A 114,993-nucleotide genomic window follows, 5' to 3' on the forward strand; every position below is an offset into this window, starting at 1 on the left:
GAGAGAAAGCCCGCAATCCCGACGGCATGGCTGTGGCGCTTCGAGGCGCTGCGCAGCATATCGTAGCCGTCGCGCCTCACGTCCGCAATGCACTCCTCGATCACGTCCTGTGGGATCAGGAAACGCTTGAGTACGCGTGACAGGATCTCCACCGAGGTCTCGAACTCCTCCGGAATCACTTCGTTCGCCCCCAGTTTGAAGAGCGGCTCCATCTCGAGGAGATAGCGCGTGCGCACGATGACGTGAATGGAAGGGTTCATCTGGCGGACGAGGGCAGCGATGCGCCGACTGGCGGCGGCGTCCGAGATGGCGATGACGACGATGCGGGCGTCCCCTATCGCGGCGTGCTCGAGGATCTCCGGCTTGGAGGCGTCGCCGAAGATGATCGATTCCCCCTGGTTGCGCAGGCTGCGCACCGTGAAGGGGTTTGTCTCGATGATGACGCGGGGTATCTCGAGGTTCTTCAGCACGCCCGCCAGGTTCTTCCCGTTCACGCCATAGCCTACGACGATGACGTGGTCCCGCAAGGCGACCTTGTCGCCGTTTTGCGCCAGGCTACTACGGCCGCGGGTCCAGTGGTGCGGCAATACCCCGATGAGAAAGTCCGCTACCGGCCCGGAGATTTTCAGGCAGAGCGGAGTCAAGGCCATGGTGGCGATCGACGCGCCCAGAAAGAGCTGGTAAGTCTCACGGGTAAGCAGTCCGTAGGAGAGCCCACTTCTGGAAAGAACGAAGGAGAATTCACCGATCTGGGCGAGGGAAAGCCCGGCGATCACCGCGATGCGCATGGGAAGCCCGAGGGCGAAACCGACCGCCGTCGTGAGCACGGCTTTTATGAGGATGATCGAGACGACGAGGCCGATCAGGAGGAGCGGGAACTTCAACAGGATGACCGGCTTCAAGAGCATCCCCACCGAGATGAAAAAGAGGCTCATGAAGGCTTCGCGGAAGGGCATGATGTCGCTCAGCGCCTGGTGGCTGTACTCAGATTCGGAGATGGCCAGACCGGCGATGAAGGCACCCAGGGCGAGTGAGAGCCCGACCTGGGCGGTGAGCCAGGCAGTCCCCATGCCGATGAAGATGATGGAGAGAACGAAGAGCTCGCGGCTTCTCGTCTTCACCACCTGTTCGAAGAGCCACGGCACCACGAAGCGGGAGCCGTAGTGGGCGCCAAGGACGACGGCGCCTGCCTTGGCCGAAACGACGGCTATGTCGGCAAGCCCCTCCCCCCCTCCGGCCAGAAACGGGGTGAAGAGCATGAGCGGGACGATGCAGAGGTCCTGGAAGATGAGGATGCCAAGCGCCGCCTTACCCTGCGGGGTGTCCATCTCACCGGCGTCCATCATCAGTTTCATGACGATGGCGGTGGAGGAGAGCGCGACCAGAAAGCCGAAGAAGATGGCCTGCGACAGGGGGAAATGGTCCAAAGACCCGATGACGGCGACCGCTACGATGGTGAGAACGAGCTGCAGTCCGCCGCCGATCAGCACCATGTGACGGATCCGCATGAGCTCCTTCAGCGAGAACTCCATGCCGATGGTGAAAAGAAGGAGCACCACGCCGTACTCCGCCATCTGTTCAACCTGGTGCGTGTTCCTGATGAAGCCAAGGGCGTAGGGACCGGCGAGGAAGCCGGTGATCAAAAAGCCGATGATGGAGGGAAGCCTGAGCTTGCGCAGCACGACCACGGTAAAGAGGGCAAGTCCGAAGAGGACGACGATATCACGTAAAGCATGAAAATCCATGAAACCTCGCTGTTTTAAAAAGCAACCACTTGCCTATTGGGTTCCCCCCTTTGCGAAGGGGGGATTTTTGTTATCGGCTGGTTCAGAGCGGCCGGTGTCCCGGCGCCTCAGGAACCACTTCGCCAGCTCGAGCACGGGGAAGATCGAGCCCGAGGCAAGAATAATGACGCCCCAGTCGCCTCGGGTCAAGGAGAAGGTGCCGAAGGGGCGGTGCAAAAACGGCAGATACACCACCAGGAGCAGTAGCGCGAACTCCCAGATGATCGCCCCGTTCAGCCACCGGTTGGCGAAGGGACGACGGAAAACCGAGTGACGGTCCGAGCGGAAGTTGTAGGCCTTGAAAAACTGGATCAGCACCAGTGAGACGAAGGCCATGGTCATCGCCTCGCGGTCGGAGCACCCGGAGGCGCGCGCCCAGGCGAAAAGGAGCAGGTTGACGAGCGCCGACCAGATCCCGCCGACGAGGATCAGCGCCACCACCCCCCTCGTGAAGATGCCGCCGGAGGCGCGGCGCGGGGGGCGGCGCATGATGTCCGCCTCGGCCGGGTCGACGGCGAGCGCCAGTGCAGGGAGGCCGTCGGTGGCGAGATTGACGTAAAGGATCTGCACCGCGCTTAGGGGAAGTGGCAAGCCCGCTAGCATCGCACCGGCCATAAGGCCTATCTCCCCTATGTTCGAGGAGAGGAGGTACATAAGGTACTTCCTGATGTTGTCGAAGATGCCGCGCCCTTCCTCCACGGCGGCCACGATGGAGGCGAAGTTGTCGTCGGTAAGCGTCATGGCCGCGGCCTCCTTGCTCACCTCGGTCCCGGTGATCCCCATGGCGATGCCGATATCCGCCTTCTTGAGCGCAGGTGCGTCGTTCACCCCGTCGCCGGTCATGGCGACCACGTGTCCCCGCTTTTGCAGCGCGCTCACCACGCGGAGCTTGTGCTCCGGAGAGACCCGCGCGTAGACCCGGATCTCCTGCGCCTCGCGCTCGAGGAGGTCGTCGTCCATTGCGGACAGCTCAGCGCCGGTGACCACGCGGCCGTCCGCGATGAGACCCAGTTCCCGCGCCACCGCTGCCGCGGTGACCGGGTGATCGCCGGTGATCATGACCGGGATGATGCCCGCCTCCCTGCAGGTGGCGATCGCTTCGCGCGCCTCGCTGCGCGGCGGGTCGATCATGCCGACAAGCCCCAAAAAGGTGAGGCCTTTTTCCGCGTCGCTTCGTCCCGTCACTTCCTTGCGCGCGACCGCCAGCACGCGGAGCGCACCTTCGGCCATGATGCGTGCCGCTTCCAGGTGCCGCTGGCGCGCCCCTTCATCTAGCGGTCGTACACCGTCCTCGGCAAGCTCGGAGTCGCAGGCGGTGAGGACCACTTCCGGGGCGCCTTTCACGCAGGCGATGAGTGCGGCTCCGTCCCGGTTCAGGGTGGTCATGCACTTTCGCTCGGAGGTGAAGGGAATCTCGTCGACGCGCGGATAACGCGCGTTGAGCGCGTCCCTCTCCAGGCCCGCCTTGGAGGCCGCCACCACCAGGGCGCCCTCGGTTGGGTCTCCCTGCACGCGGTAACGCCCGGTCTCCTCGTCCCTGGCAAGGCGCGCGTCGCAGGCAAGGACCCCGACCCTCAATAGCTCGGCAAGTTCAGCCGAAGGGGGCACCACCCTCCCCTCGCGCAGGAACTCCCCCTCGGGAGCGTACCCGGAGCCGGTAAGATCGTACCAGGTACCGGCGGCGTAGCAGTTGCGCACCGTCATCTCGTCGCGGGTGAGCGTACCGGTCTTGTCGGAACAGATCACCGTGGTGCTTCCGAGCGTTTCCACGGCGGCAAGGCGGCGCATGAGCGCATGACGCCGCACCATGCGCTGTACGCCCAGGGCAAGCGAGATGGTGACCACAGCTGGAAGCGCCTCGGGGACGGCGGCGACGCCTAGCGCCACGCCGAAGAGAAGCATCGCAACGAGCGGCTCGCCGCGCCACAACCCGAGGACAACGATGGCCGCCACCACGGCAAGAGCGGCGCGCGCAAGCAGGTTCCCCACCCGGTCGAGGTTCTCCTGCAGCGGCGTCCTGCCGGTCTCGATGCCGGTGAGCATCCGGGCGATGGAGCCGAACTCGGTCCCCATGGCGGTGGCGACAACGACGCCGCGTCCGCGCCCGTTGCTCACCACGGTCCCGGCGTAGGCCATGCACTTACGCTCGGCCAGCGCGGCGTCCGGGTCGACAAGTGGCGCGGCATCCTTCTCCACCGGCACCGATTCGCCGGTCAGCGCCGCCTCGTCGAGTTGGAGGTTCACCGCCTCGACAAGGCGCACGTCGGCGGCGACCCGGTCGCCGGGGCGGAGCATGAGCAGGTCGCCCGGCACAAGTTCGCGGGCAGGGGCGTTCACCAGCTTCCCTTCCCTGATGAGCACGGCATCGGGGGCCGCCATGAGTCGCAGCGCCTCCAGAGCACGCTCGGCGCGGTACTCCTGGATGAAACCGAGAAGGACGGCGAAGAGCACGATCACGGCGATCGCCGCGGCCTCCATGGCGTGGCCGAGGAAAGCGGACAACAGGGTGGAAACCAGCAGGATTAAGATGAGGACATTCTTGAACTGCCGGATAAGGACGGACCACGGCGAGACCGAGCGGGGCGGCTCCAACTCGTTGGGGCCATAACGGACCAGGCGATGTGCAGCCTCGGCGGCAGCGAGCCCCTCGGGAGAGCTCTCGAGCAGAGATAGCACCTCCCCCGTTTTAAGGGTATGCCAGGAGGGATGTTGCGTGTCCCTTGCGGTTTCGCCCACAGCAACTCCTAGGTACGCCGTCTGACGGCGCTTAGTCATCCCGGCAGCGCCGGATCATCTCACCTCGCGTATCGCCTGCCCCGGACTCACAAAGGAGATACCCTGCCCGGAAGTGGCACCGATCATGACGCATTCCACGATGGGGGCGTTGACGGCGCGGTCGGCCTGCCACCTGACGATGAAGTTAGCCCCGAAGCCGCCCGCGGTGTCCTTCTCCTCGATATGAACGTAGGTGGTGGCAAGCGGGGCGAGCGAGAGCGGTTTGTCCTTGTCCTGGTAGCGCCGGATCAGCTTCCCGCTCGTGTCGTAATATTCGATCGAGGTGATGCGGATCCAGGAGTTGGGATCGGTGTTCCTGACGCCAAGGGTTGCAGCCAACTGGAACGGCAGGCTGCGCGGGCCGGTGAAGACGTTGGAGTAAACCGGGACGTACACCGTCTGACCCTTTGAGAGGCGGATCTCCTGGGTGGCGGAGTAACCGTGCCTTGGGAGTGCAAGAAGTGCAAACAGCAGTGCGGTGGCGATGAGACGCATGGGGACCCTCCGTTTAATAGCAGGTGGCATGGCCACAACAGACTTTAAGAGCTGCGTTGCGACAACACTCAATCAATAGGATAGCAAAAAAATAGCACAGCCGCTGCCGCGACAGGATATTTTGCTGCACCGGTTACTAAAAACATCATCAGGGACAGGATATGACACCCGCGTGATCTGGTTATACGGGCCAATACGTGGTATGATCCTGCGCTCAAACAGTAGGGCAACCAACCACATCAGGCGAATGCCATCGTGTGAAGCGGCAACCGGGATAAAATAGCGGACAAGCCCCGGTTCCATCGTGAGCCGCGGTTACATGCACAGGGGCACTGCGTGAAGGCAAACAGGGATTTTCCCTTGACAAAGCCGCCTTCGGCGAAAGATAGTGGTCGAATGTTTACAGGACCCTGCTCCCGTCTCTTACGCGAGGGCGCGACGGGAAGGAATCAGGCAGAAAGGCGCGGCAACAGGTGAAAAACATGTATAACGGCAAGGTGATCATTTGTGACGACGAGGTCGAGATCCTCAGGTATCTAAGCAAGATACTTTCGGCCAAGGGGCTTGAGCTGGAGGTGTTCAGTTCCGGCACTTCCCTGATGAGCGTCATGGAAAACCGCGGCATGGACGATGTCGACCTGATGCTCCTCGACGTGAAGATGCCGGACGTTGACGGTCTGGAGATCCTGCAGCGCGTGAAGAGGATGAAGCTCGAGGTGCCGGTCGTTATGATGACCGCCTACGCCTCGATCAACTCGGCCATCGAGGCCATGAAACTCGGCGCCTACGACTATGTGACCAAGCCCTTCCCCAAGGAGAAGATCTTCGGCATCCTGGAAAAGGTGTTGGAGCGCAGGGAGCTTCTCAAGGAGAACTCGGCGCTCAAGGACGAGCTCGGCATACCGTCGGGCGCCACCCCGCTCATCTTCGCCTCGGAGACCTTCCGCCGCGTGCACGACATGGCGATGCTCGTGGCGCAGAGCGAGTCGAACGTGGTGATCCTGGGGGAATCCGGCACCGGCAAGGAACTCATCGCGAGCCTCATCCACAACAACAGCCCGCGCGCCAAGGAGCGCTTCCTCACCATAAACTGCGCGGCCCTTTCCGATACCCTGCTCGAGAGCCAGCTCTTCGGGCACGTGAAGGGTGCCTTCACCGGCGCCATCAACGCCCAGAAAGGCCTGCTCGAAGCCGCCAACCACGGCACCCTCTTCCTCGACGAGGTAGGCGACATGAGCCCGGCCATCCAGGCGAAACTTCTGCGCGTGCTTCAGGAAGGTGACTTCATACCGGTTGGGGACACCAAGGCGAGGAGCGTGGACATAAGGTTCGTCGCCGCGACGAACAAGGACCTCGAAGAGGAGGTGCGTGAAAAGCGCTTCCGCGAGGATCTCTTCTTCCGCTTGAACGTCATCTCGCTCCACCTCCCCCCGCTGCGTGACCGGGGCGAGGACATCGAGCTTCTCGCGCGGCACTTCCTCACCAAGTACGCGGCGCGTATGAAGCGTGAGATCACCGACTTCACGCGCGAGGCGATGCAGCTGCTCAAGTCGTACAACTGGCCGGGCAATATCCGCGAGCTGGAAAACGCCATCGAGCGCGCCGCCATCCTCACCCGCGGCAACACCATCACCGCCGAGACCCTGCCGGTCTGGCGCACGGCACAGGTGCCCGAACCGAAGCAAAACGGCGGCAAGAGGCTCGTTTCACTGGAAACCATCGAGCGCGAGCACATCCTGCACGTGCTGAAGGCCTCCGGCAATAACAAAAGCCGCGCCGCGAAGATCCTCGAGATCGCCAGGCGTACCCTGGACCGCAAGATAGAAGAATACGGCCTTGAGGACGAGGGGATCCGCTGATGCTGGGACGCTTCCCGATCCGGGCGAAGCTCACCGTAGGCTCCGTCGCCCCGCTCTTCGTCGCCTTTTTCATCTGCTCCCTGGCCGGACTCTACATAATCAACGACAAGATCGCAAGCCAGGCCCAGGAGAAGGTCCGGACCGACCTGAACTCCGCCCGCGAGATCTACCGCAACGAACTGGAGCGGATCCGCGAGCTCATGGATCTGACCGCCACCAACCCCTACAACTCATCCTCCATCGTCGCAGGCGAAGAGAGCATCCGGCAGTTGTTACGCAGCCGCCTGCAGAACAAGCACCTGGACATCCTGACCGCGGTGGACGCAACCGGCAAGGTACTCTACCGCGCCCATTCTCCGCAACTGCGCGGCGACCGGCAGTCCACCTACTTCGTGGAGCAGGCGCTCAAAGGGGTCGCCGTCACGGGCACCTCGGTGCTCACCCCGGAACAGCTCTCCCAGGAGGGTATCACCCTCGTAAACCGCGCCACCATCCCACTCATCAGCACGCCGCACGCACGCCCGCGCGCCGACAAAAGCGAGCGCTCCGGGATGGTCATGGTCTCCGCCTTTCCCCTTAAAAACCGCGACGGGAAGGTGATCGGGGCGCTTTACGGCGGCATCCTTTTGAACAACAACAACGCCCTCGTCGACAAGATCAAGGATATCGTCTACGAGGGGGTCAAGTTCCGGGGCACCGACGTCGGGAGCGCCACCATCTTCCTGGGCGACGCCCGCATCGCCACCAACGTGCGCACCACCGACGGAGCCCGGGCCATCGGCACGCGGGTGTCGCAGGAGGTGTACCAGCGCGTCATCGTCGAGAAGAAGAAGTGGATCCGGCGCGCCTTCGTCGTTAACGACTGGTACTTCACCGCCTACGAGCCGATCCTCGACCTGCAGGGGAAGGCGGTCGGCTCGCTCTACGTGGGTATGCTAGAAAAGCCGTACACCCACATGCAAAAGAGCGTGAACTCGATCCTCTACCTGGTGCTCTTCCTCACCTCGCTGATCGGCATCGCGGTATCGGGCTTCATCGGCACCCTGCTCGCCCGCCCCATTAAGGAGCTGGAAAAACTCGCGCATCGGGTCGCCCGGGGGGAGCGCAACCTGCAGATCGAGGTGCACTCAACCGACGAGGTCGGCGACCTCGCCGAGGCCTTCAACCTGATGACCCGAGCCCTCGGGCGCCAGGAGGCGGAGATCGGGCTCCTGCACCGCGCCCTCGAGCTCAAGATTGAGGAGCGTACCGCGCAGTTGTCGGACAAGACGCGGCTTCTCGCCCAGACGCAGGCCGACCTCGCCCGCGCCGAGAAACTAGCCGACCTCGGCATCGTCGCCGCCGGCGTCGCCCATGAGATCAACACGCCGCTTGCCATCATCCGGGGGAACACCGAGGTCCTCGAGATGTGCCTCCCAGCCGAGCACCCGAACCACGAAGAGGTCGAGATCATCAGCCAGCAGACCGAGCGGATGGCGAAGATCGTCGGGAACCTGCTCACCTTTGCGCGCCAAAAATCGCTCAACCAGCGCCAGTTCATGGTGCACGAGGTGCTGGACGACATCGTTGCCCAGATCAGGCACCAGGTCCCGATGGACGCTATCTCGGTCAAGTGGGAGTACGATCTGAACCTGGGTCCGGTGACGGGCGACACGGACCAGTTGCGCCAGGTCTTCAGCAACATCATACTGAACGCGGTGCAGGCGATGCTCCCGGCCGGCGGCACGTTGAGGCTCACCACCCGCCCTCACGGTCCCGGCAACGGCTGCATCATCCAGATATGCGACACCGGCAAGGGGATCGACGCAGAGCACCTGGAAAAGATCTTCACCCCCTTCTTCACCACCAAGGACAGCGGTACCGGGCTCGGTCTCTCGGTCTCCTACGGCATCGTCAAGGACCACGGCGGCGACATCAGGGTCTCGAGTACGCCCGGCATGGGGACCTGTTTCGAGATCGAGCTCCCCGGGGTGGACCCGATGGAACAGCACGAATGATAGCGACGACCACCTCGGCGGCATGAGGGCAGGCTGCGAACTACCACGAAAAGGAGCAATCAGATGCACATCGAATGGACCAGCGACCTCGCCATCGGCGTGGACGAAATCGACAACCAGCACAAGGAGATCTTCAGAAGGTTCGACAGCCTTTTCGCCGCCTGTGGTGAGGGGAGGGGCAAGGAGGAAGTGCTCAAACTGCTGCTTTTTCTCGACGATTACGTGAAGGAGCATTTCTCCGCCGAGGAGCGCCTGCAGATGCGCAGCGGCTACCCGGATTACCCCGCGCACAAGGCGGCGCACCATCAGTTCGTGGCTGACGTGGAGAAGCTGACCAGGGAGTTCCGCGACGAGGGGGCGACACTGCCGCTCGTGATCCAGACCAACAAGACCCTCTCCTCCTGGCTCATCCAGCACATAAAGAGGGTCGACACCGCCTTCGCGGGTTACCTGCGCGAGCAGAAAAAGATATAAGTGCCGGTGGCAGCACCGCTCGTTCGAAGCGAGCCGGCGTCACGACACCCTTCCGCCCCATCTGGAAAAAAAAAGGTCCTCCCTTTATCAAGGGGGGACCTTTTTTCGTCGTTGCCTTCGCAGGGAAAGCAGCCTGGCTGTGAAACGGTCAGGGGGCCTGCGGCTTTCTCGCTTCGGAGGGCTGACCTTCCTTGCGCGCGCCGTCCTTGCCCTGGCGGAAGGACTTCCGGTGCCGGGAACGGCGGCTCCGCTCACCGGCAGGCTTCGCCTGCTGGGGCTGCTGCGCTCCGCCCTTCTCCTTCTCCCTTTCCTTGTCCTTCTGGGGTTGCCCCTTTGGCTGCTGCTCCTTCTGCTGCTCGGGGCGGTTCGGTGATTTAAGCCGCGCGATCAGGTCACGGGCCCAGTCGACGTCGCCGTCGCAGCATTCCTTGGCGACATACTGCACGTCGTCGGGTGTGGCCTTCATGGTCTTGATTTTAAAGAGCCGCTCGATCAGGTCGCGAGACCAGTAGTACTCCCTGATGTATTTCTTGCCGTCGATTTCGTCGTAGCTGTACTCGGTGCAGGGAATAACGCTCTTCAGCCACTGCGGCGTCACCTTGAGACGGGCCGCGGCGGCCTCCTTCTCGTGGTGGTCGTGCTCGACCTTCTTGCGGACGATGACGCCACCTTCCGCATTCTCCTCGACCACGGGCGTTTCCTGGGCCAGATGCGCAAGGTAACGGGTGAGGTCCTCCAGCGCGGCTTCGGAAAGACTGGAGACCTGGGTGTCGGCGCGGTAAATGACGCCCGGACGGTCCACCCTGAAATCCACGGTAGCCTCGTTGTCCCCCTCCTGTACGCCTATGCTCACCTCGAGATCGAACCTGCCGTCGGAAAGCTGTTCGGCAAGGTCCCCCTCTGCGGCATCGAGGATGATACCGGTCAGGCACTCCTTGAGAGGACCATCGGTGGCCCGGAAATAGGCGTGGCCGTGCAGGTTGTTGAGCTGGTTCGTTACGCTTTGCAGATACTGTGATGTCATGGTGAAATTCCGTCCTGCCGTCCTTGTATTTCGTATCGGCCCGGGCTTTGGGCGCCCTGCCGCGTGCAGCGTCTCTACCCTAACATAAGCCGGCGCATCTCGCAAAAAAAATGGGAGCCGGAGGCTCCCATACACGATGAAAAAACAAAAATTAACCAGTCAGTACACGCGGCCACACACAGCCGCTACATTGAAACTCCTGCGATCTCCATTCAAATAATAGCATCAAAAACATTGCATTTAAAAGAACATTACATACAACACATCACATCATAACATCGCAACACATAACACAACAATCATCAGCACAAGATACAAAGCATTGCATTACAGGTCATCAAATTACAGGACATAACATTAAATCGCATCTACAGACATAACAGAACAAAACATTCATAGCAGAACACTAAAAGCATTACATCAGAACACTAAAAGCATTACATCAGTACATTAGGCGGCCAGAGCCTGGAACAGTTGCGCGGGGAGGAAGGGTTTACGCAGCAGCATGTTCCCTTCGGTGCGAAGCTCCTGCGGCGGCGTCTCGTACTTGGAATAACCGCCGGTGCAGAAAACGATCCTTGAGCTTCCCCCCATCGCGCGAATGACTCGGGCCGCTTCGACGCCGGTCATCACCGGCATATCGATGTCCATGATGGTGATGTCGGGGCTGTGCTGGCGGTACTTTTCCACCGCCTCCACGCCGTTGGCGGCCTCAGCCACCACGTCGTACCCCTCTCGCTCCATCATGAAACGCAGCATCAGCCTGATGTCTTCGACATCATCAACTATCAGGACCCTTCTTTTCATTTCACCCCTCATAACAACTGCATAAAACGAAAACCCTGACCGATGCACGGCATTTGACAAAGTTATTTGCCGAAAACGTGCCCAAATTGTGCAACATTCGAACATTCTGCGACTGGGGCGCCATCTTCGAGGGGGCGTACGCGAGACCGCGTATACCAAATATCGGGAATCCTTAGGAGATTCGTGATATGGAGACCTGGCTATGATTCTCTTCACACATGATGACGCGTTAAAAATACCGTTTCAGGACGCGTTTCCACCCAAAGCGCACTGCGTCTTTTCACGGTGAAATCACCAAGGCTGTGTGAAATGACGTATAGCAGTGGCAAATGGCGCGGCAAAGGAAGTGTGGGTATATGACGTAAGCGGTGAGCGCCGGCAAGCTGTTTTTCTACGCGGCGTAAATCTGCTACGATGGTCTTGGAGGTATCGCACCGCATAAGAAGGAGGAAAAAACGATGGTGAAATTCTACGATGCCAAAACAGAAGCGGACCTCTCGCGGGTCGAGACGGTACTGAAACAGGCGGGGATCGAGTATAGCGTAAGCAGCCTGTCCGAGCCTGCCGTATCCGGAGAGATCGAGGTTGCGGAGGAGGACCTTCCCAAAGCGGAAGAGCTCCTCCTCAAGAACAGGTAATACGGAACGGAATGATCACCCAAGCGGCCGATCGGAGTGGGCATCGGCGCTGAATGCCATGACCTTCTCCACCCTGATCTCCAGCCTCCATTGCACCTGCGGCAAGCCGGGAGGCTCGAGATCGGGGATGTAGCCGTCCAAGACGGCGGTATCCGCACTCCTCTCCACCACCCCCACGAACTGGAAGCCGTTCCCCGTGTCGGGATCAGCCACCACCACCGCGACGTGCCGGTTGTCCTGCAGGTTGCGCATCGTGGTGGGGCAAAACCAGGCCTCGAACACCAGCCGGTTCGGCTCGAAAAGCGCCACTCCCCTCCCCGCCGCAAGGTGCGGGTTGCCTCCCGCATCGGAAGTCGCAACGAAAGCATGCCCTACCCTCTCGGCCAAGTCCTTAACCGCCTGAGTGATCATGTTGACATACCTCCTCTTGCCGATGCGGATCAGCCGTCTATGCCAGCGCAGGCGTATCGGCCACCTGCGCGAGGGGTGGTGATGCCGTCCCCCCTGGTTCTCAGTCCCCGCGTGCATCATCATGGGTTTCGATCGCATCGTGGATGCCCCCTTCCGGAACAATCCTTTGCCGCCCCCTTGATTTAACCGCGCGTCAGCGTTACGTTCTTGTAGCACCGGGTGATAAATAGTCAAGTTTGGGGGCGCCTTAGTGGATGACGGGATGCAGCGGGATCATGAAGAGGGGGGCGGCGAGCCCTCCCCTTTGGAGATGACGGCGCAAGAAGGATCTGCCATACTGTCCAGCATGATTGGGGACGGGGATCAGGACAAGGAGCTTGGCGACGGCTGGCGCATCGTGCCGGTGTGGCGGGTGGAGGAAAGGGGAAGGAGGCTCACCCTGCGCCAGGCGCGGCTGTGGGCGCTCGTTTTGGAGTCACGCTTCATCGAGTGCCGCGTGGAGCCCGGCCAGAAGGGATGGCAGGTCTGGGTGCCGCCTGAGAGCTACGACACGGCGTGCCGCGAACTGAACCTCTACGCGCAGGAGAACCGCAACTGGCCCCCCTTCATGCCGCCGGTCCACCCGACGAAGGAGAACACCCTCCCCACCCTATCGGTGCTGATCCTCCTGGCCACCTTCCACAACCTGACCAACCTGGACCTGAAGGTCATGGGGCACTACCCGGTGGACTGGCTCGAGATCGGCAACGCCCATGCCGGACTTATCCTGCATGGTGAGTGGTGGCGCCTCGTCACGGCCCTCACCCTGCACGCCGATGCGCTGCATCTCATCAGCAACCTCGCCATCGGCGGCGTTTTCATCCTCTATCTCTGCCGCGACTTGGGCTCGGGCCTTGCCTGGACCCTCATCCTAGCCTCGGGTATCTGCGGCAATCTCGCCAACGCCTGGTTCCAACTGCCAAGCCACACATCGGTCGGCGCCTCGACGGCGGTCTTCGGGGCCGTCGGCATCCTCGGCGCCATCAGCATGGTGCGTTACCGGCACCACCTGCGCAGGCGCTGGCCGCTTCCCATCGCCGCCGCGCTCTCGCTCCTGGTGCTTCTGGGCACGGAGGGGGAGCGAACCGACCTCGGGGCGCACCTCTTCGGATTCGCGTTCGGAACGCTCGCCGGGCTCCTTGCGGAAATGCTCGTGGGATGGCTCGGCAGGCCGAAACGGCTGGTCAACGCGCTCCTTGCGCTCTCCAGCGCCTCGGTGGTCGTCTGGGCGTGGCGGCTGGCCATCCTGCACTCAGGGCAATGATGCCTCAGTCACCCCGGCCATGCCCTCGTCCATGCCCCCTACCCGCCCCATGCCCCTTGCCGCGCCCGTGCTCCTGCTTCCACTGCCCGTAGGGGATGTGGTGCTCTCTTGCGTAAGCCTGCCGGTAGTCCCCGGGAACGCGGTACACGGCGCGCGGTACGGCAGCGCGACGCACCACGTGCCACGGTCCGCCGTAATCGCTCGAGCGATACCACCTCTCGCCTCGCGGCGACCACCAGTACCCTCCATAGAAGAAGATGTCGACATCGAAGCCGGGGGCGAAGTAGACGCCGGTTCCCGGGACCATAACCATGGCGGAGGGAGGCCCCACTATTACCGGCGGACCTATGTTAATGCTCAGGCTTACCTCGGCTGCGGCGTTACCGACAATCATCCCGAAAAGCAGTACGGCAGAGAGAAGACTATTTACAAAGGTTCTCTTCATAACTCCTCCTCAACAGGCTCGGCTTATTCCGTTTCCTCGCGTTAGGACCTCACCTTCCCCACACGACGGGGCGACATCCGCCCGCTTACCGCAGGAGGAGAACTAGTCGCGCTGACTACAGACCGCGAAGCAAGTCATACAAGGCGCCGGGTCTGGATGCCGAGACTGCACCCATTATATCTCCGCGACATATTACTGTCAGTAGTTACGACATCACTCACATAAAGGGATCGGCTTCGAAAACGGCAAGAACCTGGCACCGCAAAATGTCACGCTGCAAAGACAGATGTGAGAATCAGTGAGGACGGTAGGCCCGGATGCCACGCATTTAAGCGGTCGGGCGCAAGGTCAGGGCGGAGGGGGGATAACGGGTGGAACGGTACGCGGTAGGAGAGGCACGAAACGCGCCAGGTGCGAAGAGCCGACGACGGGGAGCGACAGCACCGGACGCACCGGTACTGCCGCTCCACAAGGTTGCGACATCTAACGTTTCATCAGTCCGAGCTTGGAGAGGACGTTGAAGAGCCCTTCCTTGGAGACCGGCTTGACCAGGTAGGCGGCCGATTGCGCGTTGCAGAATGACTCCATGGCGTCGTTGGAGGAGTTGAGAGCGGTGAGCATAACGATGTTCACCCTTTTGGCCGGCTTTTGCTCCTTCTCGATGTGCCTGATAGCCTTTGCGGCGTCATGGCCGCTCATGCCGGGCATCATGATGTCCATGATCACCAGGTCGAATGGTTCGCCGGAGGCAAGGGCGGCTTTGTACTTCTCGAGCGCCTCCTGGCCGCTGCTCGCCTGATGGCAATCCGCGGTCGCACTGAGTAAGGTGGCGACAAAGTCACGGCAAAAAGACTCGTCATCTACTATCAAGCACTTCATAGCTTCCCCCAGGTGTCTGTTGTGATGTTCGATGACGCAGGGGGAGCCCGCAGCCGATAGCCGCGCCCCTGCGCTTTTAACCGTATCGGTTCATTGGAATGAGACTTTAGCGGCTTTATGAAGCCGTGAGACTATTGGATCGCGGGAAGGGAAGTGCTGTGGGATGGGGGTGCCGCACGGGGCACCATGGTGAGGTATGAGGCGGGGGCAGGCGCAAGGCCCGCCCCCGCAGCGGTCTCAGATCAAGAGGCGTACCGGGTTCTCCAGCACCTCCTTCAGGGCCTTCAGAAACTCCGCGGCATATGCGCCGTCCGCAACGCGATGGTCGGCAGAGAGGGTCACCTTCATCACCTTGGCGCTCGTCAGCACCCCGGAGCGCACCACGGGGGCGTCGAGCACCGCGCCGACGGCGAGTACGCCCGCCTGGGCGGGATGGATGATGGCGCTGAAACAGTCCACGCCGAACATGCCGAGGTTGGATACGGAGAAGGTACCGCCGTTCATCTCCTGTTCGGTCAGGGCGCCCGAGCGGGCACGTTTCACCAGGCGCTCCGACTCCTGGGCGATCTCCAGCAGGGTTAATGCATGGCACCGGTGCACCACGGGCATGAGCACCCCCTCCGGCACACCTACCGCTACGCTCACGCTGACCTCGCCATGATACGAGATGCCGTCCGGCGTGTAACGCGCGTTCAACTGCGGGTATTGCACCAGGGCGAGGGCCACCCCCTTTACGATGACGTCGTTCACCGTGACGCGCATCCCGCCCTGTTTCAACTGGCGCCGTATCGCCTCCGCTTCGTCCATGAGGATATCCATGGTGACGCTGAAGTGCGGGATGTGCTCCCACGAATCGGCGACCGTCTTCGCCACGGCGGCACGCAGCCGGGACATGGTCCGCACCTCCTCGACGAGACGCGGCCCGGCGGCCGGCGCCGGTTCCTTGCGCGGCTGCGCTGGAGCCGCAGCACCTTCGGCCCCGGCGGTCCCCTCTAGGTCCTGCAGCAGGATGCGCCCGTCGGGTCCGCTGCCGCGCACCTGGGCGAGATCCATCCCAAGCTCGCGGGCACGCCTGCGCACCACGGGAGCCGCGCGTTCACGCCCTGCCGCCGATGGGGTGAACTCGGGGGCCTCTTTGCCGGGGGCAGGAGCCCTCGTGTGGATGTATTCCGTCGCCCCCGCAGCTGCTTTTTCCGGCTGTTCCTGATCGGTACCAGGGACAGGGGGCGCGGCCGGAGCCTGCTTCTCCCCTTCCATGGGGAAGATGTCAGCCTCTTTTGCTTCCTTTGCCCCGGCGGGGGGAGGCGCGGCCTGGGACGACTCGTCTCCTTTCTCCTGCGCCACTCGTTCCTTCTCCGGTTTCGGCTCAGGTACCTGTTCCGGCTCGGTCACCGGCTCCGGCTCGGGCGCCTGCCCGGCGCCCTGCGTCTCTTTTCCAGGTGCCTGGACCTGCGGTGCGGGAGCCCCCTTCTCCTCGGGCTTGCCTACGACGGCGATCACTGTCCCCACCTGGACCAGGTCCCCCGGCTGCGCCTTTAGCTCCAGGATCACCCCCGACGCGTACGCCTCGAGCTCCATGTTCGCCTTGTCGGTTTCAACCTCCGCGATCACCTCGCCGCGGCGCACCTCATCCCCTACCCGCTTTTTCCAGGAGACGAGCCTCCCTTCGGTCATGGTATCGGAGAGCTTCGGCATCACGATATCGTTCATGGCGGCACCTCAGTACGGTTCGTTCATAAGATCACGTACGCCCTGCACGATCCCGTCGAGCTGCGGGATGCACAGCTTCTCGATCTTGCGTGAGTACGGCATGGGGACGTCAAGCCCGGAGATGCGGCGCACCGGGGCGAGCAGCGTATCGAAGCACCCCTCGTAGATGCGCGAGGCGATATCCCCGCCAAGCCCCGCGCTTTTCCAGCATTCCTCGATCACAACGGCGCGGCCGGTCTTCGTCACCGACGCGAGGATGGTCTCCATGTCGAGCGGCACCAGGGCACGCAGGTCGATCACCTCGCAGGACACCCCTTCCTTTTCGAGCGCAAGCGAGGCCTGCAGCGCCAGTATCGCCATGCGGCCGTAGCCGACGATGGTGACCTGCTCGCCGCTTTTGAGGACGTTCGCCTTCCCGAAGGGGACCAGGAACTCGGGGTCCTCCGGGACTTCGCCTTTGCTGTTGTAGAGGAGTTCGTGCTCGAGGAAGATGACCGGGTTGTCGTCCCTGATCGAGCTCTTCAAGAGCCCCTTCGCGTCGGCAGGTGTCGCCGGGTAGGCGACCAGCATGCCGGGGCAGTGCATGAAGTAGCTCTCGAGACTCTGCGAGTGCTGTGCGCCGAGTTGGCTCCCGCCGCCCCCCGGCATGCGCACCACCATGGGGACACTCGTCTGTCCGCCGAACATGTAGCGCACCTTAGCCATGTGGTTCACGATCTGATCCATGGCGAGCAGGGCGAAGTTGACCGTCATCAGTTCGGCCACCGGTCGAATCCCCCCCATGGCCGCCCCGACGGCGACGCCTACGATGGTGTTCTCGGAGATCGGGCAGTCGCGCACGCGCAGTTCGCCGAACTCGGCCAACAGTCCGCGGGTCACCTTGAAGGCCCCCTCGTACTGTGCCACGTCCTCGCCGTAAACCACGACGTTCTTGTCACGCCGCATCTCCTCTTTAAGCGCCAGGTTGATGGCGTCACGGTAGGTCATCTCAGCCATACACCCTCTCCATTGATGCAGTTGTTGGTCTTTCGAGTACACACAAGGTTCCAATCTTAGCAAAGGAGCCTTGGAAAACAACGTGACAGCGACATTAAAGAAATAATGCCGCCGCCATGAAGGGCACAGAGCAAATACCTTGCAACGATTCGCTATTTACGGTACGGTCACAAGCCATGAAGCCCGCCGCGACACTGTCATCGATATCCAGAACAGCCCTCCTGACATTGGTCGCTGTCTTCACCGTCGTCTTCCTCACTCAGGGAGCGGCGGTACCTGATCCCTGCCGCCTCCACACCCCGCTGCTCAGTGCAAAGCATGTAACCCGCGACACCCAGGACGCCTTCCTGAAAAACGCCGGCAAGGGTGCGCAGGTAAAGGCGGCCAAGACTTCAGCCGCCCCCGCCCTCGCCCCGACACCACCGGCGATCAGGCTTCTTTCGTCCATTCCCGCCCACTTAACGCCCGTACGGAACCTCTTTTCTCCGGCGGACACCTCTGCCGTTTCGGCCAGAGCACCTCCAGCCTAGCCTCCAGCGTCACAGCTCCACATAGTCCGCCCGTACCAGGCACGGCATGCACATCCGCCGCGACCTGCACCCTCGCCTTTTCAGGTCCTCCGGGAAAACCACCGGCAACCTTCGTTTGAAGCCGGCGGCTGCGCTGTCGTGTACCCACAGCACCGGAGACACCCGAAAGAGCGTCCTCCCCTTCTGGATCTGAAAGAAGGTCTTGCGAGATTCGTGCAACCTCGCCTGCACCACGGGTCGGACCATTCATCCACCAAAAGACGGGGCCGGTATGCAACCGGCTCAAGGAGCGCATATGGAACTGATCAAAAACACCAGCATAGACTTCATCGGAAAACGCAAAATAAGTTTCGCCATATCGTCGTTAATCGCCATCATCGGTCTTATCGGCTCGCTGCAGATCGCTAGGAACAAGGCAAACATGGGGATCGACTTCTCCGGTGGGACGTCGGTGCAGGTGAGTTTTGCACGGCCGGTCCCCCTCGAGCGGGTGCAGCACATCCTCTCGGAGAAGCTCAACAAGGAAGTGCACTTGCAGGAGATAACCGGTGCGAACCAACTGTTGATCAAGGTCGGCAGGTCGGCAACCGCCTCGCTGAACGTGGCCGACACGGTTACCGCACGACTGCAGCAGGAATTTCCCGACAACGCTCTGACTGTGGAAAGCTCCAACGAGGTGGGACCGTCCATCGGCGACAAGCTCAAAAAGGATACCCTGAAGGCAGTAGCGTTCTCCATGGTCGGCATAGTGCTCTACATAGCGTGGCGCTTCGATTTCAATTTCGGCATAGGTGCCATTGCTGCCACCTTGCACGACGTCCTCTTCATGATCGCCCTCTTCTACCTGCTCGGCAAAGAGATAAACCTGCTATTCGTTACTGCCGTTTTGACCATTGCAGGTTATTCTTTGACCGATACGGTGGTCATCTTCGACCGGATCAGGGAGAGCCTCGGCAAGTTCGTACCCGAAGAGAAGGATGTCCTCTTCAACAGAAGCATCAACGAGGTACTGCCAAGGACGGTGATCACCTCACTCACGACGTTTCTGGCCGCCGTCTCGCTCTACATCTTCGGCGGCGCCGCAATAAACGACTTCGCGCTCGCCCTGGTATCGGGGGTGGTCGTGGCGACCTATTCCTCCATCTTCATCGCGAGCCCCATCGTGCTGGAACTGGAGAAAAGGCAGGACGCAAGACGCTTAAAGCGGGACCTGGCAGCACCAAGGTACGAGCCGTAACGGGAGGAGATTTATGCACGAGTTTAACCTGATCACGACGGTCACCGGCGGCTTTCTAGCCGCCCTCGTTTTCGGCTACCTGGCGCACCGCATCGGCCTTTCCTCGATCGTCGGCTTCCTCCTGGCCGGCATCGCGGTAGGCCCGCGCACCCCCGGCTTCGTGGCAGACCGGCACATGGCAGAGCAGTTCGCCGAGATCGGCGTCATCCTGCTGATGTTCGGCGTCGGGCTGCAGTTCCACTTCAAGGAACTGCTCGAGGTGCGGCGCGCCGCCATACCGGGGGCTCTGGGGCAGAGTGCGGTGGCCACCATGCTGAGCGCCCTGGTGGCGCTCGGGCTTGGCTGGAGCTGGCCTGCGGCGATCATCTTCGGCTTCGCGGTCTCCGTCGCGAGTACCGTGGTCCTTCTGCGCGTGCTGGTGGACAACAACGAGCTGCACACCCAGGCCGGCCACATCGCGGTCGGCTGGCTCGTGGTGGAGGACATCCTGACCGTGTTCCTGCTGGTCATCCTCCCGGTGCTGTTCGGCTCGCAAGGAACCGCCGAGACGGGCCTCGCCACGGCGGTCGCCTTCGCCCTTTTGAAGATCGCGCTGCTGGTCGCGGTCACCTTCCTGGTGGGGGGGAAACTCATCCCGCGCATCCTGGAGCACGTGGCCGCGACGCATTCACGGGAGCTCTTCACCCTTGCCGTCCTGGTGCTGGCCCTCGGTATCGCCGTCGCCTCCGCCAGCTTCTTCGGGGTGTCCATGGCGCTCGGCGCCTTTTTGGCAGGGATGGTGGTGAAGCAGTCGGATTTCAGCTTCCGGGCGGCCTCCGAGGCGCTCCCGATGAGGGACGCCTTCGCGGTGCTCTTCTTCGTCTCAGTCGGGATGCTCTTCGACCCCTCCCATCTGGTGCAGCACCCGGGCCTCGTCCTCGCTACGCTCGGCATCATCATGCTCGGCAAGCCGCTTGCCGCCCTGGTGATCGTGCTCGCCCTGCGCTACCCGCCGCGGGTCGCCCTGGCCGTCGCAGTGGCGCTCGCGCAGATCGGGGAGTTCTCCTTCATCCTCGCATCGGTGGGAAGGGATCTGAAGGTGCTCGGGGAGAGTGGCGCCAACACCATAGTGGCCGCCGCGATCATATCGATCAGCCTGAACCCGCTTTTGTACCGCATGATCCCCGGGTTCGAGCGGCGGGCGAAGACGACCCGGTTTTGGCGTTATCTCGAGGAGCGCGCGCGACCCGGGCGGGACGGTGTCGAGACGGCCGACGAGGTGCACGGCGCCGATCGGGCCGTCGTCGTGGGCTACGGCCCGACGGGCAAGACCCTCGCCCGCCTTCTCGCGGAAAACGGCATCGAGCCCTTCGTGGTGGAGATGAACCTGCAGACCGTTCGCCAGCTGCAAAAGGAGGGAACCGCCGCCCTGTACGGAGACGTGACGCTAAGGGACACCCTAAAGACCGCCGGGGTGGCCTCCGCCGTGGCGCTCGTTTTGACTTCGGCCGGGATGCAGGGGGAAGAGGACGTGATAAAGCTGGCAAGGGAGCTGAACCCGGAGGTGCGCATCCTCGCGCGCGCCACCTACTTGCGGGATGTCCCGGGACTCTACCGCGCCGGGGCCGACGCGGTGTTCTCGGGCGAAGGAGAGGTCGCGCTCAACATGACCGAGCACATGATGCGTGCCCTCGGTGCAACGGACGAACAGATCGAACGGGAGCGGGACCGGGTCAGGGGCGAGCTGGCCGTAGCCGGCCGCCCCATCGGTCCTGTGCTCACTCACACGTAGATATCCTCCCAGACCTCGGCGTCCTCGGGCCAGGGCGACTCCTCGGCGAAACGCACGCTCTCCTCGACCAGGGCGAGGCAGCGCCTGTCGATCTCCTCGAGCTGTTCCCGAGTCGCCAGTCCTTCTTCCAAAAGCCGGCGCGACAGGTTCGGGATCGGGTCGCGGCTCTTCCATACGTCGGTCTCCTGGACGCTGCGGTACTTCGCCGGGTCGGACATGGAGTGGCCGCGGAAGCGGTAGGTGACCGCCTCGATGAAGTAGGGGCGCTGCCGCTCGCGGACCCATTCGGCCGCCCTTTTCGTCGCCTGGTACATGGCGATCACGTCCATGCCGTCCACCTTCTCGCTCGGGATGTCGTAACCGCAGGTGCGCCGGTGCAGCGCCGCCTGGGCCGAGGCGCGATGCACCTCGGTGCCGATGCCGTAGAAGTTGTTCTCGCAGATGAAGAGGACGGGGAGGTCCCAAAGGCGCGACCAGTTGAGCGACTCGTGGAAGGTCCCCTGGTTCATCGAGCCGTCACCGAAGAAGCAGGCGGTGACGCGGTCCTCGTCGAGGAGTTGGCTTGCCCAGGCGAGACCGGTGGCGATGGGGAACTGGCCGCCGACGATGGCGTACCCCCCCATGAAGTTGATGTCGGGTTGGAAAAGGTGCATGGATCCCCCCTTCCCACGGCAAAGTCCGGTCGCCTTGCCGAAGAGTTCCGCCATCACCTTTTTGGGATCGGCGCCGCGCACGATGGCCTGGGCGTGGTCGCGGTACGCGGAGAGCATGTAGTCCGTCTTCTTGAGCCCCGCCGTGCACCCAACGGCGACCGCCTCCTGCCCGGTGTAGAGATGCAGGAAGCCGGTGATGTGCCCCTTGGAGTACTGCTCGGCGCAACTCTCCTCGAACTCGCGGCAGAGCACCATCTGCTCGTAAAATCCAACTAGCTCCTCAACCGGGAGCAGATCGCTAAGCTTTTCCGCCATGACTCTCCTCCTTCACCGCGTTCAAGAGGCCCCCGGCCAGCAGTTCGCGGCGCTCGCGCTCCGAGGCCTGCAGCAGGGTCGCCACTTCTTGCCCGTTCACGAAGACCGGGATCTCGCTAGCCCCGCCTTGCACCAGTTCCCGCACCTTGGGAATGGAGATGCGGTCACCCTGGCCGATCCGGTCGTAGTCCGCCGGGTCACGGAAGACGAGGGGGAGGATGCCGAAGTTGATCAGGTTGGAGCGGTGTATCCTTGCGAAGCTCTTTGCCAGTTTCACCCGGATGCCGAGGTAGCGCGGGGCGAGTGCCGCGTGCTCGCGCGACGAACCCTGTCCGTAGTTCTCCCCGCCGACCACGGCACCGTCCCCTTTTTCCGTCGCCCGCAGGGAGAATTCGGGGTCGGCCTGCTCGAAGACGAACTTGCTTATCGCCGGGATGTTGCTTCTAAACGGGAGCACCTTGTTTCCCGCCGGCATGATGGTGTCGGTGGAGATGTTGTCGCCCACCTTGATGATCACCTCGACCTCGAGGCTGTCCGGCAGCGCCTCGAATTCGGGGAACGGGACGATGTTGGGGCCGGTCACGATCTCGACGCCGCTGCCGTCTTCGGGCGGGGTCTCGATGCCGGAATCGTCGACCAGGTAGCGCTCCGGGTTCTTCACGTCGGGCCAGGGGAGGAGCTCTTCGAGCTTGCGCGGGTCGGTGACCACGCCGAAAACGCCGGCGGCTGCTGCCGTCTCCGGCGAGCAGAGGTAGACGCGGTCCTCCTTGGTGCCGCTTCGCCCGGGGAAGTTGCGCGGGAAGGTCCTGAGCGACACCTGGTTCGTCCCCGGCGCCTGCCCCATGCCGATGCAGCCTAGGCAGCCTGGCTGGTGCACCTGTCCTCCGGCCAGAAGGAGCATCATGAAGCCCCCCTGGGCGACCACGTTCTCAAGCACCTGGCGGCTTCCAGGGTTGATGTGGAAGGAGAGCCCCTGGGCTATCCTGCGCCCATCGAGGATGCGGCAGACCGTCATGAGGTCGCGGAAAGAGGAGTTGACCGAGCTCCCGACGATGACCTGGTCCACCTTGAGCCCCTCGATCTCGGAGACCGGGACGACGTTGTCGGGCGACGAGGGGCAGGCGATCAGCGGGACCACCAGGGCGAGGTCGATCTCGTCGGTCTCGTCGTAGGTCGCGTCCGGGTCGGGCATAAGCTCGCGCCAGAGCTCGCCGCGCCCCTGCGCCTCCAGAAACAGACGGGTGTTCTCGTCGCTTTGGAAGACGGTGCTGGTGGCGCCGAGCTCCGCCCCCATGTTCCCGATGGTCGCCCGGTCGGTAGCCGAAAGGGTCGCCACACCCGGACCGTAGTACTCGATGATCTTCCCCACCCCCCCCTTCACGCTGTGGCGCCTGAGCATCTCGAGGATGACGTCCTTACCAGAAACCCACGGCTGCAGGCGGTTGGTGAGCTTCACCCCGAAGATCTTCGGGCAGGTGAGATGGAACGGGTACCCTGCCATGGCGAGGGCCACGTCAAGCCCTCCCGCGCCGATGGCGAGCTGTCCCATGCCTGCCGCGGTCGGCGTGTGGGAGTCGGCGCCGAGAAGCGTGGTTCCTGGAACCCCGAACCGCTCAAGGTGCACCTGGTGCGAAACGCCGTTGCCCGGCTTCGAGAGGTGGACGCCGAACCTTGCCGCGACGCTGGCCAGAAAGGCGTGGTCGTCGGCGTTCTTGTTGTCGGTCTGCAGCAGGTTGTGATCGACGTACTGCGCGGCGAGCCCCACCTTCACCCGGGGGATCCCGGTGGCCAGGAACTCGAGCATCGCCATGGTGCCGGTGGCGTCCTGCAAAAGGGTCTGGTCGATCCTGATCGCGATCTCCTTCCCCGGCACCAGTTCACCTTCCACGAGGTGTTCCTTCAGTATCTTTATGGACAGACTGTCGCCCATGTCAGACCTCCTTCGCGCGACCGCAGCCGCGCCCTACCTGCCGTGCCCCTGTTCCTCCAAAAGCTCCTTCAGCACCACGGCGTTGTTGTGCTCCTCGTCCTTCGCGGCGTAGAGCAGGGTCACCCTCCCCTTGCCGGCCTGCCGGGCGAGCTCGTGCAGCAGGGTCCCCTTGTCGGCGAGCTCCTCTCTGAAGCGGCGCCTGAATTCTGGCCATTTCTCCGGGTCGTGGGCGAACCAGCGCCTCAAGTCGTCGCTTGGGGCGAGGTCCTTTTCCCAGCTGTCCAGGTGAGCCGCTTCCTTTTTGATCCCGCGCGGCCAGAGCCGGTCCACCAGGATGCGCAGGCCGTCACCCGGGTCAGGTTCTTCGTACACCCTTTTCAGCGCGATCATGGCTTATACCTGCTGCAGGGCGGAGAGCACCCGCTTCAGGCTGTCCTGCACCGTGTGCGAGAGCTCGGTCAGCTGGGGATTGCCGACCAGAGCGAGCCCCGCCACCGGGTCCATCATCATCACGACGGTGCGGGTTTCACTTGCCGAGTAGACCGCGACGTTGCAGGGAAGCAGGGTGCCGATGTCGAGCTCCACCCCGAAGGCCTGGTAGGCGAGGCCCGGGTTGCAGGCGCCGAGGATGTGGTAGTTGCGGAACTCCTTGTCCAGCTTCTCCTTGAATTTTTGCCTCACGTCGATCTCGAAGAGCACCCCGAAGCCCTCCTTCTGCAGCTCCTGGTGCACCCTTGGCAGCGCTTCAGCGAAGGGTAGCGTGACGGTGGCCCCGAAGGCGTACGGGGTGGCAAGTGGCATCGCTTCCTGCTTTTCCAGTGTTTCGGCTCTCTCTTTCAAGCTCATCACCTCTCTTTGTATCTGTTCCGGGAGATCCCTGCGGATCATCCGCTCCGACTCGTCGTCCTTCGGGACCCAGTCCACCTCGATGGTCAGGACCAGGGGGGCCACCGGGCTTTGCACCGATGACGGAACGACCCGGTTGATGACGCGGCCGCTGAAAAGGGGGTGATCGATGAGGAAGTACTGCACCTCGCCGTGCGGCTTGTCGAGCACCACCTTTTCCTTGATCACCACCCCTTCCGTCTTGATCTCGCGTAAAAGCCCGTTGCCGTAATGCTGCAGGACGCGCGCATGGGTCACCCCCGGCAGGTAGGAGTGCGGCTGTTCCACCTTGTCGACGAGTAGCGTCCATACCGTGTCCAGCGCAGCGTGAACCTCGCAGCTAAAAGATATCTTGCGCATGGCGTGCACCTCCGCTCGTTTGCCCAACGGTTCATTAGATAAATGCCCCGTTCCGAAGACACAACTCGACAACTTTACCCGATTGTGGAAACCGGGCAATGGTCTCCCAGGCTTTTTCATGGGAAAATGCGTAGCGGGGGTGGTAAGCCTTCCCGATGCCCGAAGCATGGAGAAAGCCCAGGTAGCGCTTGTCTTGGCAGGCGTTGTGGACTAAAATGGCCGCCTTGGCAGGCGAATCTGGATCGGGAGGATTTTCAGCATGAAGAAGACCGCACTGATAACCGGGGCATCCTCGGGCTTTGGCGCCGCCTGCGCGCGCACGCTGGCGGAAAAGGGATGGCAACTGGTGCTGACGGCCCGCAGGGCCGAAAGGCTCGCCGCGCTGCAGCGGGAGCTCTCGGCGCAGACGCCCGTGCACACGCTGGCCCTGGACGTAAGGGACGCCGAGGCGGTGGCCGCTTCCTTCGCTTCGCTCCCCCCTGAGTTCGCCGAGGTGGACCTCCTGGTGAACAACGCGGGTCTCGCCCTCGGCCTCGAGCCCGCCCACGAGGCATCGCTGGAGGACTGGGACACCATGGTGGACACCAACGTGAAGGGGGTGATGTACTGCACCCGCGCCATCCTCCCTGGGATGGTGGCGAGAAACCGCGGGCACGTCGTCAACATAGGTTCGGTCGCCGGCAGTTGGCCCTACCCCGGCGGCAACGTGTACGGCGCGACCAAGGCGTTCGTGCAGCAGTTCTCCCGCAACCTGCGCGCGGACCTCCTAGGCACCGCGGTTCGGGTGACCAACATCGAGCCCGGCATGGCGGAGACCGAGTTTTCGAAGGTGCGCTTCAAGGGGGATGACGAGAAGGCGGGACGCGTCTACACCGGCACCGAGGCGCTGCAGCCTGCGGACATCGCGGACATCGTCGCCTGGGTCGCCTTGGTCCCGGCACGGGTCAACGTAAACAGCGTCGAGGTGATGTCGGTGCACCAGGCCTGGGGGCCACTGGCGGTGGACCGCTCCTGAGGCGGAGAAAGAAGGGATGGTCAATAAAAAAGGGGAGCCCCGTTAAACCGGAAGCTCCCCTTTAGCTTTTCTCGTGGGCGCCCTGCCCCGCTCAGTGCAGTTCACCGTTACCGTTGTCGTTGCCGTGCCCATCACTCCCGCCGCTACGCTGGTCCTGGCCGGTCGCCTTCAGGTAGTCGATGAACTCCTTGTCCAGCTTGTTGAAGTGCGAACGGAGCCACTCGCACATGGCGGTGATCACCGCCACGATCATGAGGGTGTTGTCCCCCTGCTCGGTATGCAGGCTCTCAAGGCGGAGCACCTCCCGGAAGAAGATCTCGTGCTGGTGCTTGTGTGCCTGGTACCCGGGAAAGCCGGATTCGAGCTGCAGCTTCTCTTCGTCGCGAAAATGCCACCTTACGTATTTCTTCAGGAACCACATGAGCCTGCCGATCTCCTCAGCCCCCCTCCTGCTCTTGGCCCCCTTCAGCAGATCATCGACACGGCGCAGCAGCTCCTGATGCTGCCTGTCTATCGCCTCGCTCCCCGTTGCCATGTCGTCACGCCACTGCGTCAACATCAAGTACTCTCCTTTAACTGCCGGGCCGCTGCTGTCGGCCTTCCCCGGTTTTTTGCCGGTTATCGTATCCATCGGCACCGCCCCCCGACTGCTTGAGAACTTTCGTTAAAAAAAAACGCCCCGGGCTGGATCCCGGGGCGCTGCAGGGGCACGATGACATTGCAGGCTTTTAAGCCTTCTTCTCCTCGTTCAGCTGTACCACGTCTTCGCCGGCCGAAGCCTTCTTGAAGTTCTTGATGCTGCTCCCGAGGGCCTGCCCAAGCTGCGGAAGCTTGGCGGGGCCGACTACCACGAGTGCTATGACGAGTACGATGATCATTTCCGGCATACCGAATCCAAACATTTACCTTCTCCTTTGAACGCCTCTTTTAGGGCGGCCCGGCTTAAGCCTGGGCTTTCTGAGCTGTTTCGTTGGCGGCCGGGATCGCAACTTCGCTCCGGGCCTTGTCGTTGTTTCTGAGTTCGTAGTACTCCTGAGGCGTGTTGATGTTGCTGAAGGAGTCAAAGCGTGGGTCGAAGTGCGCCACCTCGCCTGCCGGGACCTCGTTCACCTTGAGTTGCGGCAGTATCGATACGATGCGCCGCTTCCCCTCTTCCAGGCAGGACTCCATGGCCGGCAGGGCGCTCTTGTTGTAGAGCGCGTGCAGCGGTTCGAAGCCGTGCTCGCTCATGGGGAGGACCAGGTCACAGTCGCCCCGGCGGCTCACGATGTGCCTGATCAGGGCAGGATCGAGGTGCGGCATGTCGCAGGCTACGGTGAAGACGCTGGGGTTACTCGCCTGGGCGAGCCCGGCGTGGATCCCGGCCAGCGCTCCCATCCCGACGTAGAGGTCAGGCACCTTGCGGCACGGGAGGAATTGGTACTGCTCCGGGGTGTTGGTCACGAGGATCACCTCGGTGAAGAGCTCGGAAAGCTCGCGGTAGATGCTCTCGATGAAGCGTCCCCCCTTGTGCGGCAGGAGCGCCTTGTTGCTCCCCATGCGGCTCGAGGCGCCGCCGGCTAAGATCACGCCGGTCACCCCGGCGATTCTATCGTCCCCCATGCTGAGCGCTTCCGGATGGGTGTAGACCTTGAAGCTGTCGGCGCGGACGTAACCGACCAGGGTGATGCCCGCGTCTTCGGCCATCTTCACCGCCATGTCGGTGGGCGAGGTGCGCGAGGCGATCACGTCGATGCCTAAAAGGGATGCCTTGGCGACCAGTTCGGTGGAAACGCGTCCCGAGGTCACCAGTATGGTTCCAGCCAGGGAGATACCCTTCAGGAGGGCCTCCCCGGCGATTCTGTCGATGGTATTGTGGCGGCCGATGTCTTCTGCGTGCAAAAGGAGCGTCTCGCTCCCGACGCCTGCGGAGTGCATCCCGCCGTGGTTCTTGTAACCTTCGCTCTTCACTGCCAGTTGCTGCATCAGGGCGAAGATGGTCTCGGGCGCATGCACCTGGGACGGCCCGACTTTTTTCTCGGGCTTGGGCATGTTGAAGGTGATGCCGGTGCCGCAGCCGGAGGTGAGTACCGGTTTCAGGCGCTCGGGGAGCTCGCCGCGGATGGTGACGCTTGCGGCGCCGAAGTCCTGGCAGATGGCGAGGGCGAGAAAGTCGTCCACGCTGGAGACGAAGCCCTGCAGGCGCAAAAAGCCCGCGACCAGGAAGCGCAGGTCGTGCGGTGAAGCGATCAAGGTCGCCATCTCGCGCCCGTTCACCACCAGCTGCAGGGGGTATTCGTTCACCACCCCGCCATCCACCTGCTCCACTACGCCCTTCTTGAAACTGTAAATGGTTGCCACCTGCGGACTCCTTGAAAGCTTGCGTTTTACCTAGCCCTGCCCCACCCGTCCCTCCCCCGCTCGCGCGGGAGAGGGAGCTTGGAGGGTTTCCTCGTACTTCTGTATTACCCGGCCTCAAGGGCCGGTACTTCCTTCACGCTTAGGCCTTGGCGGCGCCGTGTGCGTTGCCTTGCTCGTTTTTGCGGAAGTGGTCCGGGATGGAATAATCCACGGTTTCCGGGTGGTGCTCGAAGATCGGGAAGTACTTCGCGATCAGCACGAAGAACAGGATGTGCGCCGCGATGATGCCGATGGTCACCACGGACTCCAGGAGGGAGGGGTAGTAGAAGGTTCCCGGGGCCTCCATGCCGAACATGGAGACGTTGAAACGGTTCAGGATGACGCCCGCGATGACGAGCCAGGCGGCGGTGGCGCGCAGGCGGTTGTTCTCACGCACGTTGCCGTTCATCAGCATGACCAGCGGGAGGAGGACGCCGCATACGACCTCGACGGCGAAGAGCACCAGCAGGCCAGGACGGTTGAAGAGCGGCCCCTCGGTGAGTGCCACCAGGGAGAACACCTTCACGGTCAGGTACACGGTGATGACCCAGGGGAGGATCTTGGCCAGGGTCTCGAGCAGTTCGCTCTCGTCCGGCTGCCCCATGTACTTGTGGCTCATGGTGGCCTCCACGATGATGATGGAGATACCGGCGCACATGGCGGAGAGCCAGAAGAGAAGCGGCAGGAGCGGGTTGTACCAGAGGCTGTGCAGCTTATCGACCGCGATCAGGAAGAAGGTGCCGAGCGACGACTGGTGCAGCGTCGAGATGGAAGCCGCCGCGACGACGAGCGGCATCTCGATGGTGCGCAGCAGGCGCAGCGGCACGTGGTAGCCGAACTTCTCGCACACCGGCGACAGGAACTCGAGGAAGAGCACCGTCGTGTAGGCGGCGATGCACATGGAAACCTCGAACATCGGGGAGTGGGGGTTCCAGTACACCATGGTGTGCCAGCAGCGCTGCGGCTGACCGAGGTCGAGCAGAAGCCCGACGCAGACCAGGGAGTAGCCGAGGAAGCCGGTCACGATGGCCGGGCGCACCAGCGGCTCGAGCTTCTTGATGTGGAAGCAGTGCACGATGGCCCCGAGGGTGAAGGCGCCGGCCGCCAGAGGAACGGCGGTGACGACGTCGAAGGAGATCCAGAGACCCCAGGGGAAGGTGTCGTTCAGGTTGGTGGTGACGCCCAGGCCGAAGACGAAACGGGCCAGGGAGGCGAGCGCGCCGAGGGACACCAGGACGATCAGGAACTTAACGAAGCGGTGGTATCCCTTGATCTCGTTAACGATTATCTTTGCAGCGGTCATCTAGCTCTCCTCCTTCGGCGTGGCGCCGGATTTTCTCTGTTCCTCTTCCTTGGCGATCCTCTCCTTCCGGTGGTTGAACCAGGAAAGCAGCGACAGCGAGGAGCCGACGGTGAGGAAGATCCCCGGCACGAGGCGCAGCGCCTGCCAGGTGTAGGACGGGAGCGGGCGCTTGGTGACCGGTTTGAAACCGAGCTCGTCGAAGGGGAGCGCGGTCAGGTAGATGACGGAGGTGCCGCCGGCCTCTTCGGAGCCGTAGAGCTTCTTCAGGTACTTCTCCGGACGGGCCGAGATCCTCTTGTTGGCTTCCTTGATCATATCCTCGCGGTTGCCGTAGGTGATGGCGGAGACGCAGGTGGTGGCGCAGGCCGGCTTCAGCCCTTCCTTCACCCTGGAGTAGCAGCCGGTGCACTTTCTCACCAGCGGCAGCGCCTTGCTCCACTCGTACTTGGGCACCCCGAACGGGCAGGCGACCATGCAGAAGCGGCAGCCGATGCAGCGGTCCGCGTCGTAGGTGACCGGGCCTTCCTTGGTCTTCTTGAAGGCGCCTACCGGGCAGACCGATGCGCAGGCCGGCTCGTTGCAGTGCATGCACATCTCTTTGTAGAAGGCGAACTCGTTCTGCCCGTTCTTCTCGTAGTCGCGGAACTTGATGCGGGTGAAGGTGTATTCCGACATGAGCGGCGGGTTCTGGTAACCCTCGCCGGTGAAGAACTCCGTCTTCTCTGCGCCCAACTGGTTCCACTGCTTGCAGGCGACCTGGCAGCCGCGGCAGCCGGTGCACTTGGTCATGTCGATCAAAAATGCCTTGTTCTTGCCGAAATCTTTGTTTTCGCTGCTCATGCGCGCTTACCCCCTTTCTCGATGTTGCAGAGGAATGCCTTGAATTCGGGGATGCTCGTGTTCGCGCAACCGACCGACGGCGTGAGGACGTTGCCCGAGTCGCCGGTAGCCATGCCTGCATAACCGAAGTGCCAGGGGAGACCCACCTGCTCTATCTCTTTTCCCTGCACGTTGAACGGCTTCAGCCTGGAGGTGACCAGGGCCTTCGCCTCGATGGAACCGCGCTCGGTGGTTACCTTGACCATGTCGCCGTTGCCGATGCCTTTGGCACGTGCGAGCGTCTGGGAGATCTCCACGAACATGGTCGGGACCAGTTCGACGAGCCAAGGAAGCGAACGGGTCATGGCGCCTGCCTGCCAGTGCTCGGTCATCCTGTAGGTGGTGCCGACGAACGGGAACTTGGCGGTGTCGCTCGACATGTTGGCCGGGATCTTGACCGCCGGGTTGGTCTGGGTCTTCGACATGAGGTTCTTGGCCGGGCTCTCCACCGGTTCGTAGTGCTCGGGGAACGGACCGTCCTTCATGTCCAGGGCGTAAAGGCGACCGTGGCCTTCAGGCAGCATGATGAAGGGGTATTTCCCTTCCTTGGCGTCGTTCATCGGCGGCCAGGGACCGTCGGGCACGTCGCCCTTCCATTTCTTCTCAAGGGCGTCCCAGGCGATGACGGCGCGCTTGGGGTTGAACGGCGCGCCGTCCGGGTTGACCGAACCGCGGTTGTAGATGATGCGGCGGTTGACCGGCCAAGCCCAGGACCACTTCGGGTACATGCCCAGGCCGGTCGGGTCGGTCAGGTCGCGACGCGCCATCTGGTTCCCTTCCTTGGTGTAGGAGCCGCAGTAAATCCAGCAGCCGGAAACGGTGGAACCGTCGTCCTGCAGGTACTTGAACATCGGGACCTGGTCGCCTGCCTTGAACTCCAGGGTCTTGTCCTTGTCGACGATGGTCATGTCCTTGGTGAAGTAGCCGTTGATCTCCTTGGCCACCATGTGCACTTCCGGCTCCTCGCCCTTGCCGTAGTTCCAGGAGAGCTTGGTGATCGGCTCGGGGAAGGCGCCGCCTTTCTCGTATGCCTTCTTCACGCGCGTGGCGAACTGGTTGATGATCCAGAGGTCGCTCTTCGCGTCACCGACCGGCTCGGCGGCCTTATAGCGCCACTGGGCCCAGCGGCCGGAGTTGGAGATGGAGCCTTCCTTCTCGACGGAAGAGGCTGCCGGCAGCATGAAGACCTCGGTCTTGATGTCCTTCGGGTTGACGCCGGGGCGCTTCCAGAAGATGGAGGTCTCGGTCTCCCAGAGGTCGACGGTGACGAGCCAGTCGAGTTTCCCGAGCGCCTCGCGGGTTTTCAGCGAATCCGGGCCGCCCACGGCCGGGTTCTGGCCCATGCAGACAAGACCATGCAGCTCGCCCTTGCCCATCTTCTCCATCAGCTTCATGAAGGAGTAGTTGCCGCTTCTCTTCGGGAGGTAGTCGTAGCAGAAGCCGTTTTCCTTGGTGGCGTTGTCACCATACCAGGCTTTCAGGAGGCTCACGGTGTACTTCGGGGTGTTGCCCCACCAGTTGGCGCTCTTCGGATCCTTGGTCTTCGGGGTCCACTTCTCGAGGTACGCCTTCAGGTCGACGTTGTCGAACTCGGGCGACTTCAGGTAACCCGGCAGCAGGTGGAACAGCAGGCCGTAATCGGAGGAACCCTGGACGTTGGACTCGCCGCGCAGCGCGTTGACGCCGCCGCCTGCGATGCCGATGTTACCGAGCAGCATCTGCAGCATGGCGGTAGCACGGACGTTCTGGGTGCCGTGGGTGGACTGGGTGATACCCATCGCGTAAAGGATGGTACCCGCCTTGTCGGCGCGGCCGGTGGAGCAGAAGGCCTTGGCAACTGCGATGTAGTCTTCCTTCTTGGTGCCGGTGATGGAGCAGACCATGTCCACGGTGTAGCGGGAGTAGTGCTTTTTCAGGAGCTGGAACACGCAGCGCGGGTCCTTGAGGCTGTGGTCGCGCTTGGGGTTGCCGGCGCCGTCGACCGCGTAGGCCCAGGCCTTCGGATCGTAGGTCTTCTCCTGGTCGTCGAAGGAGCAGAAGATCCCCTCGTTGAAGTCGTACTTCTCGTTCACGATGAAGGCCGCGTTGGTGTACTCGCGCACGTACTCCTCGTGAATCATGTTGTTCTGGAGGGCGTAGTTGATCATGCCGCCCAGGAAGGCGATGTCGGTGCCCGGACGGATCTGAGCGTAGTGGTCCGCCTTGGAGGCGGTCCTTGTGAAGCGCGGATCGACGGCAATCAGTTTGCCGCCCTGATCCATGGCTGCCTCGATCCATTTCATGGAAATCGGGTGATTCTCGGCCGGGTTGCAGCCGATTGCAAGGATAGCGTCAGCGTTCCTCAGGTCGATCCAGTGGTTGGTCATTGCCCCACGTCCAAACGAAGCCGCCAGACCGGCGACTGTAGCGGAGTGTCATATTCGGGCTTGGTGTTCGAGATTTGCGACCCCCATGGAGCGGGCGAACTTGCTCCAGAGGTAGCACTCCTCGTTGTCGAGACCTGCGCCGCCGAGGAATGCCATCCCTTCGGTGCGGTTGACCACGTATTCCTTGTTGTCCTTCTTGTTGATCTCTTTTGCCTTGAAGGTCTTGTCGCGCGCGTCCTTCATCTTCTGCGCGATGCGCTCCAGGGCCCAGTCCCACGACTTTTCTTCGAACTTGTCGCTGCCGGGTGCGCGGTACATCACCTTTTGTAGGCGACGCTCGTTGTTGGCCACCTGGAAGAGCGCGCTACCCTTCGAGCAGAGGGCACCCTGGTTGATCGGGTGCTGGGTGTCCCCCTCGATGTTCACGATCTTGCCGTTCTTGGTATGCACCACAAGCCCGCAACCTACCGCGCAGAAAGGACAGATGGTGGTCGAGCTTTTCAGCCCCTTGGTGCGCAGCTGCGTGCCGTCTGCGCCGCCCGCTTCTGCTTTTTTGCCGGAGAGGATCAGCGCTGCCGCGGCCGCCCCCCCCTGCAGAAACTCCCGTCGTGAAACTGCCATGTTGAATCTCTCCTTTTTCCATGATAAACGTCGTGCCACCGTTTTATAACTCCGCGTATACGGCAATTGCCATGCCAGCGTGTTTACGTTCACCAGAAAAATAGTTGTGTACCGTAAACCTCCGAAATGATAATGTTGTCCGCGCCGCTCGGGAATCTCCAACAGGTTAACTTTAATTAACAATTGCGTCGTTTTGTCAAAATGTGTGACATTTTGTCCAAGGCAAGAGTCGAGCAACGGCGCGGAAAAGATCGAGGCACGCCCCAAAATGACACAGGAAAGAATTCTCATCTGCGACGACGAGGAAGGTATCCTCATCTACCTGAAGAAACTATTGCAGACCCAGGGGTACCTCGTGGAGACCTTTGGTGGTGGTGCGCAGCTCCTGCGCCGGCTGCGCGAGGGGGACCCAACCGACGCCGACCTCATCCTGCAGGACGTGAGGATGCCCGACATGGACGGCATCACCGTGCTGCAGGAGGTGAAGAAACTGAGGGCGTCGCTGCCGGTCATCATCATGACCGCCTTCGGCACCATCGACGCCGCGGTCGAGGCGATCAAGCTCGGTGCCTATGACTACGTCACCAAGCCCTTCCCGAAGGAAAAGATCCTGAGCGTTTTGAAAAACGCCCTCGAGAAAGAGCAGCTGCTGCAGGAAAACCGGGCCCTCAAGTCCGAGCTCGGCAAGCCGATCCTGCAGGACGCGATCATCTTCAGAAGCGCCGTGTTCCAGGAGACCTACGACCTCACCCTCCAGGTGGCCGCAAGCGAGGCGAACATCCTCGTGCTTGGCGAGTCCGGGACCGGCAAGGAGCTGATCGCCGGGGCCATCCACTACAACAGCACCCGGCGCGAGCGCCGCTTCCTGTCCATCAACTGCGCGGCGCTTACCGAGACCCTCTTGGAAAGCCAGCTCTTCGGTCACGTGCGCGGCGCCTTCACCGGTGCCATCACGCACCAGAAGGGGCTTTTGGAGGAGGCCGACGGGGGGACGCTCTTCATGGACGAGATCGGCGACATGAGCCTCCCGATCCAGGCGAAGCTTTTGCGCGTGATCCAGGAGCGCGACTTCATCCCGGTGGGGGCGACGCGGGCGAAAAGCGCCGACATCCGGTTCGTGGCCGCGACCAACAAGGACCTCGAGGAGGAGGTGCGCGCGGGCCGCTTCCGTGAGGACCTTTACTACCGCCTGAACGTGATCAACATCCCCCTACCACCGCTTCGCGAGAGAAAGGACGACATCGAACCGCTCGCCGAGCACTTCTTGAAGAAGTACAGCGTTAAGATGAAGAAAGAGGTCACCGGTGTCACCCCCGAGGCGCTCATGCTGCTATGCGGCTACAACTGGCCCGGGAACATCCGCGAGCTCGAGAATGTCATGGAGCGCGCCGTGATCCTCGCGAGAACACCGCTTGTGACCCCGAAGGAGCTTCCCATCTGGCGCAAGACCCCGCAAAAGGCGGAGGCGCAGGTCCAGCCGCAGCTCGTCTCCCTTGAGAACATGGAGAAAGCGCACATCGAGCGGACCCTACTTGGCACCGGCTACCACAAGAGCAGATCGGCAGAGATCCTCGGCATTTCCAGAAAAACCCTGGACCGCAAGATAGCGGAATACGGCATCGCCATCCCCTCATGAACTTCCCAAGGCTCCGCTTTCCCATCAAGACAAAGCTCACCGTCGCCACGCTGATCCCGCTGGCGATCGCCATCCTCATCTGCTGGATGGCAGGCGTCTTCATCCTGAGCGCCAAGGTGGCAGCCCAGGCGCAGGAGAAGGTCCGCTACGACCTCTCCGTCGCGCGCGAGGCGTACCTGAACGAGTTGACACGCCTCTACGACGCGGTGAAGCTCTCCGCCTCCTTCGGCCGCACAGGTGAAACGGTGGCCGCGGGCGACCTGCGCGCCCTCGAGGCGACCCTGGCGCCGGTACGAAAAAGCGAGCACTTAGACATCCTTGCCGCGGTCGACGCCTCGGGCAAGGTGATCTTCCGCGCCAACAACACGCGCCAGTTCGGCGACGACAAGCTGCGCAACCAGTTCGTGGCGCGCGCCCTCAAGGGTGAGCTCGTCAGCGGCACCACCATCATACCGACCTCCGAGCTCATGCTCGAGGGGGAGGCGCTGGTGCGGCAGGCGCACGTCCAGGTGGCCGGGACCAAGGCGGACCCATCCCCCCCGGCACCCTTAAACGGCGCCATGTTCCTCTTCACCGCCGCCCCGGTGCGGGACCAGGCCGGCAACGTGCTCGGCGCGCTTTACGGCGGCGTGATGCTGAACAACAACCGAAAGCTTGTAGACAAGATCAAGGCGGTGGTCTACGAAGGGGCGAAATCAAACGGCAGGGACGTGGGGAACGCCACCATCTTCCAGGGTGGGGTGAGGATCGCCACCAACGTCCCCAATTCGGACGGCCGCCGCGCCACCGGGACCAAGCTCTCCGCCCCGGTTTACGAGCGAGTCCTTTTGAAAGGGGCCAAATGGGTGGGGAGGGCGTTCGTCGTCAACGACTGGTACCTGACCGCCTACGAGCCGATCCTGTCGCTGCAGGGGGTCCCGATCGGCGCCCTCTACGTCGGCATGCTCGAGAGCCACTATTCCGCGGTGAAGACCGACATGGCGGTGCTCTTGAGCTTCGTCCTCCTGCTGAGCGGTCTGACCGGCGTCTCCATGTCGGCTTTTCTCGGCAAGAAGCTCGCCCAGCCGATCAAGGAGCTCGAGCTGCTCACCCGGCGCGTGGCCGCAGGTGAGCGGGACGTGAAGAGCAGCATCGACTCCCGTGATGAGATCGGCGACCTGGCCGAACGCTTCAACGACATGAGCCGCTCCCTTGGCGAGCGCGAGAACAGCATCATCGAGTTGAACCGCAACCTCGAGGAAAAGGTGCAGCAAAGGACCGCTGAACTGGAGGATAAGAACCGGTTACTCGTGCAGACGCGTGAGGAGCTTCTGCGCGTCGAGAAGCTCGCCGCGATCGGCGAGTTGGCAGCCGGCGTCGCCCACGAGATCAACAACCCGATGGCGATCATCCGTGGCAACACGGAACTTTTGCAGCTCACCATCGACGAGGGAGCCCCGAACCGCGAGGAGGTGGACACCATCTTCCAGCAGGTGAAGAGAGTCGAGCGCATCGTTTCGAACCTGTTGAAGTTCGCGAGGCGCGAACAGATGGAGCACGGCAGCGTACGGTTGAACGAGCTTCTGCACGAGATCGTGGGGCAGATCGGGCACCAGGTTTCCCTTGAGAAGATAGAGGTGATCGAGCTTTACGCGGAGGATATGGCCGTCGTGGAAGGCGATGGCGACCAGTTGCGGCAGGTCTTCACCAACCTGATTCTGAACGCAGTCCAGGCGATGCCGCAGGGGGGAGTGCTCGGCATCAGGAGCGCGCCGGTTGGGAGTGGGGATCACTACGAGGTGAAGATATCCGATACCGGAGTCGGCATCGCACTGGAGAATCTGAGGCAGGTATTCAACCCCTTTTACACCACCAAGTCGAACGGGACCGGGCTGGGGCTGTCGGTGAGTTACGGCATCATCAGGGAGCATGGCGGCTGCATCGACGTGGAGAGCATCCCCGGTCAGGGGAGCAGTTTCACCGTGCTGCTCCCCTGCGAACGCTAACCCCGCCCCCCGCACCTTAAAGCAAAGAAGGGCCGTCGACGCAACGCGCGCCGAGGCCCTTCTCTTTTTCAATTAAGTGCAGCGTGCACAAGCTCCATAAGGTCGACCGGGTCCATGTGGTCCACAAGAAGCAAGCACGCCGGTCTTTAGCTGCCGGTAGTTACCCGGTCCCCCGGTCTCACCACCCCGCCCTTCAGCACCCTGGCGAAGATCCCCTCCTTGGGCATGACGCAGTCTCCGGCCTGGTAGTAGATGGCGCAGCGGGTGTGACATTCCTTGCCGATCTGGGTCACCTCGAGAAGCGTCTCCCCGAGTTCGATCTTCGCACCGATCGGGAGGCTCACGAGGTCCACCCCCTCGGTGGTGATGTTCTCGGCGAAATCCCCCTCCTTCACGTCCAGCCCGAGCGCCTGCATCTTGGCGATGCTCTCCTGGGCCAGGAGGCTGATCTGGCGGTGCCAGTCGCCGGCGTGACCGTCCCCCACGATGCCGTGCTCCTCGCGCAGGGTGACCTCGGGTACCGGGGTCTTCCTCTCCCCTTTGTTGGTGCTGATGTTAACCGCGACAACCTTTCCGATCATGTTATCTCCTTGTGGCTAGCCCCCGACACGGGACATGGCAAATGGTTTCGTTTCGACACCCTCGTCGGTCACCTCGTGGCGCCCCGGCTTCGCCGCGACGATGCGCTGGATCTCCTGGCGCAAAAGCTCGGGGTCACCCGTGGCAAGTACCGGCTTCAGATCCACGCCGGAGCCGGAGAAAAGGCATCCCTTGGCAACCCCGGCGGCGGTCACCCGCAGCCGGTTGCACCCCTCGCAGAAGTGCCCGGTCATGGCGGTGATGATCCCCAGGGAACCGGGCGCCCCCTTGATCCGGAAGTTCCTGGCGGGGCCGGAGCGTTCGGTGCTCCCACCCTCCTCGATGGTGTACCTCTGCGCGATGCGATCCCTTATCTCGGCGCCGGGGACGGTAAGGTCGCGCCAATCGGCGTCGCCGCAGGTGGGCATGTACTCGATGAAACGGACCGCGTAGGGGCGCTTCAGGGTCAGCTCGGCGAAGTCGAGAATCTCGTCGTCGTTCACCCCGCGCATCACCACCACGTTGATCTTGTGCGGCGGGAAGCCGACCCGCTCCGCCTCATCGATCCCGTCCAGTACGCGCTGCAGCTCGCCGCCGCGGGTGATCGCCGCGAAGGTCTCGGGTTTTAGCGAGTCGAGGCTGATGTTCAGGCGCTGCACCCCGGCGTCCTTGAGCCCCTGTGCCATCTCCTTCAAAAGAAGGCCGTTCGTGGTGAGCACGAGTTCCTTGAGCCCCGGGAGGGCGGCTATGCGCGCAAGGAAGTCGAGGATCCCTTTTCGGACCAGCGGCTCGCCGCCGGTCACCCGGATCTTCTCGATCCCGGCGGCGACCGCCTCGGCCGAGATGCGGAGCAGATCCTCGTAGGAGAGCACATCGCAGTGGCCGAGCTTCTCCACCCCCTCTTCGGGCATGCAGTAGCTGCAGCGCAGGTTGCAGCGGTCCGTCACAGAAAGACGCAGGTAGTTGATGCGCCTGCCGTAGGTATCGATGAGCGACATATTTTCCCTTGATGCTTTGGCTGTTTGCGCAACGTCCCGGACACGGGGCCCCGGTGCAACATCGGGTCCGCCCCGTGCAAATGCGGGGACACGTTCAAAACCATACTCTGTTTGTCGAACGGAAATCAACCCATTTAATGAGGGATAAGCCCCACCAGTAAAAAGGGCGTGAAAAAGTATACAGACATACCGACGCCTTGAGTATCGTGCAGAAAAGCATGCGAGGATATGCACTTACCACCCTCCGCCGCGCAGCCAGCCATACCATGGAGACGGACGCTTAAGGCAAAATAATTGTTTATTTTCCTGGGAATATGCTATGGAAACCAGAATAAGCAGATCTGTCTCCGAGCCACGGTCGTCTAAAGGGAGCTTCCCCACGGTGCCGCGGCCGACGGGTGTTGCCGGAAACGGCACCGCCTCCCTTATGGAAAGGAGAAAGCCACCGCTTGCGCGCAGGGGGGCCCTTTCCTTTCATGGGAATCGGGCCTTTTTTTCTTTATCAATCATGACGAGGTAACGATGACAAACTACGAGCAGGCCAGACGGATGGTCGTTGACCATGTCACACCGGCCGGGGTGGAAAAGGTCCTTCTTCTCGAGGCCGCCGGGCGCGTTCTTGCCGAGGATTACGTCGCCCCGAAGGACATGCCGCGCTGGGACAACTCCGCCATGGACGGGTTCGCGGTAAGAAGCGCGGACTGCGCCATCGGCACCGTACTCAAGGTGACCGATTACATCCCCGCCGGCGTAAGCTCAGACGAGGCGATTGCACCCGGCTGTGCCGCGAGGATCATGACCGGAGCCCCGATCCCCCCCGGTGCCGACGCCGTGGTGCCCATCGAGGAGACCGAGGCGACCGCTGAGTCGGTCAAGCTGCTGCAGAAGGTTAAAAAACACGACCATATCCGCTTCAAGGGTGAGGATGTCGCAAGCGGTGACACCGTCATCACGAAAGGGACGCTGATAGGTCCGCCACAGGTGAGCCTTCTCGCGTCGTTCTCCGCGGTGCTCGTCCCGGTGTACCGCAGGGTGCGTGTCGCCATCCTCTCCACCGGCGACGAACTCGTCGACGTCGGCACCGAACCGACCGCGAGCCAGATCGTGAACAGCAACACCCTCGCGCTCGCCACCGCGATCAAGCTCTGCGGCGCTGAGCCCGTGATCTTGGGAATCGCGCGTGACGACCGGGAGAGCCACCGGGCGCTTCTTGCCGAGGGGCTGAAGGCGGACGTCCTGATCACCTCCGCCGGTGTCTCTGCGGGCGATAGGGATCTCGTGCGCGAGGTCTCAGCCGAGCTCGGCGTGGAGGAGAAGTTCTGGAAGCCGGGCATCAAGCCGGGCGGCCCGACCGCCTTCGGCATGAAGGGTAGCGTTCCGGTATTCTCGCTTCCCGGCAACCCGGTTTCCACCATGATCACCTTCGAAGAGTTCGCCCGCCCTGCCCTTTTGCGGATGATGGGACACGAGAAGGTATTCCGGCGCACCGTAAGCGGCGTGCTCAAGGAGGGTGCCCGCAAGAAGGCAGGGAAGCTTAACTTCCTGCGCGTGCACGTGACCCTGGAAAACGGCCACTACGTGGCCAGCACCTCCGGGGACCAGAACACCGGCATATTGAAGACCATGCTGCGCTGCAACGCCCTCGCCCTGCTTCCCTCCGATCGGACCGAATTTGCCGCCGGCGAGGAAGTGGACCTGCATCTGCTCGACCCGACCCTGGAACTGGAGGTATAGCATGTCATTCAACCATTTCGACGCCAGAGGCAACGCCATCATGGTGGACGTGAGCCAGAAGACCCCGACCATGCGCACCGCGGTAGCGGGCGCCATATTGACCCTAAAGCCCGAGACGGTGCAGTCGATCGTCTCCGGCAGGATGGCTAAGGGTGACGTTCTGGGGGTCGCGCGGCTCTCGGGCATCGCCGGAGCCAAGAAGACCCCGGACCTTATCCCCCTTTCCCACCCGCTTGCCATCCACCACGTGGCCATAGAGTTCGAGGTGAACGAGACCGAGGGGACCATAGGCGTCATGGCGACGGTGCGCGCCTTCGAGCGGACCGGCGTAGAAATGGAGGCGATGACCGCGGCCACGATCGCCGCTCTCACCGTGTACGACATGTGCAAGGGGAGCGACAAGGGGATCGTCATCTCCGACGTGAAGCTGCACTATAAGGAAGGCGGCAAGAGCGGCGTCTACAAGCGCGAGGCGTAGCCGGCCGGGCCAGAAAAAGGAGAATCAGCAGCATGAAAGCAGCCATCCTCACCCTCAGCGATCGCTGTTCTACCGGGGAGCGCGCCGACGGCAGCGGCCCGGCATTGAAGAGCTGGCTCGAAGAGCGCGGCGTCAGCGTCACCTGCACCGAAGTGATCCCGGACGAGGCCGCCCTCATCTCGGAGAAGCTCGTTGAGTGGTCCGACAGCGGCGCTTACGACTTGATCCTCACTACCGGCGGGACCGGCGTCTCCCCGCGCGACGTCACCCCGGAGGCGACCGAACGTGTGGTGGACCGCCTCCTCCCGGGCTTTGGCGAGGTCATGCGCATGGAAAGCCTCAAGAAGACCCCGCACGCCATCATCTCCCGTGCCGTCGCCGGCATCAGGAAAAACACCCTGATAATCAACCTTCCCGGAAGCCCCAAGGGCGCCACCGAGAACATCAGCTTCGTCTGGGCCGCGGTGCCGCACGCGGTTGCCAAGCTGCAGGGTGACCCGGAGGAATGCGGCACTCCCATGCCTGGCTAGCCCCGCAATCGGGCTTTTCTGTTGACCGATCCCTCACGCTGGGTTATATATCCTAACACGGTTTTATAATACACTTACGGAGGGGAAAACATGCCGTTGGTAAAGCAGATTCACGAGAAGGCAAAATCTAACCTTAGGACGGTGGTCTTGCCGGAGAGCTATGACGAGAGGATGCTTTTCGCCGCCCAGCAGATCGTGGAACAGGGTTTGGCGAAAATCGTGCTACTTGGAAAGCCCGAGGCAGTGCTTGCGGCGGCGGCCGCCAAGGGTGTGAACCTCTCCGGCGTCGAGATCGTGGATCCCGCCACCTCTCCCAAGCTCGACACCTACGTCGGGAAACTCGTGGAACTGAGGAAAGCGAAAGGCCTTACCCCGCAGCAGGCCCAGCAGTTGCTGACCGCCGACGACAACCTGTACTTTGCCGGCATGATGGTGCGTGAAGGAGACGCCGACGGCGAAGTGGCCGGTGCAACCGGAACCACCGGCGACGTGCTCCGTGCCGCCTTCCAGACCGTAGGTCCCGCCCCCGGCATCAAGACCGTCTCCTCGTTCTTCCTCATGGCCACCCAGACCCCCAACTTCGGGGAAAACGGCGTGATCCTCTTCGCCGACTGCGCGGTGAACCCTAACCCCGACGCCCAGGCCCTCGCCGAGATCGCCATTGCCACCGCGAGGAACTGCAAGTCGTTCCTCGACGTGCCGGCCCGCGTCGCCATGCTCTCCTTCTCCACCAAGGGAAGCGCAAGCCACCCGGATGCCGACAAGGTGCTGAAAGCACTGGAAATCGCCAAGGGTATGGATCCGGAACTCTCCGTCGACGGCGAACTGCAGGCGGACGCCGCCCTGATCCCTGCCGTGGGTGCTAAGAAAGCACCGGGGAGCGGTGTCGCCGGGAAGGCCAACGTATTGGTGTTCCCCGACCTCGATGCCGGCAACATCGCGTACAAGCTCGTTGAGCGTTTGGCAGGCGCTAAGGCCATCGGGCCGGTGATCCAGGGGCTCGCGAAACCGGTCAACGACCTCTCCCGCGGTTGCTCCGTGCAGGACATCGTCGATGTAACCGCGATCACCGCGGTGCAGGCGCAGGGCTAGTAACCGCCCGCAGTCGGACCAGTCCGACCAGTCGCCGGTTGGCAGCAGCTGGTTTAAAAAACAAAAAAAAGGCCGGCGGGAGATCATCCCGCCGGCCTTTTTACTGTCTTTGCCTGACCGCGCCGCTACTTCCTCACGAAATCGGACTTCGAGAAGCTGTACTCGAAGCTCATATGGTCGGTGTAGGTGCCATCCAGAATCGCCGCGACATCCTCGGTGAAGACGAGCTCCTCGTCGGTCGGGATGACGTACACCTTCACCCTCGAGTCGTCGGTGGTAATGAGTGTCTCGCGCTTCCTGGTCATGGCGGAGGCGTTTCTCTCGGGATCCAGGACGATTCCCAAATGATCCAGCCCGGACAGGGCCCGCGCCCTGATCGGCGCACCCATCTCCCCTACCCCGGCGGTGAACACCACGGCGTCGAGCCTCCCGACTACGGCCATGTAGGAGCCGATGTACTTCTTCAGGCGGTACGCCTCGATGTCCAGGGCGAGTGAACAGAGACGGTCCCCGGCGTTTGCGTTTTCGATGACGTCGCGCCGGTCGGTGAAGCGCCCGGTGATGCCGATGACGCCACTCTTCTTGTTCAGGATGGAATCGATCTCCTTGGCGGAGAGGTTCTCCTTCTGCATCATGAACGCCGGGATAGCCGGGTCGATGTCACCACAGCGGGTACCCATCATGGCGCCTTCAAGCGGCGTGAGCCCCATGCTCGTGTCCACGGAGACGCCATTTTTGATGGCACAGTGGGACACACCGTTGCCGATGTGCATGGTGATCACGTTACACTCGCTGGCGGGCTTGCCGAGGATCGCGGCGATGCGCTTGGAAACGTAGAGGTGCGAGGTCCCATGGAAGCCGTAGCGCCTCACGCCGTACTTCTCGTACCACTCGTAGGGAAGCGGATAGAGGTAAGCCTGCTCGGGCATGGTTTGATGAAACGCCGTATCGAAAATGGCAATCTGGGGAACGCCGGGGAGGACGGCCATGGCGCCCTCGATGCCGGCGATGTTGGGCGGGTTGTGCAGCGGCGCCAGATGCTGCACCTCGGTCACCGCGGCAAGCACCTCATCGTCGATGAGGACGGACTTGGTGAACTTCTCGCCGCCGTGCACCACGCGGTGGCCTACTGCGGCGATCTGCTTGATGTCTTTAAGTACCCCGTTTTCAGGGGAGGTAAGCGTCCTGAGGATCAGGTCAACTGCGGTCTTGTGGTCCGGACAATCTGAGTCTTCCCGGTAGGTTTCACGCCCCGGGACCTCATGCAGGATGAAGGAGTCACCGATCACCACGCGCTCCACCATCCCCTTGGCTACCACCACTTTTTTATCCCAGTCAAACAACTGGTATTTTACCGAAGAACTACCGCAGTTAAGTGCCAATATATCCATCAGTTAGCGTCCCCCATACGTGTAATTCGCCCATGGAAACCAGGTACAAACCTCTAGGGCAAAAAAGTCACAAATAAAACCTTTTTTTATATATACAGTAGAGTCGTCCTCAGTTCAAGATTTTTCTCCTGATTAGCAGTTTATTGTCTACAGCTTTATGGTGGACTTTTTGCGATCGCTGTGCTAGTTTCCTCCTGACTTTTTACCCTAGGTAGAGGAGGTGAACACTTTGGCACATAACATCAGCGACGAATGCATCAACTGCGGCGCCTGCGACGATTCCTGCCCGGTTAACGCCATTAGCGAGGCTGGCAACAAAAGGACCATCGCTGCGGATACCTGCATCGACTGCGGCGCTTGCGTAGACACCTGCCCGGTGAGCGCAATCTCCCCGGCCTAAGCCACTTAGCCACACACAAAGAAGCATGTAATGCCATGGCCTGCAGCCGGCTCGTCCGCTGCAGGCCTTCTTTTATCTCCTGCTTTAAAAGAAAAGGAGGGTGCCCGGCGGGCACCCTCCTTTCTTGTTACGGCCCTTTCTATTCGCCGACTAGCGGCAGAGCACCGAGATGGCGCGCTCTATGCGTTTTTTGGTCTCGGCAAGACCTAGCACCTCGATCATCTCGTAGATGCCGGGGGACGCGGTGCTGCCGGAAAGGGAGAGGCGCACGGCGGGACCTACCTGTCCGAGCTTGATCCCCTTCTCGGCCATCAGCTCCTTGAACGCCTGCTCGATCTGGGTCGCGTCGAGCGCGGGGAGTGCCGCGAGCTTCTCCACCAGCGCGTTGAGCAGTGCCGGGGTGTCGGCGTTGAACGCCTTCGCAACACCCTGCTCGTCGTAGGAGAGCTCGTCCCTGTAGTAGAAGAGCGCGCCGTCGGCAAGTTCCAGCATGGTCTTGGCGCGCTCCTGGAGGGTCTTCACCACGGCCACGAGGTCGGGTCCACCCTGCGCCGGGTCCACGCCGCGCTCCTTAAGGAACGGGATCAGCAGGTCCGCCAGACGTACCGGGTCGCCGGTCTTTATGTAGTGGGCGTTCAGCCACAGGAGCTTGTCCGGGTTGAAAACACCGGCGGAACGGCCGACGTTCTCGATGGAGAACTTCTCGATCAGGTCGGTGAGGGAGAAGATCTCCTCGTCGCCGTAGCTCCAGCCGAGGCGCACCAGGTAGTTCACCATCGCCTCGGGGAGAAAGCCCATGTCGCGGTAGGCCATGACCGAGGTAGCGCCGTGGCGCTTGGATAGGCGCGCCTTGTCGGCGCCGAGGATCATCGGCACGTGGGCGAACACCGGAACCGGCGCACCGAGGGCCTCGTAGATGAGGATCTGGCGCGGCGTGTTGTTCACGTGGTCGTCGCCACGGATGACGGTGGTCATCTTCATGGTGACGTCGTCGACGACCACAACGAAGTTGTAGGTCGGGGTGCCGTCGGTGCGCTGGATGATCAGGTCATCGAGCTCGGCGTTTTCGAAGGATATCTTCCCCTTGATCAGGTCGTCCCAGGAGGTGACCCCTTCCTTGGGGGTCCTGAAGCGGATCACGTAGGGGCGGCCGTCATCTTCCTGCGGCGGAAGATCGCGGCAGGTGCCGTCGTACTTCGGCTTGCCCCCTTCCTTGAGCGCCTTCTCGCGCTTGGCCTCCAGTTCCTCCACGGTGCAGTAGCACTTGTAGGCCTTCCCCTCGGCGACGAGCCTGTCGATGTACTCCTTGTAAACCGGGAAGCAGTCGGACTGGAAGAAGGGGCCCTCGTCCCAGTCCAGCCCCAGCCACTTCATCCCTTCGAAGATGGCGTCAACCGATTCCTGGGTGGAGCGGGTGACGTCGGTATCCTCGATCCTGAGGACGAAGGTGCCGTGCTGCTTCCTGGCCAAAAGCCAGTTGAAAAGCGCCGTGCGCGCCCCTCCGACATGAAGGTACCCGGTCGGGCTCGGGGCGAAACGGAGACGTACTTCTGACATGAAAGGCTCCTTTGCTGCTTTGATCATTGCATGGCTGCAATAAAATAGGGTGTCACAAATGGCTGCGGATCTGCTAGTTCTCGTCCTCGTCGCCGTCGTCATGCTCCGGCGCCTTCTCTCCCGGGATGCGGTAACCTTCGCTGGCCCAGGTTCCGAGGTCGATCATCTTGCACCGCTCGGAGCAAAACGGGCGGTATGGATTTCCGGTCAGCTCCGTTTCCTTCCTGCAGTGCGGACACTTGATGGTTGTTACGGCGCACATCGGCTTAGTCCTCAAATGAAGAACTCCAGCGCCCTGGGGAGCTGGAGGTAAAAGGTTCAGAAACTATCTGGTACGTCGAAAGGCTATTCGGTGACAACGGCCGCGCCGCTACCCACCTTGCCGGCCAATTGCTGGGCCTCCTGTTTGGATAGGTGCTTGCCCACCCTGATCCGGTACCAGACCCCCTTGTCCTTCAGCTTGGACTCGACGACATAGGCGGCGACCCCTTTCGCGGCGAGCTTCGCACGCACCGACTCGGCCTCCTGCTTGTCCTTGTACGACGCCACCTGGACGAGGTAGCGGGGCTCGGCGGCCTGCTTCTCGTCTCCCGCCTGCTTCTCCGCCTGTTTTTCGGCGGCTGGTGCGGAAGCCCTTTCCGCAGGCTTTGCGTCCCCTCCCTTGCCTGCGGGGGCAGCGCTCTGGGGCGCCTTCTGCTCCGGTGCCGCCGCCTGTGGCGTGGCAGGCGCAGACTTCGGCAGCACCTCGGGAAGCTTCGTGTTGATGCCGCTCCCAATGGCACCCTTGCCCCCAGAGGGGAGCGTCTTGTAGAAGGTAAGCGGCACATCCGGCGCGGGCTGGGCTTGCTGGCCCGGCTGACCGGGGACGACTCCCGCGGGCTGTGACGCCTGGGCTGCGGCCTGCGCCTTCGTCTGCTGGGCGACGGGCGGAACTGCTGCCTGCGGGTTTTTCCCGTGGAAGAGGAACCATCCTGTGAGTACCCCGGCCCCGTACCCTATGACCAGCAGCACCAAGGCGACCAGCAGGAAGCCGCCGATCGGCTCCCGCCGGGGGCGGTTCTTCTGCACGGGGCGGTTTCTCTCCGCGCTGTCCCGGACCGCCGTCATCTTTTCGCTGTAGTCAAGCCGCATGGGACCCCTCCTACATCCTCTCGGGGGCGGATATCCCCAGTACCGTCAGCGCGTTTTTCAGCGTGATGGCGACGCAGTGCAAGAGGAACAGGCGCGCCTGGGTCAGTTCCGGCTCTTCGGGGGTGATGACACGGCTCTTGTTGTAGAAACTATGGAACTCTCCGGCCAGATCCTGCAGGTAGTAGGTGATCCGGTGCGGCTCGAAGTTCACCGCGGCCCCCTCGAGGATCTCAGGGTAGAGGGAGAGTTTCTTGATGAGGCTCATGTCGTCGGCGGTCTGCAAAAGCTCCAGGCGCACGTTGTCGAAACAGGGCGCCACGCCGCGCTCTTTCGCCGTTTCGAAGATGCTCCTGATGCGCGCGTGGGCGTACTGCACGTAGTACACCGGGTTGTCGTTGCTCTGGCGCTTGGCGAGCTCGAGGTCGAAATCGAGCTGGCTGTCCGAGCGGCGCATGAGGAAGAAGAAGCGTGCCGCGTCGCACCCGACCTCGTCGACGACCTCTTTCAAGGTCACGAACTCACCGCTTCTGGTGGACATGGCGACCGGCTGACCGTCGCGCAGCAGGGAAACGAGCTGCACGAGGATGATGCCTAAGTCGTCGGCCTTCCTGCCGAGCCCCTGCACCACGCTTTTGAGCCTCGGCACGTAGCCATGGTGGTCCGCTCCCCATACGTCGATGACCCAGTCGAAGCCGCGCGCGAACTTGTCGCGGTGGTAGGCGATGTCGGAGGCGAAGTAGGTGGTTACGCCGTTACTTCTGACCACGACGCGGTCCTTGTCGTCACCGAACTCGGTGGTCTTGAACCAGAGCGCGCCGTCCTGCTCGTAGATGTGCCCCTTCTCCTGCATCTCGGCGATCGCCGTGGGGACCTTCCCCTCGTCGAAGAGCGACTGCTCCGAGAACCAGTTATCGAAACGGATGCCGAAGTCCTGGAGGTCCTGGTCGATCCCCTTCAGGATCAGGTCGCCACCCATCTTGGCGAAGAAGGCGACTCCCTCTTCCTGGGGCGTGTTCAGAAAACGGTCGCCGTGCTTCGTGATGGCGTCGCGGGCGATGTCCTTGATGTAGTCTCCCTGGTAGCAGTTCTCCGGGAAGTCGATCTTCTCGCCCAGGAGCTCCTTGTAGCGCAGAAGCCCGGAGAGGCCTAAGGTGTTCATCTGGTTGCCGGCGTCGTTGATGTAATACTCGCGCTGCACGTTAAAGCCTGCCGCGCACAGAAGCGATGCGACGGCGTCGCCGGTCGCGGCGCCGCGGCCGTGCCCTATGTGCAGGGGGCCGGTGGGGTTCGCGCTCACGAACTCGACCTGGACCTTCTTGCCCGCGCCGACGCGGCTCTTGCCGTACTGGTCACCGGCCCGGTCGATGTCGCTCAGGATCTTTCTCCAGGCGGCGTCTTTGATGAAGAAGTTGATGAAACCGGGTCCCGCGATCTCGACCGACTCGATCAGGTCCGAGGCCTCGGCGAGTTTTTTGACCAGCACCTCGGCGACGGCGCGGGGCGCCTTGCGCTCCTGCTTGGCCATCTGCATGGCGACGTTGGTTGCAAAATCTCCGTGCTCGGCGTGCGCCGGTTTCTCCACGCTGATGGCCGGGAAAACGCCAGAGGTGAGCGTGCCGTCGGCGAAACACCCCTCGATTCCCTTCAGGATGCATGCGCGCAGCTGCTCCTTCATATCTTCTCCTCCCTTTCCTTTTCCTGTTCCGTGTCGGGCACGGCCTTTATCGTAACGTCTCGCGTGAAGTCGGGGCAGCGGGCGCCGCCGTCGGCCACGCAGAATTTCTTGGAGCAGTGTTCGCGCCAGGCGCAGACCACGCAATGCTGTTTTCCTGCCTGAATCATCGTCTTCCCCTTTCGCCCTTGTCGGGCGGCCTTACGTCCCTACCCGCCTTACTTACCGGACTTTGCCTTCGGTGCCGCGGCCGGTGGCGCAGGTGCCGCATGCGCGCCTTCCTTGGTGCCGGCGGGCGCAGCCGCCGCGGGCTGCTGTTGGGCAGGTGCCGGAACGGGTTGAGCCGCAGCACCGTTGCCCCCTTTACCCCCCGGGAACTGGTAGATCACCTCGTTGCCGCGCACGAGGCCGAAATCGCGCCGCGCGATGCTTTCCAGGTAGCGCCGGTCCGACTGCAGCGCCGCGATCTCGCGCTTGAGCTTGTCGTTTTCCTCTTTCAGCTCGGTCAGGTGCTTCTGCATGTCGTCGAGGTCACGGTGCAGGTGGTTGATGCGCAGAAGTCCCCGGTCACCGAAGACGGTGAAGTAGAGGATGAAGATGATCACTGCTGCAGGTGCGAGAAATAAACTTTTCTGCATGCGTTCCTATGCCGTGGTGAGGACCGAGCGGAAGTAGTCGATGGTCTGTTTGAGCCCGTCGTCGACGCACACCCTGGGTTCCCAGCCGAGCATCTGTTTCGCGAGCGTGATGTCGGGCTGACGCTGTTTCGGGTCGTCCGCCGGCAGCGGGCGATAGACGATGCGCGATGAGGACCCAGTCAGGGTGATGATCTTTTTCGCGAACTCAAGGATGGTCGTTTCCGCGGGGTTTCCGAGGTTCACCGGACCGGTAAAGCCCGGGGTTTCCATCATGCGTATCATCCCCTCGACAAGATCGGAGACGTAGCAGAAGGAGCGCGTCTGCGCACCCTCGCCGTAGACGGTGATGTCCTCGCCCCTGAGCGCCTGGAGGATGAAGTTCGAGACCACCCGCCCGTCGTTCTCGGCCATCTTCGGTCCGTAGGTGTTGAATATCCGGATGATCCTGATGTCGACGTGGTTCTGGCGGTGGTAATCCATCATGAGCGTCTCGGCGACGCGCTTTCCCTCGTCGTAGCAGCTCCTGATCCCGAGCGTGTTGACGTTGCCCCAGTACGCCTCGGTCTGCGGGTGCACCTGGGGGTCACCGTACACCTCCGAGGTCGATGCCTGCAGGATCCTGGCGCGCACCCGCTTGGCGATGCCGAGCATGTTGATGGCGCCCATCACGCTTGTCTTGATCGTCTTCACCGGGTTGTACTGGTAGTGGATCGGCGAGGCGGGGCAAGCGAGGTTGTAGATCCGGTCCACCTCGAGGAGGATCGGTTCGGTCACGTCGTGGCGGACCAGTTCGAAGTCGTTGTGGTCCAAGAGGTGCACGATGTTGCGCTTACTCCCGGTGAAGAAGTTATCGAGGCAGATGACCTCGTGTCCCTCCTTGAGGAGCCTCTCGCAAAGATGTGATCCGATAAAACCGGCACCGCCGGTGACCAAGACGCGCATAGAACCTCTCAGAGGCCGTTCAACGTTCAACGGGCTTTATACCTCAATTGCAGCTTTTTCCTGACTTTCGAGTTAACGAACATGCCGCGGGGAAAAGGCGCGGTTACCAAAGTACATGTTGAACGTTGAACGCAGAACGTTGAACGGCCGTTAAGTTACTCCATCTCGCAGACGGCCGCGCCGTTTCTGCCGATGGGGAGATACTCGAAACCGATCTCGCGCATACGTTCCGGCTGGTACAGGTTCCTGCCGTCGAAGATGACCGGATTGACCAGGAGCTTCTTGATCCTGTCGAAGTCGGGATTTCTGTACTCGTTCCACTCGGTGATGATGACCAGGCCGTCGGCCCCCTTGAGCGGCTCGTACTGGTTCATGTGATACCCGATCCGGTCGCCGAAGTGCTTCTTCGCCTCATTGAGGGCCTCGGGGTCGTGCGCCTGCACCGTGGCACCGAGTTCGAGAAGACGGTTGATAATGGTGAGCGACGGCGCCTCACGCATGTCGTCGGTGCGCGGCTTGAAGGAGAGCCCCCAGACGGCAAAGCTCTTGCCGGCAAGCGGCTTCGCCCCACCCTGCCCGAGCCTGCGCTCGATCTTGTCGGAAAGGATGCGCTTTTGACGCTCGTTGGCCTCCTCGACCGCCTTCAACAGCACGAAGTCGTACTTGCACTCGTCAGCGGTCCTGACCAGCGCCTTCACGTCCTTCGGGAAGCAGGAGCCGCCGTAACCGACGCCGGGGAAAAGGAAGTCGTAGCCGATGCGCGAATCGGAGCCGATCCCCTCGCGCACCGCCATGACGTCGGCACCCATCAGCTCGCAGAGGTTGGCCACCTGGTTCATGAAGGTGATGCGGGTCGCCAGCATCGCGTTCGCGGCGTACTTGGTCATCTCGGCGCTTCTGATGTCCATCACCAGCATGCGGTTGGACTTGCGCATGAAGGCGGAGTACAGCTCTTTCATGATCTCGGCGGTACGCACGTTATCGGTACCGATGACGACGCGGTCCGGCTTCATAAAATCGTCGATGGCCGCACCTTCTTTAAGGAACTCGGGGTTGGAGACGACGTCGAACTCGATGTGGGTGCCGCGCAGGGCAAGCTCCTCGACGACGGCGGCGCGCACCTTGTCGGCGGTGCCGACCGGTACCGTCGACTTGTCGACGATGATCTTGAAGCTCTCCATGGAGCGCCCGATGTTGCGGGCAACGGCGAGGACGTACTGCAGGTCGGCGGAACCGTCGGCACCCGGCGGGGTCCCCACGGCGATGAAGCAGACCAGGGACTCCTTCACCGCGGCGTCGAGGTCGGTGGTGAAGTTAAGGCGACCCTCTTCGCGGTTTCTGAGCACCATCTCCTTGAGCCCAGGCTCGTAGATCGGGATGATGCCGCGCTTCAGTCCTTCGATCTTCTGTTCGTCGACGTCGACACAGATGACGTCGTTACCGCTCTCCGCAAAACAGGTGCCGGCGACAAGGCCAACATAACCGGAACCGATGACACATATCTTCATGAGGTTAACTCCTCCTCGGGGTTAAGATTAGCGTTCTTATATAGCACACTCATTGGTGCTTAGCCAGAGGTTTTCCCAGCCGAAAGCGCCCTGGAAAGCGCCGCGAACTCCTCCAGCGTGAGGGTCTCGCCGCGCCTCTTCCCGTCGATAGAACAGACGGCAAGTGCAGCGGTGAGCGCCCCGTCGGCTTCGTCGAAACCGGCAGAGCGTAGCGAGTTCAAAAGTGTCTTTCTGCGCTGGATGAAGGCCCCCTTCACCACCCGTCTGAAGAGTTCCTCGTCCCCTACCTCGACACGCGGCGCAGCTAGCGGCGTGAAGGAGAGCACGGCGGAATCGACCTTCGGGATCGGGCGGAAAGAGCCGGGTTTCACGATGAACTCGCGGCGGATATCGAAGTGCAGCCGCAAAAGTACGGTGAGTGCGCCGTACTCCTTGCATCCCGGGGGGGCGGTAAGGCGGTCACCCACCTCCTTCTGCAGCATGAGCACGAGCCCCTCGAAGAGATCACACTCCTCCATGAACTTGAAAAGAACCTGCGAGGATATGTTGTAGGGCAGGTTTGCCGCCACCTTCCACTTCCGGCCAGGGACGCGGCTGGTAAGGATCTGGCGCAGGTCCACCCTGAGGATGTCGCCATGGCCGATCTCGACCCGGTCATTATCGGCGAATTCCGCGTTCAAAAGGGGGATGAGCTCGCGGTCCCACTCAACCGCGACGAAGCGCGCGCCGCTCGCCACGAGAAGCCGCGATAGTGCCCCCCGCCCCGGCCCGACCTCGAGGATGCAGTCCTCGGGAGTCGGCGCGACACACGAGACGATACGGGAAAGGACGTTGTCGTCGATGAGGAAGTTCTGACCGAACTCCTTTTTAGCCTTGATCCGCTTCTCCATCATGCCCCTCCCTTGAAACGCGCCGCGAGCTTGTCGAGCGGCCAGACCGGGAGGGCGTCGAGGTCGAAGCCGCTGGTGATCCCGTTGGACAAGTAGTAGTCACCGGGCACCGCGATCATGGCGGCGTTGTCGGCGCAAAGCTTGGGCGCGGGGATCGAGAGTTCCACGCCGGCCTTTTCTGCGAAACGCGCCATGGAGCGGCGCAGACCGCTGTTGCAGGCGACGCCCCCGGCGACAACGAGACGTTTGATGCCGGTTGCCGCCACCGCAGCGGCCGTTTTCTTCGTCAGGACGTCACAGACCGCCTCCTGGAACGAAGCGGCGAGGTCGTTGATCCCCGCCCCTTTGGCCTCGGGGTGCCGACTCACGTGGGTGAGCACCGCGGTCTTTAGCCCCGAGAAGCTGAAGTTGAAGGTGCCGTCGTGCAGAAGCGGGCGCGGGAACTTGATCGCCTCTGGGTTCCCGGTGGCGGCGAGCCTGTCGATGGCGACGCCCCCCGGGTACGGAAGACCAATCAGTTTAGCCACCTTGTCGAAGGCCTCACCGGCCGCGTCGTCCACGGTCTGGCCGAGCGTCTTATAGCGCCCGACGCCGTCCACGCGGTACAGGTGCGAATGCCCGCCGGAAACGGCAAGGGCCAGGAAGGGAAACTCGACCGGCTGCTCAAGGAAGACGGCAAGGAGGTGCCCCTCGATGTGGTTCACCCCGACGAGCGGGATGCCGCGCCCGAAGGCGAGTCCCTTGGCGGCGGCGATGCCAACCAAAAGGGCGCCGGCAAGTCCGGGCCCCTGGGTCACCGCGACCCCTTCGATCTCGGCGAGCCCCACCCCGGCCTCACGGAGCGCCTCCTCGATGACCACCGAAACCGCCTCCAGGTGCTGCCGGGACGCTATTTCCGGGACGACGCCGCCGTATTCGGCGTGGACGCTGATCTGGGAGGCGACGATGCTGGAAAGGACGGTCCTGCCGTCCTTGACGACGGCAGCCGCCGTCTCGTCACATGAAGATTCCAGGGAAAGAATAAGCATAGAAAAATAAGAGAGGGCACTGAAGCGTGCCCCCTTTTTGGTCTCCTGATTCCGGGTGGTTAGCTGTCTTACAAAAGGTTCGCCGCCAGTTCCGCGAGCTCGCTGCGCTCACCCTTGGTCATGGTGATGTGGCTGGAGATCGACTGTTCCTTCAGGCGTTCGACCACGTAGGTGAGGCCGTTACTTTCGGCATCCACGTAGGGGTTGTCGATCTGGTACGGGTCGCCGGTCAGGATGATCTTCGTTCCTTCACCGGCGCGGGTCACGATGGTCTTGATCTCGTGCGGGGTCAGGTTCTGCGCCTCGTCGACGATCATGTACTGGTTCGGAATCGAACGTCCCCTGATGTAGGTGAGCGGCTCGATGTCGAGGATCCCCATCGCCATGAGTTCCTTGTACCCCTTGCTGTGCCGCTTCTCCCCCTCGTGCCCGGTGAGAAGCAGTTCGACGTTGTCGAATATCGGCTGCATCCAGGGGGTGAGCTTCTCCTCGATGTCGCCCGGGAGAAAGCCCAAGTCGCGCCCCATCGGAAAGACCGGGCGGGATACCAAAAGGCGCGTGTAGACGTTCTCCTCGGCGGTTTTTTGCAGGCCGGCCGCGATGGCGAGAAGGGTCTTGCCGGTGCCAGCCTTGCCGACCAGGGTGACGATCTTTACGTTGTCGTCCAAAAGCGCGTCGAGGGCGAAGGACTGCTCAAGGTTGCGCGGGAATACGCTCCAGACCCCTTCCTTGTCGAGTTTCACGAGCGGCACCATGCGGCGCGAGGCGGCATCGTAACGGCCAACGGCGGTGTGCTGTGCGTTACCCTTCTCGTTAAGGAGCAGGTACTGGTTCGGGTAGTGATCTCCCTCCAGCTCCAGCCATCCCTGGCTGTAGAAGCGGTCGATCACCTCGCCCCCCACCTCGAGGGTGGCGGAACCGTTGTACAGATCCTCGATGGCGACCTTGTCGGACTCGTAATCCTCGGCGTTGAGACCAAGCGCATCCGCCTTGATGCGCAGGTTGGTGTCCTTGGTGACCAGGATGACCGGCATATCCTTCTGGCTTTCCATCAGGTCGACGGCCACGGCAAGGATGCGGTTGTCACCGCGCTCCTCGCGCAACTCGGGAGGAAGGCGCTTCATCACCTTCTCTTCGTAGATCTCGATCCTCAGGGTGCCGCCGCTCTCAAGCGCGATCCCCTGGGAGAGCGACCCCTCCTTCCTGAAGGCGTCCATGAGGCGGGAGACGTGGCGAGCGTTGCGGCCGGTCTCGTTCATGTCCTTTTTAAAGCGGTCGATCTCCTCGATCACCGTGATCGGGATGATGATGGAGTTGTCTTCGAACCTGGTGAGAGCTTGCGGGTCGTACAGAAGCACGTTGGTGTCGAGAACATAGATTTTCTTCATATCCACTCCCTGTACGCTGCTGCCTGCTGAATTATCGAACGCTTCCTCATCCCTGGCCAACAAAGCTGAACTTTTCGTAATATCCCCTTCCACGGCTCCTGGGCCGGCTTACTTATTGGTTTGCTCTACACCTGCTGCTCGCCCCAAAGGGACTGGCTCCCAAGGTGCCTGTCCCACTCACTCCCGGGGCATTTTTCTCATGATATTATCTCACGCAGCGCCCTAAGAAAATAGTCTATATCGGTTTCGCTATTGAAGAACCCTGGGCTCACCCGCACCGTGCCCTCCGGATAGCTGCCGATGCTGCGGTGCACGTCCGGCGCGCAGTGCAGCCCGACCCTTACGCTGATATCGTAGGTTGAGTCGAGCAAGAAACCGAGCGAAGCGGGATCATGCCCCTCGGCGTTGAAGGAGATCGCGGCGCCGCGCTCCCCCTGCAACGGTCCGTACAGCCGCACACCAGCCATGCCGCGAAGCCCTTCCAGCAGTTGCTCGACCAGGGCGCTCTCCTTGGCGCGAATCACCTCGAGACCGGTCGCCTCGATGAATTCCACCCCGGCCTTCAGCCCGGCGATGGCCGGCGTGTTGATGGTGCCACTCTCCAGGCGCTCGGGCATCTGCTCGGGCGGCTCCGGAGTGCTGGCACTCCCCCCCGTCCCCCCTACCTGCAGCGGCTCAAGGTTTACTCCCGCGCCGACGGCGAGGATGCCGGTCCCGGGAGGCCCGTAAAGTCCCTTGTGCCCAGGTGCGGCGAGCAGATCTATGCCGATCGATTCCACATCGATGGGAAAGAAACCGGCGCTCTGCGCGGCATCGACCAGGAAGAGCGCGCCTCCGATGCGTGCGACCTCGGCGATCTCCGCGACGGGTTGCACCGCGCCGGTCACGTTGGAGCAGTGCGCAAGCGCCACCAGCCGGGTATCCGGGCGCATGGCACGCGCTATGTCACGCTCCGAAACGATACCGCATGGATCTGAGGGGACGAAAGTCACCTCGACGCCGCGCTTTTTCGCCAGGTGCAGCGGACGCGCCAGCGCGTTGTGCTCGACGCAGGTCGAAACCACATGGTCGCCAGGCTTCAAAAGGCCAAACACCGCTATATTGATTGATTCGGTGGCGCTGTGGGTGAAGATGAGGCGGGATGAGTCCGGTACCCCGAAAAAGCGGGCCAGGGCGGAGCGTGCTTCGAAGACGATACGTGCCGCAGCAAGCGACTGGCGGTAACCTCCCCGCCCGGGGGCCACTCCCACATCCCGCATGGCCGCGTCCATCGCCTGGTATACGGCATCGGGTTTCGGGAATGAAGTCGCTGCGTTATCTAGGAATACGGACATACCGTATTTACTAGCATTTTAACGGGGCTTTGGCAACCCGTTTCATGAAAGGTTTACGGGACTAACGCTAATGGATTCTGGTCGGTGAGGCCTAGTTCGTTCAGGAACCTGCGCGTCAGTTCACGCTCTAGTTCGGGGACCCGTGCTGACGTGACGTCATCCACCTTCCCCCCGGCCATCATGCCGTGGCCGCCTGCCGTGCCGATGCCGGCCACGAGCTTCCTGATCAGCTCCCCGGCGTTGATCTCCTCGCTGGTGGTCCTGATGGAGAGGACCAACTCGTTGCTGTAATGCCCGAGACAGAGGACGGTTTCGGTCCCCTCCAGACGTACGAGCAGATCGGCCAGTTCGGAGACGACCTCCGGGAAGAGCACCCCGTCGAGGGAGGCGACCAGCACGTCGCCGTAGAGCTGGGCATGTTCGAGGGCGCTATGCAGCGCGATGAAGTACTCCCTGGGGAGGTTCGGCCGGGTGATGCTGTTCAAAAGCGTCTTGTTGGCGAGCGGGAAGAGCACCAGGTAGGCGTCGCGGTCCGGGCGCGTCGCCTCGCGCCCGAGGTCCTGGGTCTCGGACTTTATCGCGTAAAAAAGAGCGGTGGCAAGCTTCGTCCCGAGCGACACCCCCTGTACTTTCAGGTACTCGTAGAGGATGGTCGCCGTGGTCCCGTAGTGTGGACGGATGTCGACCCAGCGGCAGGAGGTGCTGTAGTCGCGCATGGGATGATGGTCGATGACGATGTCGGCGCGCACCTCGGGGGGAAGCGAGTTGTTACCGGTACCCGGCTGCGTGTCCAGGAGGCAGATGACCTGGAAGGCCTTCAGATCGATGAGCGGAAACGGGGTGAGCGGTATCTGCAGCAGTTTCGCCATGGCGAGGTTTTCGCTGCGGCCGATCATCCCGGAGAAGGCGATCACCGCCTCGCGGTTCAGCCGCACCGCAAAGAGGTGGCGCAGCGCCATGGCCGAGGCGAGCGAATCGGGGTCGGGGTTGTCGTGTACGACGATGAGGATGCGTCCGCGCCCGCTCACCCAGGTGAGCATGGAGTCGGTGTAGGACAAAAGATCGGGACGGGTTTCGTTCTCCGGCAAAGGGCACCCCCTGAAAGAGCTGCAAACCCGTGTAGTTTATCCCAGTGATGATACTGGTGCAAAAATAAAAAAAGGGAGGCATAAGCCTCCCCATAGACAACTGAGAGTGAAACGGTTTAGAACTTGCCGCGCAACAGTTCCGCCATTGCGCAAAGGTTGGTCTGGCGGCCATTGCCTTCCTTAAACTCAGGGATGATCGTGGGCATGGAGAACTTGACCTTGCCGTTTTCGTACTCGGCGAGCGATTTCGTCGCGGCGAAAGCGCCGTAGCTTGCCCCGACGAGGACGCCGACGCCGGCGCCTATGCCTATATTCTGGATGTGATCTGCAGGCTTTTTGGTGAAGGCCATGAGTGCGGCGCCGACCAGGCTGCCGGCGAGACCGCCGTAAAGGGCGTCCTCGAACACGGTCTTCATGGCGTTATCTTCTGCGAGACAGGGAGTGGCAAGAAAAACGAGGGCGAAAACTAGGACAACAAGGCGCTTCAGGCTCTTCATATAATCCCCTTACTCCAGGTGTACGAAATGTCCGACATTCTGCAATAAGAGGGCCAACAGCGCACTACCGGAACCACTTCATCGTCAAGGCGCTGTTTCTGCTCACAAATCCGCACAAACAGCCACACAGGCACCCTCATGGATAAAAGGGCCCCATTAGTCTTAATGTGCTCATGATGCAACACTCCGGTCATACGCCCCAGACAAGAACCGTTATTTAACGGGAAGATAACAGAATACGGTGAAAAGGCGGCAGTGTGGCAAAAAAGCCACAATCAGGAGAGGATTTTGCGGACCAGTGCGGTTTCGTCTTCCTTGCTGGAGACCTTTCCGTTGAGCCTCGCACTCAACACGACGTCGAGCACCTCGCGGAAAAGCGGGCCGGGCTTCACGCCGAGCTGCTTCAGATCCTCGCCCTTCAAAAGTGGACGCGTGCCGTGCAGCTTGGTGAAGTAGAGAGAAATGCAGCGTTTTACCTCGGAGCTGCCGCTCTTCGCCATCTGGTACAGGAGGATCTCGACGGGGAGCCCGCGCAGGGTGAAGTAAATCTCGCTGTTCTCCACCTGCTCCCCGCGCGCAAGCTTGCGCTCCATCGGCCCCACGAGCTCATCGCCCTGGCGGCGCGTCTCGGCGAGACGCTCCCTGTAGTGCTCACTCACCGCTAGCCTGGTGCAGGTATCGAGGAACTGCTCCTGGGTAAGCCGCTCGCAAAGGGCGAGGAAATAGACGGCCCAACGCTCGTAGGGACGCTCCAGGTAGAGGAGATCAAACCAGGAGACCACGTAACGCGCCTCCTCGAGGGTCCCCTGCAGTTCGGGGGTCAGCTCGAGGCCGGGATGGATGAAGCGCAGAAGCCCCAGCGACGCCATGCGGCAGATGCCGCTTATCGGCTCCTTTTCCTTCAGGATCTGAACCAGTTCCGAGAGGAGCCTTCTCCCCCCAAGCTTCACGAGGAAATCCATCTTCACCGCCGTCTTGATGAGATCCTCGGTGTGCTTCGCGATCCTGAAGCCGAGCCTCTGCTCGAAGCGGATGGCACGGAAGACGCGGGTCGGATCCTCCACGAAGGAGAGGTTGTGCAGCACCCGGATCACCTTGGCCTGCAGGTCGCGATAGGCGCCGAAGTAGTCGATCAGTTTTCCGAAGGATGGGGCGTTCAGTGAAATGGCGAGGGTGTTCACGGTAAAGTCGCGCCGGTAGAGGTCCATCTTGAGCGAGGAGCGTTCCACGGTGGGGAGGGCGCCCGGGGAGACGTAATACTCTAGGCGCGTGCTGGCGACGTCGATCTTGAAGCCGTCGGGGAAAACGATGACGGCGGTGCCGAACTTCTCATGACTTTTCACGCGGCAGCCGTGCGACGCGGCGAAGGTCTCGGCAAAGAGGATCCCGTCGCCGTCAACGGTTACGTCGACGTCCGCGTTCTCCTGCCCGAGGAGGAGATCCCGGACGAAGCCCCCCACTGCGTACACCGCGAGGTCGAGTATGTCTCCGGTGTTCCCAAGATCATGGAGGATCTGCACCGAGCGCTTGGGGAGGGCTTTCTTCATCAGCGCCTCCACCTCGCGGTTTTTCACCTGGATGGCGTCGCGCGAAAGGTCGTAGATCGCCTCGCTGCCTAGGCTGTAGCGCAGGAGATCGGTGCGCGTGATGACGCCGAGCAGTTTCTTGTCCGAAAGGACCGGCACGAGGCGTGAGTCGCCACCCACCATGTAATTTTGTATTTCGCTGATCGGGGTGTCAGGAGCGGCGACGTAGAACTCGGAATGCATGTAGTCCGAGATCGGGACACCGTTTAGGTTGTGGTAGAGCGCCTTCTCCACCGTCTTTCTCGAGATGATCCCGACCACCTCGCCGCTTGAGACCACCGGCATCGCGCTCACGTTGTAGCGCACCAGGCGTTCGCGCGCCTGTTCTATGGTGCAGTCCGGCGGCAGGGTCTTCACCGGCGACGACATGATGTTGCGCGCAACGCGGATCGGATCAACCCGTTTTCTTAACACCGTCTCCAACTGCTCCAGCACCTGAATGAGGGTTAGCCCTCGCACCGTGGCCGAGGCTGCCGTCGCGTGCCCCCCTCCTCCGAACTCCTTCAGGATCTCCCCTACCCTCACCTCGGGGATGCGGCTTCTTGCGATGACGAAGACGCGGTCCTGCATCCCGACGACGAGGAAGAGTACCTGCAGGTTCTCCATGTCGCGGATCATGTGGGCGAGCTGTGCGATGTCGCCGACGTAGCGATCCACCGAGGCGTGCGCCACCGAGACGTCCACCCCCTTGAGCGAGCTGGTCTTCAAGGAGGTGAGCAGGGTGTTCAGAAGCGACACCTGCTCGGCGGTCAGCTCACGTCCTATTGAGTCGGCGACCTCGTTTAGTTGCGCGCCGCGCTCGAGGAGCCAGGACGCAACGGCGTAGTCCTCAGCGGTGGTCGATGGGAAGGTGAGGTTGCCGGTATCTTCGTGGATGCCGAGCATCATCAGGGTCGCCTGGCTCGCAGTAACCTCGATCCCCCGCTCCATGAGCATGGTGCCCAGGATCGTGGTGGTCGAACCGCAGGGGCGGATCACGCCGCCGACGGCGTTCAGATCGCCGGAGCTCGTCGGATGATGATCGTAGATGTGCAGCTCAACGCCGCCAGCCTTCGCGAGTTCGCCGAACTTCGCGAGACGGGAGGAATGCTGGCAGTCGACGACGATGAGGCGGGTGATTGCGGAGAGATCGATGTCCTTGATGCGGGCGAAAGAGAGCTCCGGGTGTAGCCCCTTCTGGAAGAAGTCACGCACTCCTTTCTCCTGCGCGCCGGAGAAGACGAGGAGCGCGTCAGGGTAGAGCATCTTCGCCGCGACCATGGAGCCGACGCAGTCGAAATCGGCGTTGACGTGGGTGGTGATGACCTCCATCAGGAAACCACGAGTGAGGCGTAGGCGACGACATTGCGTAGGTCGCCGTTCACCTCTCCGCTGGTGGCGTAGTGCACCAGCCTGCAGGAGGTGGCCCCGAGGATTTTGGCGGCGACCAGCATGACCGCGGCCGGTATCACGCCGCACATGGTGATCCCCTTGTCGCGGCAAACGCGCAGGAGCCCTTCCGGGTTCATGTTCGCGAGTTGCGCAAGGGCCAGATCGTCCTTCGCCTTTGCCTGCACAGCCGATTCGTAGTGGGTCATGTCGGAGCTCGCCACGATGAGGACCTCTTCGCCGTAGGCCGCGATGGCCTTGGCGACCCCCTCGCCGATTCTGGAGATCGACGGGAAATCCGGGATGGCGAGACAGATGGCGGCGATGGAGACGCACGGGTTTAGGTACTGCAGGAATGGGACCTGGACCTCGAGGGAGTGCTCGAAGCGGTGCGCCAGGGCGTCCTCGCGGACAAGCGGCGCGTGATCGAGGATGAGCTGCGAGAGCCTGCGGTTAACGGGGACGGAACCAAGCGGTGTCAGCCACTCCGTATCTGGGGAAAGCGCCGCGGCGCTCCCTGTGCCGGTGTGGTTGGGGCCTAAGACGAGGACGGTGTCGGGGATGCGAACGGCGGAATACACCTTCCCGGCCACCTTGCCGGAGTAGACGTACCCCGCGTGGGGAGCGATGATGCCGAGGGCGCTTTGCGCCTCCCCCTGCGGTACCATGGCGGAGAGCTCCTCGCGGAGCCGGTCCGGATCGCCGGTGTAGAACTTCCCGGCCACAGCAGGTTGCCGTACCATACCAGCCTCCTTGTTGGAAGTGCTCATGAACAGCGAGCCAGGGGATATTTTAACCCGGCAAAGGTTCCTCTTCAACGGACTCGAGGGGAAGCGCGGGCTGGTCCGCGAAAGGATCGGGACGCACGAGTTCCTGGATCTCCTTGAGTGTCGGGAGCTGGTTCAGGTCCTTAAGTCCGAACAGCTCGAGGAATTCGCGGCTCGTACCGTAGATGAGCGGCTTCCCCGGGACATCCTTCTTCCCCATGATACGCAGAAGTTTCTTCTCCAGGAGGCTCTTCATCACCCCACCCGAGTCGACGCCGCGCAGGTATTCCACCTCGGCGCGGGTGATCGGTTGGCGGTAGGCGACGATGGCAAGCGTTTCCAGCGCGGACTGGCTGAACTTCACCCCTTTGGTCTTGTTGAGCCTACGGACGTAGTCGCCGTGCTCCGGGCGGCTTCTCAACTGGTAACCGCCGGCCACCTGGATAAGGACGATGCCGCGCTGCGCCTGTTCGTACTCCTCGATCAACTCATCCAGCGCGGCGCGCAGATCGGCCCGCTCGAATTCCTCAAGGATGGAGGCGAGCCGGTCCAGCGTGAGCGGCTGGTCGTGGATGAAAAGGATGCTTTCTACGATCGATTTGAGCGACTTAGCGGACAACCAGGTTCCTCCGGTACATTCAAGTTAAGACAAAAGCGGGCGAATCGCGAAACAATCCGCCCCAAAGTGATACTTACAGGTTCTTCGGAGAGTCCGAGGAGCGGATACACATGCCTACGAAGCGCCACGTTCGGACTCGCGTCCCCCCCTTTGCGAAGGGGGGACAGAGGGGATTCAGCCACGGTAACCGCAGCATCCAACTTCACCACGAAGCAAAAAATCCGAAAGGCATCAAGCTGTGAGCGTAGCTTCCTCGCCTTCGACCTCACCCTCCGCTTCAGTCCCTTCCCCCTCCCCTTCCCCATCTTCCTTGGTGGCCAGATGCAGCCAGATGGCGCCACGGTTCTCCGTCTGCACCACCTTGATCAGCTTAAGCTTGCAGAGTTCGAGGATAGAAAGGAAGGTGACCACCAGGAGGTCGCGGGTCATGCCGGTAGTGAAGAGTGCGTCGAAGGAGACCGTTTTTTCGACGTGGAGCACCGAGAGCACCTCGCCGATGCGGTCTGCGATAGAGATGCCGTCGGCGACGACGTCATGGAAGGTATCCACCGAGACGCGTGCCAGCACCTTCTGGAATGCCTCGATAAGCTCGAAGAGTTCCACGTCCGCCGGTTCTTCGACCGGCTCCAGTTCATCGAACTCGGGAGCATCGAATTTGCGGGCGAAGACCTCGCGCCCAAGGAGGTTGCGGCAGTTGAGCAGTTGAGAGGCGTCGCGGTAGCGCTGGTATTCGAGGAGGCGGCGGACCAGTTCGGCGCGCGGGTCCTCGACCTCGGCCTCGCCGTCCTCCTCCGGGGTAGCCGGGAGGAGCATGCGAGATTTGATCTGCAGCAGGGTAGCAGCCATCACGAGGAACTCCCCGGCGATGTCGAGGTTCAGCTCCTTCATGATCTCCATGTAGTCGAGGTACTGCCTGGTGATGGCAGCGATTGGGATGTTGTAGATGTCCACCTCGTTCTTCTTGATGAGGTGGAGCAGCAGGTCCAACGGTCCCTCAAACTCCTCGATACGCACCCGGTAAGCCTGGTCCAGTGCGTCGGAGAACAGGTTGCTTTGCATCTCTTCCAAAAAGGCTCCTAAACCCGTTCTACGTTCAACGTTCAACGTTCGCCGAGATTATCCTTCTAAGCAGCGCCACTCGTGGCTTGCCATTTCTCTAAAAAGAGCCTCGAAAGCCAAGGTACCCCAAGCCATTTAGGACCGCCCAGCTCGAACGTTGAACGCTGAACGTTGAACGTTTCCTTAGCCGTTAGACTTTCAGCGCCGCCCGCGCCTCGTCCATGGTCTGTCGGGCGACTACCTCGGCCTTGCGGCTACCCTCGGCGAGCACCTCGTCCACAAGACCCGGCTTCGCGGCAAGCTCCACGCGCTTCTCGCGGAACGGCGCCAGGGTGTCGACCATGGCCTGCGCGAGGATCTTCTTGCAGTCCACACAGCCAAGCTGGGCACTGCGGCAACCCTCGACAATCTCGGCGCGCTTGTCGGCATCGACGTAGAGAGAGTGCAGCGTAAAGGCGACGCAGCGGTCCGGCTCGCCGGGGTCGCGCTTGAAGGGACGCAGGGTGTCGGTCACCATGGACATGACCTTCTTCCTGGTCTCTTCGGCGTCGTCGGAGAGGAAGATCGCGTTGCCGTAGCTCTTGCTCATCTTGCGGCCGTCGATCCCGAGCACTTTCGGGGTCTCGGTGAGAAGCGCCGCAGGCTCCGGGAAGACCTCGCCGTAGAGGTAGTTGAAGCGACGCGCGATCTCGCGGGTGATCTCGAGATGCGGAATCTGGTCCTGACCGACGGGAACACGGGCGGCCTTGTAGACGATGATGTCGGACGCCATCAGCACCGGGTAGCCGAGGAAGCCGAAGGTAGAGAGGTCCTTAGTGGTCAGGTTCTCCTGCATCTCCTTGTAGGTCGGGTTGCGCTCAAGCCAGGAGACCGGCGTGATCATGGAGAGGATCAGGTTCAGTTCCGCGTGCTGCGGCACCTTGCTCTGCTTGAAGATCACGCTCTGCTCGGGATCGATCCCGAAAGCAAGCCAGTCGAGCACCATCTCGGTGATGCTGTCCTGGATACCGTCCGTGCTGGCGTACTCCGTGGTCAAGGAATGCCAGTCAGCGGCAAAGAAGAAGCACTCGAAGTTGCGCTGCAATTCCATCCAGTTGGACAGAACCCCGTGGTAGTGCCCGAGGTGCAGCTTTCCAGTCGGTCTCATGCCGCTCACGATACGGTTGTTGCTCATAAAAACGGACTCCTTTTTGGTTTCTATATCCAGCCTACCCTCTCATCATGAGCCGGGTGACGCCGAAGACGAGGTTCGAGTAAGGACCTGCCAGAAGGTGCACGCCGAAGCTGAGGGCGGGAGATATGACGTAGCTGAAGGCATTGGTGAAGAACACCAGTGCGATGATGATGATCATGCCGAACGGCTCCACCCGGGCGAGCGCGTTGGAGGGACCGTACGGCAGCAGGCCGACCGCCACCCTTCCGCCGTCCAGCGGCGGCACCGGGATAAGGTTGAAGATGCCGAGCAGCAGGTTGATGTACACCGAGAAGGCGAGCATCAGGGTGACCGGGTCCACGACGGCAGCGATCATGCTCCCCGCGGGCACCTCCTGGGTAGCCGCGATCAGGCCGCGCATCAGAAAGGCCGAGAGGGTCGCCAGGCAGAAGTTGGTGATGGGCCCCGCGGCGGCAACCCAGATCATGTCGCGCTTGGGATGGCGCAGGTTGTTGAAGTTTACCGGCATCGGTTTGGCCCATCCGATCCCGATGACGAAGATCATGATGGTGCCGAGGATATCCAGGTGCTTGATCGGGTTGAGCGTCAGGCGCCCCAGGGATCTCGCGGTGCTGTCGCCAAACTTGTCGGCGATGAAGCCGTGGGACACCTCATGGCAGGTGATTGCCATGAGACCCGGGACCAGCATGATGGACAACTTTATGAAGAACTGGTCCATGACGTCCTTTAAACCGTGTTAGCTACAAGCCCTATGTCTCTAGCAGATCGGTGTCGGAAAGTCAACGATAGCAGGCGATTGGGAGGGGTACCTTCCATTCCGGCCTTTACTCCCATTTGCGAAGAGTCCCGGCGAAGTATGCGTGCGTCAGTCTCGAAGCAGTGAGCGTTGCATCACGTTCCCCCCTTTGCGAAGTTCTTCAGGAAATACCGGGGAAGCATGTCTGCGTTAGTCTCGAAGCAGTGAGCATGGCATCACGTTCCCCCCTTTGCGAAGGGGGGACAGGGGGGATTTGCCTTGTCAGGCCCTAAACCTCTGTCACCATCTCGTGCCTCGCCTCGTGCCCCCACAGTTGCAGGATGAGTCCGCCGAAGAGGAGCACGGCCCCACCGAATCCCTGCAGCGCAGTAATCCGTTCCCCGAGCAAAACTGCGGAGAGGAGCACGGTGATGAGCGGCTCGAGCATGCTGATTATCGAGGCGTTGGTCGCTCCGACCAGGCGCAGCCCAGCGAAGAACCCCATCACGCCGAAAAGGGTCGGGAAGACGGCGATGCCGAGGATGGAAAGCCATCCCTGCGGGGTAAGTTCCAGGATGATTTCGCCTTTGGCGGCGCCGTAGCACAAAAAGGCGAGCCCGGCGGCGGTGCAGACCCAGAGCGAAGTGACCATGGGGTCAATGTCCTTGAGGATCCGGTTGCCGATGATGATGTAGCAGCTGTAGATCACCGCCGCCCCCAAAGCCGAAAGCACACCGGAGAGCTGCGCCCCCTCGAACGACGCCCCCAGCAGCAGGACGAGACCTATCGAGCAGACCACCAGCGCAATCCCCTTGGTACTGTTGAAACGCTCCTCACCAACGATCAGGGCGAGCACGGTGACGAGCGCCGGGTAGGTGTAAAGAAGCATCCCGGTGAGCGAAGCAGGCAGGTAGTGGATCGCGTTCGCGTAAAGCCCTGACATGCCGCCGTAGCCTACGGCTCCCATAAGGATGAGCTGAAAAGCAACCTTTTTGTCCAGTCGGCAGTCGATGCCGCGGGCGCGTACTATGCCGAAGAGGAAAAGCCCGGCGAACAGGAATCGCCCGGCCAGAGCGGTACTGATGTTGGCGCCGCCGGTGAAGGCGCTTTTTATGAGGATGCCGAGCGTTGCGAATCCCGCCGCCGAAGCGACGATGAACCACGCCCCCTTGTGCCTGTCGGTCATTGAATATAGATCCTTATTCCTGAATTCCTCCTCCCCCTGGAGGGGGGAGGCCGGGAGGGGGGAAGGCGTCAGCCTGCAACAAGCAGCATCCCCCTCCCTAACCCTACCCCTGCGGGGGAGGGAACTTTTGGCTGCAGGCTGCCGTCCTCCTGCGTGAATCAATCCAGCTGTATCGTCTGATCCGTAATCTCGGTGAAGCTCACGTCGTGGCTCACCAGGAAGAGCTGGTCGTACCAGTGTTCAGTGACCTCCTCCTGCCCGACGTCGATGGCCCGGAACGCCTTCGCCAAGTTCTCACGCCTTTCCGCATCAAGGTTCGAGGTGGGTTCGTCGAAAAAGGCGATGCGCGCGCCGATGGTCTGCAAAAGGGCCAAGCGCAAGGCGACCACCGCGCTCATCATCTGCCCCCCCGAGAGCTGGTCGTCGGTACGCTCCCTCATGGCACCATCCACCATATCCTTCAGTACGATCTGGTAGTTGTCGCCCCAGAGAAGCTCCTCGTCGGACTCGCAGATGCTGCGATAGATCCGGTCGGCGCGGAAGCTGATCTCTTCCCGGAAGCGCTCGGAAAGCTGGGCCGAAACGTTCTTGAACACCTGGTTGCGCAGGAACTTAACGAGGTCGGCCTGCTCCTTGAGCTTCGCGATGTCGGCCAACTTCTGCTCGATCTCTGCGGCGACAGCACGTAATAGCGCAGTTTCTCCCTCGAGGCGGGTGACGTCGTTGGCGATGGAGCCGATCTCGGAGCTGAGTCGCGTGGCCGTCATCACGAGCTGTTCGCGCTCGTTTTTCGCCGTCTCATGCTGCTCCGGACGGTAGCCGGCCACGAGCTTCCCGAGTTCTGCCTGCTTCGCGGCGAGGTCGGAAGCTATCTCCTTCAGGCGCCCCTGGTATTTCTCTAGCGTTTCCTGGCGCTTTACCAACTCTTCCGCGGACTTCTGGTTCGCTATGTATCGATCGCGCTCCGGCTGGAAGCGCACCAGCTCATCCTCAGCTTCCTTTACGCCGCGCTCCACGTCCGCGAAAACGGCAAGCTCCGTCTTTCTGGCGCTGACCTCCGTTTGCAGCGCGGACAGTCGGGCGTTGTGCCCGGCGATGGATTGCTCGCGCTGCGCCGCCTGTTTTCGTGCACCGTCGAGAGTGCGCTCCCTTTTCTCCAGCGCCTCGCAGCCAACGGAGAGGGCGGTGAGTTTGCGGTCGTATTCCTGCACCGGCTCTCCGGCCAGCTTGACGCGATCTTCCAGGGCCGCTTCCAACCCGGCAACGATGCGCTGCCAGTCGTCAGTCGTACTGGATAGCACGTCGCGACGCAACTGCGGAGCCGCAGCAAGGTCGAGATCCACAAGCGGCAACTCAGTGGAGCAAACATCACCGAGTCCGGCGGTTGCAAGCCATTCTTCAAGCGGTGCTCGAAGTGCGTGGACTGCGATCTGGGCGTAGTTACGACCGAATTCCTCCTCCTGCTTCGCTCGTTCCCGCTCGGCCTTGGTCAGTTCCAGATGCACCTGCTTCATGGCGACAAGTTCGCGCTCGGCCTGCTGGGCGGCACCGACCTGGGTCGCCAGTTCGGCCGCCTCGCGGTCGAGCCCCGCGATCTGCTCGTCGAGAGCGGCGATACGGGCGTCAAAGAGTCCGGCCGGGTCGGCGCCGTTCAGGTTCTGACACGGCTCCAGGAAGAAGGGGCACTCTCCCGCACCGATCTTCTCGCGTCCTTCGACGAGCGAAAGCTTGCGCCCGGCGAGCTCGGAGCGCTGCGCCTGCAGCTCCTCCAACCGCGTCCTTCGTTCGGCAAGCTTTTCCGCTTCGGCCTTCAGCGCTTCGCTCCCGGCCAGCAGCTTTTGCCGCTCCTCGATCTGCCTGTCGATCTCCTCGATCCGGCTTAGGGCGACGTTCAGGTACGGCAGCGTGGTCTCCACGTTGTGCACGGGGAGTTCGCGGAAGAGCACCCTGCTCCGCTCCGCGTCGGCCAGACCTCGTGCCGCAACTGCAGCGAGCTTCTTCTGCTCCACCAGGGCAGCCGCAAGGGATTCCTTCTCGGCCGTGAGGTTCTTCAGCTCCTCGTCCATCGAGGCGCGGGCAAGCTCGAGTTCACGGCTCTCCCCCGCCAGCATCGCCTGAACGGTCCCCTGTTCCTTCTCGAGATCGGTGAGCTTTCTTTCCAACTGGTGCTTCTTTTGTTCCTGCTCGCGCAGCTCCTTCAGCCTCCCCTCGGCGGCATCGTACCCTTGCTTCCCGGCAGCGGACGCCGCGACGAGCGCGGCAGCATGTTTAGACTGTTCCACCAGGAGTTGCTGGTTCGATACGTAGTTCTTGCCGGATTCGGCGCGCTCCTCGAGCCCCTGCACCTCCTGCTGGACTGACTGGATCAATTCCTTTTTCGACTCAAGCGCGTTGAGGAGAGTCGTGGCCCGCTCAAGTTCCGCATTCTTAAGTGCAAGTTCGGCCTTCTTCGCCTCACCCTGCGTCCGCAACGCGGCCAGTTCCTCTTCTTTGGCCGGTAACACGGCGACCTGCTCGGACCTGCTGTCCACCTCGGCCTGCAGCACATCAAGCTTTGCCTTAATGGTGCTGGTCAAAACCTTGGTCTTATCCTGCGTTTTGCGCCAGGCGTCGATGCCCAGGATCTCGTCGAAAGCGTCCTGACGCTTGGCCGGCTGCTTGATGACGAACGGCCCGAGGAAGTCGTTCTGAAAGGGGCCGATCACCAACTTGAACTGTTCCGAGAGCGGACGCCCCGCGGAGAGGCCGAGCAGCTTCGCGATGCGCGCCTCAGTCTCCTCCATGTTGGCGTGCTCCTCGACTTCGAACTCTCCGCCGACATCTTTTGCGAGCAACCACTTCCCGGCACTTCCGACGGTACGCGTCACCCGGTACAGCTCCCCGGGCGCCGTCTCGAAAACGACGCCGATCTCGCCACGCTTGGCGCCGATGGTGAGGAAGCGTTCCGCATTGGAGACGAAGTCCTTCGCGTCCACTCCGAATAGTGCGTAGCCGATCGCCTCGAAGATGGTGCTCTTGCCGGAGCCGTTGGCACCAGAGAGGACGTTGATCCCCGGGGAAAAGGATAGTTCCTTGTCACGGTGCGACTTGATGTTCTTGAGATGGACCGAGACTATGCGCACGGCTCACCTCCAGAAGAGAGAAGGCTCAGGAGTTCCTCGCCTTCCACGTCCCCCTTCAGCACCAGGTCGCGCAGCGCGAGGCTCAGGCGCGTCAGCTCTTCAACGCGCCCCTGATACTGGCTGTTGGCGCCGATTAGCTCACCAAGCACGTCCCGCTCGATCTCGGCGAGGCTCTTCTTTACCTTCTCCTCCCCTCCCCCTCCGGCAACCAGGGAAAGGTGGTTCTTTATCTCCAGGTGGAGCGGCTCGCTGATCTCGCACAGGGACGCGCGCAGACGGTCGCGGCTCAGCTCGAACGGGTGGAAGCCGACCTTTCCGGCCAGCCGCACCTCGATGAGCGGAGACCTCTCGTCGGCGCATCCGGTGAGTTTCCCGGCCATTTCCCCTTTGAAACGCTCCAGGGCGTCCGTGGCGTTGGCGGCTCCGTCCAGGTTCGCGGTGACGACCAGCATCGGGCGCGGCGAGGTGCGACGGAACTCGTGCTGCACCTTGCCGTCCGGCTCCAGCGCAACCAGGTAATACCCCTTGTCGTAACGCTCCTCGCCGAAGTTCACGCAGTCCGGCGAACCGGGGTTGAAGGCGTACGGGCGCCCCTGCGCATCGTTCACGATGTAAGGCTTGTGCCCGTGCCCAAGCGCCACGTAATCGAAGCACTCCGAAAGCGGCATCGCCTCCTCCGGCTTTATGTTCCCGATCTCCACCGGGGAAAAGGTCCAGACGCCGACGTGGAAGAGCAGTATGTTCCGCTTCGTGGCAACCGCGTCGCAAATGCGGGAGATGTGGTTTCCTGCCTGTGAGCCTATGTAGCCCAGGCCGTAGATATTGATACCACCCACCTCGATGTGCCCGCCCCCCCCCTCCTCGGGGTCAAAGGGATCGAAAAGATAGCCGCCGTCGGCGGTGCGCGAAGGGCGCAAGAGCCTTATGTAGCCGAGCTGCGAGAGCGCTTCCATCCACGAGACGCTGTCACGGCGATGGATCCAGTCGTGGTTTCCCTCGACGGCGATGCAGGGGATGCCGGCATCCTTCAGGGGCTGCAGTATTTCGATGGTCTTAGCGAAGGTCTTGGGGAGGATCTGGCCGGTGTGGAACAGGTCGCCGCCGATCAGGACGAAATCGACCCGCTCACGGATCGCGTCGGCCACGATCTCGGCGAAGGTCGCGAAGAAGTCCTGGTAGCGCTGGGCATCGCAACCGGAGCCGCGATAGGTCTTGCCGAGGTGGATGTCGGAGGTGTGGATGAAGCGAACGGTCATGCGGGCTCCGGCGAAAAGGAATTGCACAGGTATACCGCCGCCCGCGGGGACAAGTCAAGCTCTCTAACCTGGCAACTTCTGCCGCAGTTCGCGGTTTCCCCGCCAAGGTTCATCCCTGAGCTCTTCCAAGCGGGCCGGGAGGCACCCCAGGTGCCACGAGGCGTCGCAGGTGCCCTCGCGCCCCCCCTTTGCGAAGGGGGGACGGGGGGGATTTTGCTTTTGTCCTACAGTTGATTTCCTCAAGGGAGAGCCCGAAGTGGCTGTTCTGCAAGTTTCATTATGTGATGCACTGTGCGCGAGGGCTGCGTCAGCAGGAGCTGGTATTGTCCAAGGCAAATCCCCCCTGCCCCCCCTTTGCGAAGGGGGGAACGTTGGGCCCCATGTTGCACTTCGTGGGCAGTTACTCTTCGCCCCCCCCAGAAACTCCCTGAAGAACCTATTTCTCCCTGAAGAACCTATTTACTTCGCGAAAATCTCGTTGAAGAAGAGCTTCATCGCCTCCCATGAGCGCCGGTCCGCCTTCTCGTTGTAGGCGGCACCTTTGCTGTTGTCGTTGCCGGACTTGGGATTGCTGAAGCTGTGCACGGCGTTGCCGTAGTAGTTCATCTGCCAGTCGACCTTGGCGTCACGCATCTCCTTCTGGAACGCCGTCACCTCGTCGGGCTTCACGTAGGGGTCGTCCGCCCCGTGCAGCACCAACACTTCACCTTTTATGTTGCTGGCATCTGCCGGGTTCGGTGTACTGAGTCCGCCATGAAAGCTGACCGTCCCTAACAGGTCCGCCCCACCGCGCGCAAGCTCAAGGGCCGCAGTGCCGCCGAAGCAATAGCCGATCACGGCCAGACGCTTGCGATCGACCTGGGGGAAACTTGCTAGTTTCTCAAGGCCCGCCGCTCCTCTGGCCCGGATCAGGCTCCGGTCGTTGCCGCGGTATTTACCCGCCTCCTTGGCGGCAGCGTCGGGAGTGACCGGACGTACCCCCTTGCCGTAGATGTCTGCGGCAAAGGCCACGTAGCCAAGCTTCGCGAGTTGCTCGGCCCGCATCTTTTCGTATGAACTTACACCCATCCATTCGTGGATCACCAGTACTCCCGGACGCTTTTCCTTGATGGAATCGTCATAGGCCAGGTACCCCTCAAGCACGGTATCCCCCTGGCGGTATTCAACGATCTTGCCTACCACTCCGGCAGCTGCGTTTTGCGCTACCAGTGTCATCATCAATGCGAACAGATATTTTTTCATGGTCTCCTCCAACCGTCCATTGCCATGCAACGTACGACTTTCATTGATGTTCGAGACATCTGTACCTTCACTGACTACCTGCATGAGTCATGTCGTATTGTACCAAAAACAGTTTCCTTCAGACCATAATCCCCGACCTCACGTCCTGACACACCACTGGCCGTTGACAGTCCCATACCTTTCAGTACCATTTACCAGTCGAACATCATAACAGGAGCCTGCCATGAGACAACAAAACCTCTGCAGTTTAACGGTTCGCATCATATCAGCTGCCGCGCTTCTATGGCTCGCGGGGTGCGCAACCTGGACGAACTGGACCGCACCGAAGACAGCAACGCTGCAAAACGTTCAGGATGACCTGACGTACGCGCAGATGAAGGCCAGGGACACCCGCCAGGCGCTCGAGGAGTTGCTTTTCGCGGACCAGGCCGATCTTCCCACTGCGTATAAATCCTTCACGGCGAAGCTAAACCTGATGGAAGGCGCGGGGAACCGGCTGACACAAAACGCGGACGGTCTCATCTACCGCGGGAACTCCTATCTCGTGGAGGCCGAGGCGTCGGCCGGGCAGTGCCGTTATCCCAGGCTCTCAAGAAGCGCACAAATGCCCACGCTCATCCTGGGCGACGCCTTCGAGCCGATAGCGGAGCAGAGCGCGCATGTGCAGCGTGCGTACCGGGCGTTCGCATCGGATCTTACCGCCGTTAAGATGCATCTCTCAAGGCACCTAACCGAGCAGGGGGTGCGGGACATGGCTATGTTCATTCGAAAGGGTGAAACGGACGGAGAAAGCCTCTCGTACTCGCTGGACCAGGCGATGACCGCCGTAACAAAGGCGAAGGCGGCATATGAGATGACGGCGCAAGAACGGGAGGCAGCACGGCTGCAGGGACAGCCTGCACCGCAGGGGAAACAGTAGCTGGATCAGCGAGGGGCTTTGTCCGCGTTGAGCGGCAATTGGCAGTGCAGGCATTTACGCAGATACAAAAGCATCATGCCGTGCATGTGAAAGTAGTTTTTGCAACGGGGGCAGCGGGCCGTGGCGGAATATGCCATGGCCCAGAGCAGCAGGACGAACCAGAGGAAGAAGACCGGCATGGAGCCGCTGAAGGAGTGGGTGATCTTTTGGGTGGCCCACATAGCGGGAAGATAAACGATGAGTACGCCCCAAAGGCACATGCGGCGCTTGCGCACCGCGGCGAGCCCGGAAGCTATTTGAACGGCATCTACCACTTCTGCAGCATCAGCCCGATCAGCGGCCGGTTGGCTTTCGTGATGCTCCAAGCGCACCTCCCTTCACCTTTTACTGCTGCACCCCTTCACGGTACTTCATAGTAAGCCCCTTCAGAAAATTCCGGAGCATCTGATCGCCGCACGGCTTGTAGTTCTCATGTGTCTTGGCGCGAAACACCGCGCTCAGCTCGGGCTTGGAAACGGGGAACTTGGCAAGTTTGAAGATCGCGAGCATCTCGTCCTCCTTGAGGGCTAGGGCGATGCGGATCTTCTTCAGGGTGTCGTTATTGGTGAGTTGTGCCGGGAGCGGCGCCGCAGCCTCCCCTTCCCGCTTGCCGCGTTTCAACGCGATCAGCCCATCCAGAAAAGCCTCGAGCACCTCGTCGCTGCACTCGCGAAAGCCTTCCTCCTCTTCCTTCTTTACCAAGCTGGTGATGTCCGCCTGCCCCATCTTCATATCCGAAAGCCGGAAAGCCTCGATCACGTTCTGAGTGTTGAGGTTCAGCGCATAGCGCAGTCTGCGAAAAACATCGTTGTTGGTCATCGGTTGCTCCTATGTATTAAACGGAGGCGGGAAGCCCGGCTACTACATAGCATTTACCGTTGCACTCTGCAAGATTTTGATGGTTGGGGTGGCGGCGGTTCAGGCTTACGTTGCTACAGTAAATTCAAACTCCAAAAGATTTGGCCTCCGGCCGCGGGAGCAAATTCAAAACGCAGAAGGTTGAACCTCCGGCCGCGCGAGTAAATTCAAAACGCTGAAGGTTGAACCTCCAGCCGTGCGAGTAAATTCAAAACGCAGAAGGTTGAACCTCCAGCCGCGCGAGTAAATTCAAAACGCCGAAGGTTGAACCTCCAGCCGCGCGAGTAAATTCAAAACGCTGAAGGTTGAACCTCCAGCCGCGCGAGTAAATTCAAAACGCTGAAGGTTGAACCTCCAGCCGCGCGAGTAAATTCAAAACGCTGAAGGTTGAACCTCCAGCCGCGCGAGTAAATTCAAAACGCTGAAGCTTGAACCTCCAGCCGCACGAGTAAATTCAAAACGCCGAAGGTTGAACCTCCAGCCGCACGAGTAAATTCAAAACGCCGAAGGTTGAACATCCAGCCGCGCGAGTAAATTCAAAACGCCGAAGGTTGAACATCCAGCCGCGCGAGTAAATTCAAAACGCCGAAGGTTGCACCTCCAGCCGCGCGAGTAAATTCCCAGCGCCGAAGGTTGAACCTTCGGCCGGGAAAAAATTCATGCGGCTGCCATGCCTGCATCATCCTCCACCTCAGGCAATCCAAGAATGGCGTCGATCTCTGCGGAATCCAAAGTTTCCTTCGCGAACAGTTCCCTGGACAATCGCTCAAGGACGTCCATGTTCTCCCTCAAGAGGGCCATCACATCGGAGTAGCAGCCGGTGACGATGGAACGGATCTCGTTGTCGATCTCGAGGGCGGTGACGTCGCTGAAACCTTTCTTTGCACCCGGCTCTGCGCTTTCGTTATGCCCGAAGGCCACCGGACCGAAGGCCCGCGACATCCCCCACTCGCTGACCATCTTGCGCGCGGTGTCGGTCGCCCTGGCCAGGTCGTTCCCCGCGCCGGTGGTGGTCGTGCTGTAGATCAACTCCTCCGCGGCGCGTCCGCCCATAAGCACCTTCAGATGGGCCACCAGCATCTCTTTGGTGTAGCAGTAGATGTCGTCCTCGGGGATCTGAACCGTCACCCCCATGGCGCGACCCCGCGGGATGATGGTTACCTTGTGCACCGGATCGCAGCCGGGGGTGAGCTTCGCAACCAGCACGTGCCCGGCCTCGTGGTACGCCGTGGAAAGCTTCGACTTGTCCGACAGAACCATCGACTTTTTCTCGGCCCCCATTAGGACTTTGTCCTTGGCGAGATCGAAATCGATCATCTCGACACGCTCCTTGTTGGAGCGCGCAGCCATGATGGCTGCCTCGTTCACTACGTTGGCGAGGTCCGCGCCCGAAAAGCCGGGGGTTCCCCGTGCGATCACCATCAGGTCGACATCGTCATGCAGCGGGACGTTCTTCGCGTGCACCTTCAGGATCGCCTCGCGTCCCCTGATGTCCGGGGACCCTACGGTCACCTGACGGTCAAAGCGGCCGGAGCGCAGCAGTGCGGCGTCGAGGATTTCCGGTCGGTTCGTCGCAGCCAGTACGACTATGCCGGAGTTCACCTCGAAGCCGTCCATCTCCACGAGGAGCTGGTTCAGGGTCTGGTCGCGCTCGTCACTTGCCCCACCACCTACCGCCGCATCACGCTTGCGGCCGACGGCGTCGATCTCGTCAATGAAGACGATGCAGGGCGCCGCCTTTTTGGCTTGGGCAAAGAGATCCCTCACGCGCGAAGCCCCCACGCCGACGTACATCTCGACGAACTCAGAGCCGGAAATGGAGAAGAAGGGAACGTCGGCCTCGCCTGCAACGGCGCGGGCGATGAGAGTCTTACCGGTGCCCGGAGGGCCGACCAGCAGGACGCCGGTAGGCATCTTGCCGCCCAGCAGGGAGAACTTCTTAGGATCCTTGAGGAATTCAACCGTGTCGAGGAGTTCGACCTTGGCCTCCTCGGCACCCGCCACGTCGGAAAAGCGCGTTGCAGACTCGGCGTAGTCGATCATCCTGGCGCGGCTTCTCCCCATGCCGGTAAAGCGTCTCAGTACGACGATTAGGAATACAGCGATAGCGACGAAGAAGCCGATTTCGAACCATTTCGGTCCGCCAGAGGCCGGGGTTGACGTAAGATCTACCTTCTTCGCGATGAGCAGGTCGGGCAAGTTGGCTCCTGCCGGAACAAAGAGCCGGTACTTCTCACCGCTTTTAGCATCGGCGGTAATCTCTTCGCCCGCGATGCTGGCTCTTGCAATGCTGCCTGCGTTCACCTTCTGCATGAAGGCGGTGTAACTGATCTGTTTGCTTCTGTCACCGTGTGTCTGCCAGGCATAGATGCCGTAGCCGGCTAAGGTTAGAAGGCCAAGCGACAACATCACCAATATGAGCTTCTTGTTTCTCGTGCTTCCCATATTTCTCCTGTTGGCACTGAACTAGTTAAGCATGCGAATGGTATTCAGTGCTGTATTACAACTTCAGTCTGAAATAGTTTAGCGTTGGTACGATAATGTTTCTCGATAAGCATGCGCTAAACAAACTTTTTACGTCGCAAAACGTGCGAATATGTATTTCTACCGTAGTCGTAACTTTTTTGTACACTCAAATATTTTTCATTTACTTCGATGCATCTAGCATTTGCTGCCTGATTAAAGCAAATCCCTCCTGTCCCCCCTTCGCAAAGGGGGGAACGCTAGGGCTCGTGTTGCGGTGAGTGGGCTAAGACATCTTGCGGCCGCTGTACTCCATGTTCCGCGGCAAGCCGGATCGATGTTCGTAAGGGAGGAGACTGGCACAAAAAAAGAGGCATCCCCCGTAAGGGATGCCTCTTTGGCTGAAACCGTTATTATCCGGAAAACTACTTGCGCAGCAGCTTCACAATGGCGGAGAAATCCTCCTCGCCCCTGCCGTCATTGACCGCCTGCTCGTAGATCCCCGCGACGGTCTTCGCTGCCGGAAGGTCGAGCTCGAGTTTGTCGGCCACCTCGAGCACGCGCAGCATCTGGGAGTGCACGTACTTGAGGGCGAGGTTGCGGCTGAAATCGCCGCGCGCGATGGAGCGCCCCTTGGAGTGGAACAGCGGCGAGGCAACCCCGCCGGAGTCGAGCACCTCGAGGATCTTGTCCGGCTTGAAGCCCATCTTCTCGCCGAAGACGAGTCCTTCAGAGAGCGACTGCATCATCTCGGCCTGCAGCAGGTTAACGATCAGCTTCATCCGGGTGGCGTCACCGATCTTCCCGATGTGAATGATGTTAAGCCCGAAGTAAGAGAACGGCTCGCGGCAGCGCCCGAGGAGCGCCTCGTCTCCACCGGCCAGGATGGTGAGCAGACCGTTGGCGGCGTGCTCCTTGCTCCCCCAAACCGGCGCCTCGAGGAACATGACGCGGCGTTTCTTGGCCTCCTCGGCCATCCGCTCTATGGTCTCAAGGCAGTGGGTGCCCATGTCGACGAGGATCGTGCCGGGATCGATGCCGTCCAGCACCCCGTTCTCGCCAAAGACCAGGAACTTGCTCTCAGGAACGATGACGATGACCAGGTCCTGCCCCTTGGCGGTGGCAGCAGGGGAATCACCGACTTTCACCCCGAGTTTCGACAGTTCGGCCATGGCATTGGCGTCCTGGTCAAACACCGTTAACTGGTAGTCCGACTTGGCAAGGTTGGCTGCCATGTGAACACCGACGGTGCCCAGTCCCACAAAACCTATCTTCTTAAGCATAATCCCCCCAGAGTGGCTGGTGCGCTACACCAGCTGGATAGCATTTCGGTTCAGCGGCAAAATTCAAGGCCCCATTATACTCAATGAGCGAATTTCTGCAACACTGTTTTATCTTGATTTACTGACACCGACCCTGTCGCACAACTGGTACAAGGAACAGGTGGAGCAACGCGGTGAGACAGGGGTGCACTGGTTCTGCCCGAAAGTGACCAGAAGATCGTTGATTATGATCCAATATTGATCAGGCAGCTTCTTTCTCAGGGCGAACTCGGTCTGCTCCGGCGTGTTTGTTTTCACGTACCCCCAACGGTTGCAGATGCGGTGCACGTGGATGTCGACGCAGATGCCGGGCTTGCCAAAACCGAGCGTGACAACCAGGTTCGCGGTCTTACGCCCCACCCCCTTGAAGGTGAGCAGCGTTTCCAGGTCATCAGGGACCGCCCCCTGGTACAGATCGGAGAGGCTTTGCGAGATGGCGAGGATCTGCTCCGCTTTCACACGGTAGAAACCGACCGGGTAGATTGCCTGCTCGATCTCAGCAACGGTCAGATGCGCCATCTTTTGCGGCGTATCCGCCAGGACGAAGAGCCGCGACGACGCCTCGGCCGTGGTCTGGTCGCGGGTCCTCAGGGAAAGGATACAGGAGACGAGCACCTTGAAGGGATCGCGCCCCTGGGTAGCCACAATGGTCACAGCAGGACTGACCCAGGCCTTGACCGCCTCGTTCAGTATCGCTATGGCCTCATGAATCTGCTCGTCACGCATGTCAGATCCTGTTGTTCACGATGCGCATCACAAGCACCCCGAGAATGGAGGCGATGAGACCTACGCAAACCAGGAGAATACCGATGCTGCGCCCCTCTCCAAGGCCCATGAGATCTTTATACTTCATGAAGGCGATGAGACCCAGCCCGGTGAAGGTCATGAGCCCGCCGATGATGAACGTCGACAGGGCAAAAATCGCCCCCGCCATACCTTTTGTCTTTGCCACGAACACCTCTGCTTTTATTGTGAAAAACGCAAAGCTTCGTTATACAAGATGGACCGGTTCAAGGCAACTGCTAAGTGTCCCTTAGCGGTTGCACAAAAGAGAGAAACCCCTATAATGACCTACTGATTAAATCCGGGAGACTCTCATGAACGATCTGGTAGACCTTCATCTTCACTCAACATTTTCCGACGGCGTGCGCACCCCCACCGAACTGGTTGCCATGGCCAAGGGGCTTGGCCTTAAGGCAATCGCACTAGCCGACCACGACACCGTGGCAGGTATCGACGAGGCGCTCGCCGCCGGCGCCGCCGCGGGGGTAGAAGTGCTCCCCGCGCTCGAGTTCTCCGTCGCCTACAGCTCCTTCAAGGACGTCCACCTTCTGGGCTACCTGCTCGACCACCGCGACCTGCAACTCCAGGAGATCCTGAAGGAGTTCAGGGACCGCAGGGAGGCGCGCGGCGACGCCATCGTCAACAGGATCAACGAAAAGCTCGCCACCGAAGGGAGAAAGCCCATCTCGAGCGCCGAAGCAGCCGCCCTCGCCGGTGGCGCGCTCGGGCGCCCGCACATAGCGCAGGTGCTGATGCACAAGGGGTACGTGCGCGACATGCAGGACGCCTTCGTGCGCTATCTGCTTCCCTGCGACGTCCCGAAGCGCTACTTCCCGATGGAGGAGGCGCTCGCTACGGTGCAGCGTCTGGGCGGCATCGCCATACTGGCGCATCCCACCACGATAACCAACGACCGCGACACCCTCTCCCGCATCATCGACGAACTGAGCGCGATGGGGCTTTCCGGCGTGGAAGCCTTCAACAACGTCTGCAGCGAGCAGGAAAGCTGGTTTTTACGGAGTTATGCCGAGAAGAAAGGGCTGATCTGGACCGGCGGGTCCGATTACCACGGCATCGAGGAAGGGATCAGCATGGGTACCGGCCGCGGCACGATGGCGATCCCGTACAGCTGCGTCACCGAACTCAGGCGCATGAAAGAAGAGAGGGGTTAGGAAAAAGAAAGGGCCTGGCGGCTAGGAACGGGACTGAAAACCTGCTGATTCTCACCCCTTCCGCGCCGCCCGGCCCTTGCCGTTCGTGTATGTCAGTTGCTGCGGATAGACCTGCCTCTAGTCCTTCACCGGCTTGTAGCTCAGCACATCGAGCTCACTCTCCACGTCGACCACACCCTTCACCGACATGGCCAGCTTGACGGCCTCCTCGATCTCCTCCTCCGCCTGCACGTGGCCGGCGATGGTGACCACACCGTCCTCGCAGCTGATGCAGAACTTCAGGGCGCGTGCAAGCGACGATTTCAGCAGTTCCGCCTCCACCTTCTTGGCCAGGATGAGATCATCGAGAAGCTCCATCGACTCCTCCTCCCCTTCCTTGAGACGTGCGTCCTTGGAAGCGGCGATGACTGCCTCGATCATGGCGTGCGGGGTGCAGACCTTGGTGTTGAAAAGAAGGTCGTAAGCCAGCGGGTCATTCCAGTCGCGGTCGAAGTAGAAGTGGATGAAACCGCCGAGCTGGTGGTCACTTCTGCGGATCAACTCACGGGCCAGGTCCGGATCGATCCACTCCCTTTCCGCGAATTTTTCCACCCGGTCTTCAAACGGCGCGACGAAACGTACCTTGAGCACGTTGGTGAGTCCCTTGATGAGGTCCTGAGCACCCCTGCCGTAAAGGATGACGTTCCCCTTCTTGGCGCAGTCAAGGAGGATCAGCTCCATGGTGGCAAGGTGAGCTGCCTGCAGGCGGTCTTCCGCGGTACGGTATGACGGGGGCTTCTCGTCCACCCGTTCCAGGATTTCCGGTGTCAGACCATAGGAAGGAGCGAGCTCTTCGATCTTCACCCGGTCAACTAGGGTGTACTTGAGCTTTTTCGCAAGTTCCTTCGCGATGGCGTAGGCGCCGGTACCCATCTCCCTGGATATTGTGATGATTGCCATGCATGCCTCCTTTGCTAATGAAAAACGCACGAATCATAGCATGTAAAGTCGTCCGTATACAAGGGGTTTTGCTGCTTTCGGGGAACTGGACTCAGGTGTAGCGGGGGCAAACGTAGGAGTTGAGAGACAAAAGAGGCGGGGGAGACTCTCCCCCGCCTCTTTTGGTTAGTAGTTTTCCGCGAGACGCTCGAAGTGTGCCTTCGGGTGGTGACAGACCGGGCAGAGGTCCGGGGCGTCGGTTCCCTCGTGGATGTGGCCGCAGTTACGGCATTTCCAGCTGGTCGGAGCCTCTTCCTTGAAGACGGTCCCCTCTTCCACCGTGGCGAGCAACGCCTTGTAACGCTCCTGGTGCGCCTTTTCGATGGCGGCGATGCCATCGAACATGGTCGCCAGCGCCGTGAACCCCTCCTCGCGCGCCTCCTTGGCCATGCGCGGGTACATGTCGACCCACTCGGCGTACTCGCCTGCCGCCGCAGCCTTCAGGTTGGTCACGGTGTCGCCAAGGCCGCTGAGGGCCTTGAAGTGGAGCTTCGCGTGCTCCTTCTCGTTCTCGGCCGTTTCGAGAAACAGTGCCGCGATCTGCTCATACCCTTCCTTCTTGGCCACCGCCGCGTAGTAGGTGTACTTGTTGCGCGCCATCGACTCGCCGGCGAACGCTTCCATCAGGTTCTTCTCGGTCTTGCTTCCTTTCAGTTCCGCCATGCTCTGTTCTCCTTTCGTTGTTGCTTGAAAAACGTTGTCAGGTTGGTCAGTCCACGCTGACCCTCTTGACCCCGTCGACAGCACTTAAGCGGGCAAGCAGTTCGACGGACGACCCCTTTTTCGCCTGCTTGACCTGCAGTTCTATGGATATGACCCCCTTTTCGAGGTCTTTTTGCAACTTCGCGTCCACGTTGTCCATGCCGGTATCGCTCAGGATGTCGTAGACGCGGGCGAGGAAGTCCCCCTTATCCTCCCCCCACACCTTCACCAACACGTAGGTGTCACGGGTGAGCCTACGCTCCACCTCTTTCAGGAGCAGGAGATTGACGAGCGCCACGAGGGTGACTGAGATGGCAAGCCAAAAGAGACCGATGCCGCAGGCGATACCGAGTGCTGCGGCGACCCATAGACAGGCGGCGGTGGTGAGTCCGCGGATTGAGGCGCGCTCGCGGATGATGGCACCCGCGCCCAGAAAGCCGATGCCGGTCACCACCTGCGCCGCGATGCGCCCGGGATCGACGCCGACCGGTCCGTTACCGCTGAAATTTCCAAAGACGCGGTACATCTCGAGCGAGGTAATTGTGAAAAGGCATGCACCAAGCGATACGAGCAGGTGGGTGCGGAAGCCGGCCGGGCGGCCGTGTATCTCCCGCTCCAGGCCGATCAGCCCCCCGAGGAAGGAGGCGAGCAGCAGGCGGGCCAAAAGATGGATGCTCAATTCGGGTCCCAAACGCTACTCCTCGGAGAGCCCAAGCGAAAGGGTCAGCACGACGGTCTTCTCGCGCGAACCGCAGCGGATGGTGAGCGGCACGCGGATCTGGTCACCTTCAGCAACGACCGGAGTTGCCGCGATTTCCAGGGAAAGCGGTGCTTCGTCCGCCGCTTCTGAAAGCTCCAGAACAGCCTCGGACGCTTCAGCCGGTGCGGCGGGAGGGGGTACCTCGGCGAAAGACTCTGCCGGCACCTGTGCCGCAGGCCCGGCAGGGGCCGCTGTCCCTTCCACCATGTGCTGCAGGGTTTCACCGCTTGCGATCCCATCGGCGCCCTTGGCACGCAGGCCGGTCAGGATGCTCTTCACCAGAGCCATCACCCCTTGCAGTACCCCCTGCCCGCTGTGGCCGGAGGTGCTGAAGGCGAGCAGCCGCGAAGGGTTCAACTGGCGCTCCAGCTCGGCGACCGGGAGGGCATCGGCAAGATCGTTCTTGTTCAGATGCAAAACGGCCGGAACGGTGCTCAACCCCTGTCCGTACCCCTTCAGGTAGGAAGAAAGTTCGTCCATGGCGGCCCGGTTCTCATCGAGACGGTGCGGCGAGGAGTCGGCCACGACGACGATGCCATCCGCCCCCTTCAGCACCATCTTCCAGGCGGCCGGATCCACAACCGGTCCGGAGACGGTGTACAGGTGAAAACGGACGCGGAAGCCATCCACGTTGCCGTCGCCGGGCGGGGTGAAGTCGAAGAACAACATGCGCGCGCCTTGCACGCTCATCACCTTCATCGCGCCGCGGAATTCCGGCTTCAGTTTGTTGAAGATGTGCCTAAGGCTGGTTCCCTTCCCTGCCTGGCCGGGGCCGAAAAAGACTATCTTGGCGTTTATTTCGCGTTTTGCCTGGTTCACCAGAGCCATTCGAGGTCCCCCCTGAACTACCTTTTTTCTTTCTTGCTCATCAGGATCTTGCGTGCCTGCGTCGCCAGCACCGTGTTGATGTTCTTGCTTTTCGCAAGGGAGGCGAGGTCCTTTTCCCCCAAGGTTCCCAGGAAGCGCAGGGCGCTGGGAAGCGGCGTCTTGTGGTTTTCCACGAGCGCCTTCCTGATCTGTGCGTTCTTGACCCACTCTTTGTTGGCGCAGATCACCCGCAGGATTTCATCGTTTTGCACCGTCGACTTCGCGATGGCGAGCACCTCCGCCTCGGTCATGCGCGGGTTCTTGATGGCCGCACCCGAGACGAGCTTGTTGTTGTCCTTGATCAGGATGGTGCGCCACTCCTTGTCACCGGTCATGGCGATCTTGATCTTTTCGCTTACCCCGAGTTCCTGCGCTATTTGGAACTTCGACTGAAAGCGCTCTTCGTCGATTTCCTCGTCGTCGGCGCAAGAGTCCTCGGCGGCGGGATCATGCCGCCGTTGCGGCTCCTGACCATTAGCGGCGGCGGATGCTGGGACTACGGGAACGATCCCCTGCGCGGCAAGCCACGCCGACGCCTTCTCGGAGAGGTTCGGGTGTCCGACAAAAACGGTCCCGAGCTCTTGTCGCTTGCCGTGCAGTTGCACCAGCGCGTCCAGCACAACCGGCGGCAGCGCCGGATCAGCCAGTATCCCGACGAGAAACGGCGCATCCAGGGAGCGCAGCGTCCCGACCGCGAGGCGTTTTACCTCCTGGTCCGGATCATGGCAGAGGTAGTACAAAAGCAGTACGAGATCGGACGGCGGCAGCGGCACCTTGCCGGAGGCGGCGAGAATCCGGCTCTCTCTGGGTTTGTCCGCGCCTGCGTAAGGAGCGGCTGCCGCTGAGATCCTCAAGGTAACTTTCGACACGGAATTTTATTTCCCCGCTTTGACGACCTTAGCCGTGAGTCCGCTTTTCTTAAGGCCTGCCGCCGCCTTCTCCGCGCTGGTCGGATCGGTGAAGCTGCCGGCGCGGACCTTGACCACGGTAACCGGGATGTTGGCCTTCTTCAGCACCAGACGAACCCCTTTGTCGTAGAGACGGTCCTGCTCTACGGCGGCCTTCCCTTCCCTCATGAAGGAACCGGCATAGACGGCATAGCGGCCGTTCTCCTTGAGCATGAAGGCGTTCGGTGCCACGCCCTTCAGGCGCCCCAGTTCCTCGGCAGCCTCGTCGTGGTTGCCGAAGTCAGCGAGGAAGAGGCGGTGCATCGGCTCGCCCTTGTGCGATTTGATGGTGACCACGCGGGTGAGACCCGCCTTCTTCAGTTTGTTCGTCACCGACGGGATCTCGCTCTCGGCGAGGTCGTTATCCAGCTCCAGGGCAAATCCCCCCTTTGCCGAGGCTACGGCGGGCTTGACAGCTTTGGCCTTTGCCGCTGTCTTCGCGGCGGGTTTCGCCTCTTTGGCCGCTGCAGCCTTTGGCTCTTTGACAGCGGCAGGCTTTGCCTCTTTGGCAGGAGCGGCTTTTGCCTGCTTGGCGGGAGCGGCGGGCTTAGCTTCCTTAGCCGGAGCAGCCTTCGCTTCCTTAACCGGAGCAGCCTTCGCTTCCTTGGCCGGAGCCGGTTTCGCTTCCTTAGCAGCAGGTTTCGCCTCTTTAGCAGGAGCCGGTTTGGCAGGAGCGGCCGGAGCAGCAGGCTTAGCGGCCGCCTCCGGTTTTGCCGGAGCAGCCGAAGGTGGGGCAGCAGGCTTTCCAGCCTCCGCGGGCTTGCCGGGGGTAGCCTCGGCAGACTTAGGCTTGTCCGCCGTAGCATTTGCGGAGGTGGAGGCGGAGGTCGGACGCGGCGGCAGCGGTTTCTTGACCACGGCAGGAGCAGGCGGCGGTGTCGGGGCGGAAGCCTGTTCCCCGCGCGGCTTGATCAGACCGGTAAAGAAGTACAGGTACGCAAAAAGGATGATGAGGAGCAGAAGCAGCAAAAGGAGCCGCTGTTGCGAGCTCTTCTTCTGTGCAGCATTTTCATCTTCTTCCGGAAAAAATTCTTTCGCCATCTGGCCCATCCTCCCTATTGCATCGAAAAATTACCTGCCCGGTCTCCTCAATCGAAGAGACCGGGCAGTACGTTCAGCTAAGCGCTCTTATGGTTGTTGTTCTTCTGATCCTGCGCCTCAGTGATGATCTTCTGCGCCAGGTGGCTCGGAACCTCCTCGTAATGGGAGAACTCCGAGGTGAACATGCCGCGGTCGCTGGTCATAGAACGCAGGTCGTTGGAGTAGGTCAGTACCTCCGACATCGGGACGACGCTCCTGATGATCTGCGAGTTCGCCTTCGGCTCCACGCCGACCACCTTGCCGCGCCTGGAGTTCAGGTCGCCGATGACGTCACCCATGTTCTCGTCCGGCACGGTTATCTTCATGTTGACGATCGGCTCGAGGAGCACCGGCTTGCACTGTTCCATAGCCTTCTTGAACGCCATGGATCCGGCGACCTTGAAGGCCATCTCCGAGGAGTCGACGGTGTGGAAGGAGCCGTCAAAGAGCGCGACCTTGAAATCGACCACCGGGTTCCCCGCGAGGAAGCCGTCCTTGGCCGCCTCCTGGATACCCTTGTCCACCGCCGGGATGTACTGGCGCGGGATCACGCCGCCGACGATCTTGTCTTCGAAGAGGTACCCTTCGCCGCGCGGCATCGGCGAGAGCTCGATCCAGCAGTCGCCGTACTGGCCGCGTCCGCCGGACTGCTTCTTGTATTTCCCCTGCACCTTCGCGCTGCCGCGGATGGTCTCCAGGTACGGGACCTTCGGGGTCTTCAGGAGCACTTCCACCCCGAACTTGCGCTTCATCTTCTCGACGATCACCTCGAGGTGCACCTGCCCCATGCCGGAGATGATGAACTCGCGGGTCTGCGGGTCGCGGTGGCTCTCGATGGTCGGGTCTTCCTCGATCATGCGCTGCAGGGCGCCGTGGATCTTGTCCTCATCGTTCTTGGTCTTAGGCTCGATGGCGTACGAGATGACCGGGGTGAGCGGCTGGGCCGGCTCGTAGAGAATCGGCTTTCCTTCGTCGCAGAGGGTGTCGCCGGTCACGGTCTCCTTTAGCTTCGCCACGGCTACGATGTCGCCGGCGACCGCCTGCTTGATCGGGTGCTGCTTCTTTCCTTCCAGCTCGAAGATCTGGCCGATGCGCTCCTGCACCCCCTTGGTCGAGTTGTAGACCAGGGAATCGGAATTGAGGACACCGGAGTAGACGCGGAAGATGGTGATCTTGCCGGTGTACGGATCGGAGGTGGTCTTGAAGACCAGTGCCGAAAACGGCTCGCTCTCTGAAGGTCCCCGCTCGATGATCTGTTCCGTCTTCGGATCGATCCCCACCGCCTTGGTTCGGTCCAGGGGAGACGGCAGGTAGTTGCAGATCGCGTCCAAAAGCTGTGCTACGCCGATGTTCATTGCGGCCGAACCGCAGAAGACGGCGGTGAAGGTGCTGCGCATGGTGCCGACCCTGATGCCGTCGATAATCTCCTCTTCGGTGAGTTCGCCGGTGTCGAGGAACTTCTCGGTGAGCGCGTCGTACGCCTCGGCCACCGTCTCAACCATCATGTCGCGCAGTCGCTGCGCCTCGTCGCGGTACTCGGCCGGGATCTCCTCCTCGGAGAACTTGCCGGAGAGATCCTTCGCGTAGCGGTAGGCCTTCATCCGCACTAGGTCGACCACCCCCTCGAAATTCTCCTCTGCGCCAAGCGGCATCTGCACCGCTACCCCGCGCGCCCCGAGCGCCTTCTCCATGTCGTCTATGGCGCGCAAAAAGCTCGCGCGTTCCCGGTCCATCTTGTTCACGAAGGCGATGCGCGGGACCTCGAATTCGTTGGCCCACTGCCAGACCTCCTCGGTCTGGACCTTGACCCCCGAAATGGCGGAGAGGATCACCACGGCGCAGTCGAGGGAACGCATGCAGGCGCGGGTGTCAGCGATGAAGTTTCCGTATCCCGGGGTGTCGACGATGTGGATGGAGTGCCCGTTCCATTCACAGTGGTCGAGGGAGGAGGTGATGGAGATCCGGCGCTTGATCTCTTCCGGCTCGAAATCCATCGTGGAGCTGCCGTCGTCGACCCGCCCGAGCCGGTCGATCATGCCCGTATCGAACAGGATCGCCTCGGCCAGCGTGGTCTTGCCGGCGCCGCCGTGAGCTACAATACCGAGGTTACGCAGTTTTGCCGTTTCATACCTTCCCATAGTGCCCTCCCTTTAGAATGAAGATCATCAATGACCTACGCTTCAACGAGACCTGACTTGAGACGAAACAGACTACTACCAACTACCTGGCTGAAACTCTGGAGTGGATTTCGGGAACCTCCCTCACCCGCCTTGCGGATGGACCTGCATGTGCCGGTTACGCGTAAGCCCTAAGGCTTGTTCCTTTTGTAGATGATGCGCAGCCCCTCGAGGGTGAGGAACTCGTCCACCGCCTCGATGGTGCTCGACTCGGGTGCAATGAGCGAGGCGAGGCCGCCGGTGGCGATGACCTTCAACGGCTCCTTCCCCTCGGCCTTCATGCGCTGCACGATGCCGTCGACGAGTCCCACGTAGCCGAAGAAGATGCCGGCCTGCATCGAGTTCACCGTGTTCTTGGCGATGATGCTCGGCGGGCGAGCGATGTCGACGCGCGGCAGCTTGCTCGCCTTCTGGAACAGCGCCTCCATGGAGATGGCAAGCCCCGGAGCGATGGCCCCGCCGCAGTACTCGCCCTTCTTGTTCACGTAGTCGAAAGTGGTCGCGGTGCCAAAGTCGACGATGATGAGCGCCGAGCGGTACTTCTCGTAGCCGGCTATGGCGTTGACGATGCGGTCCGCGCCGACCTCCTTTGGGTTGTCGTAGTGGATCGGCATGCCGGTCTTGATCCCCGGGCCCACGATGTAGGGGGTGATCTTGAAGTACTGGCGTGCGAGCTTTTCGAGCACCCCGGTCAGGGTGGGGACCACCGAGGAGACGATGATGTCCTTCACGTCCGAGAAGACGATCCCCGATAGGCGGAACAGGTCGTGGAACAGGATGCCGTACTCGTCGATGGTCTTGGACTTGTCGGTGGAAACCCGCCAGTCCTGTACGAGGCGCTCCTCGTCGTATATGCCGAGAACGATGTTGCTGTTCCCTACGTCAATCACCAAAAGCAAACGAAACCTCCAAAGACTAAAAACTAAAGACTGAAAGCAAGGCTTCAACGCAAAGACGCCAAGGCGCGAAGCCGCAAAGAAAACATCGAAAGGGGTAGCCTTAAAACCTGTTTCTCCTTAGCGTCTCCGCGACTTTGCGTCTTTGCGTTAAAGCCGTTGGTCTGACTTTAAATCAGCGCCACGTCGCCTGAGAGCACCGTCTCGACCGTGCCGTCGATAAGCTTGACGAGGAGCGCACCGAAGGAATCCACCCCCTGCACCTCACCGGTGAACTCGCGCTCTCCCTGGCTCACTTTAACGCTGCGCCCCCGGATCGCGGAACGCTCGAGCCACTCAGCCCTTACCGGCCCCTCCCCTTCCTGCAGGAAGACGTCGTAGAGCGCGTCAAGCTCGGTCAAAAGCCTCCTGGTGAAGGCGACCCGATCCACTTCCTCGCCACCCTCCTCGATCAGCGAGGTAGCCGGATGGCGCAAAAGCGACTCCGCTATCGACGACATCCTGATGTTCAGGTTCACCCCGATCCCGAGCACGACGAAATTCACCTTCTCGGTCTCGGCGTTCATCTCGTTCAAAAGCCCGGCTACCTTCTTACCGTTAATCAGGATGTCGTTGGGCCACTTGATCTGTGGCTTCAAGCTCGTGCAGCTCTCGATGGCACGCGCCACGGCGACCACGGAGAGAAAGGTAAGCTGGCAAGCCGCCATCGGCGCTATGTCCGGACGCAGCACCACGGAGCAGTAGAGGTTCACGCCGGCAGGCGACAGCCATACCCGGCCGAGCCTGCCCTTCCCGGCACTCTGAGCGTCGGCGATGACCACGGTCCCCTCGACGGCACCTTCCTCGGCCATCTTGAAGGCGACCTGGTTCGTGGACTCCGTTTCCTTTAGGCAGACGATGCGGGAACCGACCCTCCTGGTGGTGAGGCCGGAAGAGAGATCCAACTGGGTGAGGAGTTTGGGGGAGGAGAGCAACCGGTAACCCTTCGAGGGGACTGCTTCGATGAGATATCCTGCGGCGCGCAGCCCCTTGACGTGCTTCCAGACGGCGGTGCGCGAAACGCCTAAAAGCCGGCTGAGCGCAGCTCCGGAGACGACCCCGTCGCCGGAGCGGAACAGCTCTATGATCCTGCCGTCGACCCCGGAGTCTTTCAAACGTCCTCCATGAGCATTGAGATGTCGGTCGCGCGTACCGAGTGGGTGAGCGCACCGACCGATATGATATCCACACCGGTCAGGGCTATGGACCTGATCGTCTTCAGGTTCACCCCCCCGGACGCCTCGACCAGCGCCCTCTTATCGATAAGTTGCACAGCCTCGGTCATCTGATCAAGGCTCATGTTGTCGAGCATGATGATGTCCGCACCGGCGTCCAGCGCCTGCTGCACCTCGTCAAGCGTCTCGGTCTCCACCTCGATCTTCAGGGTGTGCGGGATGTAGGCTCGGGCAGCGCGCACCGCCTCGGCGATCCCCCCTGCGGCGGCGATGTGATTCTCTTTGATGAGAACGCCGTCGTAGAGTCCGGTGCGATGGTTCGTCCCTCCCCCCACGCGCACGGAGTACTTCTCAAGGACGCGCAGGCCCGGGGTCGTCTTGCGGGTATCGACCACTCGCGCGCCGGTTCCCTCAAGTTCCTGCACGAAGGCCGCGGTCTGCGTGGCAATGCCGGACATGCGCTGCAAAAGGTTCAGGGAGACGCGTTCCCCCTGCAAAAGCGAGGCGGCATCCCCTTCCATCCTGGCTATGATGTCGCCCTTCTCAAGGCGCGCACCGTCCTGAAATTCCGCGGTGAAGGTGATGTCGGCATCGAGCCGGGCAAAAACGCGGCGGGCAACATCGATGCCGGAAAGGACCATGGCCTCCTTCGCGACAAGACGTGCGCGCATCCTGCGTGGCTTGGTGAGCACGGAAAGGGTTGTGATGTCCCCGGTGTGGATATCCTCGGCGAGGGCGTTATCAATTATGTTATCGATTTGGTTCATATTATCCGGCATCTCCCTGTGTTAAGCGGCATTTTTTTATAGCACAGCTTAACTAGGCCCGCAACCGCTAATAAATCCCGCCAAGATGCTACTGACGCCACTCCAGCGGGACTCCGGCCTGGGCCGCGGCAAGGTCGAGGGCCTGGATCCTGTTGAGCATCTCGCTTATCTTCGCATCGTCGCCGGCGATCTCGGCTTCCATGACGTTTATCGCCTGACGGTCGCTCGCCTTATGGAAGAAGGTACGCTTACGACGCAGCTCCTCGAGCGCCTGTTCCTTGCCGGTACGGCCGTCCTGCAGGCTTTTCAGTTCGCTTCTAAGCGTCTTGTAGCGGTCGCGCCACCAGCGCTCGCCGTGACCGCCCGGCTCGAGCGGCTTTTGCTGCGGCTCCTGTCGCATCGTCCCGCCGGTTGAGGGGGCAACCGTCGTGGCCTTGTCGGAAACCTCAACCCGGCGCGCCCGGTCCAGGTACTGTTTAGGGATTTTGTTGCGGTTATCGGTGAAGTGCACCACGCCTTCCGCATCGGTCCATTGATAGAAGGCCGCTCGTGCAGGCAGCGGTGACAGGAGAGCCAGTATCAGAAGAGAGAGCAACAGGTGCCTCATCCTTCCCCCTTTTGGTGCCTTAAATGGCCGAACATAAAAAACAATCAATAGTTTTGAATTGACGATGGCTATTGCGATGTGTATATTATCCCGGCTGTGCCTAGGCAGAGCAAATAAATAGCCAGAAGGAGTGTACCATGCAGTTTCGCCTCGCCTTACTTATGGTTCTTATCGTCTGCGCGTCGCCTGTTGCGCTTTTCGCAAAAGAGACCAAAGACGTCAAGTTCCCTCTTAAGAACGCGGATGCAGTTGTCTTCAGTCACGATGTGCACCTGAAGAAATATAACAACAATTGCAGGATCTGTCACAACGCTATCTTCGATCTTAAGGCGAAGCACCACTTCACCATGGCAGAGATGGAGAAGACCAAGTCCTGCGGTGCCTGTCACACCGGCATCAAGGCCTTCAGCGTAGCCGATGAAAAGAGTTGCGTCAAATGTCACAAAGGCAAGCCGCGCAACGTAGACTTCAAAGTAAAAAGCGCCGGCCAGACTGTATTCAGCCACTCCGTTCACATCGCCAAGGTCGGTTCCTGCAGGGCATGCCACAACGGCACCGTGATCACCGGCAAGGAAGGGCGCGTGACCATGGCCCAGATGGAAAAAGGCAAGACCTGCGGCGCATGCCACAACGGTAAAAAAGCCTTCACCGTCGCCGGCAACTGCGGTAAGTGCCACGCCGGGATGAAGCCGCGCGAGATCACCTGGAAGGCCAAAGGGGTGACCGACGCGAAGTTCAGCCATGACTTCCACCTCGAAGCGTTCAGCTGCAAAGACTGCCACACCAAGCTCTTCGCCTTCAAGGCAGGCGCTAAGCACTTCACCATGGCGGATATGGGCAAAGGCAAGTCCTGCGGCGGCTGCCACAACGGCAAGGAAGCCTTCACCGTTGCCGGTGACTGCAACAAGTGCCACAAGGGTTACAAGCCTGGCAAGATTCTCTTCAAGAACGATGGCGGCGAAGTAACCTTCAGCCACGAGTTCCACCTTGAAGCCTACAAGTGTGCCGACTGCCACAACAAGATCTTCCCGATGCAGGCCGGTGCCAAGCATCACACCATGGGCGACATGGAAAAAGGTCTGTCCTGCGGCGCATGCCACAACGGCAAAGACGCCTTCACCTCTTCCGGTGAGTGCGACAAGTGCCACAAGATGTAACTCTCAAGCGGTAATCAAAAACATCAAAAGGCGGGACCTGAACAGGTCCCGCCTTTTTTTACGCCCTTTCCCCAACAGAGAAAACCTGTGGCCCGCTCGGCGGCATCGGGTATACTTGCCGAGTTTGAAATTCTTCTAACCGGAGGGCCACCCATGTCAAGACGCCGCTACTGCCTCGCCGCTCTGCTCATGCTTATGACCCTGCTCCCTTCGCATCCCGCCAAGGCCGACGACGTTATCATCGGCGACGTAGTCATGACCGTCATTCCCGTCACAGCCTTCGCGGTCGCCTTCTTCAAGGACGACGCGGAAGGTGAAAAGCAGTGGCTGCGCAACCTGGCCGCCAACCAGCTCATCACCTCCGCGGCAAGGCTCGGCTTCAATCAGACCAGTTGGGGCGAGCGTCCCAACGGTCATCCCTACGGCTTCCCATCCGGACATGTAGCATTCGCCGGATCGGGCGCCGCCTTTTTAAGCGAGCGCTACGGGTGGCACTACGGCCTTCCCGCCTGGATAGGCACCGCCTACGTCGCGTACAACCGCGTCGACAACCACAGCCATCGCTGGCGCGACGCCATCGCCTCGGGCGCCATCGCTTTCGGCGTCGGCAAACTCTTCGTCACCCCCGAAAACGCCACTCACATCGCCCCGACCATCGGACCGGACTGGATCGGCATGCGCTGGCAGCGCTCCTGGTAAAGGAGGAACCCGTCATGGCGAAGCTCTTTCTCGGATGCAGCGGCTTCAGCTACGACCACTGGCGTGGCAATTTCTATCCCGAAGGGCTTCCCGCCAAGCGGTGGTTCGAGCATTACCGCTCCGTGTTCGACACCGTTGAGCTGAACGTCACCTTCTACCGGACGCCCAAGGCCGAGACGTTCCAGCACTGGTATGAGGAAAGCGAGGGGTCCTTTTCCTTCGCCATCAAGGGTAGTCGTTTCATCACGCACATAAAGAGACTAGTTGACATAGAGGAGGCCGTCGCGAGGTTCTTCACCCCGGCGGAAGAACTGCGCGAGAAGCTGCAGGTGGTGCTCTGGCAGTTCCCGCCGCAGTTCAGGGCGGATATGCCGCGCTTGGAGAGCTTTCTCGACCAAGTGGCACCTTATCACGGCAGGCACACGCTCGAGTTCAGGAACGAGAGCTGGCTTACCGACGACGTGGTGAGGCTCTGTCGCAGCCGCAACGTCTCGCTCTGCATGGCGGACCATCCGACCTTTCTGGATGAAACACCCATCACGGCGGACTTCGTCTACATCAGGCGGCACGGCTTGCAAGGGAGTTACAACGGGTTTTACACGGACGAGGAGTTGCAAAAAGACGCGGCCCGCATCAGGAAGTACCTGGGGCGCGGTTTGGATGTGTATATATATTTCAACAACGACGCAGGCGGCGCCGCCCCCCAAAACGCCCGCGGTCTCGCAGCCATGCTAAAGGCGTAGCCCGAGGTGCCGTCGGTGGCACTCCCCACTCAATAGAGGCGTACAACCCGCCAGCTCCCCACGAAGCCCTACATGAGCCCCTGCGTCCCCCCCTTTGCGAAGGGGGGACAGGGGGATTTGCCTTTAGATGAAACGCCGGCTTACCCATTAAACCAACTCTGTGCGCTGCGGCCCACAAACATGCTCAACCGTAGTTTCAACGCTCCCGCCGCCGACCGTCAGGTAGATATTTCCCTCAGTGATGGTGACCGACCAGTTGATGACCCGTTCCAACCCGTCGCAAAGCTCCCTCAGGAACTTGAAACCAACCATGCAGACGGTGAGGTTCTTCACCTGTTCCAGCTTCTGCTGGTGCTGGGCCAGCCAGCGGGTCACGTTGGCCCCGAAGGCAAGCAGGACCGCGTGCTCCACGTGGCGGCAAGACTTCGCGAGCCGTTCAGGATCTGGCTGCCCCACCTCAACCCAGAGCTGCACACGCCCATCCGGTCCTTTGCTCCAGAGATCCGGCTCGTCGCCAGAGCCGATCCCCTTGGTGAAGGATAGCTCCTCGCGGTAGCAAAGCGCGTATGCCAGAAGCCGGGTAAGCAGCCGTTCCGCGGTCTCGGAGGGATGCTGGGCGATGGTGGTCTGCAGCTCGGCGTAGATCTGGCGGTCCAGGTCCGAGAGCTGCACGGAAGCGCGGTAAATAGTGGAGGGAAGTGCCACTTAAAAGACTCCTTTTTATTTAGTGCGCGGGGCAGATTGCAGGTGAGAGGCTCCGCAGGTGCCTGTCGCCTTAAACGAGCAAGGGAAGGCGCTGCGCGCCAGGGCGAATGATTATTCGCCCCGACGGAAGAACAAGGCAATCGTTAAGGACTTCCTGCAATCCCCGTCCACTGTAGGGACGAATAATTATTCGCCCCCCTCCTTCGCCCAGCGTTTCCAGTCGAAACCGTCGAAGTCGATGAGCAGCGCGAGCGGAATAAAGGTGTCCAGCTCACTCATCCTCCGTCCCAGCAGCCGCCCGGTGAAATCCCGAAACAGCGCCACCTCCTCGCGGAAGATGGCATCAAACGGTGCGGCGAGCCCCGGGAGTTCCAGCGGATCGACGTCGGTGAAATTCATGGTGCACCACTCGTCGTGCATCACCTCCCCCTCCGTGTCGAGAAGCGGAATGCCGTGCAAACGACAGGTCATCGGGCGGTTTTGGTAAACGAGGCAGCGCCCGTCGTCGCCTAAGAGCACGCAAGGAGTCTCGTCCTCGTCCGGCATCAAGAGTTCCCAGTCCTCCTCCGGGCGGTAATTCAGCACGAAGGGATGGTCGAGCTCCGGCCAATGCTCCCGCATCAAGGCGAGCCGTTCACGGCACTTGGCCAGCACTGCATCCTTGACCGGGACAGGCAAGGCGTCGAAGCCCAGCTTCAGGTAGTAGGCGTCCATGAGCGTGATGTCGAAGGTGCTCCGGCAGCAGGCCGAGCAGCCGCTTTGGCAGGCGATGTGCTCCGGGTAAGCCTCCATGGAGCGGGAGAACCAGGCATCCACCTGGGAGAGCAACTCTTTATTTCTTTGCAGTATTTCGTCCATAAAGAAAACAATCCGTCCATGGTCCCCTCCCCTGAAGGGGGAGGGTCAGGGAGGGGGCGCGCAGCGTCATGTTCATGCTTCCCCCCTCCCGACCTCCCCCCTCCGGGTGGAGGAGCAGGAAAAACAAAGGCGGCAATGGAACAATTGCCGCCTTCAATGAAACAGGTGATGCCGGGTGAACTAGGCGAGGATCTCGGCCTTGGTGAAGATGGACTTCAGCCAGTACCCTTCCGACTCGATGTTCTCGCGGCCGCCTTCCTCGCGGTCCACCAGGGTGACCACGCCGAGTACCTTCAGCCCTTCTTCCTCGGCGCGCTTGATAGCCTTGATGGAGGAACCGCCGCTCGTCACCACGTCCTCGACGATGACAACCTTGGAACCGGGCTTAAGGTTCTTGCGCCCTTCCAACCAGGCGCCGGTGCCGTGGCCTTTCGGTTCCTTGCGGATGATGAAAGCCGGAACAGGCTTACCTTCCAGGAAGCTCACCACGGAGGTCGAGGTGGCGATCGGGTCGGCGCCCAGGGTGAGCCCCCCTACCCCTTCAACCCCTTCCACGTCCTTGATCGCATCGAAGAAGAGCTTGCCGGTCAGGTAGCCGCCCTCGGGGTGCAGCGTGGTCTGCTTCCCGTCAAAGTAAAAGTCGCTCTGACGACCGGAAGCCAAGGTCACGTTCCTCTTCTCGTAGGACAGCTCAATAATGATCTTCTTCAGCCTTTCCTTCTCGCTCATTTCTTCTCGATCTCCTTTTCGAATAGTCCCATCTGCGGCTCTTCGAGCAGACGCGGGAATTTAACCGGATAGCCACCGGTGAAGCAGGCGGTGCAGAAGCCGGCGTTTTCCGCGCCGACGGTAGACATGAGACCTTCTTCGGAAAGATAGCCGAGCGAGTCGGCGGTTATGTAGCGGCGGATCTCGTCGATGGAGTGGGACGAGGAGATCAGCTCCTTGCGGTTCGGGGTATCGATGCCGTAGTAGCAGGGGTAGCTGGTCGGCGGCGAGGAGATGCGCACGTGCACCTCGGAGGCGCCCGCGTTCCTTATCATCTTGACGATCTTCCTGGAGGTGGTGCCGCGCACGATGGAGTCGTCAATGACGACGACGCGCTTGCCTTTGAGCACCTCGCGTACCGGGTTCAGCTTAATCTTCACGCCGAAGTGACGGATCGCCTGCTGCGGCTCGATGAAGGTACGCCCGACGTAGTGGTTGCGGATGAGTCCGAGCTCGAACGGGATGCCGGATTCCTCGGCGTAGCCAAGGGCGGCCGGAACGCCGGAGTCCGGGATCGGAATGACGATGTCGGCGTCGACCTTGTGCTCGCGGGCCAGTTGGCGCCCCTGAGCCTTACGCACCTGGTACACGTTCTTGCCGAAGATGTGGGAGTCCGGACGCGCGAAGTAGACGAACTCGAAGATGCACGGGGTCGGCTCCGCCTTCTTAAGCGGGAAGAAGGAGGTCATGCCATTTTTGTCGATGACGATCACCTCGCCCGGCTCGATTTCGCGGATGAACTCGGCGTCGATCAGGTCGAGGGCGCAGCTCTCGGAGGCGACCACGTAGGCGCTTCCCAGCCGACCGAGGCAAAGCGGGCGGAAGCCGTTAGGGTCGCGCGCCGCCATCATGCGGCTTTCGGTCAGGAAGAGAAGGCAGTAGGCGCCCTGGATCCGGTTCAGTGCATCGGTCAGGCGGTCCAGAAGCGAGTTGGCCTTGGAGGTGGCGAGCAGGTGCACGATGATCTCGGTGTCCATCGTGGTCTGGAAGATGGAACCGTAGGCCTCGAGCTCGTCCTTGATGATCTGGGCGTTGACGATGTTGCCGTTGTGGGCGACCGCGATGGAGCCGCGGGAGTAATCCACGTTGATGGGCTGTACGTTCTTGATCACCGACGACCCGGTGGTCGAGTAGCGGACGTGGCCGATGGCCGACCGGCCGGGAAGGGTCTTGAAGATCTCCTGGTTGCCGAAGACGTCGGCGACGAGACCCATGCTTTTATGTGCGTGCAGGTTGGCACCGTCAGAGGAGACGATACCGCAGCTTTCCTGTCCCCTGTGCTGCAAGGCGTAGAGCCCAAGGTAGGTGAGGTTGGACGCCTCCGGGTGGTTGAAGACACCGAAAATGCCGCACTCTTCTTCGGGCCTGCGCATCATCATTTCTTCCACGACTGCTCCTTGTCTTTAGTCCCCCCTACCCTTGCGGGAGGGGGAGAGGGGGTGGGGGTAGGTGCCATCATGGTTGCCGTCGCCGGCTTCACCCACCCCCCTGCCCCCTCCCGTCAAGGGAGGGGGAGAGTTCGGTTAGAAGTTCTCTTTCACGTACTTCGCTGCGTTCTTGAAGAAGATGAGCCCTTCGCCCTCTTCCGGCAGCTCCTCGCGGGTCCAGCGCGGGTGCTGGGTTCGGTGCACGAAGGCCTCGGGGTGCGGCATGAGCCCCATGATCCTTCCGGTCTCATCGCAGATGCCGGCGATGGCGTTGATCGAGCCGTTGGGGTTCTCCGGGAACTCCATGGTAGGTGCACTGTAATTCACATCTGAATACTTAAGAACAGCGAGATGCTTCGCCTCGATTGCGTCTAGCGTCCTCGCGTCGTCCACGAGGAACTTCCCTTCGCCGTGGCGCACCGGGAGATAAACCCCGCCTTCGATCCCCTTGGTGTAGAGCGACGGGGAATCGGCGTCCACTTTCAGGTAGCACCAGCGGTCCTGGAAGCGGCCGCATTCGTTGTAGGTGAGGGTCACCGTCTGGTTCAGGTAGTTCCCGGAAAGCGCCGGGAGCATCCCCATCTTCACCAGGAGCTGGAAGCCGTTGCATACGCCGAGGATCAGCTTGCCGTCGGCGATGAAGCGGGTGATCTGGTCCACCAGGCGCTCCTCTTTCCCCTCGACGGCCGCGTAGCGCAGTCGGTTCGCCTGGGCCTTGGCACTGCCGAGGTCGTCGCCGTCCAGGAAGCCGCCGGTCAGGTTCAGGAAGTGGTAATCGTCCAGGCTCACCTCGCCGGTGAGGAGTTCGGCGATGTGGGCGATGCGCGCCTCGTCGAATCCGCCCAGCCTGCAGGCGTGGGCCGCCTCCATCTCGCAGTTGGTGCCGTTGCCTGTTATGACAAGCGCTTTAGCCTTGGTCATCTATTAAGTCCTCTATCGAAGTTGGTAGCGGGCACAACGCCATGCATTATGGCATAACCCGCTTTTTTTCTGCATATAAAAGATTCGCGATATGGACCGCTTAAAGGTCCTTCAAAGGCGCCTGCCAGGCGGCCTTCAGCTCGGCGTTAGCGGCGTTCACCACCACGCCGCCGGAAAGCCCCTTCACCTTCAGGGTCGGCTCCTCGGTTACCGCGCCGATCTTCGCGAACGCGGTCCCCGCCATCGCCTTCTCGAAGGCCTCCGCCCTCTCGGGACGCACCGTCACCAGAAGGCGCGATGCGGACTCGGAGAAGAGGAGCACGACGTCGCTTTTGCCATCCCCCTTGAAGGAAACCTTGGCGAGATCGAGCTCGATCCCGAAACCGCCTGCGAAGGCGGATTCGGCCGCGGCGACGGCAAGGCCGCCGTCGGAGAGGTCGTGGCAGGAGGCGACGAGACCCGCGTTCAGGGCGGCACCGTAGGCGCGGTAGGTGGCAAGTGCTGCTGCAGCGTCGACCTTCGGCACGTTGTTCCCGACGAAGCCTTTCTGCACCAGGTACTCGGAAGCACCCAGCTCGTTCCCGGTGGCGCCCAGCAGGTACACCTGGTCGCCGGCGCGCTTCACGTCCATGGTCACGGCGAGACGCGCGTCCTCCATCTTGCCGATGACCGAGAAGAGAAGGGTCGGCGGGATGGAGATCTTGGTCGTGCCGTCATAGAAGTCGTTCTTCATCGAGTCCTTGCCGGAGATGAGCGGCATGGAGAAGAAGGTGCAGTAGTCGTAGAGCGCCTTGTTGGCGCGCACGAGCTGCGCCATCTTGTAGGGGCCGTCCGGGGTCCTGTCGGAGAGGACCGGGTCGCACCAGCAGAAGTTGTCCAGACCGGCGACGAGATCGAGCGAGCCGCCGACGGCGACGTAGTTCCTGAGCCCCTCGTCGATGGCGTTCGCCGCCATGTCGTAGGCGTCGATGTCGCTGTAGCGCGGGCAGATGCCGTGCCCTACGACGACCCCCTCGAAGGAGTCGAGCACGGGACGGACCACGGCGGCGTCAGACGGGCCGTCGTTGTCGACGCCGGTGAACGGCTTGACCACGGAACCGCCCTGCACCTCGTGGTCGTAGCGGCGCACGACGCTCTCCTTGGAGCAGATGTTGAGCGAGGAGAGAAGCGCCTTGACGTCGCCGGTGTAGTCGCCGGATACCTCGAGCTTCGGCTCTTCGTGCACCGGTTTTTCCCAGCGCGCCGGGATCTGCATCGGGGGAAGCCCAGCGTGCATGAAGGAAAGCGGCAGGTACGCCACGGTCTTCTCGCCGTAGAGCATGTGGAAGATGCCGGAATCGGTAAAGGTGCCGAGCACGGTGGCCTCGACGCCGTAGCGCTTCGCCATCTCCATGAACTCGTCGATTTGCTCCGGGGGAACGGCGAGGCTCATCCGCTCCTGCGCCTCGGAGATGAGGATTTCCCAGGGGGCAAGGCCCGGGTACTTGAGCGGCGCCTTGGAGAGGTCGAGCTCGCAGCCGCCGCACTCCTCGGACATCTCGCCGATGGAGGAGGAAAGCCCCCCTGCACCGTTGTCGGTGATGAAGCGGTAAAGCGCCTTGTCGCGGGCGCGTATCAGGAAGTCGAACATCCGCTTCTGGGTGATCGGGTCGCCGATCTGCACCGCGGAAACCGGCGAGTTCTCGTTCAGCTCCTCCGAGGAGAAGGTCGCACCGTGGATGCCGTCCTTGCCGATGCGGCCGCCGGTCATGACGATCAGGTCGCCCGGAACGATTTTCTTCACGTGGGACGCTTCACCCGCGATGGCGGCGGGCATGAGGCCTGCGGTACCGCAGAAGACCAGCGGTTTCCCTGCGAAGCGCTCGTCGAAGACGAGAGAGCCGTTCACGGTCGGGATGCCGCTCTTGTTGCCGCCGTGCTCAACCCCCTCGACGACACCCTCGTAGATGCGGCGCGGGTGCAGAAGGCGCTTCGGCAGCTCCTTCTCGTAGAAAGGATCGGCGAAGCAGAAGACGTCGGTGTTGAAGATGAGCTTGGCGCCCTTGCCGGTGCCGAACGGGTCGCGGTTCACGCCGACGATGCCGGTGAGCGCCCCGCCGTAAGGATCCAGTGCCGACGGGGAGTTGTGCGTCTCGACCTTGAAGACGAGGGACCAGTCGTCGTTGAACTTGATGACGCCCGCGTTGTCCTTGAAGACGGAGAGGCAGTAATCCTTGTCACCCTGCGCCGCGCGTACGTCGGCGGTGGTCTTCTGGATATAGCTCTTGAAAAGGGAGTTGATCTTCTCGGTGTTCCCCTCTCCGTCCTCGTAGGTGACGTCGGCGGAGAAGATCTTGTGCTTGCAGTGCTCGGACCAGGTCTGCGCCAGCGCCTCGAGCTCGACGTCAGTGGGTGCCGTGGAGAGACCTACCTTCACGCGCTCCTCGCGCACCTTCTCATCGCGGTAGTGCGCCTGGATGATCTTCATCTCGTCCAGGGTAAGCGCCAGCACGCCGTCGCGGCTGATGCGCATCAGCTCCTCGTCGGAGACCTCAAGGTTCACCGTGTTCACCTCTACCTTCGCCTCGCCCTGCACCTTCGGCACGAAGGGAGCAACGCCCCCCTGCGCCTTGAAGGTCGCGGCGTCGAGGATCTGGTAGCGCTGGATCAGGGTGTTGCACAAAAGCCCCGTGGCGATTTTCTCCGCGTCGGCCTGGGTCAGTTTGCCGGAGAGGAGGTACTGTACCGAGGTGTAGACCCCCTCCCCCGCCGCCAGCTGGCGACCGAGCAGATAGCCGATCGCCTCTTTGGCGGTGCGCCCGACGTTGTCGGTCACGCCGGCGCGGAAGCCGACCTCGACCAGGAAGTCGAAGCTTGCCGCAGCTGGCTTGTCGATTGAGTAGTCCTGGATGACCGGATCGCTGAAGGGGCCGGCCGCAGCCTGCGCCAGCTCGTCGGCGGAGAGCTCGGCATCGACCGTGTAGACGTCGATGGTGCGTACCTCGGCCACGTCGAGATGGAGGAAGTGTCCGATCTCACGCTTGATACGTTCGCCGCGCGGGTCGCGGACCTCGTCCTTTAGGGTGATCTCAATCCTGTGGGGCATTGTTGGTGTCCTTTTCATAGATGACCGTCCGCGTCGGGTACGGGATGTTGATGCCGTTTTCCTGGAATCTCTTGAGGAGCACGCTGTTGATCTTGTCCTGCGCGCCGAAGACCTGGGTGTATTCGGGAACCCAGAAGAAGAGCGAGAGGTTCAGGGCGCTGTCCCCGAAGTTCACGAAGAACGCCTCCGGGGCCGGGTCCTTCAGCACCTCGGCAACGTCGAGGGCGGTCTGCACCATGATCTCCTTGGCGCGCGCCACGTCGCACTCGTAGCCGATGCCGACGTTGACCCTACCTTTGCCGCGTACATCGGGAAAGGCCATGTTGATCAGGTTGGAGTTGCACAGCTCGGAGTTCGGGATGATCAGGAGGGTGTTGTCGAGCCCCTTGATCTTGGTGCTCCTGAGACCGATGTCCATCACGTCCCCGGTCTGGGCGCCGAGCGTGATCCGGTCGCCGATGCGGAACGGGCGGTCGATCATCAGGGTGAACCCGGAGATCATGTTCGCCAGGGTGTCCTTCGCGGCGAGACCGATGGCGAGGGAACCGACGCCAAGGGCGGTGACCAGGGAGAGGATGTCGTAGTTGAAATGCTTTAGCGTGATGATGAGTGCCGTGACCACCAGGAATATGGTGCAGAGCTTCTCCACGAGAGGCATGAGCTGCCGACTCATCTCGGCACCGGCAACGCGCGCCCCGTACGCCTTCAAGAGCTCGTCGAGGGCGCGGTAGGCGATGACGGTGAGGATGGAGATGTTCACCACGAAGAGAAGCCCCGAGGCGATGATGCCGATCCGGTCGTGCAGTGGAAGACGCCTGATGGCAAGATACAGACCGGCGCAGTTGACGAGGAGCATGGCGGGTCCGGAGACCCGCTCAAGGATCCTGTCGTCGAGATCCGTCTCCGTGAAGGAGCAAAGGCGCGTGCCGACCTTGGTCAGCAGTTGCTGCACCAGCCTGGAGAGGAGGTAGAAAGCGCCGATGATTACGGCGGAGATGAGTGCCTGCTTGCCCCAAAAGAGAAGGAAGGGATCCATCTCGTCGGGCGCCAGGTAGTACAGGATGCTATCCACCAAAGACCCTCGTGAAAATGGTGTCGACATGCTTCAGATGGTAACCGAGATCGAAGGCTTCCTTGATCTCCTCGGCGGGGAGGAAACCGGCCACCTCTTCGTCGTTCAAAAGCTCGGTCTGGAAGTCCTTGCCCTCTTCCCACACCTTCATGGCGTTTCTCTGCACCAGGGCGTACGCCTTCTCGCGGGAGGCACCCGCCTCGGCGAGCTTCAAAAGCACGCGCTGGGAGAAGATGAGGCCGCGCATCTGGTTCAGGTTTCTCATCATGTTCTCGGGGTAGACCACGAGGTTCTCGATGAGGCCAATGGCGCGGTTCAGCATGAAGTCGAGCGTTACCGTCGCGTCCGGGCCGATGATGCGCTCTACCGAGGAGTGGGAGATGTCGCGCTCGTGCCACAGCGGCACGTTCTCCATCGCGGAGAGGGCGTAGCCGCGCATCAGGCGGGAAAGACCGGTCAGGTTCTCGGAGAGGACCGGGTTACGCTTGTGCGGCATCGCCGAGGACCCCTTCTGCCCCTTGCTGAAGAATTCCTCCGCCTCGAGCACCTCAGTCCTTTGCAGGTGCCTGATCTCGACCGAGAACTTCTCGATGGAGGAGGCGATGATGGCGAGGGTGGTGAAGTACTCGGCGTGACGGTCACGCTGCAGCACCTGCGTCGAGCAGGGAGCGGGCTTCAGGCCTGCCTTCTTGCAGACGTACTCCTCGACCTGCGGGTCGATGTTGGCGAAGGTGCCGACCGCGCCGGAGATCTTGCCGTAGGAGATGGTCTCCAGGGCCGACTCCATCCGCTTCAGGTTCCTGGCCATCTCGTCGTACCAAAGCGCCATCTTGAGGCCGAAGGTGACCGGCTCGGCGTGGATGCCGTGCGAGCGACCCATCTGCGGGGTCATCTTGTGCTCGAAGGCGCGGGTCTTGATCACCGCCATGAGACGCTTGATGTCGGAGATGATCAGTTCGCCCGCCTCTTTGAGGAGCATGGCGAAGGAGGTATCGAGGATGTCGGAGGAGGTGAGCCCCAGGTGAACGAAGCGGGAGTCGTCGCCGATGTAGTCGGCAACCGAGGTGAGAAAGGCGATGACGTCATGCTTTACCGTGCGCTCGATCTCGTCGATGCGCTCCACGTCGAAGCTTGCCTTGGCACGGATGCGCGCCACGGCGTCCTTGGGAATGCGCCCCATCTCGGCGTGCGCCTCGCAGGCGAAGATCTCGATCTCGAGCCACTTGCGGTAGCGGTTTTCCGGTTCCCAGATGCGGGTCATTTCAGGACGGCTGTAACGTTCGATCACGAATAGTTCCCCCTTCTTGCATGTCTAGTTTTTTGTATGGCGAAAACAGCTGCACCGCGCGTCACTAGGGGAGCCCCCTTTTCGACGCCCGGCGCAAAGGATCAAGCGGAGAACACGCCGCAGACCTTGTGCTGGCAGCCGACGAAGAGGTCAGGGCCGCACAGGTTCTGGCGTTTTAAAAGCCCGTCGGCGGCGGCAAAGGCCAGCGCCGGATCGTTGTTCACCTCGGAGAGATGTGAGAGGAAGACCCCCTGCAGCTCGGGGTGCAGGAGCTCCTCCAAAAGGTTCGCCCCCTCCGAATTGGAGAGGTGCCCGTGGCGGGAGCGGATGCGCTGCTTTAGATGCCAGGGGTACGGGCCGTCCTGCAGCATCTGCTCGTCGTGGTTGAACTCGAGAACCAGCGCCCGGCACCCCTTGAGCTTCTCCTGGGTGAGCCGGGTGGCGATCCCTAAATCGGTTGCGAAACCGATGCACCCCTCGCCGCTTTCGATGCGGAAGCCGACCGGATCGCAGGCGTCATGGGTGATCGGAAAGGGGTCGACCGACACCCCTTTGAAGGCGAAGGGGGAACCGGCCTCGAACTCGATGAACTCGGCCTTGCCGATGGTGTGGCCAGCCGCCTGCAGCAAAAGGCTCGAGCAGAGCACCGGAATCTTCAGGCGCCGGGCGAGCGCTCCCACGCCGCGGATGTGGTCGCCGTGCTCGTGCGTCACCATGATGCCGTCCAGGGTGTCGGCGTCGACGCCAATCGAGGCGAGCCGAATCATCGTCTCCCGGCCGGAGAGGCCGGCATCGATCAGCAAACGGCAGGCATCGGTTTCCAGAAACAGGGAATTCCCCTTGCTGCCACTTGCCAGGAGGCTGAGCCTCATCCATCCCTCCGAGAATTCGCACATCGCCCGCACGGGGCTCATGAACGGCAGAAAAACCTTATTTTTATACAGGAAACAGGTAGCGGATTCAAGATGAAGTTGCTGAGTTTTGCTTAACGCAGGAGCCTGCTGTAGTCGGTGTTCCCCTCGCCCAGACCGGGCGCCAGTGGGAGCAGAATATGGAAGGTGGAACCCGGGAAGCGCTCCGGGTTGTAGCCGGTGGACTCGACCCAGATCTCGCCGCCGTGCATGTCGACGATCCCCTTGGCGATGGAGAGGCCAAGCCCCGCCCCTTTCGCCTTGAAGGCGACCTTGCCGCTTGAGTGCTCCTGGATGTTACCCACCTCGTAGAACTTGTCGAATACGCGCAGCTGGTCCTCGCGGTCGATGCCGATACCGGTGTCGGTCACGGTGATCTCCAGGAACAGGTGATGCTCGCGTCCCTCCGCCGACCCCGCGGGTCCGCGCAGTAGGTACTTCGCGGAGCTGCTCACCGTGATGCGCCCGCCATCCGGGGTGAACTTGATGGCGTTTCCAAGGATGTTCGAGAGTAGCTGCATGAGCCTTAGCGCATCGCCGCGTATTGAAGGGAGCGACTCGTCGAGGTGCAGCTCCACCTCCTGCTTTCTCATCGAGAAGAAGAAGCGCAGTTCGTTAACCGAGGCCTCGATGAGACGGTTCAGCTGGATGTCCTCCACCTTCAACTGCAGCCTCTTCTCGTCGATCATGGAGACGTCGACCATGTCCTTGATGATGTTGTCCAGGCGCGAGGCGGCGTTGGCGATGTTCACCACCATCTCGAGGACCGTCTTGTCCACCTTGTCGGCGAGATCGGTGGTGATGAGCTCCGAGTACCCCATGATGACGGTGAGCGGCGTCTTCAGCTCGTGCGAGGCGAGCCCCAGGAAGGAATCCTTCATCCGGTTCAGGCGGGCAAGGTCGGCGGAGCTCTTCTCCAGGTTCAGGATGATTTCCCTCTCGCGCGTCACGTCGCGGAAGATGGCCTGAACGAGGGTCTCGGAGCCGCTCTTGATGCTTGAGGCGTGCAGCATGGCGACCATGGCGCCCCCCTCTTTCCTGGAGAGCTGCATCTCCTCGGCGATGTGCGCCCCCTCGGAGGCCTCGCGGAAGATCCGGTGTACTTTAGGGATATTGCTGATGTTCAAAAGAAGGAGCATCTTGGTGAGCGGCAGTCCCACGAGTTCCTTTGCCTCGTACCCAAAGAACTCCTCCGCCATCTTGTTCACCATGCGGATCGAGTCGTCCGCCCCGATCACGACGATGGCGTCGCTTGCATCCTCCATGAGCGACTTGTACAGCTCCTCGGAACGCTCTAGGTCGGTGGAGAGGGTCTCCAGTTTGCGGTAGGAGGCCTGCAACTCCTCGAAGGTTCGCTCCATGTCCTGGTAGTTCTTCTTAATCTCCGCGTCCCTGTTCTTCAGGAACTGCGACATGATGTTCACGTTTCTGGCGAGCTCGTTGAACTCGTCGACCTGCACCTCGCCGATATGGGTGTCGAAGGCACCCTCGGAGATCTGCTTCACCCCTTTCAGAAGGACCGAGATCGGCTGGGTGACGTAGCGCCGCATGAAGAGCATGATGAGGGTGAAGGAGGTGATCAGGGAGAATGCGAGCAACAGGAGGGTCTTTAGCACCATGCCGCGCATCTTGTCGAAGACAACCTGTTCGCTGAAACCGACGTGCGCCTGGGCGATCGGCTTGCCGTAAGGGCTCATCACCATGACGGCGTTGTCGTAATAAGAGTTGTGGGTCCCGTCGAACACCATGGAGACGCGCCGTTTGTAAACCGGCTCGTCACCGGGACGCGACTCTTCCTTTTGCTGCTGCGGCTGCAGCGGCATGGCGTTGAAACGGGGATCGCTGGCGAAGAGCACGCGCCCACCGAGGTCGGTCACCACGCAGTAGGCGATGTCCGGGTTCCCTTCGATGATCTCGCGGCACTTCTCTGAGACCCCGGTCATGTCCTTCAGCTCTAGCCCCAGGTTCAACACCTTTTCGATGTTGGACTTGAGCGCCACGGCGAGACCCTTGGAGCGCAGATTGAGCGCGCTCACCTGGTCCTTGCGCAACGCCATGATATCCATACCTGAACTAATGAAGATAGTAAGGAAGAGGATCAGGAAGGAGAAGAGAAGGATGCGTTTTTCCAGTGTCATTTTCATCAAGTAAATGTCCAGCAGCCCGCGTGTTGGAAAATGGTGCGCATCATGGTCCACGCCAGCATAATTTATACTTCTGCGAAAAGTCAATTATTATGTGTATTTATTCACCGATAAAAAACAAATCGCAAGGTCTCGATTAACCGTAAAAACCCTGCCTATACCGGCTCTTCATCGCTATCGACAATCCCGAAATTATCTTGAATAAAATCTTGACGACCACCCCATCGGCTGTTAGTATGCCCAATTGTGAAGGAATACTTAATTAACGGGAGGAGCACATGGCTTTAAGAGTGGCGATTAACGGATTCGGCCGAATCGGACGTTGTGTACTTAGGGCAGCTGCGGGCACGCAAGAATTTGAATTTGTTGCGATCAATGACCTGACTGATGCCAAGACCCTGGCGCACCTGTTAAAGTATGACTCCGTACACGGCAAGTTCCCCGGCGAAGTTTCCGTCGACGGCAACAACATCGTCGTGAACGGCAAGGCTATCAAGGTACTCGCGGTGAAAAACCCCGCCGAGCTCCCCTGGAAAGAGATGGGCATCGACATCGTCCTCGAGTCCACCGGCCTTTTCACGGCGCGCGATAAGGCGGCGCAGCACCTGACCGCCGGGGCGAAGAAGGTGATCATCTCGGCGCCCGCCACCGACCCCGACCTCACCGTGGTGCTCGGCGTGAACGACAAGGAGTATGACAAGAACAAGCACCATATCGTCTCCAACGCATCCTGCACGACCAACTGCCTCGCCCCGGTCGCCAAGGTCCTCCAGGACAGCTTCGGCATCGAGAGGGGCCTCGTCACCACGGTCCACTCGTACACAAACGACCAGAACATCCTCGACCTGCCGCACAAGGACCTGCGCCGTGCAAGAGCTGCGGCCCTCTCTATGATCCCCACGACCACCGGCGCCGCCAAGGCGGTATCCCTCGTGCTTCCGGCCCTCAAGGGGAAACTGGATGGCATGGCGATCCGCGTGCCGACCCCGAACGTCTCCGTGGTGGACCTGGTCGCTACACTCTCGAAGGCGACCGATGCGCAAGAGGTGAACGCGGCGCTCAAGGCTGCCGCCGATGGGCCGCTCAAGGGGATCTTAGGTTTCTGTGAGGAGCCGCTCGTATCCACCGACTTCAACGGCAACGCCCTTTCCTCGATCGTCGACGCCGGCTGCACCAAGGTAATCGACGGGACCATGGTCAAGGTCATCTCCTGGTACGACAACGAGATGGGCTTCTCCAGCCGCGTGGTGGGGCTTATGAGAATCATGCTCTGACAGGAGCGGAGCTTATGACAAACCGCGGGGGGGGAGCAGTCGCCCCCCCGTTTATTTTTAATGAACCAGGAGGAATCATGTCAATTCGCTACATCGATGAAATCGAAAACCTTGCCGGCAAGAAAGTGTTCATGCGCGTCGACTTCAACGTGCCGCTGGACGAGCACCAGAACATCACCGAGGACACGAGGATCCGTGCGGTACTCCCCACGATCAACTACGCGCTGGACAACAAGGCGAAGATCGTGCTCGCCTCGCACCTGGGACGCCCTAAGGGGGAGCGCAAGGAGAAGTACTCCATGGCCCCGGCCGCGAAGCGTCTTTCGAGACTTCTGGGCAAGGAGGTGAAGCTCGCCGTCGACTGCATCGGTGACGAAGTGCGCGCCATGATCGACGCCATGCAGCCCGGCGACGTGGTCATGCTGGAGAACGTCCGCTTCTACAACGGCGAGGAGAAAAACGACGCCGACTTCGCCAAGGCCCTTGTCAACGGTTGCGAGGTGTACGTGAACGACGCCTTCGCGGTGTCGCACCGCGCCCACGCCTCCGTCGAGGCGATCACCGACTTCTTCCCGGTTGTCGCTGCGGGCTTTTTGATGAAGAACGAGATGAACTATTTCGAGAAGGCTATGAAGAACCCGATCCGCCCGCTGGTCGCCATCCTGGGCGGCGCCAAGGTTTCCGGCAAGATCGAGGTGCTCGAGAACCTGTGCGACAAGGTGGACAAGATCATCATCGGCGGCGGCATGGCCTTCACCTTCCTGAAGGGGATGGGTTACAACGTAGGGAAGTCGCTGGTCGAGGACAACCTGATCGAGACCGCCATGAAGACCTACGAGAAGGCGCGTCAGAAGGGGGTCAAGTTCTACCTCCCGGTCGACTGCGTCGTGGCGGACCAGTTCAACCCCGCCGCCGAGACCAAGGTCACCCCGATCCAGGAGATCCCCGAGGGATGGATGGCGCTCGACGTCGGCCCCGCAACGGTCACCCTCTTCGCCGAGGCGCTGCAGAACGCGAAGACCATCGTCTGGAACGGCCCGATGGGGGTGTTCGAGATGGACGCATTCTCCCGCGGCACCTTCGCCATGGTCTCGGCCGTGGCCAACTCCTACGCGCTCACCATCGTGGGTGGCGGCGACACCGACGTTGCGGTGCACCGCGCAGGCGAGTACGCGAAGATCAGCTACATCTCCACCGGCGGCGGCGCCTTCCTCGAGCTCCTGGAAGGTAAGAAGCTCCCCGGCATCAAGGTGCTCGAGGACAAGGGGCATAAGTAAAGAGACGAGGGAGGGGCGAGGGTTGCGGCTGACAAGTCAAAGCCCTCGACCTCGACCTTTTTCTAACCCTAATTTTATTCTGATCTGTCATTGAGGAGGGATTAGATGCGCAAGCCGGTCATAGCAGGCAACTGGAAACTGTACAAAACGAAGGACGAGGCACTCGCCCTGATCGAGGAGCTAGCGCCGCTGGTTACCGGCGTTGATAACGTCGAGATCGTGGTGGCGCCGGTATTCACCGTGCTCCCTGCCCTCCCCGCCGCTCTTGCCGGCACCGGCATCAGCCTCGCAGCCCAGGACGTCTTCTGGGAAGAGGAAGGGGCCTACACCGGCGAGGTATCCCCGCGTATGCTGCTCGACGCCGGTGCAAGCCACGTCATCATCGGCCACTCCGAGCGCAGGCAGTACTTCGGCGAAACCGACACCACGGTGAACAAGAAGATCAAGGCCGCGCTCAAAGGGGCCCTGGTGCCGATCTTCTGCATCGGCGAAACCCTCGAGGAGCGCGAGGCTGGCAACACCTTCAAGGTGCTGGAGCGCCAGGTGAAGGGTGGCCTCGAAGGGCTCACGGAAACCCAGTTCGCAGCGGTCATCGTCGCCTACGAACCGGTCTGGGCCATCGGCACCGGCAAGGTAGCCACCGATGACCAGGCGCAGGAGGCGCACGCCTTTATCCGCGGTGTAGTCGCGCAACTGCTCGGGAAAAACGCAGCCGACAAGGTGCGCATCCTCTACGGCGGTTCGGTGAAGCCCGAGAACGTCAAGGGGCTCATGAGTCGCCCGGACATCGACGGTGCCCTCGTGGGAGGTGCGAGCCTCAAGGGGGCATCCTTCGCCTCGATCGTCCGGTTTGGTGAATAGTGCTTGGTATTTTTGAACAAGTATGTTAGATAGACTCTTTGTATGTTAAGAAGACTTTTTGGCAGTCTCTTTGAACACTCTCGGAGGTTAGTTTTTTAATGACTATTCTACTGGTAACACTGCATGTCATGGTCTGTTTCGCGCTTATCGTGGTCGTTTTGCTGCAGTCCGGCAAAGGGGCCGAGATGGGGGCATCGTTTGGCGCCAGCGGCAGCCAGTCCGTGTTCGGCGCAGGCGGTGGCAACACCTTCATGAGCCAGCTGACCACTTACGCCGCGGTAATCTTCATGCTGACCTCCCTCTCCCTCGCCTTCATCTCCGGCAAAGGCGGCGGTTCGTCCATCATGTCCAAGGCTCCCAAAGCCAAACCGGCCCCCATGGGCGGCATGCCGCTGCAGCAGCCGATGAAACCGGGTGCACCCGCTACCGCACCGGCAGCACCTGGCGCGCCTGCAGCTCCCGCACCGGCAGCACCCGCGGCACCCGCGGCTCCCGCAGCACCGGCAAAGTAATTAATTAGAGATTTGCTGTTGACATCTCTAACGAGTAATGTTAAAAGTCTGGTTCTTCCTGCCGAAGTGGTGGAATTGGTAGACACACCATCTTGAGGGGGTGGCGGGCGATAGCCTGTACGAGTTCGAGTCTCGTCTTCGGCACCAGAAAAGATCAAAGGGTTACGGTACACACCGTAGCCCTTTTTTCATTCCCGCCTGGATTACCCAGTCCCAGTCCCAGTCCCAGTCCCAGTCCCAGTCCCAGTCCCAGTCCCAGTCCCAGTCCCAGTCCCAGTCCCAGTCCCAGTCCCAGTCCAAGTCCCCAGTCCCAGTCCCAGTCCCCAGTCCAAGTTCCCAGTCCAAGTTCCCAGTCCAAGTTCCCAGTCCAAGTTCCCAGTCCAAGTTCCCAGTCCAAGTTCCCAGTCCAAGTTCCCACGAAGCGCTGAAGACGCCCTAAAGTCTCCCCCTTTGCGAAGGGGGGACAGGGGGATTTGCTTTTCCCAATCCTCCCCAGCCACTTCCCAGATCATACCCCCCTCCCCTCTGGCACCTCTCACCACAACCGGAGTAAGATAATAGGCAAACAAAGGAAAGGTGGGCCAAGTTCAAGACCATCAACCGCCTGTCCCCGTAGCTTGGCGAATGGAGAACCTGCCCCCCCCGCGACCTTGGCGAAGGAGGGGAAAAAGGAGGTCCATATGAAAAGGCACATCCACAGCAGATCCAACGCAGCCGAAGAACTCGACCGACAGCACCAGGGTGCGGTGGGAGGTCAGTTCCTCACCCGGGCCGGTAGAAACGAAAAAACCGGCCAGGGCACGATAAGCAGCCGCTTCGAAAGCTTGGACTTCACGCCGGGACGCGACCCTGCGGAAGGAGCCGACATCCCGCTGACGTCGCCGCTGCACGAACGATGGGCACAGGGAACGCCACAGCGTGACCCGACGGAAGGACCGGTTATCCCTACCGACTCGCCGCGTCGCAGCGCGAAGTAAATGAAGCAGTACGGGATCAGAACAAAATGCACCACCCGGGTTTATTTTGTTGACTTCGCGCTCAGCTAATGATAGTTATGTGGTTCTTCAACGCCGAAGTGGTGGAATTGGTAGACACACCATCTTGAGGGGGTGGCGGGCGATAGCCTGTACGAGTTCGAGTCTCGTCTTCGGCACCACACAAACGCAACGCCCCAGCTTTACAGCTGGGGCGTTTTTGTTTTTATCCATCCCTACTCTGTGATTTACAGTCACAGCCCCCCATCACCCTGTCTTTCAGCAAATCAAGAAGCAATGCTTCGTCTCAGAATCACTCCATGCCATCTCGAAGTCCAACATTACACATCACTCATCCAATCGACACTCCCCGCTCCCCTGTCCTGACAGCAAAAATCAGTAAAGTAGTCCGGTTGACAACCAATCAACACCCCATATAATGTTTACACCAACAATTTAATGATATCCAAAGACACGGAGGGTTATATGAAAGACATGCAGGACGCACTCAAGCAGGCCATCCAGACCGAGAAGAACGCGATGAACTTCTACCAGATCGGCGCACAGCAGATGAAGGACAAAGAAGCGAAGCGGCTTTTCGAACAACTGGCCAGGGAGGAGAAGGAACATGCCGCCCAGTTCTTCAAGGCCTACAAGGGGAGCGAGCTCGGCTCGTTTGAAGAGTTCATCACCGCCCCTCCCCAGAACGAGGCACTCTGGGTCAACTCCATCCAGAAGGTGATCGGCCCCGACTTCACCGAGCAGAAGGCCCTTGAGTACGCCATGGAGAAAGAGACCCAGTTGGAAAAGGCCCTTCGTGAGACTGCAGCGAAGATCACCGATTCCTCCATCAAGGAGATCTTCCTCTGGAACGCCAACGAGACGCACAACCACTTCCTCACCATCGAGGCCGAGTACGCGCGCATCATGGCCATGGTGGACGAGTCTGACATGGACACCTACGTCAGGGAGTAGCGTCATTACCCGGTCACAAAAGCGACACCCAGGGGGCCATCGAGCCCCCTTTTTAGCATCCGGAGATTTTTCGATCAGTTAACCCGCATGGCCGAAAAAGATAATCATTCAGGCATTTTTTTCTTGCACGGGAAGGCGTCCGATGCTATAAGTAGGTCTCTCGCAAGCCGGAGTGGCGGAATTGGTAGACGCGCTAGATTCAGGTTCTAGTACTCGAAAGGGTGTGCTGGTTCGATTCCAGTCTTCGGCACCAAAAGATCAAGAGGTTAGGCAACGGCCTAACCTCTTTTTTCTTCCTTTACAGGGCGAGCACAATCAGATGGGGCTGTAGCTCAGTTGGGAGAGCGCTTGAATGGCATTCAAGAGGTCCGCGGTTCGATCCCGCGTAGCTCCACCATCAATAAGAAGGGCCAGGTATTATGCCTGGCCCTTTTCTTTTGATAACGCTGCCGCAGAGCCCCCCTTTGCCAAGATTTTAAATTCGAACCATCCCCCCTCTCTCATCCACAGATCAGCAGCTCCCCCGATGTGACATTTCGTCCCACTCCCGACATTATCTACTACCGCCCTATTTCTTCAGAGAATGCTGATAAAATCCACGTAACTACTCTGCCCCCCCCTCAACTGCTTGAAAGTGCCATTAAAGCCTGAATGGAGGGAAACACAATGAGAAGACCGGTAGCCGCATTGTACTCTTTGGCAGTCATGTCGCTTCTTGCCGCCCTCTCCCCCCTGGCCGTCGCCGCTCAACCCGCACCGGGCAAGGTTCCCGTCTCACAAGGCCCGGTAAAACGGATCAATCCTTACTTCAGCACCCAGGCCACCCTCTACAGTGACAACAGCATCCTCGAGCGAGCCGAGATAAACGGCCCGCCGAAACCTCCCTACGGGTACCACATCCGAGCGACAACCCCGCTTCCGGCACCAACACTCGCCGCTGGTGGCAACATGCTGCCGGAAGTCCCCGCCTTCCAGTGGGTCTTTGGCTGTTCCGCCGTTTCAGGCTCAATGATCGCCGGGTACTACGACCGCACCGGATACCCGAACATCTACACGGGTCCCACTGGCGGCGGCGTGATCCCGCTCATGCAGGATGAGGCCTGGGGTACCTGGATCGACAAGATCGGCGACTCCTATCCCAACAACCCGCTCATTGCCTCCCACATGGGACTTGACGGCAGAACCACCCTGGGCTCCATAGACAACTACTGGATCTCCTACCTGAGTGCCCGGAGGGATCCTTACATAGGCCGGTGGACGCAGCATGAATGGGGGGATGCCGTCGGCGATTACATGAAGACAAGCCAGTCCGCCTATAACAACGTAGACGGCTCGACCTCCTTCTACTATATCAATGCGGCTACCCCGCTTACCTGCGCCGACATGGAGGGGTACAACGAGGCAAGGCTGGACGGCACCTACGGAAGAAAACTCTTCTACGAGGCACGGGGCTACGCGGTCACCGACTGCTACACCCAGATGACCGACAACGTGCACGCCGGAGGCTTCTCTTATGCGCAGTTCAAGGCTGAGATCGACGCCGGCCGTCCCGTCCTTTTGAACCTAGAAGGACACTCAGTAGTCGGCGTCGGCTACAGCGACCCCAACACGGTGCACATCCACGACACCTGGGACAACGACAATCACCCCATGGCCTGGGGCGGAAGTTACGGGGGGATGGCTTTATGGGGGGTGAGCATCGTCAACCTGGCGCCCGCGTCTAGCGCCCCCAAGCTTTCGGTTTCGCCCAGCCCGTACAACTTCGGCAGCCGCAAACTCAACACCAATACGACGCAGACCTTCACTGTCGCCAATACGGGGACGGCTCCCCTTACTGTGGGCCAGCTCTCGCTAGCCGGAGCCGCGGATTTCAAGATGACTACGGACAACTGTTCAAAGACAACGCTGTCGCCCTCCACGAGCTGCACCGCCACTGTAAGCTTCACCCCGACCGTGGAAGGACCGCAATCGGCTACGCTGACTATCCCCTCAGACGATCCGGACAGCCCCGCGACCGTCTCCCTCACCGGCGTCGGATCCAACCTTCTCCCCGACCTGTACGGGGCATGGTCCAAGGTGAGCAAGACCCAAAAGCGCAGCAATTACTCTGTTTCGGGCACGTTGACCACCATCAATGGAGGAAGTGCGACCGCCGTCAACGTCACCGTGAACGTCTATCTCTCTACTGACACCAAGTCTACCAGCCACGATACGCTGATCGGGACCTACAAGTTCGCCGGCATCACGGCAGGCGCGAGCAAGGCGACTTTGATACGTTACTCAACAGGGACGACGGACCCAGGCAGCCTGTACCTGAAAGCGGTGATCGACCCGGCCAA

The 114,993-nt window shown here is 61.2% G+C and carries 102 protein-coding genes, 4 tRNA genes and 1 riboswitch (2 of these 107 cut by a window edge); of the genes, 31 read left to right on the forward strand and 75 right to left on the reverse strand.

Going from position 1 to position 114,993, the window contains the following annotated elements; genetic code table 11:
* The 3 genes in view from E8K79_RS03675 to E8K79_RS03685 are tightly spaced (at most 54 nt apart) and all read right to left on the reverse strand, a layout consistent with a single transcriptional unit that may run on beyond the window.
* On the reverse strand, positions 1-1,745 hold the 5' portion of the coding sequence (locus E8K79_RS03675; protein WP_135869715.1) for a monovalent cation:proton antiporter family protein. The gene continues 235 nt to the left of window position 1, outside the view; the window shows 1,745 of its 1,980 coding nt (coding positions 1-1,745); its start codon is at positions 1,743-1,745; the stop codon falls past the left edge of the window.
* A gap of 33 nt (positions 1,746-1,778) precedes the next feature.
* A complete protein-coding gene (locus E8K79_RS03680; protein WP_246043704.1) occupies positions 1,779-4,520 on the reverse strand; it encodes a cation-translocating P-type ATPase in 2,742 nt (913 codons plus the stop codon).
* Positions 4,521-4,574: 54 nt separating this feature from the next.
* On the reverse strand, positions 4,575-5,054 hold the full coding sequence (locus E8K79_RS03685) for a DUF3124 domain-containing protein (protein ID WP_135869713.1): 480 nt from the start codon (positions 5,052-5,054) through the stop codon (positions 4,575-4,577).
* Positions 5,055-5,536: 482 nt separating this feature from the next.
* Between E8K79_RS03685 and E8K79_RS03690 the strand changes: the two genes are divergently transcribed.
* The 3 genes from E8K79_RS03690 to E8K79_RS03700 all read left to right on the forward strand — a co-directional run bounded on the left by E8K79_RS03690 (position 5,537) and on the right by E8K79_RS03700 (position 9,384).
* Positions 5,537-6,913, forward strand: a complete 1,377-nt coding sequence (locus E8K79_RS03690; protein ID WP_135869712.1) for a sigma-54-dependent transcriptional regulator — start codon at positions 5,537-5,539, stop codon at positions 6,911-6,913.
* Positions 6,913-8,910 carry a cache domain-containing protein gene (locus E8K79_RS03695; RefSeq protein ID WP_136513532.1) on the forward strand — a complete coding sequence of 666 codons (1,998 nt, stop codon included), beginning with the start codon at positions 6,913-6,915 and terminating at the stop codon, positions 8,908-8,910. The genes E8K79_RS03690 and E8K79_RS03695 overlap by 1 nt, the downstream gene beginning before the upstream one ends.
* 63 nt (positions 8,911-8,973) lie before the next feature.
* Complete coding sequence (locus E8K79_RS03700) at positions 8,974-9,384, forward strand: bacteriohemerythrin (protein WP_136513533.1); 411 nt, start codon at positions 8,974-8,976, stop codon at positions 9,382-9,384.
* 148 nt (positions 9,385-9,532) lie between these two features.
* On the opposite strand, the gene E8K79_RS03705 is transcribed toward E8K79_RS03700, so the two are convergent.
* Positions 9,533-10,408 carry a hypothetical protein gene (locus tag E8K79_RS03705; RefSeq protein WP_136513534.1) on the reverse strand — a complete coding sequence of 292 codons (876 nt, stop codon included), beginning with the start codon at positions 10,406-10,408 and terminating at the stop codon, positions 9,533-9,535.
* A 450-nt stretch (positions 10,409-10,858) separates the two neighbouring features.
* On the reverse strand, positions 10,859-11,215 hold the full coding sequence (locus E8K79_RS03710) for a response regulator (RefSeq protein WP_135869708.1): 357 nt from the start codon (positions 11,213-11,215) through the stop codon (positions 10,859-10,861).
* A 458-nt stretch (positions 11,216-11,673) separates the two neighbouring features.
* On the opposite strand from E8K79_RS03710, the gene E8K79_RS03715 reads away from it, so the two are divergent.
* On the forward strand, positions 11,674-11,853 hold the full coding sequence (locus E8K79_RS03715; protein WP_135869707.1) for a putative signal transducing protein: 180 nt from the start codon (positions 11,674-11,676) through the stop codon (positions 11,851-11,853).
* A gap of 15 nt (positions 11,854-11,868) precedes the next feature.
* On the opposite strand, the gene E8K79_RS03720 is transcribed toward E8K79_RS03715, so the two are convergent.
* Positions 11,869-12,402, reverse strand: a complete 534-nt coding sequence (locus tag E8K79_RS03720; RefSeq protein WP_246037975.1) for a pyridoxamine 5'-phosphate oxidase family protein — start codon at positions 12,400-12,402, stop codon at positions 11,869-11,871.
* 124 nt (positions 12,403-12,526) lie between these two features.
* Between E8K79_RS03720 and E8K79_RS03725 the strand changes: the two genes are divergently transcribed.
* Entirely contained in the window at positions 12,527-13,567 is a 1,041-nt protein-coding gene (locus E8K79_RS03725; RefSeq protein ID WP_136513535.1) for a rhomboid family intramembrane serine protease, read from the forward strand.
* A gap of 4 nt (positions 13,568-13,571) precedes the next feature.
* On the opposite strand, the gene E8K79_RS03730 is transcribed toward E8K79_RS03725, so the two are convergent.
* The 4 genes from E8K79_RS03730 to E8K79_RS03745 all read right to left on the reverse strand — a co-directional run bounded on the left by E8K79_RS03730 (position 13,572) and on the right by E8K79_RS03745 (position 17,597).
* Positions 13,572-14,012 (reverse strand): hypothetical protein, encoded by a 441-nt coding sequence (locus tag E8K79_RS03730; protein ID WP_136513536.1) that lies wholly within the window; start codon positions 14,010-14,012, stop codon positions 13,572-13,574.
* A 483-nt stretch (positions 14,013-14,495) separates the two neighbouring features.
* On the reverse strand, positions 14,496-14,891 hold the full coding sequence (locus E8K79_RS03735) for a response regulator (RefSeq protein ID WP_135869704.1): 396 nt from the start codon (positions 14,889-14,891) through the stop codon (positions 14,496-14,498).
* 237 nt (positions 14,892-15,128) lie between these two features.
* Complete coding sequence (locus tag E8K79_RS03740) at positions 15,129-16,601, reverse strand: dihydrolipoamide acetyltransferase family protein (RefSeq protein ID WP_136513537.1); 1,473 nt, start codon at positions 16,599-16,601, stop codon at positions 15,129-15,131.
* A 9-nt stretch (positions 16,602-16,610) separates the two neighbouring features.
* Complete coding sequence (locus E8K79_RS03745) at positions 16,611-17,597, reverse strand: alpha-ketoacid dehydrogenase subunit beta (protein WP_136513538.1); 987 nt, start codon at positions 17,595-17,597, stop codon at positions 16,611-16,613.
* Between the two features lie 825 nt (positions 17,598-18,422).
* Between E8K79_RS03745 and secF the strand changes: the two genes are divergently transcribed.
* Together secF and E8K79_RS03760 are read left to right on the forward strand one after the other, a co-directional pair.
* Positions 18,423-19,364: a protein translocase subunit SecF gene (gene secF, locus E8K79_RS03755; RefSeq protein ID WP_136513540.1), complete on the forward strand. Its 942-nt coding sequence runs from the start codon at positions 18,423-18,425 to the stop codon at positions 19,362-19,364.
* 13 nt (positions 19,365-19,377) lie between these two features.
* Entirely contained in the window at positions 19,378-21,135 is a 1,758-nt protein-coding gene (locus E8K79_RS03760; RefSeq protein ID WP_136513541.1) for a cation:proton antiporter, read from the forward strand.
* Here the strand turns inward: E8K79_RS03760 and pdhA are convergent.
* Genes pdhA through E8K79_RS03780 form a run of 4 tightly spaced genes read right to left on the reverse strand, consistent with a single transcriptional unit; the run spans position 21,126 to position 25,278 of the window.
* Positions 21,126-22,103 (reverse strand): pyruvate dehydrogenase (acetyl-transferring) E1 component subunit alpha, encoded by a 978-nt coding sequence (gene pdhA, locus E8K79_RS03765; protein WP_136513542.1) that lies wholly within the window; start codon positions 22,101-22,103, stop codon positions 21,126-21,128. The two genes, E8K79_RS03760 and pdhA, sit on opposite strands and share 10 nt — an antisense overlap.
* Positions 22,087-24,033 (reverse strand): aconitate hydratase, encoded by a 1,947-nt coding sequence (locus E8K79_RS03770; RefSeq protein WP_136513543.1) that lies wholly within the window; start codon positions 24,031-24,033, stop codon positions 22,087-22,089. The genes pdhA and E8K79_RS03770 overlap by 17 nt, the downstream gene beginning before the upstream one ends.
* A 33-nt stretch (positions 24,034-24,066) precedes the next feature.
* Positions 24,067-24,423 (reverse strand): DUF488 domain-containing protein, encoded by a 357-nt coding sequence (locus tag E8K79_RS03775; protein ID WP_136513544.1) that lies wholly within the window; start codon positions 24,421-24,423, stop codon positions 24,067-24,069.
* A 3-nt stretch (positions 24,424-24,426) separates the two neighbouring features.
* Complete coding sequence (locus E8K79_RS03780) at positions 24,427-25,278, reverse strand: AtaL-like protein (protein ID WP_136513545.1); 852 nt, start codon at positions 25,276-25,278, stop codon at positions 24,427-24,429.
* A 259-nt stretch (positions 25,279-25,537) separates the two neighbouring features.
* Here E8K79_RS03780 and E8K79_RS03785 point away from each other — a divergent pair, with 259 nt between their 5' ends.
* A complete protein-coding gene (locus E8K79_RS03785; protein WP_136513546.1) occupies positions 25,538-26,293 on the forward strand; it encodes an SDR family oxidoreductase in 756 nt (251 codons plus the stop codon).
* Positions 26,294-26,384: 91 nt separating this feature from the next.
* Here E8K79_RS03785 and E8K79_RS03790 read toward each other — a convergent pair whose 3' ends face one another.
* From E8K79_RS03790 to fdnG, 6 genes are all read right to left on the reverse strand, one after another.
* Positions 26,385-26,924: a bacteriohemerythrin gene (locus E8K79_RS03790; RefSeq protein ID WP_246043706.1), complete on the reverse strand. Its 540-nt coding sequence runs from the start codon at positions 26,922-26,924 to the stop codon at positions 26,385-26,387.
* Between the two features lie 97 nt (positions 26,925-27,021).
* Positions 27,022-27,195, reverse strand: coding sequence for a twin-arginine translocase TatA/TatE family subunit (tatA, locus tag E8K79_RS03795; protein ID WP_129126225.1), 174 nt, complete (start codon positions 27,193-27,195; stop codon positions 27,022-27,024).
* 40 nt (positions 27,196-27,235) lie between these two features.
* Positions 27,236-28,633, reverse strand: a complete 1,398-nt coding sequence (gene fdhD, locus E8K79_RS03800; protein WP_136513547.1) for a formate dehydrogenase accessory sulfurtransferase FdhD — start codon at positions 28,631-28,633, stop codon at positions 27,236-27,238.
* A 139-nt stretch (positions 28,634-28,772) separates the two neighbouring features.
* Entirely contained in the window at positions 28,773-29,975 is a 1,203-nt protein-coding gene (gene nrfD, locus E8K79_RS03805) for an NrfD/PsrC family molybdoenzyme membrane anchor subunit (protein WP_135869692.1), read from the reverse strand.
* Positions 29,976-30,815, reverse strand: coding sequence for a 4Fe-4S dicluster domain-containing protein (locus tag E8K79_RS03810; RefSeq protein ID WP_135869691.1), 840 nt, complete (start codon positions 30,813-30,815; stop codon positions 29,976-29,978). It abuts the gene before it with no gap.
* Entirely contained in the window at positions 30,812-33,841 is a 3,030-nt protein-coding gene (fdnG, locus tag E8K79_RS03815; RefSeq protein ID WP_135869690.1) for a formate dehydrogenase-N subunit alpha, read from the reverse strand. Before fdnG ends, E8K79_RS03810 begins: the two co-directional genes overlap by 4 nt.
* A gap of 268 nt (positions 33,842-34,109) precedes the next feature.
* Between fdnG and E8K79_RS03820 the strand changes: the two genes are divergently transcribed.
* Positions 34,110-35,477 (forward strand): sigma-54-dependent transcriptional regulator, encoded by a 1,368-nt coding sequence (locus E8K79_RS03820; protein ID WP_136513548.1) that lies wholly within the window; start codon positions 34,110-34,112, stop codon positions 35,475-35,477.
* The gene (locus E8K79_RS03825; RefSeq protein WP_136513549.1) at positions 35,474-37,462 is read left to right on the forward strand and encodes a cache domain-containing protein; all 1,989 of its coding nucleotides are present in this window, start codon (positions 35,474-35,476) and stop codon (positions 37,460-37,462) included. Before E8K79_RS03820 ends, E8K79_RS03825 begins: the two co-directional genes overlap by 4 nt.
* A gap of 146 nt (positions 37,463-37,608) precedes the next feature.
* On the opposite strand, the gene E8K79_RS03830 is transcribed toward E8K79_RS03825, so the two are convergent.
* On the reverse strand, positions 37,609-38,043 hold the full coding sequence (locus E8K79_RS03830) for an MOSC domain-containing protein (RefSeq protein WP_136513550.1): 435 nt from the start codon (positions 38,041-38,043) through the stop codon (positions 37,609-37,611).
* Positions 38,044-38,058: 15 nt separating this feature from the next.
* Positions 38,059-39,039, reverse strand: coding sequence for a GTP 3',8-cyclase MoaA (gene moaA / locus E8K79_RS03835; RefSeq protein ID WP_136513551.1), 981 nt, complete (start codon positions 39,037-39,039; stop codon positions 38,059-38,061).
* 333 nt (positions 39,040-39,372) lie between these two features.
* A riboswitch (molybdenum cofactor riboswitch) is annotated at positions 39,373-39,494 on the forward strand.
* Positions 39,495-39,561: 67 nt separating this feature from the next.
* Between moaA and E8K79_RS03840 the strand changes: the two genes are divergently transcribed.
* From E8K79_RS03840 to pta, 4 genes are all read left to right on the forward strand, one after another.
* The gene (locus E8K79_RS03840) at positions 39,562-40,773 is read left to right on the forward strand and encodes a molybdopterin molybdotransferase MoeA (RefSeq protein ID WP_136513552.1); all 1,212 of its coding nucleotides are present in this window, start codon (positions 39,562-39,564) and stop codon (positions 40,771-40,773) included.
* Position 40,774: 1 nt separating this feature from the next.
* Complete coding sequence (moaC, locus tag E8K79_RS03845; protein WP_136513553.1) at positions 40,775-41,251, forward strand: cyclic pyranopterin monophosphate synthase MoaC; 477 nt, start codon at positions 40,775-40,777, stop codon at positions 41,249-41,251.
* Between the two features lie 32 nt (positions 41,252-41,283).
* Positions 41,284-41,781: a molybdopterin adenylyltransferase gene (gene mog, locus E8K79_RS03850; RefSeq protein ID WP_136513554.1), complete on the forward strand. Its 498-nt coding sequence runs from the start codon at positions 41,284-41,286 to the stop codon at positions 41,779-41,781.
* Between the two features lie 90 nt (positions 41,782-41,871).
* Positions 41,872-42,873, forward strand: a complete 1,002-nt coding sequence (gene pta / locus E8K79_RS03855; RefSeq protein ID WP_135869682.1) for a phosphate acetyltransferase — start codon at positions 41,872-41,874, stop codon at positions 42,871-42,873.
* Between the two features lie 125 nt (positions 42,874-42,998).
* On the opposite strand, the gene E8K79_RS03860 is transcribed toward pta, so the two are convergent.
* Positions 42,999-44,264 carry an acetate kinase gene (locus E8K79_RS03860; protein ID WP_135869681.1) on the reverse strand — a complete coding sequence of 422 codons (1,266 nt, stop codon included), beginning with the start codon at positions 44,262-44,264 and terminating at the stop codon, positions 42,999-43,001.
* Between the two features lie 229 nt (positions 44,265-44,493).
* Between E8K79_RS03860 and E8K79_RS03865 the strand changes: the two genes are divergently transcribed.
* A complete protein-coding gene (locus tag E8K79_RS03865) occupies positions 44,494-44,664 on the forward strand; it encodes a DUF362 domain-containing protein (protein WP_135869680.1) in 171 nt (56 codons plus the stop codon).
* Positions 44,665-44,814: 150 nt separating this feature from the next.
* Here E8K79_RS03865 and gltX read toward each other — a convergent pair whose 3' ends face one another.
* From gltX to E8K79_RS03985, 24 genes are all read right to left on the reverse strand, one after another.
* Entirely contained in the window at positions 44,815-46,221 is a 1,407-nt protein-coding gene (gene gltX, locus E8K79_RS03870; protein ID WP_136513555.1) for a glutamate--tRNA ligase, read from the reverse strand.
* Positions 46,222-46,294: 73 nt separating this feature from the next.
* Positions 46,295-46,483: a DNA gyrase inhibitor YacG gene (locus E8K79_RS03875; RefSeq protein ID WP_136513556.1), complete on the reverse strand. Its 189-nt coding sequence runs from the start codon at positions 46,481-46,483 to the stop codon at positions 46,295-46,297.
* 83 nt (positions 46,484-46,566) lie between these two features.
* Positions 46,567-47,352: an SPOR domain-containing protein gene (locus tag E8K79_RS03880; protein ID WP_136513557.1), complete on the reverse strand. Its 786-nt coding sequence runs from the start codon at positions 47,350-47,352 to the stop codon at positions 46,567-46,569.
* A gap of 10 nt (positions 47,353-47,362) precedes the next feature.
* Entirely contained in the window at positions 47,363-49,027 is a 1,665-nt protein-coding gene (argS, locus tag E8K79_RS03885; protein ID WP_136513558.1) for an arginine--tRNA ligase, read from the reverse strand.
* Positions 49,024-49,194 carry a hypothetical protein gene (locus E8K79_RS21220; protein ID WP_135869675.1) on the reverse strand — a complete coding sequence of 57 codons (171 nt, stop codon included), beginning with the start codon at positions 49,192-49,194 and terminating at the stop codon, positions 49,024-49,026. Before E8K79_RS21220 ends, argS begins: the two co-directional genes overlap by 4 nt.
* Positions 49,195-49,242: 48 nt before the next feature.
* Positions 49,243-49,662: an FtsB family cell division protein gene (locus E8K79_RS21445; RefSeq protein ID WP_246043708.1), complete on the reverse strand. Its 420-nt coding sequence runs from the start codon at positions 49,660-49,662 to the stop codon at positions 49,243-49,245.
* Positions 49,663-49,668: 6 nt separating this feature from the next.
* Positions 49,669-50,604 carry a UDP-glucuronic acid decarboxylase family protein gene (locus E8K79_RS03900; protein WP_136513559.1) on the reverse strand — a complete coding sequence of 312 codons (936 nt, stop codon included), beginning with the start codon at positions 50,602-50,604 and terminating at the stop codon, positions 49,669-49,671.
* A 155-nt stretch (positions 50,605-50,759) separates the two neighbouring features.
* The gene (locus E8K79_RS03905) at positions 50,760-52,112 is read right to left on the reverse strand and encodes a UDP-glucose dehydrogenase family protein (protein ID WP_136513560.1); all 1,353 of its coding nucleotides are present in this window, start codon (positions 52,110-52,112) and stop codon (positions 50,760-50,762) included.
* Positions 52,113-52,171: 59 nt separating this feature from the next.
* On the reverse strand, positions 52,172-53,005 hold the full coding sequence (gene rsmA, locus E8K79_RS03910; protein WP_198419767.1) for a 16S rRNA (adenine(1518)-N(6)/adenine(1519)-N(6))-dimethyltransferase RsmA: 834 nt from the start codon (positions 53,003-53,005) through the stop codon (positions 52,172-52,174).
* Positions 53,002-54,030: a tRNA (adenosine(37)-N6)-threonylcarbamoyltransferase complex transferase subunit TsaD gene (gene tsaD, locus E8K79_RS03915; RefSeq protein ID WP_136513562.1), complete on the reverse strand. Its 1,029-nt coding sequence runs from the start codon at positions 54,028-54,030 to the stop codon at positions 53,002-53,004. The genes rsmA and tsaD overlap by 4 nt, the downstream gene beginning before the upstream one ends.
* 68 nt (positions 54,031-54,098) lie before the next feature.
* Positions 54,099-55,418, reverse strand: a complete 1,320-nt coding sequence (locus E8K79_RS03920) for a PhoH family protein (protein WP_136513563.1) — start codon at positions 55,416-55,418, stop codon at positions 54,099-54,101.
* Between the two features lie 197 nt (positions 55,419-55,615).
* Positions 55,616-56,752: an aminotransferase class V-fold PLP-dependent enzyme gene (locus E8K79_RS03925; protein ID WP_136513564.1), complete on the reverse strand. Its 1,137-nt coding sequence runs from the start codon at positions 56,750-56,752 to the stop codon at positions 55,616-55,618.
* A 53-nt stretch (positions 56,753-56,805) separates the two neighbouring features.
* Positions 56,806-57,840 carry a DHH family phosphoesterase gene (locus tag E8K79_RS03930; protein ID WP_281276040.1) on the reverse strand — a complete coding sequence of 345 codons (1,035 nt, stop codon included), beginning with the start codon at positions 57,838-57,840 and terminating at the stop codon, positions 56,806-56,808.
* Between the two features lie 116 nt (positions 57,841-57,956).
* The gene (locus E8K79_RS03935) at positions 57,957-58,337 is read right to left on the reverse strand and encodes a hypothetical protein (RefSeq protein WP_136513565.1); all 381 of its coding nucleotides are present in this window, start codon (positions 58,335-58,337) and stop codon (positions 57,957-57,959) included.
* A 275-nt stretch (positions 58,338-58,612) separates the two neighbouring features.
* On the reverse strand, positions 58,613-61,234 hold the full coding sequence (locus tag E8K79_RS03940) for an A-adding tRNA nucleotidyltransferase (protein WP_136513566.1): 2,622 nt from the start codon (positions 61,232-61,234) through the stop codon (positions 58,613-58,615).
* Positions 61,234-62,034 (reverse strand): AmmeMemoRadiSam system protein B, encoded by an 801-nt coding sequence (amrB, locus tag E8K79_RS03945; RefSeq protein WP_136513567.1) that lies wholly within the window; start codon positions 62,032-62,034, stop codon positions 61,234-61,236. Before amrB ends, E8K79_RS03940 begins: the two co-directional genes overlap by 1 nt.
* Positions 62,035-62,083: 49 nt before the next feature.
* Complete coding sequence (gene scpB, locus E8K79_RS03950) at positions 62,084-62,677, reverse strand: SMC-Scp complex subunit ScpB (protein WP_136513568.1); 594 nt, start codon at positions 62,675-62,677, stop codon at positions 62,084-62,086.
* 231 nt (positions 62,678-62,908) lie between these two features.
* Positions 62,909-63,736 carry a segregation and condensation protein A gene (locus E8K79_RS03955; protein ID WP_136513970.1) on the reverse strand — a complete coding sequence of 276 codons (828 nt, stop codon included), beginning with the start codon at positions 63,734-63,736 and terminating at the stop codon, positions 62,909-62,911.
* A gap of 190 nt (positions 63,737-63,926) precedes the next feature.
* A complete protein-coding gene (trpS, locus tag E8K79_RS03960) occupies positions 63,927-64,910 on the reverse strand; it encodes a tryptophan--tRNA ligase (protein ID WP_136513569.1) in 984 nt (327 codons plus the stop codon).
* A 34-nt stretch (positions 64,911-64,944) separates the two neighbouring features.
* Positions 64,945-65,628, reverse strand: coding sequence for a site-2 protease family protein (locus E8K79_RS03965; protein WP_136513570.1), 684 nt, complete (start codon positions 65,626-65,628; stop codon positions 64,945-64,947).
* A 307-nt stretch (positions 65,629-65,935) separates the two neighbouring features.
* Entirely contained in the window at positions 65,936-66,832 is an 897-nt protein-coding gene (locus E8K79_RS03970) for a DMT family transporter (RefSeq protein WP_136513571.1), read from the reverse strand.
* 158 nt (positions 66,833-66,990) lie between these two features.
* On the reverse strand, positions 66,991-69,954 hold the full coding sequence (locus E8K79_RS03975) for an AAA family ATPase (protein WP_136513572.1): 2,964 nt from the start codon (positions 69,952-69,954) through the stop codon (positions 66,991-66,993).
* A complete protein-coding gene (locus E8K79_RS03980) occupies positions 69,945-71,210 on the reverse strand; it encodes a metallophosphoesterase family protein (RefSeq protein ID WP_136513573.1) in 1,266 nt (421 codons plus the stop codon). The genes E8K79_RS03975 and E8K79_RS03980 overlap by 10 nt, the downstream gene beginning before the upstream one ends.
* 459 nt (positions 71,211-71,669) lie before the next feature.
* Positions 71,670-72,452, reverse strand: a complete 783-nt coding sequence (locus E8K79_RS03985) for a dienelactone hydrolase family protein (RefSeq protein WP_136513574.1) — start codon at positions 72,450-72,452, stop codon at positions 71,670-71,672.
* Positions 72,453-72,675: 223 nt separating this feature from the next.
* Between E8K79_RS03985 and E8K79_RS03990 the strand changes: the two genes are divergently transcribed.
* Positions 72,676-73,371, forward strand: a complete 696-nt coding sequence (locus tag E8K79_RS03990) for a hypothetical protein (RefSeq protein WP_136513575.1) — start codon at positions 72,676-72,678, stop codon at positions 73,369-73,371.
* A gap of 5 nt (positions 73,372-73,376) precedes the next feature.
* Here the strand turns inward: E8K79_RS03990 and E8K79_RS03995 are convergent, their stop codons facing one another.
* From E8K79_RS03995 to E8K79_RS04020, 6 genes are all read right to left on the reverse strand, one after another.
* Positions 73,377-73,736, reverse strand: a complete 360-nt coding sequence (locus E8K79_RS03995) for a hypothetical protein (protein ID WP_136513576.1) — start codon at positions 73,734-73,736, stop codon at positions 73,377-73,379.
* Positions 73,737-73,755: 19 nt separating this feature from the next.
* Positions 73,756-74,229: a YehS family protein gene (locus E8K79_RS04000; RefSeq protein ID WP_136513577.1), complete on the reverse strand. Its 474-nt coding sequence runs from the start codon at positions 74,227-74,229 to the stop codon at positions 73,756-73,758.
* 696 nt (positions 74,230-74,925) lie between these two features.
* Positions 74,926-76,713: an ATP-dependent zinc metalloprotease FtsH gene (gene ftsH, locus E8K79_RS04005; protein ID WP_136513578.1), complete on the reverse strand. Its 1,788-nt coding sequence runs from the start codon at positions 76,711-76,713 to the stop codon at positions 74,926-74,928.
* A gap of 443 nt (positions 76,714-77,156) precedes the next feature.
* Positions 77,157-78,014: an NAD(P)-dependent oxidoreductase gene (locus tag E8K79_RS04010; protein ID WP_135869655.1), complete on the reverse strand. Its 858-nt coding sequence runs from the start codon at positions 78,012-78,014 to the stop codon at positions 77,157-77,159.
* A 108-nt stretch (positions 78,015-78,122) separates the two neighbouring features.
* Positions 78,123-78,779: an endonuclease III domain-containing protein gene (locus tag E8K79_RS04015; RefSeq protein WP_136513579.1), complete on the reverse strand. Its 657-nt coding sequence runs from the start codon at positions 78,777-78,779 to the stop codon at positions 78,123-78,125.
* 1 nt (position 78,780) lies between these two features.
* Positions 78,781-79,005 (reverse strand): hypothetical protein, encoded by a 225-nt coding sequence (locus E8K79_RS04020; protein ID WP_129126267.1) that lies wholly within the window; start codon positions 79,003-79,005, stop codon positions 78,781-78,783.
* Between the two features lie 145 nt (positions 79,006-79,150).
* Here E8K79_RS04020 and E8K79_RS04025 point away from each other — a divergent pair, with 145 nt between their 5' ends.
* A complete protein-coding gene (locus tag E8K79_RS04025; protein ID WP_136513580.1) occupies positions 79,151-80,008 on the forward strand; it encodes a PHP domain-containing protein in 858 nt (285 codons plus the stop codon).
* 117 nt (positions 80,009-80,125) lie between these two features.
* On the opposite strand, the gene E8K79_RS04030 is transcribed toward E8K79_RS04025, so the two are convergent.
* The 11 genes from E8K79_RS04030 to E8K79_RS04080 all read right to left on the reverse strand — a co-directional run bounded on the left by E8K79_RS04030 (position 80,126) and on the right by E8K79_RS04080 (position 91,003).
* A complete protein-coding gene (locus tag E8K79_RS04030) occupies positions 80,126-80,947 on the reverse strand; it encodes a cytidylate kinase family protein (protein WP_136513581.1) in 822 nt (273 codons plus the stop codon).
* 165 nt (positions 80,948-81,112) lie between these two features.
* Positions 81,113-81,649 carry a rubrerythrin gene (gene rbr, locus E8K79_RS04035; protein WP_136513582.1) on the reverse strand — a complete coding sequence of 179 codons (537 nt, stop codon included), beginning with the start codon at positions 81,647-81,649 and terminating at the stop codon, positions 81,113-81,115.
* 46 nt (positions 81,650-81,695) lie between these two features.
* The gene (locus E8K79_RS04040; protein ID WP_135869649.1) at positions 81,696-82,379 is read right to left on the reverse strand and encodes an MgtC/SapB family protein; all 684 of its coding nucleotides are present in this window, start codon (positions 82,377-82,379) and stop codon (positions 81,696-81,698) included.
* Between the two features lie 3 nt (positions 82,380-82,382).
* The gene (locus E8K79_RS04045) at positions 82,383-83,276 is read right to left on the reverse strand and encodes a GTP-binding protein (protein WP_136513583.1); all 894 of its coding nucleotides are present in this window, start codon (positions 83,274-83,276) and stop codon (positions 82,383-82,385) included.
* A gap of 17 nt (positions 83,277-83,293) precedes the next feature.
* Entirely contained in the window at positions 83,294-84,184 is an 891-nt protein-coding gene (locus E8K79_RS04050; protein WP_136513584.1) for a hypothetical protein, read from the reverse strand.
* Between the two features lie 6 nt (positions 84,185-84,190).
* A complete protein-coding gene (locus E8K79_RS04055; protein WP_136513585.1) occupies positions 84,191-85,303 on the reverse strand; it encodes an SPOR domain-containing protein in 1,113 nt (370 codons plus the stop codon).
* A gap of 77 nt (positions 85,304-85,380) precedes the next feature.
* Positions 85,381-87,480 carry an elongation factor G gene (gene fusA, locus E8K79_RS04060; RefSeq protein ID WP_135869645.1) on the reverse strand — a complete coding sequence of 700 codons (2,100 nt, stop codon included), beginning with the start codon at positions 87,478-87,480 and terminating at the stop codon, positions 85,381-85,383.
* 170 nt (positions 87,481-87,650) lie between these two features.
* Positions 87,651-88,418, reverse strand: coding sequence for a type III pantothenate kinase (locus E8K79_RS04065; protein WP_136513586.1), 768 nt, complete (start codon positions 88,416-88,418; stop codon positions 87,651-87,653).
* 167 nt (positions 88,419-88,585) lie between these two features.
* Complete coding sequence (locus E8K79_RS04070) at positions 88,586-89,569, reverse strand: biotin--[acetyl-CoA-carboxylase] ligase (protein ID WP_136513587.1); 984 nt, start codon at positions 89,567-89,569, stop codon at positions 88,586-88,588.
* Positions 89,566-90,396: a carboxylating nicotinate-nucleotide diphosphorylase gene (nadC, locus tag E8K79_RS04075; RefSeq protein ID WP_136513588.1), complete on the reverse strand. Its 831-nt coding sequence runs from the start codon at positions 90,394-90,396 to the stop codon at positions 89,566-89,568. The genes E8K79_RS04070 and nadC overlap by 4 nt, the downstream gene beginning before the upstream one ends.
* Before the next feature lie 88 nt (positions 90,397-90,484).
* Positions 90,485-91,003 carry a DUF4124 domain-containing protein gene (locus E8K79_RS04080; protein WP_136513589.1) on the reverse strand — a complete coding sequence of 173 codons (519 nt, stop codon included), beginning with the start codon at positions 91,001-91,003 and terminating at the stop codon, positions 90,485-90,487.
* A gap of 137 nt (positions 91,004-91,140) precedes the next feature.
* Between E8K79_RS04080 and E8K79_RS04085 the strand changes: the two genes are divergently transcribed.
* From E8K79_RS04085 to E8K79_RS04095, 3 genes are all read left to right on the forward strand, one after another.
* Positions 91,141-92,160, forward strand: coding sequence for a cytochrome c3 family protein (locus E8K79_RS04085; protein WP_136513590.1), 1,020 nt, complete (start codon positions 91,141-91,143; stop codon positions 92,158-92,160).
* A 153-nt stretch (positions 92,161-92,313) separates the two neighbouring features.
* Positions 92,314-92,859, forward strand: a complete 546-nt coding sequence (locus E8K79_RS04090) for a phosphatase PAP2 family protein (RefSeq protein ID WP_136513591.1) — start codon at positions 92,314-92,316, stop codon at positions 92,857-92,859.
* Between the two features lie 14 nt (positions 92,860-92,873).
* The gene (locus E8K79_RS04095; protein ID WP_136513592.1) at positions 92,874-93,602 is read left to right on the forward strand and encodes a DUF72 domain-containing protein; all 729 of its coding nucleotides are present in this window, start codon (positions 92,874-92,876) and stop codon (positions 93,600-93,602) included.
* A gap of 147 nt (positions 93,603-93,749) precedes the next feature.
* On the opposite strand, the gene E8K79_RS04100 is transcribed toward E8K79_RS04095, so the two are convergent.
* The 10 genes from E8K79_RS04100 to E8K79_RS04145 form a co-directional block, all read right to left on the reverse strand.
* Entirely contained in the window at positions 93,750-94,307 is a 558-nt protein-coding gene (locus tag E8K79_RS04100; protein ID WP_136513593.1) for a YaeQ family protein, read from the reverse strand.
* Between the two features lie 186 nt (positions 94,308-94,493).
* Entirely contained in the window at positions 94,494-95,165 is a 672-nt protein-coding gene (locus E8K79_RS04105; RefSeq protein WP_136513594.1) for a YkgJ family cysteine cluster protein, read from the reverse strand.
* Positions 95,166-95,345: 180 nt separating this feature from the next.
* A complete protein-coding gene (gene pyrE / locus E8K79_RS04110; protein WP_136513595.1) occupies positions 95,346-95,894 on the reverse strand; it encodes an orotate phosphoribosyltransferase in 549 nt (182 codons plus the stop codon).
* The gene (purF, locus tag E8K79_RS04115; RefSeq protein WP_136513971.1) at positions 95,891-97,312 is read right to left on the reverse strand and encodes an amidophosphoribosyltransferase; all 1,422 of its coding nucleotides are present in this window, start codon (positions 97,310-97,312) and stop codon (positions 95,891-95,893) included. The genes pyrE and purF overlap by 4 nt, the downstream gene beginning before the upstream one ends.
* A gap of 144 nt (positions 97,313-97,456) precedes the next feature.
* Positions 97,457-98,281 carry a phosphoribosylformylglycinamidine synthase subunit PurQ gene (locus tag E8K79_RS04120; protein WP_136513596.1) on the reverse strand — a complete coding sequence of 275 codons (825 nt, stop codon included), beginning with the start codon at positions 98,279-98,281 and terminating at the stop codon, positions 97,457-97,459.
* A gap of 100 nt (positions 98,282-98,381) precedes the next feature.
* Positions 98,382-101,366 (reverse strand): phosphoribosylformylglycinamidine synthase subunit PurS, encoded by a 2,985-nt coding sequence (locus E8K79_RS04125; RefSeq protein ID WP_136513597.1) that lies wholly within the window; start codon positions 101,364-101,366, stop codon positions 98,382-98,384.
* Entirely contained in the window at positions 101,350-102,438 is a 1,089-nt protein-coding gene (locus tag E8K79_RS04130; protein WP_136513598.1) for a mechanosensitive ion channel family protein, read from the reverse strand. Before E8K79_RS04130 ends, E8K79_RS04125 begins: the two co-directional genes overlap by 17 nt.
* Complete coding sequence (purB, locus tag E8K79_RS04135; RefSeq protein ID WP_136513599.1) at positions 102,431-103,726, reverse strand: adenylosuccinate lyase; 1,296 nt, start codon at positions 103,724-103,726, stop codon at positions 102,431-102,433. The genes E8K79_RS04130 and purB overlap by 8 nt, the downstream gene beginning before the upstream one ends.
* A gap of 101 nt (positions 103,727-103,827) precedes the next feature.
* Positions 103,828-104,598, reverse strand: coding sequence for an MBL fold metallo-hydrolase (locus tag E8K79_RS04140; RefSeq protein ID WP_136513600.1), 771 nt, complete (start codon positions 104,596-104,598; stop codon positions 103,828-103,830).
* Positions 104,599-104,711: 113 nt separating this feature from the next.
* Positions 104,712-106,781, reverse strand: a complete 2,070-nt coding sequence (locus E8K79_RS04145) for an ATP-binding protein (protein ID WP_136513601.1) — start codon at positions 106,779-106,781, stop codon at positions 104,712-104,714.
* Positions 106,782-107,059: 278 nt separating this feature from the next.
* Between E8K79_RS04145 and gap the strand changes: the two genes are divergently transcribed.
* From gap to E8K79_RS04170, 5 genes are all read left to right on the forward strand, one after another.
* Positions 107,060-108,055, forward strand: coding sequence for a type I glyceraldehyde-3-phosphate dehydrogenase (gap, locus tag E8K79_RS04150; RefSeq protein WP_136513602.1), 996 nt, complete (start codon positions 107,060-107,062; stop codon positions 108,053-108,055).
* Between the two features lie 77 nt (positions 108,056-108,132).
* A complete protein-coding gene (gene pgk / locus E8K79_RS04155; protein WP_135869628.1) occupies positions 108,133-109,332 on the forward strand; it encodes a phosphoglycerate kinase in 1,200 nt (399 codons plus the stop codon).
* A gap of 105 nt (positions 109,333-109,437) precedes the next feature.
* A complete protein-coding gene (gene tpiA / locus E8K79_RS04160) occupies positions 109,438-110,193 on the forward strand; it encodes a triose-phosphate isomerase (RefSeq protein ID WP_136513603.1) in 756 nt (251 codons plus the stop codon).
* A gap of 98 nt (positions 110,194-110,291) precedes the next feature.
* On the forward strand, positions 110,292-110,705 hold the full coding sequence (secG, locus tag E8K79_RS04165; RefSeq protein ID WP_136513604.1) for a preprotein translocase subunit SecG: 414 nt from the start codon (positions 110,292-110,294) through the stop codon (positions 110,703-110,705).
* 60 nt (positions 110,706-110,765) lie between these two features.
* A tRNA-Leu gene (locus tag E8K79_RS04170) sits at positions 110,766-110,852 on the forward strand.
* A gap of 15 nt (positions 110,853-110,867) precedes the next feature.
* On the opposite strand, the gene E8K79_RS04175 is transcribed toward E8K79_RS04170, so the two are convergent.
* Complete coding sequence (locus E8K79_RS04175; RefSeq protein WP_136513605.1) at positions 110,868-111,089, reverse strand: hypothetical protein; 222 nt, start codon at positions 111,087-111,089, stop codon at positions 110,868-110,870.
* A gap of 296 nt (positions 111,090-111,385) precedes the next feature.
* Here E8K79_RS04175 and E8K79_RS04180 point away from each other — a divergent pair, with 296 nt between their 5' ends.
* The 6 genes from E8K79_RS04180 to E8K79_RS04205 all read left to right on the forward strand — a co-directional run.
* Positions 111,386-111,682, forward strand: a complete 297-nt coding sequence (locus E8K79_RS04180; protein WP_136513606.1) for a hypothetical protein — start codon at positions 111,386-111,388, stop codon at positions 111,680-111,682.
* A 92-nt stretch (positions 111,683-111,774) separates the two neighbouring features.
* Positions 111,775-111,861: transfer RNA gene (locus E8K79_RS04185), tRNA-Leu, on the forward strand.
* 304 nt (positions 111,862-112,165) lie between these two features.
* Positions 112,166-112,654 carry a ferritin-like domain-containing protein gene (locus E8K79_RS04190; protein ID WP_136513607.1) on the forward strand — a complete coding sequence of 163 codons (489 nt, stop codon included), beginning with the start codon at positions 112,166-112,168 and terminating at the stop codon, positions 112,652-112,654.
* Positions 112,655-112,820: 166 nt separating this feature from the next.
* Positions 112,821-112,907, forward strand: a tRNA-Leu gene (locus E8K79_RS04195).
* Between the two features lie 68 nt (positions 112,908-112,975).
* Positions 112,976-113,051 (forward strand) — tRNA-Ala (locus tag E8K79_RS04200).
* A gap of 269 nt (positions 113,052-113,320) precedes the next feature.
* Positions 113,321-114,993 carry the 5' portion of a choice-of-anchor D domain-containing protein gene (locus E8K79_RS04205; RefSeq protein WP_162604589.1) on the forward strand. Its footprint extends 55 nt past the window's final position, so only the first 1,673 of its 1,728 coding nucleotides appear in the window; its start codon is at positions 113,321-113,323; the stop codon falls past the right edge of the window.

It is taken from the genome of Geomonas edaphica (genome assembly GCF_004917075.1).
Taxonomy (GTDB): Bacteria; Desulfobacterota; Desulfuromonadia; order Geobacterales; family Geobacteraceae; genus Geomonas; species Geomonas edaphica.

Bases quoted from the DNA above. Each gene is read 5' to 3' on its own strand.
- E8K79_RS03685 (WP_135869713.1), bottom strand. From the start codon at position 5,054: ATGCGTCTCATCGCCACCGCACTGCTGTTTGCACTTCTTGCACTCCCA.
- E8K79_RS03690 (WP_135869712.1), top strand. From the start codon at position 5,537: ATGTATAACGGCAAGGTGATCATTTGTGACGACGAGGTCGAGATCCTC.
- E8K79_RS03695 (WP_136513532.1), top strand. From the start codon at position 6,913: ATGCTGGGACGCTTCCCGATCCGGGCGAAGCTCACCGTAGGCTCCGTC.
- E8K79_RS03700 (WP_136513533.1), top strand. From the start codon at position 8,974: ATGCACATCGAATGGACCAGCGACCTCGCCATCGGCGTGGACGAAATC.
- E8K79_RS03705 (WP_136513534.1), bottom strand. From the start codon at position 10,408: ATGACATCACAGTATCTGCAAAGCGTAACGAACCAGCTCAACAACCTG.
- E8K79_RS03710 (WP_135869708.1), bottom strand. From the start codon at position 11,215: ATGAAAAGAAGGGTCCTGATAGTTGATGATGTCGAAGACATCAGGCTG.
- E8K79_RS03715 (WP_135869707.1), top strand. From the start codon at position 11,674: ATGGTGAAATTCTACGATGCCAAAACAGAAGCGGACCTCTCGCGGGTC.
- E8K79_RS03720 (WP_246037975.1), bottom strand. From the start codon at position 12,402: ATGCGATCGAAACCCATGATGATGCACGCGGGGACTGAGAACCAGGGG.
- E8K79_RS03725 (WP_136513535.1), top strand. From the start codon at position 12,527: ATGCAGCGGGATCATGAAGAGGGGGGCGGCGAGCCCTCCCCTTTGGAG.
- E8K79_RS03730 (WP_136513536.1), bottom strand. From the start codon at position 14,012: ATGAAGAGAACCTTTGTAAATAGTCTTCTCTCTGCCGTACTGCTTTTC.
- E8K79_RS03735 (WP_135869704.1), bottom strand. From the start codon at position 14,891: ATGAAGTGCTTGATAGTAGATGACGAGTCTTTTTGCCGTGACTTTGTC.
- E8K79_RS03740 (WP_136513537.1), bottom strand. From the start codon at position 16,601: ATGAACGATATCGTGATGCCGAAGCTCTCCGATACCATGACCGAAGGG.
- E8K79_RS03745 (WP_136513538.1), bottom strand. From the start codon at position 17,597: ATGGCTGAGATGACCTACCGTGACGCCATCAACCTGGCGCTTAAAGAG.
- secF (WP_136513540.1), top strand. From the start codon at position 18,423: ATGGAACTGATCAAAAACACCAGCATAGACTTCATCGGAAAACGCAAA.
- E8K79_RS03760 (WP_136513541.1), top strand. From the start codon at position 19,378: ATGCACGAGTTTAACCTGATCACGACGGTCACCGGCGGCTTTCTAGCC.
- pdhA (WP_136513542.1), bottom strand. From the start codon at position 22,103: ATGGCGGAAAAGCTTAGCGATCTGCTCCCGGTTGAGGAGCTAGTTGGA.
- E8K79_RS03770 (WP_136513543.1), bottom strand. From the start codon at position 24,033: ATGGGCGACAGTCTGTCCATAAAGATACTGAAGGAACACCTCGTGGAA.
- E8K79_RS03775 (WP_136513544.1), bottom strand. From the start codon at position 24,423: ATGATCGCGCTGAAAAGGGTGTACGAAGAACCTGACCCGGGTGACGGC.
- E8K79_RS03780 (WP_136513545.1), bottom strand. From the start codon at position 25,278: ATGCGCAAGATATCTTTTAGCTGCGAGGTTCACGCTGCGCTGGACACG.
- E8K79_RS03785 (WP_136513546.1), top strand. From the start codon at position 25,538: ATGAAGAAGACCGCACTGATAACCGGGGCATCCTCGGGCTTTGGCGCC.
- E8K79_RS03790 (WP_246043706.1), bottom strand. From the start codon at position 26,924: ATGGATACGATAACCGGCAAAAAACCGGGGAAGGCCGACAGCAGCGGC.
- tatA (WP_129126225.1), bottom strand. From the start codon at position 27,195: ATGTTTGGATTCGGTATGCCGGAAATGATCATCGTACTCGTCATAGCA.
- nrfD (WP_135869692.1), bottom strand. From the start codon at position 29,975: ATGACCGCTGCAAAGATAATCGTTAACGAGATCAAGGGATACCACCGC.
- E8K79_RS03810 (WP_135869691.1), bottom strand. From the start codon at position 30,815: ATGAGCAGCGAAAACAAAGATTTCGGCAAGAACAAGGCATTTTTGATC.
- E8K79_RS03820 (WP_136513548.1), top strand. From the start codon at position 34,110: ATGACACAGGAAAGAATTCTCATCTGCGACGACGAGGAAGGTATCCTC.
- E8K79_RS03825 (WP_136513549.1), top strand. From the start codon at position 35,474: ATGAACTTCCCAAGGCTCCGCTTTCCCATCAAGACAAAGCTCACCGTC.
- E8K79_RS03830 (WP_136513550.1), bottom strand. From the start codon at position 38,043: ATGATCGGAAAGGTTGTCGCGGTTAACATCAGCACCAACAAAGGGGAG.
- moaA (WP_136513551.1), bottom strand. From the start codon at position 39,039: ATGTCGCTCATCGATACCTACGGCAGGCGCATCAACTACCTGCGTCTT.
- E8K79_RS03840 (WP_136513552.1), top strand. From the start codon at position 39,562: ATGACAAACTACGAGCAGGCCAGACGGATGGTCGTTGACCATGTCACA.
- moaC (WP_136513553.1), top strand. From the start codon at position 40,775: ATGTCATTCAACCATTTCGACGCCAGAGGCAACGCCATCATGGTGGAC.
- mog (WP_136513554.1), top strand. From the start codon at position 41,284: ATGAAAGCAGCCATCCTCACCCTCAGCGATCGCTGTTCTACCGGGGAG.
- pta (WP_135869682.1), top strand. From the start codon at position 41,872: ATGCCGTTGGTAAAGCAGATTCACGAGAAGGCAAAATCTAACCTTAGG.
- E8K79_RS03860 (WP_135869681.1), bottom strand. From the start codon at position 44,264: ATGGATATATTGGCACTTAACTGCGGTAGTTCTTCGGTAAAATACCAG.
- gltX (WP_136513555.1), bottom strand. From the start codon at position 46,221: ATGTCAGAAGTACGTCTCCGTTTCGCCCCGAGCCCGACCGGGTACCTT.
- E8K79_RS03875 (WP_136513556.1), bottom strand. From the start codon at position 46,483: ATGTGCGCCGTAACAACCATCAAGTGTCCGCACTGCAGGAAGGAAACG.
- E8K79_RS03880 (WP_136513557.1), bottom strand. From the start codon at position 47,352: ATGCGGCTTGACTACAGCGAAAAGATGACGGCGGTCCGGGACAGCGCG.
- argS (WP_136513558.1), bottom strand. From the start codon at position 49,027: ATGAAGGAGCAGCTGCGCGCATGCATCCTGAAGGGAATCGAGGGGTGT.
- E8K79_RS21220 (WP_135869675.1), bottom strand. From the start codon at position 49,194: ATGATTCAGGCAGGAAAACAGCATTGCGTGGTCTGCGCCTGGCGCGAA.
- E8K79_RS21445 (WP_246043708.1), bottom strand. From the start codon at position 49,662: ATGCAGAAAAGTTTATTTCTCGCACCTGCAGCAGTGATCATCTTCATC.
- E8K79_RS03900 (WP_136513559.1), bottom strand. From the start codon at position 50,604: ATGCGCGTCTTGGTCACCGGCGGTGCCGGTTTTATCGGATCACATCTT.
- E8K79_RS03905 (WP_136513560.1), bottom strand. From the start codon at position 52,112: ATGAAGATATGTGTCATCGGTTCCGGTTATGTTGGCCTTGTCGCCGGC.
- rsmA (WP_198419767.1), bottom strand. From the start codon at position 53,005: ATGATGGAGAAGCGGATCAAGGCTAAAAAGGAGTTCGGTCAGAACTTC.
- tsaD (WP_136513562.1), bottom strand. From the start codon at position 54,030: ATGCTTATTCTTTCCCTGGAATCTTCATGTGACGAGACGGCGGCTGCC.
- E8K79_RS03920 (WP_136513563.1), bottom strand. From the start codon at position 55,418: ATGAAGAAAATCTATGTTCTCGACACCAACGTGCTTCTGTACGACCCG.
- E8K79_RS03925 (WP_136513564.1), bottom strand. From the start codon at position 56,752: ATGTCCGTATTCCTAGATAACGCAGCGACTTCATTCCCGAAACCCGAT.
- E8K79_RS03935 (WP_136513565.1), bottom strand. From the start codon at position 58,337: ATGAAGAGCCTGAAGCGCCTTGTTGTCCTAGTTTTCGCCCTCGTTTTT.
- E8K79_RS03940 (WP_136513566.1), bottom strand. From the start codon at position 61,234: ATGGAGGTCATCACCACCCACGTCAACGCCGATTTCGACTGCGTCGGC.
- amrB (WP_136513567.1), bottom strand. From the start codon at position 62,034: ATGGTACGGCAACCTGCTGTGGCCGGGAAGTTCTACACCGGCGATCCG.
- E8K79_RS03955 (WP_136513970.1), bottom strand. From the start codon at position 63,736: ATGCAAAGCAACCTGTTCTCCGACGCACTGGACCAGGCTTACCGGGTG.
- trpS (WP_136513569.1), bottom strand. From the start codon at position 64,910: ATGAGCAACAACCGTATCGTGAGCGGCATGAGACCGACTGGAAAGCTG.
- E8K79_RS03965 (WP_136513570.1), bottom strand. From the start codon at position 65,628: ATGGACCAGTTCTTCATAAAGTTGTCCATCATGCTGGTCCCGGGTCTC.
- E8K79_RS03970 (WP_136513571.1), bottom strand. From the start codon at position 66,832: ATGACCGACAGGCACAAGGGGGCGTGGTTCATCGTCGCTTCGGCGGCG.
- E8K79_RS03980 (WP_136513573.1), bottom strand. From the start codon at position 71,210: ATGACCGTTCGCTTCATCCACACCTCCGACATCCACCTCGGCAAGACC.
- E8K79_RS03985 (WP_136513574.1), bottom strand. From the start codon at position 72,452: ATGAAAAAATATCTGTTCGCATTGATGATGACACTGGTAGCGCAAAAC.
- E8K79_RS03990 (WP_136513575.1), top strand. From the start codon at position 72,676: ATGAGACAACAAAACCTCTGCAGTTTAACGGTTCGCATCATATCAGCT.
- E8K79_RS04000 (WP_136513577.1), bottom strand. From the start codon at position 74,229: ATGACCAACAACGATGTTTTTCGCAGACTGCGCTATGCGCTGAACCTC.
- ftsH (WP_136513578.1), bottom strand. From the start codon at position 76,713: ATGGGAAGCACGAGAAACAAGAAGCTCATATTGGTGATGTTGTCGCTT.
- E8K79_RS04010 (WP_135869655.1), bottom strand. From the start codon at position 78,014: ATGCTTAAGAAGATAGGTTTTGTGGGACTGGGCACCGTCGGTGTTCAC.
- E8K79_RS04015 (WP_136513579.1), bottom strand. From the start codon at position 78,779: ATGCGTGACGAGCAGATTCATGAGGCCATAGCGATACTGAACGAGGCG.
- E8K79_RS04025 (WP_136513580.1), top strand. From the start codon at position 79,151: ATGAACGATCTGGTAGACCTTCATCTTCACTCAACATTTTCCGACGGC.
- E8K79_RS04030 (WP_136513581.1), bottom strand. From the start codon at position 80,947: ATGGCAATCATCACAATATCCAGGGAGATGGGTACCGGCGCCTACGCC.
- rbr (WP_136513582.1), bottom strand. From the start codon at position 81,649: ATGGCGGAACTGAAAGGAAGCAAGACCGAGAAGAACCTGATGGAAGCG.
- E8K79_RS04045 (WP_136513583.1), bottom strand. From the start codon at position 83,276: ATGGCTCTGGTGAACCAGGCAAAACGCGAAATAAACGCCAAGATAGTC.
- E8K79_RS04055 (WP_136513585.1), bottom strand. From the start codon at position 85,303: ATGGCGAAAGAATTTTTTCCGGAAGAAGATGAAAATGCTGCACAGAAG.
- fusA (WP_135869645.1), bottom strand. From the start codon at position 87,480: ATGGGAAGGTATGAAACGGCAAAACTGCGTAACCTCGGTATTGTAGCT.
- nadC (WP_136513588.1), bottom strand. From the start codon at position 90,396: ATGAACCAAATCGATAACATAATTGATAACGCCCTCGCCGAGGATATC.
- E8K79_RS04080 (WP_136513589.1), bottom strand. From the start codon at position 91,003: ATGAGGCACCTGTTGCTCTCTCTTCTGATACTGGCTCTCCTGTCACCG.
- E8K79_RS04085 (WP_136513590.1), top strand. From the start codon at position 91,141: ATGCAGTTTCGCCTCGCCTTACTTATGGTTCTTATCGTCTGCGCGTCG.
- E8K79_RS04090 (WP_136513591.1), top strand. From the start codon at position 92,314: ATGTCAAGACGCCGCTACTGCCTCGCCGCTCTGCTCATGCTTATGACC.
- E8K79_RS04095 (WP_136513592.1), top strand. From the start codon at position 92,874: ATGGCGAAGCTCTTTCTCGGATGCAGCGGCTTCAGCTACGACCACTGG.
- E8K79_RS04105 (WP_136513594.1), bottom strand. From the start codon at position 95,165: ATGGACGAAATACTGCAAAGAAATAAAGAGTTGCTCTCCCAGGTGGAT.
- pyrE (WP_136513595.1), bottom strand. From the start codon at position 95,894: ATGAGCGAGAAGGAAAGGCTGAAGAAGATCATTATTGAGCTGTCCTAC.
- purF (WP_136513971.1), bottom strand. From the start codon at position 97,312: ATGATGATGCGCAGGCCCGAAGAAGAGTGCGGCATTTTCGGTGTCTTC.
- E8K79_RS04120 (WP_136513596.1), bottom strand. From the start codon at position 98,281: ATGACCAAGGCTAAAGCGCTTGTCATAACAGGCAACGGCACCAACTGC.
- E8K79_RS04125 (WP_136513597.1), bottom strand. From the start codon at position 101,366: ATGCCCCACAGGATTGAGATCACCCTAAAGGACGAGGTCCGCGACCCG.
- E8K79_RS04140 (WP_136513600.1), bottom strand. From the start codon at position 104,598: ATGAGGCTCAGCCTCCTGGCAAGTGGCAGCAAGGGGAATTCCCTGTTT.
- E8K79_RS04145 (WP_136513601.1), bottom strand. From the start codon at position 106,781: ATGAAAATGACACTGGAAAAACGCATCCTTCTCTTCTCCTTCCTGATC.
- gap (WP_136513602.1), top strand. From the start codon at position 107,060: ATGGCTTTAAGAGTGGCGATTAACGGATTCGGCCGAATCGGACGTTGT.
- pgk (WP_135869628.1), top strand. From the start codon at position 108,133: ATGTCAATTCGCTACATCGATGAAATCGAAAACCTTGCCGGCAAGAAA.
- tpiA (WP_136513603.1), top strand. From the start codon at position 109,438: ATGCGCAAGCCGGTCATAGCAGGCAACTGGAAACTGTACAAAACGAAG.
- secG (WP_136513604.1), top strand. From the start codon at position 110,292: ATGACTATTCTACTGGTAACACTGCATGTCATGGTCTGTTTCGCGCTT.
- E8K79_RS04180 (WP_136513606.1), top strand. From the start codon at position 111,386: ATGAAAAGGCACATCCACAGCAGATCCAACGCAGCCGAAGAACTCGAC.
- E8K79_RS04190 (WP_136513607.1), top strand. From the start codon at position 112,166: ATGAAAGACATGCAGGACGCACTCAAGCAGGCCATCCAGACCGAGAAG.